Raw genomic sequence first — 83,297 nt, forward strand, 5'->3', positions numbered from 1 at the left:
CTTTATACTCATAAATTAACTCCTCTGCTACTTTCTTCTGCACTGAAGATAAAGGTTGATCTTTATACAAAGCTTTTATATGGTTAGAATCGCCTTTAAACTTTAAAGCGCGTGCAATATGATGAGGGTTATTTCCCATTGATTTCTCAAATAATAAACATGATTCATGCATAATATCTGTTTTATGCTCCTCTAGATACCAGTAACGTCCAGCCATTTCTGGATATTGTAATTTATAATAAATATCTCCGAGTTGTTTTCGAAGATGTAATTCATTTGGGTATGTAAAGATGAGGCCGTGCAATCTGTCTCTTGCTTTTCCAAGATTATTATTTTCAATATCCTCTTCGATTCTTTTTAATGTTTTTCTAGGAATTTTGTTGTTCATAAATTCCTCCTTATTTGGAATAGAGATAATTATATTTTATAAGAAATACTAAAAATTAGAAATTCCATTTTAGAAAAAGATTGTACATTTTATTTTAATGTGCTATGATGATGTCAGTTGAATAGTTAAATTAAGCAATCCATATGTTATCAAGTGCTGAAAACGAACGAGAAAAAGTATGTGAGAACTAGTTTATGTTTCGTATTTGATAATGTGTGGATTCTTTTTTTAGACAGGAAGACTAAAAAATTTAAAATTTGTATTTTCTTAGGAGGAAATAATTATGGCAGTAACAGGACAAGTAAAATGGTTTAACAACGAAAAAGGTTTCGGTTTCATCGAAGTTCCAGGCGAAAACGACGTATTCGTACACTTCTCAGCAATCGAAACTGACGGTTTCAAATCTTTAGAAGAAGGTCAAAAAGTTAGCTTCGAAATCGAAGACGGTAACCGTGGACCTCAAGCTAAAAACGTAATCAAACTATAATTTTATAGTTGATGATGGAAAAAAGGATGGCTAATGCCATCCTTTTTTTTTAGGTTGTGCAGAAATTTTTTTCAGAGCCTGTTTTTATATCTAAATCTCTTTTTCTATGTTACAACTGGTAAAAAATTATCGGGAATGCGTATTAGTTTCTGTATAAGAATTAGTTCAGCAAGAGCATTTGCTGCGTATGATAGTAAATAACTATAAGTTTGTATTCTTTATTGAAATAGGGGAATCTTTTCCAGATAGACCTTGAGTCTCATCTTTTTTGTTAGTATTGTTATTGGAATTTTGTACGTTTTGAGATGATGTTTCTAACAGTTGTTCTTGTTCCTTGCTAGGAGTATTCAGAGCATCTGAGGGGATGCTATTAACCTGCTGACTTAATAGATTTTCTTTATCCATAGTATACAACTCCTTTTTAGAATTCGATAAAAAGCAATGTAATTATAAATAGCTACTTATATATATTGTGTTTTTGAATGACATTATATACAAAACTTATATTACAAAGTTAATTAATTGACGAATTGTTAGTGATGGAAAAAGATGTACAAATTTAAATTTTTTAGTAAAAATTAAAAGCGGGTAACAAGTACAAATACTCTTTCTCATGTTTTATATAAGGATCATATTACAAATCAAAAAAGATGTAGAGAACCTTGGAAGAAAATATAGTTGTTTTTCTAAGGGTGAAGAAGAATAAATAAAATGATACTACAAATGTAAAAAGGCTTTCCAAAAAGGAAGGCCTTTTACTCTTTTTTCGCTACGTTTTTCTTCTCACGTTTTTTACATTCTGTACATTTTGATTTACGAAACGGTTTGGCAAAGAATAGCAGAATAAAAAATAAACCGAATATAATACTAGCTGAATTTTTCACGATAATGACGCTACTATTTTTCATTTGAATCGATGGTTGGATCTCTTTTTCTTCCATAGTGGCCCTCCATATATTGGATTTACATTTTAATTATAACAAAGTTAATTGTTGTAATGATGTGAAATGAGGAAGTGATTTCAAATATTTATAGCAGTATAAATGCTTTTTTGTGCACAATGCCATCTTGTTATTTTTATATATTTATTTTGAAATTTGAAGAATGTTTGATAAATAATAAATTAATGTAAAATAGTAGAATGTGCAATCCGTTTTCTTTTCATAGGTGCTAAAATTATATATGCAGCTGCTAATATAAATGGAAAAAAGGAGATAATAGAGTATGGAAAGTAAAGTGGAACGCTATGTCGAAAATTATGTTGTAACGAAAAATACGATGGCCTTACTTCCTGTTATTCTAAGTGAAAAGAAAATTGTTACGCGAGTCGTTGAAATGAATGATTCTTTTTTCGTATTTCAAAAACCACTAGATATTATAGAAAGAAGTTGCCGAAAGCATGGTTCTAGTTTCTTAGGCAGAAAAGAAGGAACGAAAGAATTAACTCATATTACACATAAAGCACCGATTGCGATTAGTCCTACAGATCAACTTTATTTTTTCCCTACCTATTCTTACTCTAGAAAAGAGTGCGCTTGGTTGTCTCATTTTTATATTGAAGGTAATAAAGAATTAAAAGATGGAAATCTTATTATTAGGTTTATAAATGGCTTTGCTGTGAAATTAGAAATATCAAAAACTAGTTTTGAAAATCAACAAAATCGTACAGCGAAATTGCGTACTGAATATGAAGATCGTAGGAAAAAACAAGGGAGCCCTTGTTTTAAAGAGATTGATAAAAAAGAGGAATCAACATTAAGACCTGCTTATGAGAGAGTGTATTTTGTGAAGGAAGGCGAAGTGTGAAAGGATGGGGGAATCATCCCCATTCTTTTTTGTTTATCCGCTATTTACCGGGCAGTAAGACGCACACATCAAAATTCAGCGAAAGCAAAGAAGTTAGGTGGGGGCCCTGCTGCCTGTAAAAGCCGGATTGGTGAGGGTTGATTAAAGTTTCATTTTATCAATCTTTATAGATAAAGAGATGTGTTAGAAAAACCGAGTTGTAATTTCATTTACCGATAAAAATATCGGAAAACCACCTAAATAACAAAACGAACGACATTTCCTGTCGAATATTGATAGATTATCATAGCTAAATAATGAAGGAATTCTTATGAAAGATATGGAAACTTTAATAAATACATCTCCATATGTCGTATCTACCATTTCCTCTTTCATATAAGCAATGATACAGTAGGGATAGTATTTAGAGTAAAGGGGTAAAGTGTAGAATGGATTTTCAGACAATCAAAGAGTATTTTTCACCAGAAAATATGGATCATATTGTTGAGAGTTATAAAGCGTTCGGACCACTTCTTGGTATTGGTTTACCGATGATAGAGGCGTTGATTCCAGCATTACCGCTTATTGTATTTGTACTGGCGAATGCTGTTGCATTTGGCTTTTGGCTCGGTTTTCTTTATTCATGGCTTGGATCAGTAATGGGTGCATTACTTGTCTTTTTCATCATCCGCCATTTTGGTCGCAGTCGTTTCTTTTCGTTTGTAAATAAGCATGAGAGAGTAAGAAAAGCAATGGGGTGGATTGAAAGGAAAGGATTCGCACCGATTTTTGTTATATTTTGTTTTCCGTTTACACCGTCAGCGCTAATAAATGTTGTCGCTGGTTTATCACGAATTAGTGTAAAACAGTTTGGGCTAGCGTTAGCATTCGGAAAACTTGTGATGATTTTTATTTTAACGTATATCGGTCATGATTTAATGTCATTTATTCATAATCCGGTGAAATCAGTCATTGTAGCGATTGGTATTTTTATTTTATGGTATGTCGGTAAGAAAATTGAAGTAAAGTTAGAACTACATTAAGAATAGTCTTCTTTGTAAAGGAAAGCTTCAGTATTAAAGGATAAGGGGAGAAGCGGATGAAGAAAACTTTGAAAAAAGAAGGCATAGAGTGGATACGAACAATTTTAATTGGTGTATTATTAGCTGTATTTTTTCGAACGTTTTTCTTCTCAACGTATGTTGTAGAGGGGAAGTCAATGATGCCGACATTGCAAGATGGTAATATGCTCGTTGTAAATAAGGTGAGTTATCAAGTTGGGGACTTGAACAGATTTGACGTTGTGGTGTTTCATGCGAATAAAAAAGAGGACTATGTAAAGCGAATTATCGGTTTACCTGGAGATCATATTGAATATAAGCATGATAAGTTATATATAAATGGACAATTTATTGATGAGCCGTATCTAGAGAAATATAAGAAAGAGATAAATGGAAGGCAACTAACAGGCGACTTTAAATTAGAAGAGTTAACGAAAGAAAAGCTGGTGCCACCCGGGTTTATTTTTGTAGTAGGTGATAACCGGCTCGGGAGCTGGGATAGTAGACACTTTGGCTTTGTAAAAGCTGATACAGTCGTCGGTAAAGTTGATTTGCGATATTGGCCAATTCAAGAGGTGCAAACGAATTTTTCAAAAGGTTGATATAATAGATAGAAGTATAGAAAAGACAAACAACTCAGTTTGTCTTTTTTCGTGTACTATAATACAATTATAGTAGCAAACTAACGTTCGTTATGTAAGTGAAAGGTGGGGTTACATGTCACTTCGATTTGTGATTGGTAGAGCGGGAAGTGGAAAAAGTACACTTTGTTTACGCGAAGTGCAAGAAGAGTTAAAACAACGCCCGAGAGGGAAAACAATATTATATCTTGTGCCAGAACAGATGACATTCCAGACGCAGCAGGCGTTAATTGGAAGTGAGGATGTAAGAGGTTCTATTCGGGCACAAGTTTTTAGTTTTTCACGATTAGCGTGGAAGGTACTACAAGAAGTTGGCGGAGCGAGTCGTCTTCATATTGATGAAGCGGGTGTACATATGTTACTCCGTAAAATTGTAGAGTCTCGTAAAGATGGATTATCGGTGTTCCAAAAAGCAGCGGAGCAAAACGGTTTCTTTGAACATCTTGGCAGTATGATTGCAGAGTTTAAACGTTACAATGTAACGCCATCTAACGTATATGAAATGTGGCAACAATTGGATGCGCATAGTAGCAGTGCCGAACAAAAGTTACTAGCGAATAAAGTGTATGATGTACAGCTATTATACGATGATTTTGAACGTGCTTTAATTGGAAAATATTTAGATTCAGAAGACTACCTGCAATTGCTAGTGGAAAAGCTTCCGCAGTCTGAATATGTAAATGGTGCGGAAATTTATATAGATGGATTTCATTCATTCTCCCCGCAAGAGTTAGAGATTGTAAGACAGCTTATGATTTGCGGAGCGAGAGTTACGATCACGTTAACGATAGATGAAAAAACGTTAGCACAGCCAGTAAATGAACTCGATTTATTTTATGAAACGACGTTAACGTATGAAAAAATCAAACAAGTAGCGCGTGAAGAGAAAATAGAAATTGAAAAAACAATTCCACTTATGGAACAGCCGCGTTTTCATTCTCCGGCATTAGCGCATTTAGAAGCTCATTATGAAGCGCGTCCGAATGAAAAATTTAACGGTCAAGCGAGTGTAACGATTAGCACAGCTGCGAATTTACGAGCGGAGGTAGAAGGTGTTGCTCGTGAAATTCGTAAACTTGTTGCGAATGAAAAATATCGTTACCGAGATATTGCAGTGCTTCTTCGTAATGGGGAAAGTTATTACGATGTGATGCGCACGTTATTTACAGATTACAATATCCCGCACTTCATCGATGAAAAGCGTCCGATGTCACACCACCCATTAGTAGAATGTATTCGTTCTGCACTCGAGATTATTAGTGGGAATTGGCGTTATGATGCGGTGTTCCGCTGCGTGAAAACAGAGCTTTTATATCCATTAGACGTAAGAAAAGAAACGATGCGTGAAGAAATGGATGAATTTGAAAATTACTGTTTAGCGTACGGTGTACAAGGAAAGAGGTGGACTTCAGAGGATCCATGGATGTATCGCCGTTATCGTTCTCTTGATGATACGAACGGGATGATTACAGACAGTGAACGTGAAATGGAAGAGAAAATAAATATGTTACGTGACGTTGTAAGAACACCTGTTATTCGCATGCAAAAAAGGTTAAAGCGTGCAGGAACAGTTATGCAAATGTGTGAAGCAGTTTACTTATTTTTAGAAGAACTGGATGTTCCGAAGAAGCTAGAAGAATTACGTATACGTGCAGAAGAAAGTGGAGATTTCTTATTTGCGACAGATCATGAACAAGTATGGGAAGAAGTAATGAGTCTTCTTGATACATTTGTAGAGATGCTTGGTGAAGAGAAAATGTCTCTTTCTATGTTTACGGACGTTATGTCGACAGGTCTTGAGGCACTTCAATTTGCTAACATTCCGCCGTCATTAGACCAAGTGTTAATTGCTAATATTGATCACTCCAGGTTATCTGACGTGAAAGCAACGTTTATTATAGGTGTAAATGAGGGGGTCATTCCAGCAGCACCTATGGATGAAGGTATGCTTTCTGATGAGGAAAGAGAAGTTCTTGGTGCGGCAGGGATTGAATTAGCGCCAACGACGAGACAAACTTTGTTAGAAGAACAGTTCGTTATGTATCAAATGGTAACGAGAGCGTCTGAGAGGTTATACATTTCATGCCCGCTTGCAGATGAAGAAGGAAAGACGTTACTTGCGTCTAGCTTTATTAAGAAAATAAAAAGAATGTTCCCTAATGTGAAAGATTCATTTATTACGAATGACGTAAATGATTTATCACGTTCAGAACAAATTTCATACGTAGCAACGCCAGAAGTAACGTTATCTTACGTTATGCAGCAACTACAAACGTGGAAGCGATACGGATTTGAAGGGAATTTAGACTTTTGGTGGGACGTATACAACTTCTACGTAACTTCAGATGAATGGAAACAAAAAAGTAGCCGCGTCTTATCAAGTTTATTCTATCGAAATCGTGCGAAGAAGCTAAGTACAGCAGTAAGTAGAGATTTATATGGAGATATAATTAAAGGAAGCGTCTCTCGTATGGAACTATTTAACCGTTGTGCATACGCTCATTTTGCACAGCACGGTTTATCACTTAGAGAGCGTGATATTTTCAAGCTTGATGCACCAGACATCGGTGAATTATTCCATGCGGCATTAAAGAAAATTGCGGATAAGTTATTGCGTGAAAACCGCACTTGGGCGGATTTATCTATAAAAGAGTGTGAGTATCTTTCTGTCTTAGTAATAGAAGAAATCGCACCGTTATTACAACGACAAATTTTATTAAGTTCAAACCGTCATTTCTATTTAAAACAAAAACTACAACAAATCATTTTCCGTACGTCAATCATTCTTCGTGAACATGCGAAGTCGAGCGGATTCGTACCAGTTGATTTAGAAGTGCCATTCGGTATGGGCGGTACAGGATCACTTCCGCCGATGGAATTCTCACTACCAAATGGTGTGAAGATGGAAGTAGTCGGCCGTATTGACCGTGTTGATAAGGCAGAAGATGAGAACGGGACGTTCTTACGTATTATTGATTATAAATCAAGTTCAAAAGCGTTAGATTTAACAGAAGTGTATTACGGATTAGCACTTCAAATGTTAACGTATTTAGATGTTGTTACTTCGAATGCACAGACGTGGATGAAAAAAGGCCAAGCAGCATCACCAGCGGGTGTATTGTATTTTCATATCCATAATCCAATTGTTGAAATGAAAGGTGACGCATCTGAAGCCGAAATTGAAAAAGAAATTTTAAAGAAATTTAAAATGAAAGGACTCGTATTAGGAGATGCTGACGTTGTTCGTTTAATGGATAACAAACTTTCAACAGGGAGTTCAGATATTATTTCTGCTGGCCTGAAAAAAGACGGTAGCTTTAGTGCGCGTTCAAGTATTGCAAGTGAGCAAGAGTTTAACGTACTGCAAAAATATGTACACCATACGTTTGAAAATATCGGAAAAGATATTACAGAAGGTGTTATCGATATTGCTCCTTATAAAATGGGAAATAAAGCAGCGTGCACGTTCTGTAACTTCAAATCTGTTTGTCAATTTGATGAGTCACTTGAAGATAATCAATTCCGTACGTTAAAAGATATGAAAGATAGTGAAGCGATGGAGAAAATAAGAGAGGAGGTTGGCGGAGAATGATAGAAAATTGGCCTAAAAAACCAGAAGGTAGTCAATGGACAGATGACCAGTGGAAAGCTGTTGTAGCGAACGGACGTGATATTTTAGTTGCGGCTGCAGCTGGATCAGGTAAAACAGCAGTATTAGTTGAACGTATTATTAAAAAGATTATTAATGAAGAGAATCCAGTCGATGTCGACCGCCTGCTCGTTGTAACATTTACAAATGCAGCAGCGCAAGAGATGAAAAATCGAATTGGGGAAGCGTTAGAAAAGGTATTAATTGATGAACCAGGCTCTCAGCATGTAAGAAAGCAACTGAGCCTATTAAATAAAGCTTCCATTTCAACAATTCACTCATTCTGTTTACAAGTAATTAGAGGATATTACTACATGCTGGATGTTGATCCTCGTTTCCGTATTGCGAATCAAACAGAAAATGAATTGTTAAAAGAAGAAGTGCTAGATGACATATTAGAAGAAGAGTACGGAATCGAAGATAATACAATCTTCTTTGAACTTGTTGATCGTTATACGAGTGACCGTAGTGATGATGACTTACAACGTATGATTTTAGCGCTTCATACAGAGTCAAGAGCGCATCCAAATCCGGAAAAATGGCTTGATAAATTAGTAGAAGCATATGACGTAGAAGGAAAGACAATTGAAGATTTAGTATATGCTTCTTATTTATTAGAAGATGTGAAATTCCAGCTTGAAACAGCGGAACAGCATATTCGTAAGGCAACTGAACTCGCAATGCTTCCTGACGGTCCAGCGCCTCGCGTTGAAACCCTGCAAGCAGATGTAGCATTACTTGGAACGTTATCATCAGCTGCTCGTGAGTCGTGGACAAGCGTGTATGAAGCGATGCAAAACGTATCGTGGCAAACGTTAAAGCGTATTAAGAAAAGTGATTACAATGAAGATGTTGTAAAACAAGTAGACTCTCTTCGTAATAAAGCGAAAGATGAAGTAAAGAAATTACAAGAAGAGTTATTTAGCCGCAAACCTGAAAGTTTCTTACGAGATTTTCAAGATATGCACCCAGTATTAGAAAAGCTTGTTCAACTTGTAAAAGTATTTACAGAGCGTTTCCAAGCGATGAAGCGAGATAAAGGAATGGTCGATTTCACAGATTTAGAGCATTTCTGTTTACAAATTTTAAGTGAACAAAGTGAAAATGGTGAAATGAATCCGTCAGCAGTGGCGCTCCAATATCGTAATAAATTTACTGAAGTATTAGTCGATGAATATCAAGATACGAACTTTGTACAGGAATCCATTATTAAATTCGTAACGAAAGATTCTGAGAGTGAAGGAAACTTGTTCATGGTTGGTGACGTAAAGCAGTCGATTTATCGTTTCCGACTAGCTGAACCAGGACTATTCCTAGGAAAGTATAAACGCTTCACACAAGAAGGATTGGGCGGCGGAATGAAGATTGACTTAGCGAAAAACTTCCGTAGTCGTCATGAAGTACTAGCAGGTACGAACTTCATTTTCAAACAAATTATGGGCGAAGAAGTTGGAGAGATTGACTACGATGCTGACGCTGAATTAAAACTAGGTGCTACCTATCCAGAAGGTGAAGATGTAGCGGCAGAATTACTCTGTATTCAGCAAACGGAAGAAGAAGTAATAGACGGTGAAGAAGGTGCAGAAGTCGAAAAAGCACAGCTTGAAGCTCGCCTTATGGCGCAGCGCATTAAAGCGATGGTTGATTCCGGTTATGAAGTGTATGACCGTAAAACGGATAGTATGCGTCCTGTACAATACCGCGACTTCGTTATTTTACTTCGCTCCATGCCGTGGGCGCCGCAAATTATGGAAGAGTTAAAATTGCAAGGAATTCCGGTATATGCTGACCTTGCGACTGGTTATTTTGAAGCAACGGAAGTAAATATTATGATGAACGTATTCCGCGTTATTGATAATCCGCTGCAAGATATCCCGCTTGCAGCTGTACTTCGTTCCCCAATCGTTGGATTAAACGATGAAGACCTTGCGACGCTTCGTGCTCACGGAAAGAAAGGCTCGTTTTATGAAGTAATGAGCTCATTCTTAAAAGGTGCACCGCTTGAAGAGGAACAAGAACTTCATGAAAAACTAGAGTGGTTTTATAACTTACTGCAAGGATGGCGTGAATTTGCACGTCAACAATCACTTTCTGATTTAATTTGGAAAGTGTACGGCGAGACAGGTTATTACGACTTCGTTGGCGGTTTACCAGCTGGAAAGCAAAGGCAGGCAAACTTACGCGTACTATATGACCGTGCAAGACAATATGAAGCAACATCATTTAGAGGATTATTCCGCTTCTTACGTTTTATTGAACGTATTTTAGAACGCGGTGATGATATGGGGACGGCGAGGGCCCTCGGTGAACAAGAAGACGTTGTTCGCATCATGACGATCCATAAAAGTAAAGGGCTAGAGTTCCCGGTTGTATTTGTAGCTGGACTCGGCCGTCGTTTTAATACACAAGACTTAATGAAACGTTTCTTACTCCATAAAGATTTCGGTTTCGGTTCGCAATTTATCGATCCGCGTAAACGAATTAAATACACGACATTATCACAGCTTGCGATTAAACGTAAAATGAAAATGGAATTAATTGCGGAAGAAATGCGCGTACTATACGTAGCGTTGACGCGTGCGAAAGAGAAGTTAATTTTAATCGGAACAGTTAAGGATGCAAATAAGGAGATGGAAAAATGGCTTGATGCGAGGGAACATAGTGAATGGTTATTACCGGATCACATACGTGCCGGAGCGTCTTGTTATTTAGACTGGATTGCACCTTCATTATATAGACACCGTGATAGTGAAATGCTTCTTGAATTAGGACAAGGAAGTATTCCAGATGAAATTTACGGGTATGAGACGAACTGGAAAGTAGAAGTTGTGGACGGTAACACGCTACTTGCACCAGAGCCAGTTCAAGAAGAGAAACAAGAATTGTTAGAAGCGCTTCGTGAGAAAAAGGCTGTTCCCCTGCAAAGTGAACGGAAAGAAGAAGTGTACGACAGATTAATGTGGAAGTACGGATATGAGGATGCAACATCTTATCGTGCGAAGCAATCTGTTACAGAAATAAAGAGAAATTATCAATCTGAAGAAGGTAGCGATAATGCCTTTATTAAAAAACTACGTACGCCAATTAAAACACGTCCGCGCTTTATGGAGAAAAAAGGATTAACGTACGCAGAGCGTGGAACAGCAGTCCATGCCGTTATGCAGCATGTTGATTTGAAGAAGCCGATTACGGTTGAAGTTCTGCAAGAGCAAATTGCTGGAATGGTAAATAAGGAATTATTAACATTCGAGCAGGCGGAAGAAATAGCGATTGAAAAAGTAATTTCATTCTTTGACAGTGATTTAGGTAAAAGGGTACTAGCGGCGAAAAGTGTTGAGCGTGAAGTGCCATTTACGATGATGCTTGCAGCAGAAGAAGCATATCAAGATTGGCAAGGGAAGAGTGAAGAAACGATTCTTGTCCAAGGGGTTATCGACTGCATGATTGAAGAGGAAGACGGCATTACGTTAATCGACTTCAAAACAGATACGATTGAAGGGAAATTCCCAGGCGGATTCGAACAAGCAAAACCAATTTTAGAAGATCGATATAAAGTACAGCTTTCGTTATATGCAAAAGCGCTGGAGAAAAGCTTACAACATCCTGTGAAAGAGAAATGTTTATACTTCTTTGATGGGAATCATGTTGTAAATATTGAGGAATAGAGGGGCTTGAAAATGGTAACGGAAAAAACGTTAAGAACTTGTGAAAAAGGACATGAATACTACAAAAGTAGCGATTGCCCAACTTGCCCGACTTGTGAGAAAGAAAAGAAACCTAAAACAGGATTTCTTTCACTTCTTTCATCACCAGCACGAAATGCGCTAGAGCACCATGGAATTCACACGATAGAAGAACTATCCAAGTATAGTGAAAAAGAGATTTTAAAACTGCATGGTATGGGACCTGCGTCTATGCCGAAGCTTAGAAAGGCTTTGGAGGAGAGAGGGTTATCATTTAAATAAAATGAAATAGTGCCTCTTTACTACTTACTTGTTTATACTGCTATTTGTGGACAGTAAAGCTCTTTCTTATTAAAATTTCATTTTAATAATTTTGAATTAGATAAAAGAAAAAAGTAGGAGAATATCTCCTACTTTTTTTACGCTGTTCCAATCTGATCTTGATCCGCCACATCAGAATCAAACGTATTTGTTGCACTAACACCGTTAAACGTATTTACGACAAATCCAACATTGGAAGCCCCAGATCCGTTATAAGCTTTCGTGTTTTCTTTCGGAGATACGTTATAAAAATCTCCTAAGTTGAAAGAGCCGTTACTATTTTGAACGACGAGATTTCCTACAACCGAAGGCATACCATCCACCTACTTTACTAAGCTTTTTACTTACTATATGAATTATTGTGCGGAAGGTTCATCCGTAATATATTGGCGGATTTGCATAATACGAGAGTTATTAAAACCATAATCAACATTTCCAATTTGAAAGCAACCAGAATTTAAAAGTGTCCGCAATTCAACATTATTAACTTCAATAAAAGGGCATTCATTTACAATATTTAATTTTACATCTGTCGTTCGTTTTGGAATTGTAATGTGTTCATCTGTAAAGATTTCAAAAGCATCAAAGCGACCTTCTCCCCTTATATAACAAGGAATTTCACGGTGGACGGCAAGAGCTCTACTTTTTAATTCCATTTGGTTTGCATCTCCAACTTGAAATACGGCAGTAATCCCTAAAGAAATAATAGAAACATTTTGGACAATGGACACATGATGCAACATAATTTCTCAGTCTCCTTAACCTGGAGTAGGAGGGACATCTGTTACTAATGGTACAAATGGACCCTCTGTAACTGTTTCAAATGGTGTATCGAGAATAGAAGATAGAATGAGGAGATTTGCATCTCCAATTAAAAAGAGTGCGGACGACGATACACCGTTCATTTTAATCTGTCCGACTTTTAACTCACGGTTTACAACGTTAAGGTTCATACATACTTACTCCTTTCGGAAATTTCCCGGTATGTGCTGAATAAATGAGAGAAAGGCTTTGTCAATATCTTGTTTCATTGCCTGGATAATGATATCTCGTAAATAATCTGGATCTGTTGAAATACCTTCATATGATTGAACTTGTGATAAATAATAAGGGAGTCGATGCTCCATCTGTTTTTTTATGTCATCCACCATCATTTGTCGATACATTTCATCAAGCGGTGTTCTCTCTTCTTGTTCAAAATGGAGAATACGATTATATGCTTCTTCATCTAAGTATCGATGCATTTCTTGGAGGATACCTTGATAAAAGTCTGGGTTTGTTTCGGTTTCAGGATTTACCTTCAATGTTTCTGTATCCACTTGAAAATCTTCAATTTGTTGTCCTTTTGCTGAAAATGGGTTTAAGCCAATATTTAAAGTGCCATTTAAATTTTCGACTTTTAATTGATCGAATTTGTATTCCACTTTTCCTACAGAAGAGGAGGGGCGATTTTTTAATTCGTTAAGCTCTTCTTGGAGTTGACGCACTTGATCTTCTAAATTGAGGATGGCTGCTTGTTGTGTTTGAAGAGCTTGTTGAAGTTGGTGTAAGTAAGTATATATATCTTGATTCATTTGTGAAACCTCCTTTTCAATAGGGAGGGTAAAAATATTCCTGCTATATATTTATGACAAGGATGTCTTAAGAAGAACTAGTTGATGGTTTGATAGAAATAATTTGTCCGTTTGCCTGTAATGGGCGAAGCGGCTCCGTAAATCCGCCCGTATTTGAAAATTTGGATAGGGCTTTAATACTTCCGGCAGTGCCAATTTGGAATACAGAAGAGGTTGTAATGCTATCAATTTTAATGCTGTTAATGATAATGCTTTGGTTTACGTAAAAATTCAATACAATCGCCCCCTTTAAGTTGAACCAATTATCGCTTGATCAACGACATCTGAATCATTAACAGTCGTTGCACTTTGATAATTGTAGACAGAAACATTATCTCCAACATTAAAAGAGCCGGCCCCGGCGAAAGCACGTGAGTAACTAATAGGCCTAATCGCAAATACATCTCCAATATGAAAAATACCACTTGATCCAATATTGACGATACGAATATGTCCGACCATAGCTGGCATACAAAACACCCTTCGTTTTTAAAATTTTCTTTTCTACTATTGTATGGGCGTTTCCGATAAAATGTGTGTTTTTTTGAAATAAAAGAAACACACACATTATTGCGTGTGTGTGTTGAGTGTTTGATTTGAGTGAAAATCCGTATGTACATGCCAAATTACATTTAAGAGCCTGTCCAGTTCTTGGCTACAATCCACTGTTTTTTGAGAAGTCATTCCATAGCGTTCAGCAAAATAAATCATTTTTTCACGTTTTTTTTCAATCGCTTGCTCAAACATTGAAATCGGCTCCATCTCTAAATGAAATTTTTAGTATATATGTAGTACATATTATACAAAAACTCCATAAAAAAGAAATACCTTCGCTAAAAAAAGTAAAAATTCTACATTTTATGCCAAATGTAGAGGGGTAACGAATAGGATGTGAGAAGAATATTGTAAAAATTAGCGTGCATGAGAAGGTTTTTTTCTTGCGGATGCGAATACAATTAAAGGGTATGAGTTTTAGGATGGAGAGTGGAAATATTGCGTTTTGTAACGGCGAAGAAAGAAGAAAAGGTATTTGTAGGTATTGTGGATGAAGAAGAAGAAAAGGTATTACACTTAAGAGAAGCGCAAAGACAAAAAGGGGAAAAGGTTACAATCCCTATTACAATGTTAGAGTGTATTGAAAGAGGGACTGAGTGCTTTGAGAAAGTATGTGAAATTGTAAATTGGGCAAAAGAGAACGGGGAAGCGGCGTATTATCCGTTAACAGAGGTGAAAATATTAGCACCGATTCCAAGGCCAAGAAAGAATATTTTGTGCGTTGGAAAAAACTATCGTGAGCATGCGGTAGAAATGGGCGGAGTAGAGTCTATTCCAGAAAATATAATGATCTTTACGAAAGCACCAACAACAGTTATTGGCATAAATGAGCAAATTAATGGTCACCCTCACGCAACGGACGAACTAGATTATGAAGGAGAACTAGCTGTCATTATAGGTAAGCGAGGGAAGCAAATTAAAAAAGAAAAAGCGCTTGAGCATGTTTTTGGTTATACGATTATAAATGATGTAACAGCTCGAGACATTCAAAGAAAACATAAACAGTTTTTCCTTGGGAAAAGCTTCGATACATTTTGCCCGATGGGACCGTATTTAATTCATAAATCGGTGGTTAATGCGCCGAATGCATTACACATTGAAACGGTAGTAAATGGAGAAGTAAGGCAAACTTCCAACACAAATAAAATGATTTTTTCGATAGAAGAAATTATTTCAACGATAAGCAAAGGAATGACTTTAGAACCAGGTGATATTATCGCAACAGGAACCCCGGCTGGTGTCGGAAAAGGTTTTACACCACCGAAGTTTTTACATGCTGGTGATGAAGTGGTCATTACAATAGAAGGAATTGGTACTTTGCGAAATGTAGTGAAATAAAGAAAAGAGCTATCTTGTTAAAAGATAGCTCTTTTTTATGGCCTTGGGTTATAGAGGTAATCGATAACGGAAAAAGTGTAAAGGCCAATGAATGCAAGTGTACAAATGCCAAATAGTATAACCGTAAGTGCACTTTTTTCTCGTCCAAAACCAATGATAGTAAGAATAACAGCAGTCCAAAATGATGCTTTCAGTAGTGTGAATGTAGTAGGAGTTGAGTAGTGAGTAAGCCATGTTGTGGAAAGTAGGAAGCCACAGAATGTAACTAAAATAAAAGATGTAGCTAAATAGTTAATCTGTTTACCGTATCTTAATAGCATATCGCACCTCCTTTACGATTTTAAAATACAGAAAATTACGATTTTATCTTAATATAAATGAATATAAAAAGAAAGAGGTTGTCCCAACATGCCGGACAACCTCTCTATTATTATGATAATACAGCTTTAATTTTTTGGAATGCCCACTCTAAATCTTCTTCAGAGATTACTAGAGGTGGTGCGATACGAATTACGTTTTCGTGTGTTTCTTTACATAGTAGACCAGCTGCTTTTAGTTGTTCACAGTAAGGACGAGCTGGCTCGTTTAATTCGATACCGATGAATAAACCTTTACCGCGAACTTCAGTGATCATTGGGTTATCAATTTCTTTTAATTGCCCAACTAATTTTTCTCCTAATTGAAGAGAACGCTCTGTTAATTTTTCTTCTTCTAACACTTCAAGAGCTGCGATAGATACAGCACATGCAAGTGGGTTACCGCCGAATGTAGAACCGTGAGAACCTGGCTCAAATACACCTAAAATGTCGCGGTTTGCTGCAACGCAAGAGATCGGGAACACACCGCCACCAAGTGCTTTACCAAGTATGTACATGTCAGGAGTTACATCGTCCCAGTCACAAGCGAATACTTTACCAGTACGGCCTAAGCCTGTTTGGATTTCATCGGCTACGAATAAAACGTTTTCTTTTTTACATACTTCAAGAGCTTCTTTTAAGTAACCAGCTGGTGGGATGTTAATTCCAGCTTCACCTTGAATCGGTTCTAAAATGAATGCTGCTGTGTTTGGTGTAATTGCGGCTTTTAATGCTTCTAAATCACCGTAAGGAATTACAACGATGCCAGGAAGCATTGGACCGAATCCACGCTTGTACTCTTCATTTGAAGACATAGAAACAGAACCCATTGTACGTCCGTGGAAGTTATCTTCACAAACGATGATTTCAGCACGGTTTGCTTCTACTTTCTTCACATCATAAGCCCAGCGGCGAACTGTTTTAATTGCAGTTTCAACAGCTTCAGCACCTGTGTTCATTGGAAGTACCATTTCTTTATTAGTTAGTTTCGCAACTTTTTCGTACCAAGGACCTAATTGATCGCTATGGAAAGCACGAGAAGTTAACGTAACACGATTAGCTTGGTCAATTAAAGCGTTAATAATTTTCGGGTGACGATGACCTTGGTTTACTGCAGAATATGCACTTAATAAGTCCATATAGCGGTTTCCTTCAGGATCTTCTACCCAAACACCTTCTGCTTTAGAAATAACGATTGGAAGTGGGTGATAGTTATTTGCTCCGTATGTGTCTGTAAGTTCGATAATATCCTTAGTTTGAATCATGATTGTTCCCCCTTTTGTTATTACAAGAAGTTTGTAAATACTCTAAATATTATATCATTTAAATGTAAAAAAGCGAAACATTTCCTGAAAATAAATGAACATGTTATCATATAGAGTGAAAAAGTGTGAAAAGAGGAGGTAAGGGATACGATGGTACATATGCATATTACAGCATGGGCGTTAGGTTTAATTTTATTCTTCGTTGCGTATTCACTTTATTCAGCAGGAAGAAAAGGTAAAGGTGTACATATGGGGCTTCGCCTAATGTATATCATCATTATTGTGACAGGCTTCATGTTGTACATGAGTATTGTGAAGACAGCAACAGGTAGCATGCACATGTGGTATGGCTTAAAAATGTTAACTGGTATTTTAGTTATCGGTGGAATGGAAATGGTTCTTGTGAAAATGAGCAAAAACAAACCAACAGGGGCGGTTTGGGGCGTATTTATTGTTGCGCTAGTAGCAGTATTTTACCTTGGGCTGAAATTACCGATTGGCTGGAAAGTATTCTAATAAAAAATAAAACCACCTTATAATCTCAAAGACTTGGGAGATAAGGTGGTTTTTTACGTTATCCCGTATTAACTGGCAGTAAAACTTCCACCTCAAAATTCAGCTTAAGCAAAGAAGTTAGGCGGGAGATCAACTGCTCGTAAACACCCGATTGGTGAAGGCTAATAATCAGTGGGGCTGCCCCACTGATTAAAGTTTCACTTTATGTCGCATCGATATGCAACTCTTCCCCATTTACTTTCGTAAAACGGAACATATTTTTATTGGATGTAGTGTGACGGACGAAATGGTGCTGCAGTGTACAAATCATCTCTTCGTTATCAAACAAAAGAATATTTACTCCTTCGCGTGACTCCTCTTTCGGTAAGAAAGATAAATAATTATGACAATACATGCAATCATATAAAGAGTAGTGAAGTGATTGCAATGATTCAGTTAATAATGTGAAGACGGAGTCAGGTAATTCCTCGAGCCATTCATTATAACTAAGAAGTAACTTTTTTCGAATACGTATCATTTCACCATTTTGCAAATGGTGTTGTTCGTTGGCGATTTGTAATACATCTTGTTCATAGAAACGGGCTGGTAGCCAATTGTTATTATATAAAACTTCAAACCCATCTTCGGCAATATCTTCTAATAAAAACGCTTCATCATTTTCATCATCAAAGAATACCCATTCATTGTTTATATATTCTACATTACCGACTGTATGAGCACGGGGCTGGTTATATAAAATATGTTTACGTTGTATCATACACGATTTCTCCTTTATGAAAAGTAGTTATTCCTGTTATAGACAGTTCGTGCATTCTTTATAACTAGACACATCTAAACATAGGTGGGCATACAATAAAACACGTTTTACTGAGTGAGAATGCTATTCCAAATGTGGATAGTAGGTTATCGTCAAGTTTGTCATTTTTTTGATCCGCACTCACAGGGTGGGGATTACTGCACGTTCAAGAAAAGAAATAAGATGGAAGGATGATTTATATGTGCGGGATTACAGGATGGGTGGATTATAAACGCTCATTAGAAGGAGAAAGAGATGTCGTTACGAAGATGGCTGAGACGTTAGCGAAACGCGGTCCAGATGATAATAAAGTTTGGATTAAAGGTAATGTCGCATTTGGGCATAAACGGTTAATCGTTGTTGATCCTGAGGGTGGTAAACAACCGATGACTTGTTTAAAAGATGAAACGAATTATGCCATTTGTTATAACGGTGAACTTTATAACACAGAAGACATTCGAAAGGAATTATTAAGAAGAGGATATACGTTCAAAGGTCATTCTGATACAGAAGTATTATTAGCTTCTTATATTGAATGGAAAGAAGAATGTGTCGATCATTTAAACGGTATATATGCGTTTGCAGTATGGGACGAACAGAAAGAACAAGTATTTATTGCGAGAGATCGATTAGGTGTAAAGCCACTTTTTTATAAATATGATAGCGGACGCTTATTATTTGGTTCGGAGTTAAAAGCGATATTGTCGCATCCAGATGTGAAGGCAGAAGTAACATTAGAAGGATTATCAGAAATATTCGGACTCGGACCGTCAAGAACACCTGGCCACGGTATTTATGCTGGTATAAAAGAATTACGTCCAGGTCATGCGATGACATTTTCAAAGAACGGTTTATGTATATGGAGATATTGGAATGTGGAAAGTAAAAAACATGAAGACTCCTTTGAAGAAACAGTAGAGAAAACACGCTTTTTATTACAAGATGCGATTACAAGGCAGCTCGTTTCTGATGTACCACTATGTACTTTTCTATCAGGCGGTGTAGATTCGAGCGCTATAACAGCAATTGCTGCGAAAGAATATGCAAGGTCAGGAAAAGGGCAATTACACACATATTCTGTTGATTATGAAGATAATGACAAATACTTTAAAGCGAATGCGTTTCAGCCAAATTCAGATGCTCCGTTTATTAATTTAATGACTGAGACATTTCAAACAACCCATCATCGCTGCGTCATTTTGAATGAACAATTAGCAGAGTATTTAACTGAAGCGGTACTCGTTCGTGATTTGCCTGGTATGGCAGATATCGATTCGTCATTATTATGGTTTTGCCGAGAAATTAAACAAGATTTTGTCGTTGGCTTATCTGGAGAATGTGCAGATGAAATATTTGGTGGATATCCGTGGTTTTATAGAGAAGATGATTTACAATCGAGTGCATTTCCGTGGATGCGTTCTACAGAGGCACGTGAACAACTTCTAAAAAAAGAATGGAGAAATAAACTAAATTTACAACAATATGTACAAAGGCGTTATGAGGAATCGATTCAAGAAGTTCCTATTTTAGAGGGGGAAAGTCCACTAGAAGCAAAAAGACGCCAATTATTTTATTTAAATATGGTATGGTTTATGACAACATTATTAGACAGAAAAGACCGTATGAGTATGGGGGCAAGTTTAGAAGTACGCGTTCCATTTGCAGATCATCGTCTTGTCGAATATGCGTGGAATATTCCTTGGGAAATGAAAATGTATAAAAACCGCGAAAAAGGTCTATTACGTAAAGCGTTAGAAGATGTACTCCCACATGACATCTTATATAGGAAGAAGAGTCCTTATCCGAAAACGCACAATCCACACTATACAAAGGCAGTAACGGTATGGCTTCAAAATCTATTAACAGATAAAGGTTCAATTTTACACGAACTATTTGATAAAGAGCAGTTGAGCGGATTGATTCAGTCTGGTGGCAGTGCATTTCAAACACCGTGGTTTGGTCAATTGATGACTGGGCCACAGCTTTTAGCTCATTTAGCACAAATTCATGTTTGGTTTAAAGAGTATGGGGTAAATATTAAAGAATAGGAGAAAAGCGGCTTGCGATTATGTAAGTCGCTTTTATTAAAGAAATTGTCATATAAAATTCAAAATCACCTTATAAATAATACTTAATTAGAATTATTATTTTGACGTACTTATTATTACTTGTTATAATTTGAAACACACGTTCTGAAAAGGATTCTCATTTATAAAATTGAGGTGTTATATAGATGACAAAGGAAAAAATAGGTTTACTCGTAATGGCGTATGGAACACCAGAATCATTAGACGATGTAGAGGCATATTATACACATATCCGTCACGGACGTAAGCCATCAGAAGAAGCGCTTGAAGATTTAATTGGGCGCTATAAAGCGATTGGTGGAATTTCGCCGCTTGCAAAAATTACGAAAGAGCAGGCGCATAAATTAACAGATTCAATGAATAACATATTTACAGAGTATGAATTTACTTGTTACTTAGGTTTAAAACATACTGCGCCATTTATAGAAGATGCTGTAGAAGAAATGAAGCGAGATGGAATTGAGCAGGCGATTAGTATCGTATTAGCACCGCACTATTCTACATTTAGCATTAAAGCGTATAATGACCGTGCTATTCGTCTTTCAAAAGAAATCGGTGGTCCTGTGATTGAACCAATTGAACAATGGTACGATGAACCGAAGTTTATTTCGTATTGGACAGATCAAATAAAAGAAACATTTACAAAGATTGAAGATAAAGAGAAAACAGTTGTAATTTTTTCGGCGCATAGTTTGCCAGAAACAATTATTGCAGCAGGGGACCCTTATGTGGAGCAATTGCAGCATACAGCAGATTTAATTGCGGGGGCTGCCAATATTCAAAACTATACAACGGGTTGGCAAAGTGCTGGGAATACTCCAGATCCGTGGATTGGTCCAGATGTGCAAGATTTAACGAAAGATTTATATGAAGAGCATGGGTACGAATCTTTCATATATTGCCCAGTTGGCTTTGTGGCAGAGCATTTAGAAGTTTTATATGACAATGATTATGAATGTAAAGTTGTAACTGATGAATTAAATGCTAAATATTTTAGACCAAATATGCCGAATGCACAATCTGCATTTATCGACTGTTTGGCTGAAATTGTTTCCAAAAAAGTGAAGGAAATAGTTGACAAAGATTTAGTTTTAAATAATAATTAATTTATAATAATTTTAAATTAATAATAATTACCATGAAAGAAAGAGGAGGATCCCCCTAGATGAATCCAAATAATCGCTTAACAACAAACCAAGGTGCTCCAGTTGGAGACAACCAAAATTCTCGTACAGCTGGTCGTCGTGGACCAGTATTATTAGAAGACTATCATTTAGTAGAAAAACTTGCACACTTTGATCGTGAACGTATTCCGGAGCGTGTTGTGCATGCACGTGGTGCAGGTGCTCACGGTGTATTCGTAACGAAAAATAGCATGAAGCCATATACGAAAGCAGCATTTTTACAAAATGAAGGAACTGAAACACCTGTATTTGTTCGTTTTTCAACGGTTATTCATGGTCAAGGTTCTCCGGAAACAGCTCGTGACCCACGCGGTTTCGCAGTTAAATTTTATACAGAAGAAGGAAACTACGATATCGTAGGTAATCATTTACCAGTTTTCTTCATTCGTGATGCAATTAAATTCCCTGACATGGTTCATTCTTTAAAACCAGCACCGGATACAAATATTCAAACGCCAGATCGTTATTGGGATTTCATGACGTTAACTCCAGAGTCTACACATATGATGACATGGGTATTTTCTGATTATGGTACACCAGCAAGCTATCGTGAAATGGAAGGTTTCGGTGTCCATTCATTTAAATGGATTAATGAAGAAGGTAAAATTGTTTATATTAAATACCACTGGAAACCGCAGCAAAGTGTACGTAACTTAAATGCGAAAGAAGTGCAAGAAGTGCAGGGGAAAGACTTCAATCATGCAACTCGTGATTTGTTCGACGCAATCGAAAAAGGAAATCATCCAAAATGGGATTTACACGTACAAGTTATGCAACTAGATGAAATGGATTCTTTAGACTTTGATCCACTAGATCCAACGAAAGTATGGCCAGAAGATCGCTTCCCGTTAATTGAAGTAGGGACAATGACGTTAAATCGTAATCCGAAAAACTTCTTTGCAGAAGTAGAACAAGTAGCGTTCTCTCCAAGTGCAACTGTAAATGGTATTGAACCATCGGAAGATAAATTATTACAAGGTCGTTTATTCTCTTACCCAGATACACAGCGTTATCGTCTTGGTGCAAATTACTTGCAAATTCCTGTAAACTGCCCATATGCAGCTGTTCATAATCAACAACGTGATGGTGCGATGCAAATGAATCAAAACCCATCTACAATCAACTACGAACCGAGCCGTCATGCAGAGAATCCAGTTGAAGACAAAGCTTACCGCGATTCGACTATGAAAGTAGAAGGCTATGTATCTCGTGAAAAAATCGAGAAACCAAATGACTTTAAACAAGCAGGTGAGCGTTACCGTTCATTCTCTAAAGAAGAGCAAGATAACTTAATTGCAAACTTAACAAATGACTTGAAAGACGTAAATGAACGCACGAAATTACTAGCTGTTTGTAACTTCTTCCGTGCAGATCAAGAATACGGTATGCGTTTAGCGCAGGCGTTAAATGTTGATATTACGCAATATGTAGGAAATGCTCCAAAATAAATAGGAAAAGACGACCGGGTTTCGGTCGTCTTTTTTGTATAACGTTATGTGGGGTATTTTGCTTGTAAATTATGTCGGAATTTGTTTGTAAATCGATATGTTGTGTCGGACCGTTGATATATTGAAAGAAACAATCGATATATTTGAAAAATCGTTGATATATCCAAAAAACCGTTGATATATTTACATTTATACTAGGTGGGGTATGTTGCCTAGTACGCAAAAAAGAGATGCAATCTACTATCAATAGATTGCATCTCTTTTTTAGTTTACTCGCTCTGCATGTTCATAAGCCTTCTCGCCATGCATTGAAATATCAAGACCCATGTGTTCTTCATGTTCATCGACGCGAACGGGGAGGAAGAAGTTGATCGCTTTAATAATGGCATACGTCATGATGATCGTGAATGCATATGTTGCGCCAATCGCTATAAGTTGTTTAAACAGTAACGCGGCATTTCCGTAAAATAATCCGTTTGCGCCATCCCCGTTTACGGCAGTAGTTGCAAATAGTCCTGTTGCAATACCGCCCCAAGTTCCTCCGATGCCGTGGCATCCAAAGGCATCAAGTGTATCGTCATACCCGAATTTTGTTTTTAGGAAGAAAACGGCGCCGAAGCATATTATACCACCAATTGCTCCGATAAGAAGGGCGGAGAAAGGTGTAACGAACCCGCAGGCTGGTGTAATAGCTACTAGACCAGAAACAACTCCGCAAGCAGCTCCCATCGCGGTCGGTTTTGATTGGAAGAACCATTCAGAAAGCATCCAAGTTAGAGCAGAGGCAGCAGCGGCTATATTTGTATTAATAAATGCAGTTAAAGCTACGTCGTTTAAGGATAATGCGCTGCCAACGTTAAAACCGAACCAGCCAAACCATAATAAGCCTGCGCCTAACATTGTAAATGGCAAATGGTGAGGAGAAGAACCATTTATGTTTTTTCGTTTTCCAAGGAAAATAGCTAATACAAGACCGGCAACTCCGGAAGTGATGTGAACGACATTTCCGCCAGCGAAGTCTAGTGCACCAAGTTCCCTTAGCCACCCACCGAGGCCCCATACCCAATGAGCGACAGGATTGTAAACGATTGTTGTCCATAGAAGGATAAAAATAAGAAAGGCAGAAAATCGCATTCTTTCAGCGAATGCACCTGAAATTAAAGCTGGAGTTAAAATGGCGAACATGAGTTGAAACATCATAAATAAATTGTGAGGAATAGTAGATGAGTAGTCTGGATTTGGTGCGTAGGTAACTCCGTTTAGACCGAACCAATCAAGTGTACCGATAAGTCCGTGCCAATCTGGCCCGAATGATAAAGAATAGCCGATAACAATCCATTGAATCGAAACGATAGCCATTGCACTATAACTATGCATCGTTGTACTGAGTACGTTTTTGCTACGAACCATACCTCCATAAAAAAGTGCCAATCCTGGTGTCATCAACATGACCATTACTGTCGTCACAAACATAAAAACCGTATCTCCCATATTCATGATCTCTCCTCCTAGAATGTTAGAAAAAATAACATCTATTTGTTATGTTTCATATCATATTCGAAATAAAACTAAAAATCAACTAAAAATTCAGAAAATTATATACGTGATGTCATAAAATCTAACATAGATTATTTTGTGAGGATTGAAATCGGCATATGCGTTTCACTTGGATAATTGGTATAATATTCTTACAATTAAAAAATTGGGGGATGCGTGTGGGAAAAATATGGACTAGGAAACTATTCATTTGTTTTTGCTTAGCTGTTGTTTTGTTTGTACCAATACATACTTTTGCAGACGAAAAAAGAGAGTGGCGAGATGAGGTTATATACTCCATTATGATTGATCGCTTCAATAATGGAGAACCGAAAAATGACAAACAGTTAGAAGTTGGTAATTTAGAAGGGTATCAAGGCGGGGATATAAGAGGAATTATAAAAAGGTTGGATTACATAAAAGAAATGGGTTTTACTACCGTTATGCTTTCGCCACTTTTTGAAAGTGGAAAGTACGATGGATTAGACGTGCGAAATTTTAAAAAGGTAAATGAACATTTCGGGACAGAAAATGATGTGAAAGAACTTGTAAAAGAAGCTCAGGCAAAAGGAATGAAAGTTGTATTTCAATTTCCGCTTGGAGAAAACGAACAACAGGTAATTGACGCAATGAAATGGTGGATAAAAGAAGTTGATTTAGACGGAAGTTATGTTATACATAGTGAAAAAAAGCCGCGTTCCTTTTGGGATAACGCGCAAAAAGATATGCAAGTGATAAAGAAAGATTTTCGTATTATGACAAAGGAGGATAGCGAATACAACGAAAAAATAGTAGAATCGTTTTCCAAAGCGGATGTATCGGTGAAATCGTTATACGATGTGAGTAAAAAAGAAGGAGAATTTGTTACGTTCTTAGATGATCAAGAAACAAAAAGATATGCGCGTATTGCAAAAGAAAATATGTATTATCCGCCATCACGTTTAAAACTGGCGCTTACATATCTGTTAACATCACCTGGAATTCCGAATTTTTATTACGGAACTGAAATTGCATTAGATGGAGGAAGTGTACCCGATAATAGACGATTAATGGATTTTAAGTCAGACGAAAAATTTATGCAGCACATAACAAAACTAGGTGAACTTAGACAGGCGAGACCGTCTTTACGACGCGGTACGTTTGAGCTATTGTATGATAATAGCGGGATGAGCATACTAAAACGAAAATATAAAAATGAAGTAACTTTAGTAGCAATTAATAATACGAAAGAAACACAAAAAGTCTCCTTACCTGCAAGTACGATTGGTGAAAAACAAGAGTTAAGAGGATTGTTAGAGGATGAAATTATAAGAGAGGAAAATGGGGGATTTTATCTCGTTTTAAAGCGTGAAGAATCAAACGTGTATAAAGTTAACGGAGAAACAGGTGTGAATTGGTTATTTATCTCCTTAATCGTTGGTGTGAATGTATTATTTATTGCGTTTTTAATTGCAGTTAAAAGGAAACGTAGATGAGAAGTTGCTCGTTCTATGTTCATGTCTTCTTATTGTATTTGTTTGTTCGGTGGGGCAATAGTGTTTATTCTGTTGATATGAAATTTCTTAAGAGAAACGATACGAAAATGAAAACTTCTCTAATGAGAGGGGGTTCCAGGTTAGGGAGAAAGTCTTTTTCCTAGCCTGTTTTTGTGTCAATACGGATAGAGAAAGATCTTTGGAACGAACGATAATTGCAACTATATTAATTTTATATTACATTAAAAATTAGAGAATACTCTTATACTAATATAGTGCTAAATAGTAGGTGGGAAAATGGAATTTTACGATTTGGGTATTACCATTAAAGAGCTTAGAATTAAAAAAAATATATCACAATCCGAATTATGTCATGGAATATGTTCGCAAAGTCAAATTAGCAAAATAGAAAAAGGTATGATTTATCCATCTAGTATATTGTTATATCAATTATCAGAAAGACTTGGTATTGACCCGAATAATATATTTGCATTAACTCAAAACAAAAAATTTAAATATGTAGAAAATGTAAAATACGTAATAAAAGATTGCTTAAAGCAAAAACAATATAAAGAACTTTATGAAATAGTGAAAAAAGAGAAAGATGAAAAAAATTTCCAAGCAAAAGAAGATAAACAATTTCTCCTATGGCATGAAGCAATTGCTGTATTTGAGGTGAACAGATCCATAAAAACTGCTTTAAAACTTTTAAATAATGCATTAAAACTAACTTTAACCAATGTTGATTTTTTATCAGAAAGAGAAATAGATATTATGCAGACAATGTCTATATTTTATGCGGAAAATAAAGAATATGATAAAAGTATTACTATATTAGGAAGATGTTTAACTAATTTTAATAAGTTAGATTTTCCGAGAGATAAAGCGATTAAATTAAAAATCATTTTTAATTTAGCGAAATGTTTAGGTATGACCTATCAATATGAAGAAGCGGTAAAATACATTGATAAGGGCATCAAATTAGCTATTAATCTAAATACTTTATACTTATTAGGTGAACTGTACTATTTAAAAGGATGGAATTTATTAAGATTTAAACAACAGAATGAAGAAGATATTGCAAATAACATGAAAAAAGCATTATTTATATTTGAACTAACAGAAAAAGAAACTCTGATAAAAATGGTTAAAGAAAAATATTTTGAAAATCAAACTGAAAAAAGCCACTCATAATTCATTTGGAAATCACTTGAAATATAATAAAACCTACAGGGGAAATCCCTGTAGGTTTTATACTTATAAACTTGCTTCTAAAATATTAGTGTTTAATATAAGAGTGTCCTTAACGTACTTTTTTATTTTGAAGTCTGCATCTTTATTAACAATTTATGCTTCTTTTTAACTCCATCCAAATATGATTAAAATTAAGATGGTTCAAGTCGGAGGAAGGCACTTTGATGTGTCTTTTCTTATGACTTTTATCATTAACTATTTAATGTTTTTTAAATGATTACATGACATAGTTTTTTTGTACCAAGCTTTGTTGATACAGTTAGACTTATCCGTTAGTGTATTCGTATTATTAGAACATCCTACAGTATTTAGGGAGAATGTGGCCAATAAAAACCATAATATTAATTTCTTCATATAACCACTTCTAACTCTTTTTTAATTAACATTTTTTAAGATCCTTATTAATTTTACATTATATTAAAGGTTGGGAAATATTCTTATACTCATAAATTGTTACGTTTTGGCGGGAAGAGAAATTATAAGTTACAGCGATTTTTAAGATGACTTTGGCCTAGGATGTAATTACTAAGAAAAGTAATTCAAATCGAAGGGGAAACGTCTTAAATTGTCTTTTTTTTTATTTTCAATAAGGTCTGCTAAATGCATGTATGAAACAAATTCTACAATAAGGCCTAGTTTAATCATGCATTCACTTGTGAAGTATTCGTATAGTTAGACTCTGTTCACTTAGCAATTTTCACCGCAGATGCCTTTTTTCTATGGCTTGTTCTTGTAATTATTGTCTCTACAAAACTAAAAAGAAAACTCCTCTAATTAAGAGGAGTTTTCTTTTTAGCGGTAGTTAATGAACTGTACGTCGATTGGTAAATCAGCGCTACGAACAGCTGCAATTACTGCTTGTAAGTCATCACGGCTTTTCGCTGTAACACGTACTTGATCGTCTTGTACTTGTGTTTTTACTTTTAATTTCATTTCTTTAATGATGTTGTTAATTTTTTTAGCGTTATCTTTATCGATACCTTGTTGAAGTGTTGCGCGTTGGCGAACAGTGTTGCCAGTTGCAGCTTCAACTTTTCCGTAATCTAAGTTCTTAATTGGAACGTTACGTTTTACAAGTTTAGAAATTAAAACGTCTTTTACTTGGTCTAATTTGAACTCGTCGTCAGAAGTTAAAACTAGTACTTCTTTTTCTAATTTAATATCACTTTTACTTCCTTTAAAGTCATATCGGTTTTGGATTTCTTTTAATGCGATATTAATTGCGTTTGTTACTTCAGGTAATTCTACTTTCGAAACGATGTCAAAAGAACTATCTTTTGCCATAGTTAGCACCTCCAAATAAATTTCTAATCTTGTTATGTACTGTACATACTAAAGTATAGCTGAAAACGAGTCTAGACTTAAGTGTTTTCATACTTATATTCATGTAACCTCACTTTATTATAGTGAATTTTGGGCAGTTGGACAAATACAGGAAAAATCATGTTATAATTAACTTTTGTTTGGAATGATAAAAAAGATAATTTTATATATATAGAAGGGAATTAAAAAATATGTATTTGCAAATAGGATCGATTGAACAGGTAACTGTTTTACGCGAAACGGAAATTGGATATATGGTTGGGAATGAAGAAGAAGAAATTTTCCTACATAAAAACGAAGTAGCTGGAGAAATTGAAGAAGGCGATACGATTGATGTATTCTTATACCTTGATCACCAAAATCGTATTTCAGCAACAATGAAGGAGCCAATTATTACAACGTATGATTGGAACTGGGTAAAGGTTGTAGAAGTCATTCCTAGTTTAGGTGTGTTTGTTGATATTGGTGTATCAAAAGATATACTAATTCCAGCTGATGAGTTCCCGATTTATATGCCGGTATGGCCAGAAGTAGGCGACGAATTATATTGTACGTTAAAATTAACGAATCGTGATCGTTTAATTGCTCTTCCGGCAAGAGACAGTGATATGCAAGAAATTATCGTAGATGCAACGCCATCTATGCGTAATAAAAACGTAAATGGACGTGTATATCGTTCTCTTCAAGTTGGTTCATTCGTACTAACTGATGAGCATTTCCGTGCTTTCTTACACCATACAGAAAGAAAAGAACAAGTCCGCATCGGGGAGCGTGTAACGGGCCGTATTATTGACGTGAAAGATGATGGTACAATTAACATTTCACTTCTTCCTCGTAAAGAAGAAGGAATGGAAGACGATGCGGCAGTAATTTATGCATATATGGAAGAACGAGGCGGAGCAATGCCGTTTTGGGATAAGAGCCATCCAGAAGATATTAAAGAACGCTTTAACATGAGTAAAGCTGCATTTAAGCGCGCACTTGGTAAGTTGATGAAAGAAGAAAAAGTTTACCAAGAAGAAGGTTGGACTTACTTTAAGAAATAAGATAGAAGATTAAAAAGCACAACCTTATTTTTAAAAAAATAAGGTTGTGCTTTTTTAATTTCCTTGTGGAGAAACAAGAGTAAATGTATCTTTCAAATCACTATCGTTTATTTTAATATTTGCCTTTTTTAATTCCTCTTGTAACAATTTTTTGCTGAATATAGGGTCAGCGATACGTTCTTCTTCTAAGTTTTTGCGAATAGATTTTTTTACTTCATCGTAAGGTTTTAAATCTTTTTTATCAGTTAATTTAATAACGTGATAACCGTTTGATGATTTTACGGGGTTGCTAATTTGTCCAACATTTAGTTTGTAGGCAGCCGTTTCAAATTCAGGAGCCATTGTACCTGAATTGAAGTATCCAAGGTCTCCGCCTTTATCTTTTGATAGTAGATCTTGTGATTCTTGTTTTGCTAATTCTTCAAATGAAGCACCAGCATCTAGTTTACTCTTTATTTCTTTCGCTTCATTTTCGTCACTTACTAAAATGTGACTCGCTTTAATTTCTGGCTTATAGTGGTCTTTTACGTCTTTCTCTGTAATGCTTTTCTTAATCGCTTCATTCATAGCAAGTTTGAACTTAATTTGATTTTTGAAATCCTCTTCATCTTTTAAACCATTATTTTCTAATACTTTTTTGAATTGATCTCCATATTGTTTTTTTACTTTTTCTACTTCTTTATTTACCTCTTCATCAGATACTTTATATTTTTTTGTGATGACGTCTTGTGCCATCATTTCGTATAGCATGTCTTTTCCGTAACGATCTTTCAACTGTTTTTCGAAGTCGTCCTTCGTAACGGTTGAGTCTGTTGCTGTGGCGACTGTAGCTGATTCGTTTTTTTGTCCGCAAGCAGATAGCATCAATATACTTATTAGTGCAGTAATAATGAAAATTTGTTTCCCTCTCATGCCAACACCTCATCCGAATATGTTATCGCTATTGTAGAATATAGAAGTGAACATGAAGTGAATTTTTAATGTTTTTTCCTGTGAAATGTAAAAAAAGTACATCAACATAATTGCTGATGTACGGTGGAATCAAAGGTGATCGGTCTTTTTAGAGTATGCACGTTTACCTTGCTCTATATTTTTTTGTTCTTGCTCATTTTTTTGTGCGCGTTTTGCATTATTATCGCGTGCTTTTTTGTCGTTATCACTCGTATGTGGCATATGTATCAACTCCATTCCTAAACGTTGTACGTTTATCATTTCCTTTTTCGTAAAGACTATGTATAGCGGTGCATTTATGAAGGGTAAAGGTGGATTCGAAATGGATTTGAAGTTGAATTATACTGAACTTATAAAGAAGTTAATCGTTGTAATCATCGCAGGTTTATTAAACGCGATTGGGATGAATTTATTTTTAACACCAGCAAAAGTGTATGCGAGCGGCTTTGCTGGATTGTCTCAATTATTATCACAAATATTAGGTGATTTTTTATCGATTCACATATCTACGGGAGTATTGTTTAGCTTATTTAATATTCCTGTCGTTATTTTAGCGTGGAAAAAGGTTGGAAAGGCCTTCACCTTTTTTAGTTTTCTTTGTGTTATATTTATGACTCTGTTTCTAGAAATCATCCCTGTTAGAGCGGTTTCGAATGATATTATATTAAATGCGATTTTTGGCGGGATTATTTCGGCAATTGGAGTAGGGATTGCTTTAAAGTGGGGTGCTTCTACAGGTGGATTAGATATTATCGCCATGATTTTATCAAAAATAAAAGATAAGCCTGTCGGTACATACTTTTTCTTTTTTAATGCAATTATCATTATCGCTGCTGGCTATGTATATGGATGGGAAAAAGCGTTATATACGTTAGTGACTTTATATGTATCAACGAGAATTATTGATGCAATTCATACTCGTCATGTAAAGATTACAGCATTAATTGTTACGAAGAATGGGGCGGACGTAAGAAAGGCGATTCACTCGCGATTAGTAAGAGGAATTACAACGATACCAGCAACAGGTGCTTATACGAATGAAAATAAAGAAATGTTAATGATGGTTATTACCCGTTACGAGTTATACGAATTGGAGAGGATTATTAAACAAGTGGACCCAGGTGCATTTACAAATATACTGCAAACAGTTGGGGTGTTCGGATTGTTTCGGAAAGATTAAAGAGGACCAAAGTTGGTCCTCTTTTTTAATGTACATTCGTAATGTTTTGCAATTGCTCTTGCATTTCACGGAGCTGAACTTTTTCAGCAGTTGAAGAGTTTGCGTAAGCGGATTGCAAAGCATTTTTTGCTCTATATACGAGATCTTGTTGCTCAGTACCGCTTGAACAAGATACGGCATTTTCAACAGCATCTCTAGCTTGTTGGAATAGTAAGTTCCCCATTTAAACCCCTCCAAAAGAAGAGTTACTTCTTGCCTTTTCTGCCTCAGCTAATGTACCTCTGTACGGGAATCTTGCATCATGCTTCATAACAGCATCGGCTCCTTGTTGGATAAAACGTTTTGATTTGTTCTTTTTACCCATTCGAAAAACCCCCTTTATTTAGCTGAAAACAATCGACGCGATGTCTTATGCGCCTACTTATAGTATGGGCATTTGGCAGGAAACTATAAGTAGGGAATTTTTAGATTACAACCCAAGAACCTCTTCTAAATATAAAGCAATACCATCTTCTTCGTTCGTTAACGTAGTATGGTTTGCGAGTGATTTTAATTCAGGGATGGCATTACCCATTGCGATGCCGTGACCAGCAAATTCAATCATTTCAAAATCATTATCTTCGTCACCGAAAGCGATAATTCGCTCTTGTGGAATGTTGTAATGACTAGAAATTTTTTGTAATCCGACCGCTTTATTTAATCCGCTTTTTACAATTTCAATAATCGGCCAAGGTGCACCCCATTTTCTATGGTCGATTACTTCCGCATGCATATCAGTTAAATGTTGACGAATTGCAGTAGAATGCTCGTCATGTGCGTCAATTAATAAGCAAGTTGGATGGTCATTTAAAATATTTAATAAGTCTCCTGTAAAAATCTTAGGAGAACCGAATTCGAAAATGTGTTTTTTATCTTCATCAATTTCACGAACATACACATCATCCATAACTTCAGCGTATATATTTTTTACGCCGAAATCAAAACAAGCTCGTACAATTTCTTGCGCTGTTGCTAGCTCAAGAGGAGAGTGATGTATACCCCAGTTTGAATCAAGAGGATGGTGCACGTACGCACCGTTAAAGTTTACGATAGGTGTATTCAGACCTAGTTCTTTATAGTAATCATAACTAGCGCGGAATGGACGTCCTGTTGAAATAACGACAACGTGTCCTTGTTCCTTTGCTTTTGCAATTGTATGTTTCGTTCGAGTGGAAATTATTTTGTTGTCTGTTAATAAAGTGCCGTCTAAGTCTAATGCGATTAAATGTTGTTTGTTCATAATTTCACCTCTTATAATAATTTTTTTGTTTCTATCTGTATTTCCGTTTTTAATATGCAGAAATAAGAGGTTAGACTGGGTGAGACCACCATAGATGGAGGTTTCACTATATATCCATCTTACGTCGCGAAGTACTATGGTGTCTACTATTTCTCGTTGGAAATTAAGAAAAGTCAACATCTTTTTAGAAAGTTCAAATAATGTTTCTTTCATTATGTACAAAATGTGAAAAGGGTTACATTGCTCGTATGATGAGGCATATAATGAACATGTAATCTTCTCGTATATGTTTGACTCTCCTTTGAAACTAGCCTAGAGTAGGTTGGTTTCTTTTTTTCTACAGATAGGAAAGGAATTCCTTCCTAAGCTTGTGTCATTCATGTATATGTACAAGAATGAGATGTAGTACTTGTTTCCTAAACATGACAGAAAACCTTTCTTTTAAAATGGATATACTAATGAGGCAAGACGTCATGGAAGGAGAATGAAGATGGGACAAAATCGCAGGTTTCGTTCTGGACAAAAAGCGCCAAATGATGGCATTTACGTAGAAATTGGTGAAACGGGAAGTATGGTAAAAAATCCGCAAATGGTACAATTAACTGCCGGTGAAAAGTTTCCAGATAACACGAATCATAACCGCCAGTGGACATATAAAAGAAAACCGTAACAGAAGCCGCAATCTTTATTGCGGCTTTTTTGTTGTTACATAATGTAGTTTCATTTATCGTACTTTTTTTAATAGCATAATGAATGCTCCTTTTTTCTTTTTCCAATAATAAGTTTGAAAATGCATAGGCGAATTTATTGTATAAAAAAGTCAGTTGGCGTATAATTAAATCAAAGGTCAAAGAAAGTCAAACGTTTGGAGGGCTGTAAAGATGGACTTAAATCAAATGACAACAAAAACACAAGAGGCGATTATGAGTGCCCAATCTTTAGCGGTATCTCATCATCATCAAGAAGTAGATACTGTTCATCTCTTGTTTACATTATTAGAAGAGCAAGATGGGTTAGCAGTGCGTATTTTTCAAAAAATGAATGTCGATATAGAAGCGTTAAAGCAAGGCGCCGAAAGTTTAATTAAGAAAAAGCCTTCTGTAACGGGAAGCGGTGCAGAAGTAGGCAAATTATATATAACAGGTGCTCTGCAACAACTATTTGTAAGAGCAGGAAAAGAAGCAGAGAAATTGCAAGATGACTACATTTCAGTGGAACATGTATTGCTTGCTTTTTCTGAAGAAAAAGGCGATATCAATCAATTATTTACAAGATTTCATATTACGAAAGATAACTTATTACAGTCTTTAATGACAGTTCGGGGGAATCAAAGAGTGACTAGTCAAAATCCAGAAGCAACTTATGAAGCGTTAGAAAAATATGGCCGTGATTTAGTGGCAGAAGTGAGAGCAGGGAAAATTGATCCTGTTATTGGCCGGGATAGTGAAATTCGACGTGTCATTCGCATTCTTTCACGTAAAACGAAAAACAACCCTGTTTTAATTGGTGAGCCAGGTGTTGGTAAAACAGCAATCGTTGAAGGGTTAGCGCAGCGTATTGTGAAAAAAGATGTACCTGAAGGGCTAAAAGATAGAACGATCTTCGCGTTAGATATGAGTGCGCTCGTAGCTGGTGCGAAATTCCGTGGTGAGTTCGAAGAGCGTCTGCAAGCTGTATTAAATGAAATTAAAAAGAGTGAAGGGCGTATTTTATTATTTATTGATGAACTTCATACAATCGTTGGCGCCGGTAAAACAGAAGGTGCGATGGATGCAGGGAATATGTTAAAACCGATGCTTGCTCGCGGTGAACTACACTGTATTGGGGCGACGACATTAGATGAATATCGTAAATATATTGAGAAAGACCCGGCGTTAGAAAGACGTTTCCAACAAGTATTAGCAGAAGAACCAACTGTTGAAGATACAATTTCCATTTTACGTGGTTTAAAAGAGCGTTTTGAAATTTATCATGGTGTAAATATTCATGACCGCGCGATTGTAGCAGCATCAGTTTTATCAGATCGATATATTTCGGACCGTTTCTTACCAGATAAAGCAATTGATCTTGTCGATGAAGCGTGTGCAACAATTCGTACAGAAATCGATTCTATGCCGACAGAATTAGATGAAGTAACGCGTCGTATTATGCAGTTAGAAATTGAGGAAGCAGCTCTTGGAAAAGAAACAGATCGTGGTAGCCAAGAACGTCTTAAAACGTTGCAACGTGAACTATCAGATTTAAAAGAAGTTGCAAGTGGTATGAGAGCGAAATGGGAGAAAGAAAAAGAAGACATTCACAAAGTTCGTGACTTACGTGAACATTTAGAACGTCTGCGCCGTGAATTAGAAGAAGCAGAAGGTAATTACGATTTAAATAAAGCAGCCGAACTTCGTCACGGGAAAATTCCAGCAATTGAAAAAGAGTTAAAAGAAGCGGAAGAAATGGGCGCGCATAATAAACAAGAAAATCGTTTATTACGTGAGGAAGTAAGTGAAGAAGAAATTGCAGATATTGTTTCACGCTGGACTGGTATTCCTGTTGCTAAACTCGTTGAAGGTGAACGCGAGAAATTACTACGCTTAGAGCAAATCTTATCAGAGCGTGTCATCGGACAAGAGGAAGCAGTAAGCTTAGTATCAGACGCGGTTCTTCGTGCTCGCGCTGGTATTAAAGATCCGAACCGCCCGATTGGTTCCTTCATTTTCTTAGGCCCTACGGGTGTTGGTAAAACAGAACTTGCAAAAACGTTAGCGCAGTCTTTATTCGATAGTGAAGAGCAAATGATTCGTATTGATATGTCTGAGTATATGGAGAAACACGCAGTGTCACGCTTAATTGGTGCACCTCCTGGATATGTAGGATATGAAGAAGGCGGTCAATTAACAGAAGCGGTAAGACGTAAACCATATTCCGTTATTTTATTAGATGAAATTGAAAAAGCACATCCAGAAGTATTCAACATTTTATTACAAATGTTAGATGATGGACGCATTACAGATTCGCAAGGACGTACAGTGGACTTTAAAAACACAGTTATTATTATGACTTCAAATATTGGATCTGCTCATTTACTAGATGGATTAGAAGAAGATGGCTCGATTAAAGAGGAATCAAGAGACCTTGTAATGGGGCAATTAAGAGGACATTTCCGCCCTGAATTTTTAAACCGTGTTGATGAAATTATTTTATTTAAACCTCTTACAACGAATGAAATTAAAGGTATTGTTGATAAAATTGTAAAAGAATTACAAGGGCGTTTAGCTGACCGTCACATTACAGTAGAATTAACAGACGCAGCAAAAGAATTTGTTGTAGAAGCTGGCTTTGATCCGATGTATGGAGCTCGTCCATTAAAACGATACGTACAACGTCAAGTGGAAACGAAATTAGCGCGAGAATTAATTGCAGGAACAATTACTGACAATAGTCACGTAGTTGTCGATGTAGAAAATAACGAATTAGTTGTTCATGTGAAATAAAAATAAAAAAGAGTTCGGATAAAATCCGGACTCTTTTTTTAGTGTTGTTCTACTGGCTCGTTTGGAATTGCAGCTGAAATCGCTAGTACTAATACAGCAAGAACAACTGAGAAAATAGACGCTTGGTTAAAGTCGTATGTACCGCCAGTCATAGAGCCGATTACATAGCTCATCATATGTACAAGTAAGAACGACCAAATTAATGCCCAAATGAAACGCATATTTTACACCTCTATTCGTTCAATCTGTCCTTATTGTAACACAATTGAAAAAAGAATATAGAAAAATATTTGTAGATTTTTCAACGCAAATTTGCATTCCGTTCATACATTATAAAAGAGTGGTTTTATATGTTTAGAAAATAAGGCGGGGGAAAAATGAGTATTACGGAACGTTTTTTTTACTTAGAAAAAGAACCATGTGTCATTTATTTACCGGAGAAGCCAAATGGATTTTCGGTTATGCTCCTCGGTGATTACAACTACTTTATTGAGAATGGTACAAGTTTATGGACACAGCATGCGGGAAGATCTTATTTTTTACATGGCCTTATTGAGGAAGGCTACACAGTCTTTTCTTCTAATTTATACGGAAGGCACTGGGGAAACGACCAATCTGTTCGTCTAGCAAAACGTTTATATGATGTTGTTTTGAGAAAAGAGACGTTAAATGCGAAAATGCACATAATGGCAGATGGTATGGGTGCGCTTGTAGCACTTGAAATGATGAACAAATACCCTGAATGTATTCGTTCTGTCATTATGTTGAATCCATGTTTAGATTTACCAGAATATGTGGAATTTGAGAAAGAGCATAAGTTTTTTTACAAAAGATTAGTGAAGGAATTAAGTTTGGCGTATGATGCCAAAGAAGAAGAGTTAGATTTAAAAATAAATAAGAAATCATTTACGCTTCTGCCATCTTGTGTACCTGTCAAAGTTTTCGTATCAACACAAGAAAAAAGAGGAAGAAAACAACAGTTGCGTAAATATGAGAAAATGAGGCAATTAAATCAATGCGATACTTCTGTCTTGTTCCATCTGCAAGATGTGAAATATAAAATGGTTAGGCAAACGACTGATTTCTTTAAAAAATATGAAGAAGAATTGTGAAGCTCCCATATACATAAATGAGGAGCTATTTGTTTCAAGGAGAAAGGGTTGGTGGTATGGAACGCGTGCTGATAATAGGTGCACTTACGTTTGTAGGTTATCACCTTGTGAATAAAATGATCGCAGAAGAAGTAGAAGTGTATGGTCTTGATTTTGATGAATTCAATAGTATGACCAAAATTAATGAAGAGAAGTTATTGTTAATTGGGCGAAATGCGTTATTTACGTATTATTCGATAAGAGATGAAGATGGATGGAGATTAGTAGAGGAAGAGAGATTCGATACTGTTTACTTTTGCTTATATGAGCCAAATCAGCAATGTGGATTTCGGAATGAAAGAGTCATATTACAATATTTAAAGCGAATTATAAGAATGTGTGAAGAACAAAAATTGAAGTTAAATTTAATTTCTTCTATTGAAGTAGGTAGTACAGATGAATCGGAAAATAAGCGCATATTTTTGAAAGTAGAAGAAGGATTGAAAAAAGGGGATTTACAATATAGTGTATTTCGAGTTCCTACATTATATGGACCGTGGCAACCGTCTTTTATGATGTATCATCAGCTCATTTTATCAGAACTGGATGAGAAAGAGTGCTATTATGCGAGTGAGGAAAACGGAAGTGATCTACTGTACGTGGAAGATGTATGTGAATACTTATGGGAAAATGGAATGAACGAGCAGCATCTCGGTATATACAATTTGCTTAGTGGTAAAAAGTCATTATGGAAAAAAGGTATGAACCTTTTACGCGCGGATGATAAAGTAAATAAAAATAATAACGAAGTAAGAGATGAGGCTATCGAGGTAATTTCGATAAAAAGAAATACTCCGTTAGAATACGGTTTAAATAAGCAACTGGCACACATGAAAAAATATAAAGAGTTATACGAAGGGTAGCACGCGTGTTACACTATTGTATGTGAAAGTTTTAATGGAGAGGAAGAGTATAATATGAACGAAAAAAGCATGCAGTTTTTACAAATCGCAATGAAGCATTTACCAGAAGCAAAGGCCATTTTAGATGATAATGGAATTGCGCTTGATATGGAGAAAGCACAACCAGTATTAGAGTTATTGATGAAAGTTATGAACGAAGCATATGAGCTTGGGAAAGCAGATCAACAATAAAACCCTTTCTTTTTGAGGAGAAAGAGGCTCGAACCGTCGAGAGAAGCGGTTCGAGCCTTTTTATATTTCAAAAGAAACAGGGAAGGTATGTTTCTGTTTCTTTTAATAAACAATAAAGTGAATAATGCCTAGCTTTATGTTTTAGCTGAAATATATTCTAGACAAAAATACATTTATGTTTTAAAATTAGTACCAAGTCATAATAATTGATATAAAACGGAGGGCTGCGATGTGAACGTGGGCATTTTAGGGATCGGAAGATATGTGCCGGAAAAAGTAGTCACAAATCACGATTTAGAGAAGATAATGGATACATCCGATGAATGGATTCGTACGAGAACGGGAATTGCCGAAAGACGCATTGCCGATGATACAATAGATACTTCGTATATGGCCGTAGAGGCTGCTAAAAAAGCACTTGAAGATGCAGGGGTTAGCGGAGAAGATATCGATCTTATTTTGGTGGCGACAGTAACACCAGATCGTGCGTTTCCAGCAGTAGCTTGTGTCATTCAAGAAGCGATTGGAGCGAAACATGCAGCTGCAATGGATGTAGGTGCAGCATGTGCTGGTTTTATGTACGGAATGATTACAGCGCAGCAATTTATTCAAACGGGAACTTATAAAAATGTATTAGTAGTTGGTAGTGATAAACTATCTAAAATTGTAGACTGGAATGATCGAAATACAGCGGTACTATTTGGAGACGGAGCCGGTGCTATCGTAATGGGAGCTGTTTCAGAAGGAAGAGGCGTTCTATCTTTCGAATTAGGAGCAGACGGAAGTGGCGGTAAGCATCTTTATCAAGACGAGTATGTTATGATGAATGGCAGAGAAGTGTTTAAATTTGCCGTTCGTCAACTTGGTGAATCTTGTCTTCGCGTGCTGGATAAAGCTGGTCTTACGAAAGAGGATGTGGATTTCTTAGTACCGCATCAAGCGAACATTCGTATTATGGAATCTGCAAGAGAGAGATTAAATTTACCACAAGAAAAAATGAGTATGACAATTGAAAAGTTTGGTAATACATCAGCTTCTTCAATTCCAATTGCAATGGTAGAGGAATTGCAAAATGGACGTATTCAAGATGGTGATTTAATTATACTTGTTGGTTTTGGCGGCGGATTAACATGGGGAGCAGTTGCTCTTCGTTGGGGTAAATAAGGACTGAGAGAAAAAAAGGAGTGTATTTTGTATGGAAAAAAAGAGGGTCGTAATTACAGGGCTAGGAGCTGTTACACCGATCGGTACAGATGTTGAAACAGCGTGGGAAAACATTAAAAAAGGTGTATCTGGAATCGGACGACTTACAAGAATTGATCCGGAACTATTTCCAGCAAAAGTAGCAGCAGAAATTAACGACTTTGAAGTCGAGAAATATATTGATAAAAAAGAAGCGCGCCGTATGGATCGCTTTACACAATATGCAGTAGCAGCAGCGAAAATGGCAGTTGCAGATGCAAAGCTTGAAATTACAGAAGAAAACGGACCTCGAATTGGTGTATGGATTGGATCTGGTATTGGCGGTATGGAGACATACGAAGAACAATTTAAGATTTTTACTGAGAAAGGTCCGCGCCGTGTGAGCCCATTCTTCGTGCCGATGATGATCCCAGATATGGCAGCAGGTCAAGTATCAATCGCAACAGGAGCGAAAGGAATTAACACTTGCTCTGTAACGGCTTGTGCATCTGGTGCAAACTCAATTGGTGATGCATTTAAAGCAATTCAGCGTGGTGATGCTGATGCAATGATAACAGGCGGAGCTGAAGCGCCGTTAACAAGTATGGCATTCGCAGGATTTAGCTCAGCGAAAGCATTAACATTTAATGAAGACCCAGCAACGGCTTGCCGTCCATTTGATAAAAACCGTAGCGGTTTCGTAATGGGTGAAGGTTCAGGTATTTTAATTCTTGAAGAATTAGAGCACGCATTAGCTCGTGGTGCTCACATTTATGCGGAAATCGCTGGTTACGGTGCAACTGGTGATGCATTCCATATTACAATGCCGGCTCCTGGTGGTGAAGGCGGCGTGCGTGCAATGCGTCAAGCTTTAGCAGATGCAGGTCTACAGCCAGAAGATATTGATTACATTAATGCGCACGGTACAAGTACGGATGCGAATGAAAAGTATGAAACGATGGCAATTAAAGAAACGTTCGGTGAGCACGCGTACAAAGTAGCAATTAGCTCAACGAAATCAATGACAGGTCACTTATTAGGAGCAGCTGGTGCTGTTGAAGCGATCTTCTCAATTAAATCAATTACAGACGGAGTAATCCCTCCAACAATTAACTATGAAACACCAGATCCAGAATGTGACTTAGATTACGTACCGAATCAAGCGAGACAACAAGAAGTAAATGCAGTATTAAGTAACTCACTAGGATTCGGTGGTCATAACGCAGTATTAGTATTTAAATCGTATAAATAATAGATGAAATAAGGAGTTTTTTCGTAGCATATTACGAAAAAACTCCTTATTTATTTTTACGTCTTTTTCTCTTGTAGCATATACATAAGAAAAAAGGAGGGATAAAGATGGGGGTTATTGAAACAGCTGAATGGCTACATTTATATTATGGACGGCCAGAAAAACTTTGTGAGAAATTTACGAAGTATATTCCGTTGCCAAAAGAAAGGTTGTATCGCTTTTTAATTTCAAAAGGGATGTATCGTCCGGTCATGCATGGGGAAAAGGAAATTAAAGAATTAGAGGAAAAGGAAATTTGGAAAGAGTTGAGCTTGGAGTATGATAAATTGAAAAATTGGTTGAAAGGTCCGGATGTCCCTGTCTTTATTTTATTATCAGATTCCTATAATCGAACTGTACAAGAAGAGTATAACGGTAGGGCTGGATTATCTATGCGTCATGTTATTTTCTTATTTGTATGTGGACGGAATTCGGTGGAAGAATTAAAGGTGTTATTGGCGCATGAATATCATCACATATGCAGGTTACATCAAATTGAGACGAAAGAAACAGAATATACATTACTTGATACGATGATTATGGAAGGGCTAGCTGAGCAAGCGGTAACGGAAAGATATTCAGAAAAAAACAATGCACCGTGGACGATGTATCTTTCAAAAGAAGAGGCTATTTATTATTGGAAAAATGTTGTACATGAAAGAATAAGTATAAAACGAGGAACAAGGGAGCACGACATCTTATTAAATGGATTTCACTCTTATCCAAAGATGCTTGGCTATGCGCTTGGATTTCATATTGTCAAAGATTGTGTAACATTGGAAGGAGAAGATACACTTTCTTTATTATCTATAGATGCAAAAGAAATATTGAATAAAGCAAATACATTTCATATATAAAAAAACAGGAGCTCTATTTCCTGTTTTTTTAGTATTAATAGAAGAAAAAATAATAATTAGAATATATTTCCTTAGGTGGAATAAAGTTAAGAAAAATTGAACATAATGATTGATACAAACAGTAGTGAAGTGAGGGGTAGTGAATGTTATATCTACATGATGTATGGGTAAATTGGTTTGAAGGTGAAGAGAATGGGTATAACGTTTGTCATTTTTACGAATGGCGGAAAGATGATACGATTGAGCTATTAGATCAAGTGCCATTATTAAAAGTAGATGCCACATTATATCATTACATCGAGGACGAATTGTTAGAGCTTCCGCAAAAATTGTTGGAAGACGTACATCATAAGGCTTATATTCGTAAAAATCATGAACGTTTGCAGCAAGAGTATTGCTTTGTTGTTACAGATGGAAAAGGAATTATTGCGATTGATACAATTGGTTACAATGTACCTATTCGTAAAAGCAGACTTATACCACGGCAAGAGCAGATGGTATATGAGATGGTAGAAAACGTACAAGCAGAAAAGTATGAGTTCCAAGTAGAAGAAACAGAAAAAGAACACCACATTTTATCACCATCGCCTTTCATTATGAATGGCTTGACTCGTAAAGAAAGACAACTAAAACAATTATTATTTATGGCGTTAGATCAATTACATACAACGAAAAATACAGCGGAAATTCGCTATTGGTACACAGAGTGGGATCCGTCAGCATATGGAACGGTCCAACATATGGAATTTGAAGATATTTGGGCAAGACTATATGATGAAGCGAAATCAGGCTGGTCTGAGAAGCACGAACAATTATGCGAGCGCCTTGTAAAAGGACAGCCGTTTTTTGAAAAGTTATGGGAAATGGAAAATGAGCAAAAGGTAAATTAAAAAACCGCCAATTGGCGGTTTTTTAATTTGGTGAAATCCAGCTCCAGCGGCAAGAATGTTCGGTGGCTTCGCGCCTTCCTGCGAGGCAAAAAGCGCCTTTACGTCAGGAGCTCCATCCCCCTCACATTCTAAACGAGCCGCTTCCACTTTATATGTAATTTAGCTCCGGCTCCTAGCCCTTCGCGTCTAAGAACCTTCCCCACGAGAAGGTAAAAAGCACCTTCTGTGGGAAAGAACTTTAGCCGTCAGGGCTAAGCAGTCGCCTCCGCTTTTTATGTTACCTACGTTTTCTGCTTAGTCCCATTGCGTTTTCTACTTTGCGTAGTTGTTTGAATGCAACGCGGTTTGCTTTTTCGGCACCTTTGTCTAGAATTTCGTCTAGTTCTGGGGAGCTGATTAGTTCGTTATATTTGTCTTGGATTGGGCGAATTGCTTCTACGACTACTTGTGCTAAGTCGCCTTTGAAGTCGCCGTATCCTTTTCCTTCGTACATTGCTTCTATCTCTTCAACTGTTTTTCCTGAGAATGAAGAGTAAATTGTTAATAGGTTAGAGATTCCAGGTTTATTTTCTTTATCGAATTTCACGATACCTTCTGAATCTGTTACAGCACTTTTAATTTTCTTTTCAATTGTTTTTGGTTCATCAAGCATACTGATCATTGATTTTGGATTCGGATCAGATTTACTCATTTTTTTCGTAGGTTCGGTTAATGACATAACGCGAGCTCCTACTTTTGGAATACGAATTTCAGGAACTATGAACACTTCACGGAAGCGTTTGTTGAAACGCTCTGCTAGATCACGTGTTAATTCCATATGTTGTTTTTGGTCATCACCAACAGGTACGATTTCTGTGTTATAAAGTAAAATATCAGCAGCCATTAATGGTGGATACGTAAGTAATCCAGCTGGAACTGAATCTCTACCTGAAGCTTTATCTTTATATTGTGTCATACGCTCTAATTCTCCAACGTAAGCAACAGATTGCATGATCCATCCTAGTTGAGCGTGTGCAGGTACTTCTGATTGTACAAATAAAGTAGCTTTTTCAGGATCGATGCCGCATGCTACATAAAGTGCAGCAAGACTACGAATGTTTTTGCGAAGTTGTATAGGATCTTGAGGTACTGTAATGGCATGTTGGTTTACAATACAGAAATAGCAATCGTGTTCGTTTTGAAGCTCTGTAAATTGCTTCATAGCCCCTAAATAGTTTCCAAGTGTAATCGTTCCGCTTGGCTGAATACCAGAAAAGATAACTGACATAATTATTTCCTCCTAAATTTGAATGCGTGATAGGGAAGAGAAGGCAAACAAAAAAGCCCATTCATCCCAAAAAACTATAGGGACGAATGGACCGCGGTACCACCCTAATTATTTCACTACTGTGAAATCTCTCTAATCCATAGTAACGTCTGGATATAACGCCAAGGCCTACTACTTTCGGTTCGGTTTGGTGCTCAAAAGCCCATTCCATACTGTACAATTACTTGTTCACACCGACCACAAGCTCTCTGAAATTGCATCAATATGTACTCTTCTTTATCATCGCATACATATAAATTTATTTATTGTTACTTGAGCTCTTTTAATATGAAAGAACTAAAGTTTTATAACAAAATGTTTTGCTGATTATTATATCATATGGGATAGTGTTTGCAAACTACATCAAAATAGTAAAGCTAATGAGGGTCGAGAACAACCCAAGAACGATACCTGTAATACAAATTGGATATGTCCATTTGAATGAATATGTTTTATAAATACGTTCTTTCTTATCTGTAGGTTCCTCGACTTCTTCAATTAAAGAGTCAATCTTTTTGTTCGTGCCAAATACTCTCTGGAAAGCGTAAAGAGTTACATTGAAAAATCCATTTTGAAATATGAATAAAAAACCACCTATCAGAATAAAAAATAGCGCGATATAAAACGAGATGTTGACAAAGTTCAACAAAAATTGAGATGAAATGAGGAATGCACCAATACTAGAAGCAATCATCGCTATAAAAATTAGTATACAAGTATGAAAAAAAACTTTATTCAAAATATTCCCCTCCGTCAAAATATTACTAGAATTATTATACTATAAAAGCTATAATAAGTACTAGAAATAATTTTTTGAAAATTATACACAATTAAAGGTCTGATTTTAAGATGATGGTAGCAATGTTAACGTATCCCTTTACGAAAAATTAAAAATATAAACATTTTATTAAAAATTTTAACAAAAAAACAAAAAACTATATTCACAATCGTCGTATTATATGTATAATGAAAATTGTAGAAACTTGGAGATTATTCTTTCAATTCTACTTTTTAACAAGTGAGGGTACAGGAAGTGCAATTAGGGGAGGCAACACAACATGAAGAAAAAGATACCGTTATTACTTGCATCAACTTTAACTGCAAGTATGTTGCTTGGCGCGTGTAGCTACCAAAAAGATGATGCAAAAGCAAAAGGGAAAGAGAACGCTACGAGTAGTAGTAACGGAAAACAGATTCTTAATTTAACAGAGTTATCTGAAATTCCGTCAATGGATGCATCATTAGCATCTGACTCTTCATCTTCTACAGCATTAAATAATACGATGGAAGGTTTATATCGTATTGGCAAAGATCAAAAGAGAATGCCTGGCGTTGCAGAAGATGTCGAAAAGCTAGATGATGGGAAGAAATACATATTTAAATTAAGAAAAGATGCGAAATGGTCAAATGGGGAACCTGTAACAGCTAAAGACTTTGTGTATTCATGGAAAAGAGCCGTAAATCCAGATACAAAAGCAACGTATTCGTACATTATGTTCGATATTAAAAATGCAGAGAAAATTCATAAAAAAGAATTACCTGCTGACCAATTAGGTGTAAAAGCGATTGATGATTATACATTAGAAGTGGAATTAGACAATCCCGTTCCTTACTTTATCGATTTAACAGTTTATCCAGTATTTTACCCGCTAAATGAAAACTTTGTAAAAGCACAAGGTGATAAGTTTGGTTTAGAGGCAAATACAACATTATATAACGGTCCATTCGTTATGAGTGATTGGAAACATGAACAAAGTTTCCAATTCAAGAAGAATCCTTCATATTGGGATAATAAAACGGTTAAAATCGAAGAAATCAACTTTAATATTGTAAAAAATACAGCAACTGATGTAAATTTATATGAGACAAACGCGATTGATCGTGCGGCTTTAACGTCTGAATTTGTTGATAAGTTTAGACAAAGCCCAGAGTTCCAAACAAGAAAAGAAGCAGGGGTTGCTTACTTAAGATTTAATCAAAGTAATCAGTACTTAAGTAATAAAAACTTAAGAAAAGCAATTTCAATGTCCTTTGACCGTGATAACATTGCGAAAGTTATTTTAAATAACGGTGCAATTGGAGCTTACGGATTTGTTGGAAAAGATTTCGCTGAAGGTCCGAATAAAAAAGATTTCCGAGCTGAAAATGGAAAGCTAGTTGAAACAAATCCAAAAGAAGCGAAAAAGCTTTGGGAAACAGCGAAGAAAGAGCTTGGAACTGATAAAATCGAACTAGAATTCTTAAACTTTGATAATGAAGATGCTAAAAAAGTTGGTGAATTCTTAAAAGGTGAGATAGAAAAGAACTTACCAGGTTTATCAATTAAAATTAAACAGCAACCATTCGCACAAAAAAATAAATTAGAAGATTCTCAGCAATATGATATTGCGTTTGGTATTTGGGGACCAGATTTCCCAGATCCAATCTCATATTTAGATATGTTTGTTACGAATGGTTCTCAAAATAAAACAGGGTATTCTAATCAGAAGTATGATGAGTTAATCCTAAAAGCTAAAACAGATACAAAAGATTTACAAGCTCGCTGGAACAACCTTCTAGAAGTAGAGAAGATGTTAATTAAAGAAGATGCAGTTATCACTCCAATCTTCCAAAAAGGTTCAGCGTATGTAGTAAAAGGTGCCGTAAAAGATATTATCCCAATTAACTATGGTGGTAAATTAACTTACAAATGGGCATCTGTTGAACAAAAATAATCTTTTTTTTCCATCGTTTACAAGGGTATATGCCTATGATGGGCATATGCTCTTATTTTAAAAAAATAAAAGTAAGAATATTTTAAACTATCTTATTGCTTTTGAGAAAAACGGGGAGGTGCTTGACTATGGGACGTTATGTATTAAAACGTTTCGTGTACATGGCTTTGACATTATTTTTAATTACTACACTGACTTTCTTTTTGATGAAATTACTTCCGGGTTCTCCGCTTAAAAACCAGGAGAAGCTATCACCGGCACAAAAAGAAATCATTCTTGAAAAATACGGATTAAATGATCCGGTACCAGTTCAATACGCACGTTACTTAGGTAACTTAGCAAAAGGTGATTTAGGGGTATCATTCCAATATGATAACCGCCCAGTAACAGACATGATTGTGGATCGTATTGGACCATCAGCCCAATTAGGTTTACAAGCGATTATATTAGGGACATTTATCGGTTTAATTTTAGGTATTGTTGCCGCACTTCGTAATAATACGTGGGTGGATTATAGTGCAACAGTTATTTCGGTACTCGGAATGTCGGTACCATCATTCGTATTCGCCGCATTACTACAATATTTCGTAGGGGTAAAACTTGGTTGGTTCCCGGTAGCATTCTGGAAAGGACCAGAGTTTACTGTAATGCCTACAATTGCATTATCGATGGGAGTTATCGCAACAATCGCACGTTTCTCTCGTGCAGAATTAATTGAAGTTATGCAGTCAGACTATATTTTAACAGCGAAAGCAAAAGGAATTAGTCAAGGCGTTATCATTGTAAAACACGCACTTCGTAACGCGTTAATTCCAGTTGTAACAATTTTAGGACCAATGGTTGCGGCATTAATTACAGGAACACTTGTTATCGAGCAAATTTATGCTGTACCAGGACTTGGGGAACAATTCGTTAAATCGATTACTTTAAATGACTATACAGTTATTATGGGAACTACGATTTTCTATAGTGCAATCTTCATTTTAGTTATTTTCATTGTCGATATTTTATACGGAATTATTGATCCTCGTATTCGTTTAGCGGGAGGGAAAAAATGATGAAAGATGTACAAAAATTATCTCCAGATTTATTTCAACAAGCCAATCAAAATAATGTTGATAATGAAGTCATTGCCCGTCCAAGCTTAACGTTTTGGCAAGATGTAAGAAGACGTTTGTTCCAACATAAAGGTGCGATGCTTGGCCTTGTATTATTAGTAATCATTGCGCTATTAGCGATTTTTGGACCGATGGTAAGTAAACACTCGTATAAAGAGCAAGATTTAGGTCGTGCGAAATTACCACCAAAAATTCCAGTTATTGAAAATGTTCATTGGTTACCATTTGACGGTACAGATCAATATGGTGTTGACCAATATGAAAAACGTGATATTAAAGAGTACTTCTGGTTTGGTACAGATGATCTTGGCCGTGACTTATGGACAAGAACATGGGAAGGTACACGCGTATCATTATATATCGCTCTTTTAGCAGCAGCAATTGACTTAGTAATTGGGGTTGCATACGGAGGTATTTCAGCATTCTACGGCGGTAGAGTAGATAATATTATGCAACGTATTATGGAGATTATTAACGGTATTCCATACTTAATCATCGTTATTTTAATGGTAATCATTATGGGATCTGGTATTTGGTCAATTACACTCGCGATGGCGATTACGGGTTGGATAGGGATGTCGCGGATTGTTCGTGGACAAATCCTAAAGTTAAAAAACCAAGAATATGTATTAGCATCTCGTACATTAGGTGCAACAAATACACAATTAATTGTGAAACATTTAATTCCAAACGTAATGGGACCTATTATCGTAATGACAATGTTCACAATTCCATCAGCGGTGTTTGGTGAAGCGTTCTTAAGTTTCATTGGTTTAGGAATTCAGCCACCATTCGCGTCACTTGGTTCTCTTGTAAATGATGGTTATAAATCTATTCAAACGTATCCACACATGATGTTCATCCCTGCGGTTGTCATCAGTATGTTAATTCTAGCATTCAACTTAATGGCAGATGGATTACGCGATGCGTTAGATCCAAAAATGCGTAAGTAAATGAGGAGGGAGAAGTAAAAATGAAAACATTGTTAGAGGTAAAAGATTTACAAGTCTCCTTTGATACACATGCAGGTGAAGTACAAGCAGTGCGCGGAGTTACTTTTGATTTGAAAAAAGGGGAAACATTAGCGATTGTAGGAGAGTCTGGTTCTGGGAAATCAGTTACTTCTAAAGCGCTAATGGGGTTAATCCCAAATCCTCCAGGCCGTATTAAAAATGGAGAGATTGTATTTGACGGTCGTGATTTAACGAAATTAACGGAAAAAGAAATGCAGCAAGTTCGTGGTAAAGATATCGCGATGATTTTCCAAGATCCAATGACATCATTAAATCCAACGATGACAATTGGGAATCAAATTATGGAAGGTCTTATTAAACACCAAGGGATGAGTAGAGGAGACGCACGTAAAGTTGCGTTAGAATTAATCGACCTTGTAGGTATTCCAAATCCAGAAGCACGTTTAAAACAATATCCTCACCAATTCTCAGGTGGTATGAGACAGCGTGTAGTTATTGCGATGGCGTTAGCTTGTAACCCGAAATTATTAATTGCCGATGAGCCGACAACAGCGCTAGACGTTACGATTCAGGCACAAATTTTAGAACTTATGAAAGACATTCAGCAAAAAACAGAAGCGGCAATTATTTTCATTACGCATGACTTAGGTGTAGTAGCAAACGTTGCTGACCGAGTGGCAGTTATGTATGCTGGTAAAGTTGTTGAAATTGGAACTGTAGATGAAATTTTCTATAATCCGAAACATCCATATACTTGGGGCTTAATCGCATCTATGCCAAGTTTAGATGGTTCAGAGGAAGAGTTATACGCAATTCCTGGAACGCCTCCGGATTTATTGAAGCCGCCAAAGGGTGATGCTTTTGCACCACGTAACCCACAGGCGCTGAAAATTGATTTTGAAATGGAACCGCCTTTATTTAAAGTAAGTGATACACACTATGCGGCAACTTGGTTACTTCACGAGCAAGCTCCAGAAGTAAAACCGCCGGCAGTTGTTGAAAAACGTATTCTTCAAATGAAAGCAGGTGAACAACATGACTAAACAACGTGAGAAATTAATTGAAGTAAAAAATGTAAAGCAGCACTTCGACGTGAGTGGTGGTGTTGTCAAAGCGGTTAATGATATTTCATTTGATATTTACCGCGGAGAAACATTTGGTCTTGTAGGAGAATCAGGTTGTGGTAAATCAACAACTGGAAGAACGATTATTCGTTTATATGATGCAACTGCTGGTGAAGTATTATTCGATGGTGAAAACGTACATGGTAAGAAATCACGCACAGAATTGAAGAAATTCAACCGTAAAATGCAAATGATTTTCCAAGATCCATACGCATCACTAAATCCTCGTATGACAGTAGGGGATATTATCGCAGAAGGTATTGATATTCACGGATTAGCGAAAAGTAAAAAAGAGCGCATGGACCGTGTTCATGAACTACTAAACACAGTTGGTTTAAATAAAGAGCACGCAAACCGTTTCCCACACGAATTCTCAGGTGGACAACGTCAGCGTATCGGTATCGCTCGAGCGCTTGCTGTAGAACCAGAATTTATCATTGCCGATGAGCCGATCTCAGCACTTGACGTATCGATTCAGGCGCAAGTTGTAAACTTACTGAAAAAGTTACAAAAAGAAAAAGGCTTAACATACTTATTCATTGCCCATGATTTATCGATGGTAAAATACATTAGTGACCGCATCGGCGTAATGTACCGTGGTCAAATTGTAGAACTGACAACAAGTGAAGAGTTATATGCGAATCCAGTTCATCCATATACGAAATCACTATTATCAGCAATTCCGCTACCAGATCCAGATTATGAGCGTAATCGTAAACGTATCGTATACGATCCATCGCAGCATGATTACGGTAGCGAAGTGCCAACAATGCGTGAAATTCGTCCAGGACATTTCGTACTATGTTCTGAAGCAGAGTATAAGAAATATAAAGAAATCTATCAATAAAAAAAGAGCCATTCTTCCATTGCGGAAGGAGGGCTCTTTTTTCTACTATATAAAATTACTAAACTTGAACAGAAATACTCTCTTCTTGTTCTTCAGGTTTAACTAGTGCGTAACGTTCCCAAGCTCTACTTTTCCAGCGGAAGAACATAATAATGGCACGTGTCCATTCGTCGATGGCGATCGCTAGCCAAATACCCACGAGCCCCATATCTAAATGAAAGGCGAAAAAGTAACCTAGTGGTAAACTCATTAACACCATAGAAAATGCACCGATTAAAACAGGATATTTTGCATCACCAGCTGCACGAAGCGAATTAATGATGACGATGTTCATCGTACGTCCCGTTTCAAGTAGTACACTTAGTAAAAGAACACTTGCGCCTAACCCGATAATGTGCGGATTATCTGTAAACAGTCCCATTAATTGTGTACGGAATGTAATAACGAGAGCGACCATACATAAAGTTACACCAATCGCCCATTTTACACTTTTCCACAAACGTTCGTATGCTTCATCCTTTTCGCCACCACCAACAAGGCGGCCAATAATAATGGCTGTTCCCATACCAATCGCAATTGCAAATAAATAAGTGAACATGGAAATGTTAGTAGCGTATTGTCTAGCAGCTAATGATTCCGTTCCTAAGTACGTTGCGTAATAAAGGAAGACGATTTGACAAGCTTGATACATCACTTGTTCAAATGCAGATGGAATGCCGATTTTTAAAATTTTTCCAATGTATTCTTTGGATAAAGTGAAGTAATATTGTAATTTCACACGATATTCCATAACGCGATATAGTAACCAGAAGAAAACAATAAGTGCGATCAATCGACTGATAGCGGAAGAAATTGCAGCCCCTTGTACACCGAGCTCAGGGAAACCAAATTTCCCGAAAATGAGTACGTAGTTTCCAGCGATATGAATAATATTCATTCCGAGTGAAATAAACATCGCTTGCTTTGTAAAACCGTGTACACGGATAATTGCGGCTAATGAGTTAATGATAGCTTGCAGGAAGATTGCCCCTCCGACGATAGATAAGTAGTTTTGCGCATACGTTAGTACATCGCCTTGTAAGTTCATTGCGAGCATCATATGTTTCGAAAATAAAAGAAAACCAGCGCTTATAACGAGCCCAACTATTAAATTTAATGTGACGGCTAATGCTGATATTTTAGATGCTTCCATAAAGCGTCTGGAACCGAGGTATTGAGATACAACGATAGCAGCGCCGTTCCCGATGACTTCTAATACCAAAATCGCAATATGGAGATATTGATTCGCTGCACCAACCCCAGATACAGCATCGTCTGATAATGCACTTAACATGAAAGTATCAGCGATCCCCATCAACATAAAAAGAAAAACTTCTAGAAAAATAGGCCATGTTAATAAGAATAAACTTAATTTCTCTGTCGGCCCATTTTTTGCCTGAATTGCTGTCATGTCCGTCCCCTCTTTACCGATATCTATTTTTAGCAAAATGTATCGTAACATACTTTCTTATCCTTTGCACTCATTTTAGCCTATATATTTTTAATATGAAGGGCCTGCTATTTTATGTTGAAAAGGGTGGGATAATTATACATAAAATATAAAATTTATTTTTCTCTGATAATTTAGAAAAATATAAAAATAATTATTTTTGGCACTTTAGTAAGGAAAATAGACAATATAAAACGTTTACAAAGATATATTTTTTAACACAAAATTTTAATGAAATAGAAATATAAATATACAAAAAATATATTTGTGTGTATAATATGAATTATTAGAACATATATATATTTCTTTCTGTTTGAAAATGAAAGGGCTAACATTTTTTGGAGGGTGGAAGTATGAAAAAAAAGATACCAGTTTTTGTAGTATCAACAGTAGCAATGAGCATGATATTAGGGGCATGTAGCTACCAAAAAGATGAACCGCAAGCAAACGCAAAAGGGGATAGCGGGAAAAGCGGTGCGAAGCAAGTTCTTAATTTAATTGAAACACAAGAAATTCCAACGATGGACCCAGCATTATCAGCTGACGCAGTTTCTTCAAAAGTAATGAACAACACGATGGAAGGTCTATACCGCCTTGGAAAAGATGATAAGTTAGTTCCAGGTGTAGCAAAAGAATTTAAAAAGTCAGAAGACGGTAAAAAATATACATTTAAATTACGTGAAGACGCGAAATGGTCAAACGGTGAGCCTTTAACGGCGAAAGATTTTGTATACGCATGGCAAAGAGCAATCAACCCAGACACAGCTGCGAAATCAGCATACATTATGTATGATATAAAAAATGCAGAGAAAATTAATAAAAAAGAGATGAGTCCTGATCAATTAGGTGTAAAAGCAATTGATGATTACACATTAGAAGTAGAATTAGACAATTCTATTCCATATCTTGTAGATTTAATGGTATATCCAATCTTTTATCCTGTAAATGAGAAATTTGTGAAAGAGCAAGGTGCGAAGTTTGGTTTGGAAGCGAACACAACGCTTTACAACGGACCATTTACATTAAGTGATTGGCAACATGAACGCAGTTTTAAAATGACAAAGAGCTCATCATATTGGGACAATAAAGAAGTGAAGCTTGAAGAAGTAAACTTTAATATTGTAAAAGATACATCTACGCCAATTAACTTATATGAAACAAATGCAATCGATCGAGCGACGTTATTAGCAGAGTTCATCGATAAATATAAAGGAAAACCAGATTTCAAAACAGTAGAAGAGACATCTGTATTTTTCCTACGCTTAAATCAAAAAGATCCAGCTTTAGCAAATAAAAATATTCGTAAAGCAATTTCCCTTGCTTTTGATCGTAAGCCGTTCGTTGATACATTATTAAATAACGGTTCTAAGCCAGCAACAGGATTAATTCCTGATAACTTCATTAAAGGTCCGGATAAAAAGGATTTCCGTGCTGAAAATGGTGATATTGTAAAACCAAATGTGAAAGAAGCAAAAAAATATTGGGAAGCTGGTACAAAAGAGCTTGGAAAAAATGAAATTGAATTAGAGTTATTAAATGAAGATGTTGAATTATCTAAGAAAACTGGTGAATATTTAAAAGGTGAACTGGAAAAGAATTTACCAGGCTTAACAGTGAAAATTAAACAACAACCATTCGCACAAAAGTTGAAATTAGAAGATGCGGGTGATTATGTCATGTCATTCTCTGGATGGGGGGCAGACTTCCCAGATCCGATCACATATCTTGATATGTTTGTAACAGATGGGTCACAAAATAAGATGAAGTACTCTAATCCGAAATACGATGAAATCATTATGAAAGCGAAAAAAGATGGAAGCGATGTAAATGCTCGCTGGAAAAACTTACTTGAGGCAGAAAAAATGTTACTTGATGACGCTGCGATTGTTCCAGTATACCAACGTGGTAGAGCATACTTACAAAGAGAAACAATTAAAGATATGTACAACCATAAATATGGCCCTGATGTGAGCTTCAAATGGGCATCCGTAGGGAAATAAAAAAAGCAGGCTAACCACCTGCTTTTTTTAATACGTGCGTTTCTTATAAATGCCTTTTCCGCCAACTTGATTCCAGCCGGATTGTACATCCAAACTTTTGTTAACAAACTTCATTTTTTCTTTTCCGCCAAAGAGCTTTTCGCCAATGCTATTTGTAATGACACCAATCAATGCTGTTATTCCGATGATGAGGGCAGCAACCGTAATAAAATCAACAAAAAAAGCAATCATTTGCAAACTCCCCCTTTGCCTGTCTGTATGTTTATTGTATGAGATAAAAAATAAAAAAGAAAGAAATGTCAGAAAAAAATAATTTACTTTAGAAATCGTGTGGACAGGAGGGAGAATATTTGTTAAAATAAGAACAAATGTTCCTTTTCATTCTCATTTGTATAGTCTTACATTTCTTAATTGATTTATCAGGAAAAAGTAAGAAAACGTTCTCTTTTTCATAGGGAAGATTATAGATAAATAACTATATATTATATGAAAAATCTAGGGGAAATGAGTATTGAAAGGGTTGAAAGTTATTGTTCAAGTACAGATAAATTGAGCGTAATCATGTTACATAGCAGTGGAATACACGGAAGAGTTTTCTCAACTAGCAGGAAATTTACTGTATATTTCTTGCAAAATCTATTGTATAATGATTATAGAAGTTACTTATTAAAAGTAATTGTTGTTTATTATAAGTTGTTGCTTACATGAAATGCGATTTTTGTACTTTTCAATAAGACAAGTTATCGCGAAAAATTGCTGAAGTTAGAAATTAAAACTGTATTTAGTACAGAATTTGTACTCTTTAAGGAGAGTGAGCTTTGTATGGTAACATTATATAGTTCTCCAAGCTGTACGTCTTGTAGAAAGGCGAAATTATGGCTAGAGGAAAATCATATTCCCTATACAGAACGTAATATTTTCTCAGATCCATTAACAATTGAGGAAATTAAAGAGATTTTACGTATGACAGAAAGCGGAACGGATGAGATTATTTCTACTCGTTCGAAAGTTTTCCAAGAATTGAATGTAAACTTAGAATCTTTACCACTTCAAGATTTATATAAGATGATTCGTGACTATCCAGGGATTTTACGTCGTCCAATTATGATTGACGAGAAACGCCTTCAAGTTGGTTACAACGAAGACGAAATTCGCCGTTTCTTACCACGTACAGTAAGAACGTTCCAATTACGTGAAGCACAACGTCTTGTAAATTAATTATAATAATATGAAAACCTTCTACCTATTATATAGTAGAAGGTTTTTTTTAATGTTTCACATTGCGTAATCGAACTTGTTGTACGATAAAGCCGATGCATAAAATAGTGAAAATGAACAAATAAGGAATGCTTGCAGTGAAACTTGGGTTGTTATGAAAAAAGGTGGCAAGTCTGTCTTCATGTGTAACCATTTTTCCTGCAGTATAGGCAAGAATCGCTGCACCGCAATAAATGAGGAATGGAAATCGTTCCATAAGTATTAAAATAAGTTTGCTGCCCCAAATAATAATAGGGATAGAAATGAGTAAGCCAATTATGACGAGTAAAAATCTCCCGTGAGCTGCACCTGCAATGGCAATAACATTATCAAACCCCATAACGAGATCCGCGAAAACAATTGTCCGCACAGCTTGGAATAAAGTTGTTTTTCCTTGAATAGCAGAAAGATCGTTGTTATTATCAGTTAATAAATTGACTGCAATTAATGTAAGTAAAACCCCGCCAATCAGTTGTAGAAATGGAATGTCGAGTAAATAGACAGCTAATATAGTAAGGGCAATTCTTAGTACGATTGCTAAAAGAGTACCAATCAAAATAGCTTTATTTCGTTTCGATTCAGGTAAATTTCGGCTAGCTAGTGCGATGACAATTGCATTGTCACCACCTAATACAACATCGATACCGACAATCATTAGTACGGATGTTAAAAACTCTAAGTCCATTCGTCTGCCTCCATTTATGATGTTTTAATAAGCGAACTGTATGTATGTGATGAAGAAAGTTGTTGTTAAATAATCTCTTCCAATAGAAGTTTCACTTTATTAAAGTGTACGGGGGAATGTGGAAATGTATGTCCAAATTTTTTGTAAGTAAGAAATCGCTATAATAATATATTTATGTAGTTGATCGAGTAAAGATAGGCATATAACTATTTTTGTAAAATAAATCGATTTTATTTCCATTCTGGAGAATCTTATCATAAAATGAGAGTACAAGAATCTATTGATTTGTCATATGAGTGGGGAATCCCTTCATAACAATTCTAAGCAGGAAGGGAGAGTTGTATTTTGGATATTGAAAGAATTAATGATCATACGATGAAATTTTTTATTACGTACATTGATATAGAGGATAGAGGATTTAATCGTGAAGAAATTTGGTATGATCGCGAACGAAGTGAAGAGCTCTTTTGGGAGATGATGGACGAAGCTCGTGATCATGACGATTTCTTTATTGATGGGCCGTTATGGATTCAAGTGCAAGCAGTCGATAAAGGGATTGAAGTACTTGTCACGAAAGCAGAGCTTTCAAAGGACGGACAAAAGCTGGAACTACCGATAGGGGTAGACAAAATTATAGATATTCCTCTAGATGAAGGCATCGAATCATTATTCCAACAAGAGTTAGTCGAAGAGGTAGAAGAACAAACAGGAACAAACTTTAATGAAGATGGTACGTTTGGCTTTTTAATTAAATTTAATGATTTTGAAGATGTCATTTCATTAAGTCATCGTCTTATCTTTGAAGATATAAAAGATGAGCTGTATTCATTTGAGAACCGCTATTATGTATATGTGGAATTCGATGAAGTGCTACATGATGAAGAAGAAATCGATCGTATTTTAAGTATTATTTTAGAATATGGGGAAGAATCAACTTTAACAATTCATCGTGTAAGTGAGTATGGAAAACAAATTGTGAAAGAGCATGCGCTTGAAACGATTCGCAATAATTTTCCTGCTAAAACGTAGGCCGATTTCTGTAGTATGAAATCGGCTTTTTATATGAAGAATAGGAAAGCTTTCTTAGTTAGGAGGTAAGAGATGAAAAATACGTTAAAGCTGATTTTCTTTATCCTGCTATTGTTCGCATTATTTGTTTCGTTACGTATGTTTATTGATGTAGCATTTTATTCAGATGTGATTGGGATAAAAGATGTTTCGATTTTAGGTATTATTAGTATTTTATTTACAGTATCTGCGTTTTTAATTGGTTGCGTTATTTTCTTAGAAAATCGCCATCCATCTAAAACACTTACATGGTTAATTGTGTTAGGGATTTTTCCGGTATTTGGCTTCTTTGCTTATTTATTATTTGGACAAAATTTTCGGAGAAAAAGAATGTTTCAAAAGAAGGCGTTACTTGATGAACAGGCGTTTTTACAATATAAAGGGCATGAAGATTACGAAGAAAGAATTTTACGCAATCATAAGCATCAAGAGCTGTTATTTCGTTTAGCGGATCGCTTAGGCGCTTTAAATATTTCATTTCAAACTGAAACGAGGACATTAACAAATGGAGATGAAACGTTTCAGGCCATTTTAGATGGATTAAAACGAGCAAAACATCACATTCATATGGAATATTACATTGTGCGTGATGATAAATTAGGAACAGAAATTAAAGATATTTTAATACAAAAATCAAAAGAAGGCGTTGTTGTTCGTTTTTTATATGATGCGGTTGGAAGTTTTAAGTTATCAAAATCGTATATTGAAGAATTAAACGATGCAGGTGTTGAAATGATTCCGTTTTTTCCTGTGCGCTTTCCGATTTTAAACGATAAGATTAATTATCGAAATCATAGGAAAATTGTTGTGATTGATGGGAACGAAGGGTTTGTAGGCGGATTAAATATCGGTGATGAGTATTTAGGGAAAAGTAAATATTTTGGCTTTTGGCGAGACACGCATTTGTATTTACGTGGTGAAGCGGTTCAAAGTTTACAGCTTATTTTCCTTCAAGATTGGTTTTATATGACTGGAGAGGCTGTGCTAGCTCCTGAATATTTACAAGCAAAAGCAGTTGAGGGTGATCATTGGGGAGGCGTGCAGCTCGTTGCAGGCGGCCCTGATAATAAGTGGGAAACGATTAAGCATTTATATTTCGCAATGATCGCTTCTGCTCGGAAATCTATTTGGATTGCAACGCCGTATTTCATTCCGGATGATGATATTTTATCCGCATTAAAGGTAGCTGCGCTTGCTGGTATTGATGTTCGTTTGTTAATGCCGAGTAAGCCTGATAAGCGTACTGTCTTTTACGCATCGAGATCGTACTTCCCAGAGCTTTTAGATGCAGGGGTAAAGATATATGAGTATGAAAAAGGTTTTCTCCATAGTAAAGTTGTCATTGTCGATTCTGATTTAGCTTCAATTGGGACAGCTAATATGGATATGAGAAGTTTTCATTTGAATTTTGAAGTAAATGCCTTTTTATATGATACAGATAGCATTAAAAGACTTGTTCAAGACTTTAAAGATGATTTAGAAGAATCAAGTGAAATTCATGTCGATCATTTTCATAAAAGGCGTCTTCATAGACGAATTGTTGAATCAACGTACCGGTTATTATCCCCTTTATTATAAAAAGAGATGTCCGAAATTGGGACATCTCTTTTTTTAAAGGAATTTGTAATAAATTGTAGAATGTAAAGAGCTGAAAGGATGTGATTACGATATTTATAGCTAAAAGAGAAAACGGAGAAAAAATTCATTTACTCTACAATTGTAATGAAGAGCTTTTGCGCCGTATGCGTCAACAGGAACGATTCTTTTGTGTAGCTTGTGGAAAGGAAGTACAAATGAAATTAGGGAAACAAAAAAGTTGGCATTTTGCTCATAAAAAAGTGGATTCATGTCTTGCCTTTTATGAAGCGGAATCTATGTATCATAGGCACGGTAAAGAATTGTTATATAGATGGTTCGAACGTCAAAACTTTCATGTAGATATAGAGCATTATCTGCCCCAGATTCAGCAACGACCAGATATTTTTATAGAGAGAGCAGGGAGAAAAATTGCGATTGAATACCAATGCGCAAATCTTTCTATAGAGCAGCTGTACAAACGAACCTATTCGTATTGGCGAGCGGGTATACAGGTCATTTGGATCATTGGTGGAAATCAATTGAAAAAGCAATCTGCATATTGGATGAAATTTTCCTCACTTATGGCTTTCTCCTTACAATCTTATCCTTAACCATTTCTTATTTTCTTCTGTTCCAAACAAAAAGCATTTATGAAATGCGCGTTTCTCACTTCTTTTTCTACAAGCGTCTCTTTCTCACATACTATATATTTACCAACTGAAACTACTACTTTTGAATTACTCTTTTCCCCTGTTCCTTTCCAAAAAGAAATATTAGACCGAGAATGGAAGCAACGAAAGGACTATTTTCGAAAAAATGCTTTGCCTATTTGGAATTATAATTATAAGTCACTATTACGCCTCTTATATCAATTTAAATGTACCCCAGCGAGCTTTCCTTCTGAAATTGGTGTTCCACTCCCTTCTGGATTTGCTTTTCAAACAAACCCATTTATATGGCAAGCTTTTCTATATATGAAGTGTATAGGGGAGCTTGCAGTAGGAGAGTGTATTTCTCTTCAATATGTGTGTAGTTATGTAAAAAAGTATACGAAAAGGCGTATGCTCCCGTACTTTTCAAAGCATATATGGAAAGTAGCAGTTACTGAATATATGACATTCTTATGTTATACAGGTGTATTACGTAAAGTGGAGACTTATAAGTACCGGAAAATAAGGGGAATCGTTATGTTAAAAACAGAGGAGGAAGTTATGAAATATGATGAAACTTGTTTAGCGTATGCCTTATCTTTATTTGAGGCAAAGTACAACATGAGAGAAGGAAAAGGGGATATAATAAAGACTGATTGTGAAGGAATTACATAAGAAAAAAACGAATTGTACTTAAGTAGAGATAATTAAAGGAGGGCTTAAAGAATGTCTGAACAAAACAAAGCGAAAACATTACCAGATCGCAATGAGATTGAAGAAGCAAGTACGTGGCGATTAGAAGATATTTTCCAAACAGATGCAGAATGGGAAAAAGAATTCCAAGCTATTAAAGAGCTATTACCGAAGTTAACTGAATTTAAAGGGAAACTTGGTGACTCTGCGGACAATTTACTTGAGGCATTGCAATATGAAGACGAAATTTCAATGCGATTAGGTAAGCTATATACATATGCTCATATGCGTTACGATCAAGATACAACAAACTCTGTATATCAAGCATTAAATGATCGCGCAACAAATTTATATTCACAAGTATCTAGTAGCACAGCGTATATTGTACCTGAAATTTTGTCGGTTTCAGAAGATACACTGCAAACATTCTTGAAGGAAAATAGAGATTTAAGTGTATATGAACATGCATTAGAAGAAATTACACGTCAACGCCCGCACGTATTATCAGAAGCTGAGGAGGCTTTATTAGCGGAAGCATCTGAAGTAATGAGTTCATCAAGCAATACATTTGGTATGTTGAATAACGCGGATTTAAAATTCCCATCTATTAAAGGTGAAGACGGAGAAGAAATAGAAATTACACATGGTCGTTACATTCAGTTTTTAGAAAGTGATGATGGCCGTGTTCGCGAAGATGCATTTAAAGCTGTATATGAAACGTACGGGAAATTTAAAAATACATTCGCAAGTACGTTAAGCGGAGCAGTAAAACGTAATAATTTCAATGCGCGTGTTCGTAAATATGATTCTGCTCGCCAAGCTGCACTAAGCAATAATAATATTCCGGAAGCAGTATATGATCAACTTGTTGAAACGGTAAATGACAACTTACATTTATTACACCGTTACATCGATATTCGTAAGCGTGCATTAGGACTTGATGAGCTTCACATGTATGATTTATATACACCACTTGTACCAGAAGTGAAAATGAATGTGAAATACGAAGAAGCGCAAGACCTTTTATTAAAATCTTTAAACGTACTTGGTGATGAATATGTTGATATTTTGAAAGAAGCATATGAAAATCGCTGGGTAGATGTGTATGAGAATAAAGGAAAACGAAGCGGGGCATATTCATCTGGTGCATATGGAACAAATCCGTATATTTTAATGAACTGGCATGATAATGTAAATAATTTATTTACACTTGCTCATGAATTTGGTCATTCGGTGCATAGTTACTATACAAGAAAAACACAACCGCACGTATATGGTGATTATTCCATCTTCGTAGCAGAAGTGGCATCAACTTGTAATGAAGCGCTTCTAAATGATTATTTATTAAAAACGACAGAAGATAAGAAAGAGCGTCTATATTTATTAAATCATTATTTAGAAGGATTCCGTGGTACTGTATTCCGTCAAACGATGTTTGCAGAGTTTGAACATATTATTCATAAGAAAGTACAAGAAGGACATGCTGTTACGCCAGACATGCTAACGGAAATCTACTACGATTTAAATAAGAAATATTTCGGTGACGCTTTAGTAATCGACGAAGAGATTGGTTTAGAATGGTCTCGTATTCCGCACTTCTACTACAACTATTACGTATATCAATACGCAACAGGATTTAGTGCAGCGACAGCTCTATCTAAACAGATTTTAGAAGAAGGACAACCAGCAGTAGAACGTTATATTAACGAGTTCTTAAAAGCAGGAAGCTCTGATTATCCAATTGAAGTGCTGAAAAAAGCAGGAGTAGATATGGCATCTCCTGAACCAGTAAAAGAGGCACTACAAGTATTTGAAGAGAAATTAAATGAATTAGAAGCATTATTATTTGAAGAAAAGTAATGAAAAAAGACGAGAGATTGTATCCTCGTCTTTTTTGTTGAATAAATTCAATGTCGATATTTGTCGAAAAAATAAGGTGAATTTCTTTGTTTTTCTAACTGAAAGGATAGTTTTACAGCTGATTTTTGAAATTAAAACCCTTTGAATCTTTTTTTATGATTGAAATAAGAGAGAGTGATAACGATGATTCCAAATAAAAGAGGTAAGGCAATAATTTTAGGAAAAGCTTGTAGTAGAGAGAGGATGTACAAGAAAAAAGAAACGATGACAGCTAGAAAGAGAAGAGCAATATAAGATTTTTTCATAAATAACCCCCCTAAATGACCTTTTTTATAGCTTATTCAAAAATGAAAACGTTTAGAATGTGACAAAAGTGTGAATTTCGACAAAAGGGGTTGTCATCTGGCGTCGAATCTTGTAATATAATAAGCGTGAACGAATTCACATACAAACATATACCCCTTTGTTTGAACGTGAAAATTTCTCCCATCCCCTTTAATATTTTTATAAGCCGTAAAGAAAAAGACCTGGTGTTTACACCAGGTCTTTTTCTTTTGCTATCCATTTCCAATAACGTTCGCATTTTACTTCAATCATTTGTACTTTTCGTTTCAGTTGTAATTTTTTAAGTTCGCGCTCAATTTCTTGCTGCGGACAGTCATAAATAAATGCTACTTCTTTTGAAGATATAAATTGTGTTGCTTCTAGTAATGCTTCTAAAGGTGGTAATGGTTCTGGCTCAATTTCACATTTTACAAGTTCTTTCAATAATTGTACGTATACATCGTAGGAATAATTTCCAGCGATTTTAATACCTTCTTCATCTGAGTTCGCATGAAAAAAGACGAGGGAGGGTATTTCTGTAATATGCATTTCATTCGTGAATTTCAAGTCACATTGGAAAGCTTTTTTTGCACTAGCAGAATGTAGATCTTTTTTAAATTCTTCTACATCAATATTGCTATCTTTCGCACATGCAAGTAATAGTTCGCAGTCAGGGTTTGATACATTTTCAAGGAAAATGTATTCTTGGAGTTTTCGCAAAAACTTCGAACCTGCTTTTCGGCCTTGCAACTCCGCCGCCTTAATTGCCATCGAAACTAAATATGGTGTTGACGATGCTTCTTGCATATGTACCTTTCCATCACATGAAAAACCTTGTAAACTTGTTGTCTTTTCCCACACAAATCGAATATTAGCAGGTTTATTCCATTTGTGTGAGGAAGCGTTCGTTCCATCCACTTTTCCTGTTACGATATGACGAATAGAGAAGTATTTCCCGTATTCAAGCCATAGTTTAATAATAAAAGGCTCAATTTCCCAGCAATCTTTACAAAGTGGATCAATAAATAAATATGCTTCTACAGACTTATGCTCGCATGCGGAAGGAGATGGCATATTTATATGCTTTGCTTCCTGCTTATCCATTACACTTCACCTGTTTCGTTTGGAGTATTAACCATATGCTGAGCGGTTAATGCTAAACGTTCAAAAACAAACTCTCTTATATGACCATGCACTCCAGTATCATCCATTGCTTGCTCCATACATGATAGCCAAGCCTCTGCTCGTTTTGGAGTAATCTCAAACGGAAGATGGCGTGCCCTTAACATAGGATGACCATGTTCTTCAGTGTACAAATTAGGACCACCTAAATATTGTGTTAGAAATTGCTTCTGCTTCCTAGCGGTTTCTGTTAAATCTTCCGGGAAGATGGGAGATAAGTCAGGGTGTTTACTGACATAGGAATAAAATGTATCTACTAATATTGCAATGCATTGTTCACCGCCAATTGCTTCAAATGGTGTCATCGGTTGCTTGCTCATCCTTTATAAACTCCTTTTTCCATGAAATGTATATCTATTGTAGCAATGGAATGTTCGAGAGGGCAAATAAACAGCCTTCTCAAACATTCTTTGCTTATTCTACGGGTGTAAACTTTTTTAGTAAGATGTATCCACTAGTGAAACATATTCACTAGTGGAATTTTCACTTTAGCGTGCTTTGTTTTGTTTGGCAAGGAAAAAGCGTTTTACTTTGTTATTTGTATGACGAACAGGTATGTTATGTTGCGTTAATAAATGAATAAATGCAGCTTTTCCTGTTTCTTCATCTTGCACTTCAAATTCAATTTCATAATCATCGTGATTGTAATAGAAACTATGATCAAAGACAAGCGTTCCGCCTTTAAATAATGCTTCGGCTCTTTCAGTTGTTAAACTACCCATATAAGTTAAAGTGGAAACAGGAATTTGTAATTTGTGTAGTTGATCCATTACAGCCCCTGGAATGATTACGTTTGTTTCCATCATCATTCTTGCTTCGTCTTCTGTTACGACTTGATGCGTTTCTAACAAGCCGACTTCTGCAGGTTGTTTCAATGTTAATGTATAAATTTCTCCTTTATGACGAATACGAAGTGCAGAGCCGGCTTCTTTTAACGAGAAGCCCGGTGTTTCAAAGTAGTGATTCACCTGTTTCGTAAATGCTTCAATAGAGAATGATTTACATAATGTATCGAATTCTTCTTCTGTAACAATATTTTTAAATTCAATTTCAATTTCTTGTGTCATTGTATGCGCGCTCCTTTTAAAAAATAATTCTTTACACATTATCGCTTTTTCATAAATTTGGTTCAATGTTTTATTTGTTTGCGTCCATGTTATGATACAATAATACTGTTAAGTAAGACAGGAAGTTGAGATGGAGGAGTTAGAGCATGCAAAATAAAATTCAAGTTAAGAGCGTAGAAAAGAGAGAGAATGCGCTTATTTTTTGTGCGGAAAATAATGAAATAGAGGTAAAGGAGTTAAGTGCGCGTAATCACGTACTTGTAGACTCAGACAATTTATCATTTTTATATATTTTAGAAAACGAATCATCTTTCATTTATGTAAGTATTCCGCACACATGCTGGGAAGCAATGCATGAAGCGATGAATAACGATATAGTAATGTTCGTTCGTGTGAATGACGTTGAAATGGAATTAGAAAATTTAAAAGAAGAAGTAGAATATTTAGTTGAAAATATTGAAGGTAATGCAAATTACGGAGAAGAACTAGTAACTGCTGTAGAAAAAGTATTTCTATAAGCAAATGGATTGATTTTGGTGGTGGTTGAAATGAATCGAAATTGGGAAGAATTTTTAGCACCTTACCATCAAGCGGTGGCAGAGCTGAAAGTGAAACTAAAAGGAATGCGTACTCAATTTGCAATGTTGACAGAGCATTCTCCAATTGAGTTTGTAACAGGAAGGGTAAAGTCGGTTGCTAGTATTATTGATAAAGCGGAGAAGAGAAATGTACCGCTAGATCGGCTGAGAGAAGATATGCAAGACATCGCGGGCCTTCGAATGATGTGTCAATTTGTTGATGAGATTAAGCCTGTTGTAGAATATCTTCGAAAACGAAATGACTTTGAAATCGTGGAAGAACGTGATTATGTCACGCAAAAGAAAGATAGCGGCTATCGCTCTTATCACGTTGTCATTAGTTACCCCGTTCAAACGATTCAGGGAGAAAAAAAAGTATTGGTAGAAATCCAAATACGCACGTTAGCAATGAACTTTTGGGCAACAATTGAGCATTCTTTAAATTATAAATATAGTGGACGTTTTCCTGAAGATATTAAAATACGCTTGCAACGTGCAGCGGAAGCGGCGTTTTTATTAGATGAAGAAATGTCTTCTATTCGTCTTGAGATTCAAGAAGCGCAGAAGGCTTTTTCAAGAAAGCAAGAAACGAAAGATTCCGAATCATAAACTAAAGGGTGTTGGGCGATGAAATTTACAATTATGTCAAAGGGAGATCAATCATCAGATACACTGGCAAGCACGATGAAAGAGTACTTGTTAGATTTTGGATTTACAATGGATGAAAAGGAACCCGATATTGTAATTTCTGTTGGGGGAGATGGAACGCTTTTATATGCGTTTCATCGTTATTATAATCGATTGGATGAAACAGCATTTGTTGGTGTACATACAGGACATTTAGGTTTCTATGCAGATTGGTTACCGACAGAAGTAGAGAAATTAGTAATTGCGATTGCGAAAACACCATTCCAAGTGGTGGAATATCCGCTTTTAGAAGTGATTATTCGCTATGTGAATGGAAGTAAAGAGTCACAGTATTTGGCGATGAATGAGGCGACTGTAAAAAGTGCAGAAGGTACATTAGTAACAGAAGTAGAAATACGCGGAGAATATTTTGAAACATTCCGCGGGGACGGCCTTTGTATTTCTACTCCTTCAGGAAGTACTGCATATAATAAAGCGCTTGGCGGAGCAATTATTCACCCTTCTATTGAAGCGATTCAAATTGCAGAAATGGCGTCCATTAACAATCGTGTGTTTCGTACTGTGGGATCGCCACTCGTATTGCCGAAGCACCATACATGTGTGTTAAAGCCAGCTGCAGGAATGAACTTACAAATTACAGTGGATCATTTAACGATGGTTCATCAAGATGTGAAATCAATCCAGTATCGCGTCGCAAACGAGAAAGTACGATTTGTTCGTTTCCGCCCGTTCCCGTTCTGGAAACGAGTTCGTGACTCGTTTGTTGCAGATAAATAGAAAGGGTTATAAATTTGAACAGATTTACATTGAAATGGGATATAGGACTGGCTGAAGAGAGTACTTTAGTTAGGGAATTTTTGAAAACGAAAGGTATTTCTAAAGCCGCTTTAACGGATATAAAGTTTCACGGCGGGGCAATTGAAGTAAATGGTCAACATGCGAGTGTTCGTCATCAGTTGCGCGCTAGTGAAGAATTACGCATCTTTTTTCCAGTGGAGGAAAGAAGTGAAGGGATGATTGCAGAAGATATCCCTTTATGCATTGTATATGAAGATGATGCGGTTCTTATCATTAATAAAGAGGCGAACATGTCAACGATTCCATCTAGGGAACATCCGACAGGGAGTGTTGCCAATGCGCTTTTATCTCATTATGATAAGCAGCATCTTGCAAGTACAGTACACATTGTAACACGGTTAGATCGTGATACTTCAGGGCTTATGCTTATTGCAAAAAATCGTTTCGTGCATCATCTTTTATCGAAGCAGCATCAACAAAAAGCTGTGAAACGAACGTATGAAGCAATTGTTCACGGTGAGATGGTAGAACGAGAAGGAATGATTGATGCACCAATTGGTCGGAAATCTGATAGCATTATTGAGCGAACGGTTTGTGAGGATGGACAAAGGGCAGTTACTCATTTTAAAGTAATTGATAGTACATATCATAAGACACATGTAGCGCTGGAGCTTGAGACAGGAAGAACGCATCAAATTCGTGTGCATATGGCTCATATAGGACATCCATTACTTGGTGATAACTTATATGGAGGAAGAAGGGATGAAATGAAACGGCAAGCACTTCATAGTAAATCTTTGACGTTTTATCATCCTATTTTAGAGAAAGAAATGTCTTTCACTATAAAGATTCCAAGCGATATGCAAGAGTTACTTAGGAATGCTTAAAAAGGGAACAAAATTCTTATGTTATAAAGAATTTTGTTCCCTTTTTTCTTAGCGGAATAATATTAAAATTTGGTTTTCACGCGTACGCTTTATAACGAAAAATCCACTTTCGGCTTTTGTAGCAATGCCATTGTCATTTGGACGACAATATCCATGCGTTTCGCAAGTGCCGTCATCACGTACTAACATTTGCCCAATTAATCCGACAGGAAGCCACTCGGCGCGATCTTTTCTTGCTACATATTTGCAAGCTGGATCCCATTCTGTATTTAAAAGAGGTTGTATTTCTTCTGATTCCGTCCATACATATTGGCGTTTTCCAAAGTTGTCTGTTTTATAGCGTTTTTGCCAACTTAAAGCCCCGCTATTTCCTATAAGTGCAGGGGTTGCACTAGATATTCCTAAAATGAACGAATCGTGTGAAGTAGCTATCCGAATTTTTTCTTCGCTACTAAATGTAACGAAATAACCGACATCAATAGGTTTATGACCTTCTGTTTCAAACATTTGTGCAAAATCCGTTCCGCTTGCATTGTAAGACGCGCCCTCAATATACATTTCTCCATTATGGGCAAGCCATTTAGCACCGATATTATGGTCGGTGTCGTTTGCACCATTTGCAATAAACCAGGAATAAGCTTCTTCTGCAGTGCCGAAGCGCCCCATAATATGGCTACCTGCAAAATGAGCTGTTGATGTATGATGACCTTCCGCATGAGAAGAGAAGCCGTTAGCGATAGTTGCGGTTCCTTCTGCGTGTGCTGCTTCGCCTAAAGCAGTCGTCTGTTTACCCTCCGCATGAGAATAAGCACCGCCTGCTGTCGTTTCACTTCCCTCACTATGCGAACTATGTCCAGTTGCTTTTGAGTTGGATCCTTCTGCATGAGAGAAAGAACCTTTTGCGTGTGTTAATAAGCCTTCCGCATGTGCTGCCATGCCCTCCGCATGAGAGTGAAGCCCCTCCGCATATGCATATCGGCCGCCCCTTTTAACTTTTGTATTTTCAGGTGTAGGTGTCTCAATTATGAGTGGTTTTTCAGTTTGTATATCATTCGATGAAGCTAATGCTTCTTTTATTTTTTTTACTTTGTTTATAATAGCAGCTGGAATTTCTGGTTCCACTTTTTTATTTATTGCTACAGAATTATTTTCTTCCGCCGTTTCTTCTGTTTGGTTAGAACGTAGTACCTGTTCATCTTGATTTGAGAGCTGTTTATTTTTTTGTTGCATCTTTATTTTTCTGCGATCGATTATGTGGTTCATCACAGCATTTTCTAAAGAGACATATGTTGGTTTTACTTTGCTTTTTTTTGATGACTCTTGTTCTTCTAGTTCTTCTATGGCTGCAGCCCGAATGCTACACCAGTTGTTAATTCCGTACATGGGCAGATATAAAGGGGGAAATTTTCTTTTTTGTTTAGAAGATTTTTTCTTCATTCTGTCACCTCCTGCGACATTATATGTAAAGTAATTAAAAAAAGATGCACTTTATTGCATCTTTTTTTAATTACTTTACCTAGTTTTATATGAGATTTGCCTAAATAATACGGTAATCTCTCGCTAAGTAAGGTAGTTATGAAATTGGACGGAACTTCTCAGCGACAAAAGGTAAAGAAGAAGGGACAGAGATAGTCTCCATTTCAGGATAACGTAATCCGGTTAATTTGCCACCAAATACAGCACCAGTATCAATATTGACTGTCTGATTGACGAATCGAGGTTCTTTTACTGGTGTATGTCCATATACAATCCAAGCTTGCCCCTTGTATTCTTGCGCCCAATCGCGACGGACAGGTGAGCCATCGGCATGCTTTTCTCCTGTAATATCACCATATAATACAAAGGTTTGTACTTTTTTATCTCGTCTTCCTATGTAATCTTGCCGAATCCCAGCGTGACATACGATTACTTTTTTCTCATCTAGTATGTGGTAGAGTGGTGATTGTTCATAAAGAGTGATAAACTTTTCTTTTATAATGTTTTGCTTATGAGAAGGAAGTGCCTCATATTCAGCGACAGTTGTTTCAAGTCCGTGAGCGATTGTTACATTACGTCCAAGGAAAAATCGATATAGTTTATTACAGTGATTTCCAGGAGCGTAATAAGCTTCTTTTTTATGTATGACAAGTTCCCATACAATTTCGATCATACGTAATGAATGAGGACCACGGTCTGTAATATCACCAACGAATGCAAGTTTACGTTGTTCAGGGTGGATCGGTAGACCGCTACTCCAGTTATACCCTAGCTTCTCTGTTAAATTTTGAAACTCTTGGAAGCATCCATGAATATCTCCTATAATGTCATATTTCATATTTAAACCTCCATCGTATTTTTCATTAGTATATCTAAAAAAGGATAGAGATAAAAATATAGCGTTTTTGTGTTGTTCATTTAAACATAAAGCTTTTCGTTCTTGAGCGAATATTTAAAATGAATCCAATCGCAATCATGTATGTAAGCAGTGAACTTCCTCCGTAGCTCATAAGAGGTAATGTTATCCCTGTAATGGGAAGTAATCCGATTGTCATCCCGATATTTTGGAATACTTGGAAAGTAAACATTCCGATTGTACCAGCGCAAATGTAACTACCGAAAGGGTCATTACTTTCTAAAGCGATATGAATCATTCGAAAAATGAGTAAGAAAAAAAGTGAAATAATGACACTTGCACCTAGAAATCCAAATTGTTCAGCGACATTAGTGAAAATAAAATCTGTATGTGGTTCTGGAAAATATACTTGTCCATTTTCCCACCCCTTTCCTTGCATTTCTCCGGATCCAGTCGCTAAGAATGCTTGTCTTAATTGATAGCCTTGCGCATCATATTTGTAAGGTGCCAACCATCCGTAGAAGCGATTTAATTGATATTCTTTTAAAATGTGTGCTTTAAAGAAATCTGTGTGAGTAAAAAAAATATATATTAATGTAGATCCAGCCACGAAAGTACCTGAAACTAATCCGAAAATAAAACGCCATCGTATGCCAGAAACTAGTATCATTGCTGCAAGCATCGCTGAAATGACCATTGTGTTTCCTAAATCTGGTTCTTTTGCAATAAGTAGTAGTGGTGGCAAGCTTGTCGCAAATATTTTTCCAAGTAATAAAAAATCGTCACGCATTGTTTGGGAAAAATATTTCTCATTATGATTTGCTATAATTCGTCCAATGACGATAATTAAAAACAATTTCATAATTTCAGAAGGCTGAAAATTTCCGATGCCTGGGAGCCTGTACCAAGCGGTAGCGCCTTTAATTGTAACGGCACCTGGTACTTGAAGTTCTAGTCCAATAAGTAGTACCATTGCAAAGCTATACAAATACCAAGCAATTTTTTGATAACGATCGAAATCGATAATCATAATAACACCAATGGCTATAAATCCAATGAAGTACCATTGGATTTGCTTGAGTACAAAATTGACGTTTTGTAAAAATGGCGGTAAGGAGGCTTGCGCACTTGCAATAGCACAACAACTAACAATCCCAATGGCAAATAAAATAAATAGTAATACGTAGTCTATTTGATATTGAGAATTTGAATCTTTCAATGTAGGTATTCCTTTCTACTGCTCTTTATAGTAATGGATTTTATAGTATGAGAAAGAATGTATGAACTATACGAATGATTCACATATAGTCCATACACTTTTGATTTTGCAGAGTAGTTTAATTGTTTAACTCTTTAATAATTATATCCAAACAATGGGCAAGACGTACATGTGCGTCAGGAAAAATATCTAGTTGATGAAGGTAGTATTTTAAGGAACTTTTACACCATTTGTAAGCACTAAGTAGAGCTGTTCTATAGTCTATAGTATTTTGTAAAAATCCATATTCTTTTGCTGTTATAACGAGGTGTGTGAAATCTTCGCAACCTTGAAGTAGTTTATTGTGTATTTGTTGTCCAGCATGGTAGCGAAATTGACTTAAAGGCTCAGAAATGTATATTGCATTTCCTTTAGAAAGTAAAGAAATCCATGAGGCCATATCAACACTACAAGAATATTGTCGCTCTTTAAGGGTGCCAAAAGGTTCAGTGAGCAAGTTCTTTCGAAACAAAGTAGTTGTAGGTTCGCCGATAATGTTGTGGCCGGCCTTTAGCATCCAGTCGCCTAAAAATATTCCGTTTAATGGGGTATCTTCGCTATATAACTTTTGTGTTGGATGGGCATCGCCGATTAGATTTCCATGATCATCAATACGTACTCGATAAGAAGTAACAAGAGCAAGATCTTTATTGGAATCTTGCTCAAAATAGGCCATCATTTTTTGTATTTTATGCTTATAAAACACGTCATCGTCCATTAAAAAATTTATATACTCACCATTTGATTTTTCTATGAGCATAAGGTCATTGTGAAATTGTCCTAGAGTAGAGATATTTCGAATGTATGTTATATTTTTATAATTTGGTAAGTATTGTTCATGGATTAGAGTTGCTGTTTCATCATTTGTACTATCATCTCCGATGATGATTTCAATATTTGAATAAGTTTGTGCCAATGCACTTTCTAGAGCGATTTTGAAATAATGGGGTCGATTATAAGTGGGAATAAGGATAGAAACGAGAGGTAGATTTTTTTCACTCGCCATACATAACTTCCTTTCAGAAGCTTTTTTTTGTAAGAACAATATCTTGGTAACTTGTATATTCTGGTCTGCCGCACCATAAACCATAATGTGGCTTATTGATTATTTCTAGACCATACTTATTCAATAGATTGCAAATATCTGTCTCAGGATAAGCAACTGCAAAATTGGGAATATCTTTATTTACAACGTAGCAATTTTCAATTCGATGATAAAAACCTAATGTACTTTGTCCTGCATTTAAATAATAGGACGATTCAGGATTTATTAGAAAGAATGTAATGAAACATCTCCCGTCTTTTTTTAATACACGTACAATTTCAGATACGTAATGTTCTAATTCTTTTGGAAGAAGATGTGTAAATACAGAAGTTAAAAAGATAAAATCGAATGTTCCGTCTTCATAGGGAAAACGATATTGAGAGGCATCTTCTTTTCCTTCTGGATTATAGAATTGATTGTATATGTCAACATGTTCAAAGTGAAAATTATTACGCATAGTTGAAATGTTATTTTGACACCAAGTAATTCCATCTTTAAACAAATCAAATCCATAATATGCTCCATCATCATTTAAGTAATTCATTAATGGTACAGCCATTCGGCCGACGCCGCAGCCTACATCTAATACTTTTTCATTTGATTTTAAAGCGCCAATTTGAATAAAATGCTTTAGGAACTCTTTTCCCACCTTTTTGAAGTCGCCACCTACATATTGGACGAGTTCAGGAGGGGGGAGTAAAGTCATTTCTTTGTTAAGTTCGCTCATGAGTATACCCCTTTCTTGTGTGAGAATATGCAGTCACTCTATTAATAAAATTTTCAATTTGTAGTGAGAGAACAAAGGAAAACAATTGTTATATGTAAGGAGATTCCACAAAAGAAATACTTAATTGGATTAGAAGTAAGAGAAGAATGAGTGAAAATGGAATCTCCTATAGATTAAATCTTGTTTATTCTTTTCTCCAATAAACGCCAAATACATCAATTTTAGTAATAGGGGCTTTTAAATTTCGTTGCTTTCTAAAGTCTGTCACAGCCTCAGCGCATGGCGGTAGCCCGTAGTCATCGATAATTATATAGCCACCTTTAGAAACTTTATCATATAAGTTCATGAGACCATCCATGGTGGATTCGTACATATCACCATCAAGCCGTGCAATTGCTATTTTTTCAATTGGTGCTGTTGGTAAAGTATCTTTAAACCAACCTTTTAAAAATTTCACTTGATCATTTAGTAAATCATATTTTTTAAAATTCTCTTGTACTTGTTCTAAAGAGACGCGTAAGTAATCGAATGTGTGTAAATAATCACCGTAATCTTTTGGATATTGTTCTAGATTCGGTGCTGGCAAACCTTCAAATGAATCTGCGACCCACACAGTACGATTCGTAATGTTGTTTGCTTGTAAAAAACCATTCATAAAAATGCATGATCCTCCGCGCCATACACCTGTTTCAATAAAATCTCCCTCTATATTTTCACGAACAACGGTTTCCATTGCCTCTTGTAATTGGTTCATACGTTCTCGACCAATCATGCTATGTGCTGCTCTTGGCCAATCCATTCCATCATGACGTTCACTTTTTGAAACATTTGGTTTTACAATTTTTAAGTTATGGTTTTCGGCATATTGCTTAATGAATAAAGGGAGGGGGACTGTAACGGGTTCGAATTCTAGTTCTTTCGAAATATGTAGAGATGCGGGTAAGTATGCCTCATATTCCAACCATATTTCAAATAAAATTGTTTTCTTTAGCAATTCGAGATAAAGCTGAACAGCAGATTTACTTTCCATATTTGTGCCTCCTGCAAAATGTCATACAACAATATGATTATGTAGCTAACGAATGTTTCATGATTGAATTTGAAATTGAAAAAGCAGTAAAACTGATATCAGTTTTACTGCTAAGTAAAAAATTAAGCAACTTTTTCAATAATAATGGATGCACTCGTACCAAGAGCTAATGATAGCCCAAGTCCTGTAACAATTACTTCAACCAATGATGGAGTTGTCGTAATTTGCGTAATTGCTTGAATAACGATAGGTGCTCCAAGTGAGATTAAACTTGATCCAGTACCTGGTACAGGTACTCCATTCACTTGGATTGTAAGACCTCCTAATAAGCTTACTGTTGCAGTATTAGCGATAACAGTAATTTTATAGAATCCAGTTTCACTAATTACGAAAGTGTCAGCATCTAATTGAGAAATTGCTGTACCAAACTGAGATCCAACAGTATTAAATGGTACTGGATCATTAATTCCTAGATCTAAAGAAATCCCACCGGAGTTAAATGCATATAATCCTGCTGGAAGTCCTAATCCGGATGGTCCAGTAGGTCCAGTAGCCCCCGTAGGTCCAGTAGCTCCCGTAGGTCCGGTAGCCCCAGTGTCACCAGTAGGCCCGGTAGGTCCAGTAGCCCCAGTGTCACCAGTAGGCCCGGTAGGTCCAGTTATTCCAGTTCCTCCGCCAGTAGGTCCAGTAGGTCCAGTAGGCCCGGTAGGTCCAGTAGGTCCAGTAGGCCCGGTAGGTCCAGTAGGCCCGGTAGGCCCAGTTGGAAGGGTAAACGGTGGTATCGGTGGTAATGTTGGTCCTACAAGATTAGGGTCAAATGCACTAGCTGATAAAGATTCATCGGGATTTAATCCATTTGAATAATTATTATTTGACATAAATTCACCTCCATAAAGCGTTCATTATATAGTAGATGCAAAACCGAAAGAAAATGACACGGACATTTGAATTATTGAAAAGAAATCTTAAACTACTTGAACAATTTAAAAAAATGGAAAGTTTAGTATATGTATAACATATGATTGATTTGGAAGAGGGTGATTATGTTGAACAAGCAAGGAATTACAATTAGTTTATGTATGATTGTTCGAGATGAGGAGGAGACAATAGCCCGTTGTTTAGAGACAGTTGAGAAAATTGTGGATGAAATTATAGTAGTGGATACAGGTTCCGTCGATCGAACGAAAGAAATCGTAGAGAAATACACTTCTAACATATATGATTTCCAGTGGATTGATGATTTTGCGGCAGCAAGAAATTTTTCTTTTTCAAAAGCGACGCAAGAGTATATATTGTGGCTAGATGCAGATGACGTATTATTAGAAGATGCTCAAGAAGCATTGAAACTCTTAAAAATAGAATTAGATCCTAAATTTGATGCTGTTTCGATGCCTTATCATCTTGCGATGGATTCTAACGGGAAACCTTTATATTGTACAAAAAGAAATCGACTTGTAAAGCGTGAAAAACAATTTCAATGGTTTGGAAAGGTTCATGAGTATTTAGCTATTGCTGGTGAGACTTTTAGTAGTAAAGTTGCTATTACACATAAAAAAGAAAAAAAAGTAACAAATCGTAATTTGAAAATTTTTCAAAATACTGTAGCTGCAGGGGAAGAATTGAGTTCGAGGGATTTATTTTATTACGCAAATGAATCTATGGATAACCAAAAATATGATGATGCAGTTCTTCTTTATGAAACATTTCTTAATCAAGACGAAGGATGGTATGAAGAGAAAATTTATGCATGTGGTAAGTTAGGAGATTGCTATGCGAAGCTCGGAATGTGGGAGAAGGCAATCGAATCTTGTGTGAAGTCGTTTCGGTATGACGTCCCTAGAGGAGAGAATTGTACAAGAATAGGATATATATATATGGAACAAGAAAAATATAATGAAGCGATATTTTGGTTTAAACTTGCAACGGAAGTACCAATGGCAACGGAAAGTCCTTTTCATAGTCCAGCTAGCTACACATGGCTACCCTATTTACAAATGTGTATTTGTTATAGCAGGTTAGGGGAGCAGGATAAAGCGTATTATTACAATGAATTAGCAGCTTCTTATGTTCCGAATAATGCTGCAATTGAATATAACCGTAAATATTTTCGGGGAGTTTTTGATAAACCATATAAAGCGTAATAGGTTTCGTTTTTTAGAAATGATTTATCGTTATTCTAACTCTAATAGATTGGTTATATATTAGAGTATCAGTAACGAAACCAATATAGATAAAAAATTTTATAAAGCTATTTGCGGGCTAATAATCAGTGGGGGATGAACAAAATCTGCACTTTATAGAATTCATATGAGATTTATATTTCTAATTCAATTTGCATAAGGAGTGTGTGAAATGAATCGCGAAAAAAGTTCTTTATATGAAGAAAAATCCGAGCATTATTATAATGCAGCGAATCCGAATTTATTAAAGCATATAAAAAAGGAATGGAAAGAAGTTCTTGATATTGGTTGCTCGAGCGGTACATTGGGAGCAGCTATTAAAGAAAATGGTACACGTGTATCAGGAATCGAGGCATTTCCAGAGGCTGCAGAAAAAGCGAAAGAAAGACTAGATCATGTTATTTTAGGGGATATAGAAAAAATAGATCTTCCTTATGAGGAGGGGCAATTTGATTGCATCCTATTTGGAGATGTATTAGAGCATTTATTTGATCCATGGGCTGTGATTGAAAAGGTTAAGCCATATATAAAGCAAAATGGTGTGATTTTAGCAAGTATACCAAACGTTGCTCATATTTCAGTATTAGCTCCCTTACTTGCCGGAAATTGGACGTATACAGAATATGGTTTATTAGATAAAACACATATTCGTTTCTTTACATTTAATGAAATGCTAAGAATGTTTTTAAAAGCAGGATATGTTATTAGTAAAGTAGATCGTGTATATGTTGATCATAAAATGTATGAGCCACTTATTGAGGAGTTATATGGAATTTGTAAAAAATATCGTCTTGGAAGTGGCTTCATGGCTGAGACAGTTGTATTTCAGTATATTATTGAAGCTGAAAAATCACAATTATGAGTGCTGCAGACAAAACAATATTATTTGTTACATGTATAAATGATCGGAAATTGTATGCAAACTGCGTGCGACATATATTGCAATTGTTAGTACCACCAGGGTATATTGTCCAATTTATGCCGATTCGAAATGCGAAAAGTATGACGAGTGGATACAATCAAGCCATTTCGCATCCAGCGAAGTATAAAGTGTATTTACATCAAGATGTTTTTATTATAAATAGAGCTTTTTTATACGGATTACTTCAATTATTTGAGGAACATGAACACCTTGGTATGATTGGGATGGTTGGAGCGCAATATGTTCCTCCAACTGGTGTATGGAACGAAGGGCGTGGAATTGTAGGAAAGGTCATTGGTTATATGAATGATTTGTTTTATATGGCAAGTTTAGAACAACCGTATCACGAATCAAAAACATTTATTCCTGTAGAATGTATTGACGGTTTATTAATGGCGACACAATATGATGTTCCGTGGCGAGAAGACTTATTTGACGGATTTGACTTTTATGATGTATCTCAATCATTTGAATTTAAAAAAGCAGGATATACAGTCGGTGTACCTGTACAGCGCGATGCTTGGTGTATCCATTATCATTTTGATGTGAATATGACGAACTATGAGAAGTATCGGGAAATATTTGTGGAACACTATATGTCAGAGGTAAATAAGGAAGAATAAAAGGGGGGACAAAAATGAAAGATCATACAATATTAGTTGTTGTTTGTGTAAATAATGAAGAGCTTTTCAAACAATGTGAGAGCCAAATCAGAAACATTTTTGTTCCCCCTGGCTATGTCGTACAAATTTTTCCGATACGAGATGCACAAAGTATGGCAAGTGCATACAACCGAGCCCTTTCATATCCAGCGAAATACAAAGTGTATATACATCAAGATACATATCTTATTAATCGAGACATGTTTTCTACACTTATATCTCTTTTTAAAGAAAATGAAAAGCTTGGTTTAATAGGAGTCGCTGGGGCTCAGTTTTTACCGAATAACGGGATATGGTGGGAAGGAAAAAATTTAGTAGGGAAAGTGATTGAATACAGAAGACAGAATTATCAATTATTAAATTTAGATCAGGTTTTTTATGGTAATCAACCATTTTTGTCAGTTCAGGCAATTGATGGTTTATTCATGGCAACGCAGTATGATATTCCGTGGCGAGAAGATTTGTTTCAAGGGTTTCACTTTTATGATGTGTCACAGTCTTTAGAGTTTCAAAGGGCTGGTTATTTAATCGGTATTCCAAATCAAGCAAATTTATGGTGTATTCATTACAACGGGGATGAGTTTGATGCGGATACATATGAGAAGTACCGGCAAGTGTTTATAGAACATTACAAAGATATATTATCTCCATCATAAAGGAGAGATGCAGAGTGAAAGGAATTATTTTAGCAGGTGGTACTGGATCGAGATTATATCCAATAACGAAAGTAACGAATAAACATTTACTTCCTGTTGGTCGGTATCCGATGATTTATCATGCGGTATATAAGCTAAAACAATGCGATATTACAGACATTATGATTATTACAGGTAAAGAGCATATGGGGGATGTTGTTAGCTTCTTAGGGAGTGGTCATGAATTTGGCGTGTCCTTTACGTATCGTGTGCAAGATAAAGCGGGCGGTATCGCACAGGCGTTAGGGCTTTGTGAAGATTTCGTCGGGAATGATCGTATGGTAGTTATATTGGGGGATAATATTTTTTCAGATGATATTCTTCCGTATGTTGAAGAGTTTGCAAATCAAAAAGAAGGTGCGAAAGTGCTCTTGCAATCTGTAGAAGATCCCGAAAGATTTGGCGTAGCACATATTCAAAACCGAAAAATAGTTGAAATTGAAGAAAAGCCGAAAGAGCCGAAAAGTTCTTATGCTGTTACGGGAATTTATTTGTATGATTCGAAAGTTTTTTCTTATATTAAAGAATTAAAACCTTCTGCACGGGGAGAACTTGAAATTACAGATATAAATAATTGGTATTTAAAACGAGGGGTACTTACTTATAATGAAATGAGCGGCTGGTGGACTGATGCGGGAACTCATGCTTCTCTTCAAAAGGCGAATACGTTAGCACGGGATATTGATTTTGGGAAACAGTTTAACGGAGAATAGGTGAGAATATGAAAGTCGTAGAAACAAATTTTATCGATGCAAAATTGTTAGAACCGAGGTTGTTTGGAGACGAGCGTGGCTTTTTTTCAGAAAGCTATAATAAGCAGGTGCTAGAAACATTAGGGATTACGTATTCATTTGTACAGGATAACGTATCTTATTCGGCTAAGGCAGGAACGATTCGGGGACTACACTTTCAAAAAAAACCGAAAGCACAAACGAAACTCATTCAAGTTATGCAAGGGGCAATTTATGATGTTATCGTTGATTTACGAAAAAAATCACCAACATTTAAACAATGGAAAGGGTATATTTTAAGTGCAGATAACCATCGACAATTACTAGTGCCAAAAGGGTTTGCGCATGGATTTTGCACCCTTGTTCCGCATACTATCGTTATGTATAAAGTAGATGAATATTATAGCGCAGAGCATGACTCAGGATTACTTTGGGAAGATAAAGATTTAGCAATTCCTTGGCCAGTAACCGATCCTATATTGTCCGATAAGGATCAGATATTACCATTACTAGAGGAATATGAAGATAGTTTTTAAGTAGGAGCGTTGTTTATGAATATATTAGTAACAGGTGGGGCTGGATTTATTGGAAGTAATTTCGTTCATTATATGCTACAAAGTTATGAAACATATAAAATTATTAATTACGATGCATTAACATATAGCGGGAATTTAAATAACGTAAAATCTCTTCAGAATCACCCGAATTACTCTTTTGTAAAAGGAGAAATTCAAAATGGAGAGCTATTAGAACATATTATAAAAGAGCGAGACGTACAAGTGATTGTAAATTTTGCAGCTGAATCACATGTGGACCGTAGTATTGAAAATCCGATTCCTTTTTATGATACAAATGTAATTGGGACGGTCACTTTATTAGAACTAGTTAAAAAATATTCGCATATAAAACTTGTGCAAGTATCAACGGATGAAGTGTATGGCTCTTTAGGGAAAATAGGGAAATTCACAGAGAAAACGCCGTTAGCTCCAAATAGTCCATATTCTTCAAGTAAGGCGAGCGCGGACCTGATAGCTCTATCTTACTATAAAACATATCACTTACCGGTTATAGTAACGCGTTGTTCTAACAATTATGGGCCGTACCAGTATCCCGAGAAATTAATTCCGTTAATGGTTACGAATGCACTGGAAGGAAAAAAACTACCGTTATATGGTGATGGTTTAAATGTAAGAGATTGGTTACATGTAACGGATCATTGTAGTGCGATTGACGTTGTTCTGCATAAGGGACGTGTAGGAGAAGTATATAATATAGGTGGAAATAATGAAAAAACAAATGTAGAAGTTGTGGAACAAATTATTACTCTTTTAGGAAAAACAAAAAAAGATATCGAATATGTTACAGATCGTTTAGGGCACGATCGTCGTTATGCGATTGATGCAGAGAAAATGAAGAATGAATTTGATTGGGAACCGAAATATACGTTTGAACAAGGATTACAAGAGACGGTGAAATGGTATGAAAAGAATAAGGAATGGTGGAAACTACTAAAAGACCAGTAAGGGGCATGTTAAATGAAAGAGAGGGTTATCATAACAGGAGCAAACGGCCAATTAGGAAAGCAACTATTTGAAGAGTTAAACTCTGAAGAATATGATATATATCCATTTGATAAAAAGTTATTAGATGTGACAAATATATCCCGAATTCAACAAGTGGTACAAGAAATAAAACCACATATAATTATTCATTGTGCTGCCTATACGAAAGTAGATCATGCTGAGAAAGAACAGGATCTTGCATATAGAATAAATGCAATCGGAGCTCGAAATGTAGCGGTCGCTTCACAATTAGTAGGAGCGAAACTAGTTTATATTAGTACTGATTATGTATTTCAAGGCGCTAGACTAGAGGGATACGATGAATTTCATAGTCCAGCGCCGATAAATATATATGGAGCCTCTAAGTATGCTGGGGAGCAGTTCGTCAAAGAGTTACATAATAAATATTTTATCGTTCGCACATCGTGGCTATATGGTAAATATGGAAATAATTTTGTGAAAACGATGATGCGATTAGGAAAAGAAAGAGATGAAATATCTGTTGTAGCGGATCAAGTTGGCTCTCCTACGTATGTGGCGGATTTAAATATAGTTATTAATAAGCTCATTCATACTTCTTTATACGGTACATACCACGTATCAAACAGAGGCTCATGCTCTTGGTTTGAATTTGCACAAAAGATATTTTCGTATACAAATATGAAAGTGAATGTGTTACCTGTTTCAACGGAAGAATTCGGGGCTGCGGCTGCGAGGCCCAAATATTCTATCTTTCAACATAACATGCTACGATTAAATGGTTTTTTACAAATGCCGTCTTGGGAAGAAGGATTAGAGCGCTTTTTTATAGAAACCAAAAGTCATTAACAAATTTCTGTTAATGACTTTTTTGTTTGCCTTTAAGCGGTTTTATGGTACTATAATTATAGTATCAGGTACTAATAACAAGTATAAGTATTTCTGGGAGGATATATCATGGAACTATTACAAGGGAAAACATTTGTTGTTATGGGCGTTGCGAACCAAAGAAGTATTGCGTGGGGAATTGCTCGCTCTTTGCATAATGCAGGTGCAAAATTAATCTTCACATATGCAGGAGAACGTTTAGAAAGAAATGTTCGTGAATTAGCGGATACATTAGAAGGACAAGAATCACTTGTATTACCTTGTGATGTAACAAATGATGAGGAACTTACAGCTTGCTTTGAAACAATTAAACAAGAAGTAGGTACTATTCACGGTGTAGCACATTGTATTGCTTTTGCAAATCGCGATGACTTAAAAGGCGAATTTGTAGATACTTCTCGCGATGGATTTTTACTTGCACAAAATATTAGTGCATTCTCTTTAACAGCTGTAGCAAGAGAAGCGAAGAAAGTTATGACAGAAGGCGGAAATATTTTAACGTTAACATACCTTGGCGGCGAGCGTGTTGTGAAAAATTATAACGTTATGGGTGTTGCGAAAGCTTCATTAGAAGCGAGCGTGAAATATTTAGCAAACGATTTAGGTCAACATGGTATTCGTGTCAACGCTATTTCTGCAGGACCAATTCGTACGTTATCTGCAAAAGGTGTAGGCGATTTCAACTCAATCTTAAGAGAAATTGAGGAGCGCGCACCACTTCGTCGTACAACAACTCCAGAAGAAGTTGGCGATACAGCAGTATTCCTATTCAGTGATTTAGCTCGCGGTGTAACAGGAGAAAACATTCATGTTGATTCAGGGTATCATATCCTAGGATAAATATAATATTAATTTTTAAAGGACAATCTCTAAATGCTGAGATTGTCCTTTTTATTTGTTCTGAGAAAGAACGATTTTTAACGAAAGTTCTTACCACGTGATGAATATAACTATAATAGTACACAATTTATTCAGCTACGTATGGAAGTGGGAGGGACGAGTGTGAAGAATAAAAATAAAAGTTCAACAGTTGGAAAACCGTTGTTATATATTGCGCAAGTAAGTTTAGAACTTACTGCACCGAAAATAAAAAGGATTATCCTGACAAACTTTGAAAATGAAGATCAAAAAGAGCAAAGTAATAGAAATGAAAATATTGTAAGTAGTGCTGTGGAAGAGGTAACAGAACAAGAACAACAAGAAGAGCAGCAAGTGGAAGAAAAAATAGAAGAAGAGGAAAAAGAAGCACACGCAGAACAAGAACAACAAGAACAA

Annotated in this window: 86 protein-coding genes, 1 pseudogene and 1 other annotated feature (1 of these 88 only partly in view); of the genes and pseudogenes, 50 read left to right on the top strand and 37 right to left on the bottom strand. The window is 36.1% G+C overall.

What is annotated here, in order from left to right:
* On the bottom strand, positions 1–388 hold the 5' portion of the coding sequence (locus MR160_RS03060; RefSeq protein WP_001060337.1) for a DUF6584 family protein. 107 nt of this gene lie to the left of the window's left edge; 388 of the gene's 495 nt are visible here — the first part of the coding sequence; its start codon is at positions 386–388; the stop codon falls past the left edge of the window.
* 283 nt (positions 389–671) lie between these two features.
* Here MR160_RS03060 and cspA point away from each other — a divergent pair, with 283 nt between their 5' ends.
* Complete coding sequence (gene cspA, locus MR160_RS03065; RefSeq protein ID WP_000301518.1) at positions 672–875, top strand: RNA chaperone/antiterminator CspA; 204 nt, start codon at positions 672–674, stop codon at positions 873–875.
* A 201-nt stretch (positions 876–1,076) separates the two neighbouring features.
* On the opposite strand, the gene MR160_RS03070 is transcribed toward cspA, so the two are convergent.
* Positions 1,077–1,280: a hypothetical protein gene (locus tag MR160_RS03070; RefSeq protein ID WP_000356915.1), complete on the bottom strand. Its 204-nt coding sequence runs from the start codon at positions 1,278–1,280 to the stop codon at positions 1,077–1,079.
* A 350-nt stretch (positions 1,281–1,630) separates the two neighbouring features.
* Positions 1,631–1,816 (bottom strand): hypothetical protein, encoded by a 186-nt coding sequence (locus MR160_RS03075; protein ID WP_000391375.1) that lies wholly within the window; start codon positions 1,814–1,816, stop codon positions 1,631–1,633.
* A 283-nt stretch (positions 1,817–2,099) separates the two neighbouring features.
* On the opposite strand from MR160_RS03075, the gene MR160_RS03080 reads away from it, so the two are divergent.
* The 6 genes from MR160_RS03080 (at position 2,100) to MR160_RS03105 (ending at position 11,976) form a co-directional block, all read left to right on the top strand.
* On the top strand, positions 2,100–2,681 hold the full coding sequence (locus tag MR160_RS03080; protein ID WP_000444446.1) for a competence protein ComK: 582 nt from the start codon (positions 2,100–2,102) through the stop codon (positions 2,679–2,681).
* Between the two features lie 428 nt (positions 2,682–3,109).
* Positions 3,110–3,703 (top strand): TVP38/TMEM64 family protein, encoded by a 594-nt coding sequence (locus MR160_RS03085; protein ID WP_000347517.1) that lies wholly within the window; start codon positions 3,110–3,112, stop codon positions 3,701–3,703.
* 56 nt (positions 3,704–3,759) lie between these two features.
* The gene (gene lepB / locus MR160_RS03090) at positions 3,760–4,323 is read left to right on the top strand and encodes a signal peptidase I (RefSeq protein WP_000751896.1); all 564 of its coding nucleotides are present in this window, start codon (positions 3,760–3,762) and stop codon (positions 4,321–4,323) included.
* Positions 4,324–4,438: 115 nt separating this feature from the next.
* Positions 4,439–7,954: a helicase-exonuclease AddAB subunit AddB gene (gene addB / locus MR160_RS03095; protein ID WP_242297053.1), complete on the top strand. Its 3,516-nt coding sequence runs from the start codon at positions 4,439–4,441 to the stop codon at positions 7,952–7,954.
* Positions 7,951–11,676, top strand: a complete 3,726-nt coding sequence (addA, locus tag MR160_RS03100; protein ID WP_242297054.1) for a helicase-exonuclease AddAB subunit AddA — start codon at positions 7,951–7,953, stop codon at positions 11,674–11,676. Before addB ends, addA begins: the two co-directional genes overlap by 4 nt.
* A gap of 12 nt (positions 11,677–11,688) precedes the next feature.
* Positions 11,689–11,976 carry an RNA polymerase alpha subunit C-terminal domain-containing protein gene (locus tag MR160_RS03105; RefSeq protein ID WP_000255717.1) on the top strand — a complete coding sequence of 96 codons (288 nt, stop codon included), beginning with the start codon at positions 11,689–11,691 and terminating at the stop codon, positions 11,974–11,976.
* Between the two features lie 137 nt (positions 11,977–12,113).
* Here the strand turns inward: MR160_RS03105 and gerPF are convergent, their stop codons facing one another.
* The 7 genes from gerPF to MR160_RS03140 form a co-directional block, all read right to left on the bottom strand.
* On the bottom strand, positions 12,114–12,329 hold the full coding sequence (gene gerPF, locus MR160_RS03110; protein WP_001141566.1) for a spore germination protein GerPF: 216 nt from the start codon (positions 12,327–12,329) through the stop codon (positions 12,114–12,116).
* 42 nt (positions 12,330–12,371) lie between these two features.
* Positions 12,372–12,758, bottom strand: a complete 387-nt coding sequence (locus MR160_RS03115) for a spore germination protein GerPE (protein ID WP_000902327.1) — start codon at positions 12,756–12,758, stop codon at positions 12,372–12,374.
* Between the two features lie 15 nt (positions 12,759–12,773).
* Positions 12,774–12,968: a spore germination protein GerPD gene (gene gerPD, locus MR160_RS03120; protein ID WP_001052807.1), complete on the bottom strand. Its 195-nt coding sequence runs from the start codon at positions 12,966–12,968 to the stop codon at positions 12,774–12,776.
* Between the two features lie 6 nt (positions 12,969–12,974).
* Entirely contained in the window at positions 12,975–13,589 is a 615-nt protein-coding gene (gene gerPC / locus MR160_RS03125) for a spore germination protein GerPC (RefSeq protein WP_001070761.1), read from the bottom strand.
* Between the two features lie 67 nt (positions 13,590–13,656).
* A complete protein-coding gene (gene gerPB, locus MR160_RS03130) occupies positions 13,657–13,863 on the bottom strand; it encodes a spore germination protein GerPB (RefSeq protein WP_001012509.1) in 207 nt (68 codons plus the stop codon).
* A gap of 14 nt (positions 13,864–13,877) precedes the next feature.
* A complete protein-coding gene (gene gerPA, locus MR160_RS03135) occupies positions 13,878–14,099 on the bottom strand; it encodes a spore germination protein GerPA (RefSeq protein WP_001111188.1) in 222 nt (73 codons plus the stop codon).
* A 96-nt stretch (positions 14,100–14,195) separates the two neighbouring features.
* Positions 14,196–14,375 carry an aspartyl-phosphate phosphatase Spo0E family protein gene (locus MR160_RS03140; RefSeq protein ID WP_000462848.1) on the bottom strand — a complete coding sequence of 60 codons (180 nt, stop codon included), beginning with the start codon at positions 14,373–14,375 and terminating at the stop codon, positions 14,196–14,198.
* A 246-nt stretch (positions 14,376–14,621) separates the two neighbouring features.
* Between MR160_RS03140 and MR160_RS03145 the strand changes: the two genes are divergently transcribed.
* Positions 14,622–15,521, top strand: coding sequence for a fumarylacetoacetate hydrolase family protein (locus MR160_RS03145; protein ID WP_001213076.1), 900 nt, complete (start codon positions 14,622–14,624; stop codon positions 15,519–15,521).
* 35 nt (positions 15,522–15,556) lie between these two features.
* Here MR160_RS03145 and MR160_RS03150 read toward each other — a convergent pair whose 3' ends face one another.
* Together MR160_RS03150 and rocD are read right to left on the bottom strand one after the other, a co-directional pair.
* Positions 15,557–15,841: a hypothetical protein gene (locus MR160_RS03150; RefSeq protein ID WP_000926870.1), complete on the bottom strand. Its 285-nt coding sequence runs from the start codon at positions 15,839–15,841 to the stop codon at positions 15,557–15,559.
* A gap of 110 nt (positions 15,842–15,951) precedes the next feature.
* Positions 15,952–17,142: an ornithine aminotransferase gene (gene rocD / locus MR160_RS03155; RefSeq protein ID WP_000616660.1), complete on the bottom strand. Its 1,191-nt coding sequence runs from the start codon at positions 17,140–17,142 to the stop codon at positions 15,952–15,954.
* Between the two features lie 150 nt (positions 17,143–17,292).
* Between rocD and MR160_RS03160 the strand changes: the two genes are divergently transcribed.
* Complete coding sequence (locus MR160_RS03160; protein WP_242297055.1) at positions 17,293–17,658, top strand: YisL family protein; 366 nt, start codon at positions 17,293–17,295, stop codon at positions 17,656–17,658.
* Between the two features lie 202 nt (positions 17,659–17,860).
* Here MR160_RS03160 and MR160_RS03165 read toward each other — a convergent pair whose 3' ends face one another.
* Positions 17,861–18,415 carry a DUF2777 domain-containing protein gene (locus MR160_RS03165; protein ID WP_000616051.1) on the bottom strand — a complete coding sequence of 185 codons (555 nt, stop codon included), beginning with the start codon at positions 18,413–18,415 and terminating at the stop codon, positions 17,861–17,863.
* Between the two features lie 239 nt (positions 18,416–18,654).
* Between MR160_RS03165 and asnB the strand changes: the two genes are divergently transcribed.
* The 3 genes from asnB (at position 18,655) to katB (ending at position 23,173) form a co-directional block, all read left to right on the top strand.
* Positions 18,655–20,502: an asparagine synthase (glutamine-hydrolyzing) gene (gene asnB, locus MR160_RS03170; protein ID WP_242297056.1), complete on the top strand. Its 1,848-nt coding sequence runs from the start codon at positions 18,655–18,657 to the stop codon at positions 20,500–20,502.
* A gap of 185 nt (positions 20,503–20,687) precedes the next feature.
* Positions 20,688–21,647, top strand: a complete 960-nt coding sequence (gene hemH / locus MR160_RS03175) for a ferrochelatase (protein WP_000159538.1) — start codon at positions 20,688–20,690, stop codon at positions 21,645–21,647.
* A gap of 59 nt (positions 21,648–21,706) precedes the next feature.
* The gene (gene katB, locus MR160_RS03180; RefSeq protein ID WP_001069166.1) at positions 21,707–23,173 is read left to right on the top strand and encodes a catalase KatB; all 1,467 of its coding nucleotides are present in this window, start codon (positions 21,707–21,709) and stop codon (positions 23,171–23,173) included.
* A 264-nt stretch (positions 23,174–23,437) separates the two neighbouring features.
* Here katB and MR160_RS03185 read toward each other — a convergent pair whose 3' ends face one another.
* Entirely contained in the window at positions 23,438–24,670 is a 1,233-nt protein-coding gene (locus tag MR160_RS03185) for an ammonium transporter (protein WP_001055851.1), read from the bottom strand.
* A 158-nt stretch (positions 24,671–24,828) separates the two neighbouring features.
* Between MR160_RS03185 and MR160_RS03190 the strand changes: the two genes are divergently transcribed.
* Entirely contained in the window at positions 24,829–26,184 is a 1,356-nt protein-coding gene (locus MR160_RS03190) for an alpha-amylase family glycosyl hydrolase (RefSeq protein WP_003309197.1), read from the top strand.
* A gap of 297 nt (positions 26,185–26,481) precedes the next feature.
* Positions 26,482–27,378 (top strand): helix-turn-helix domain-containing protein, encoded by an 897-nt coding sequence (locus tag MR160_RS03195; RefSeq protein WP_000397873.1) that lies wholly within the window; start codon positions 26,482–26,484, stop codon positions 27,376–27,378.
* Between the two features lie 852 nt (positions 27,379–28,230).
* Here MR160_RS03195 and MR160_RS03200 read toward each other — a convergent pair.
* The gene (locus tag MR160_RS03200) at positions 28,231–28,722 is read right to left on the bottom strand and encodes a YajQ family cyclic di-GMP-binding protein (protein WP_001040146.1); all 492 of its coding nucleotides are present in this window, start codon (positions 28,720–28,722) and stop codon (positions 28,231–28,233) included.
* A gap of 230 nt (positions 28,723–28,952) precedes the next feature.
* Here MR160_RS03200 and MR160_RS03205 point away from each other — a divergent pair, with 230 nt between their 5' ends.
* Positions 28,953–29,807, top strand: coding sequence for a CvfB family protein (locus tag MR160_RS03205; protein WP_000281261.1), 855 nt, complete (start codon positions 28,953–28,955; stop codon positions 29,805–29,807).
* A 54-nt stretch (positions 29,808–29,861) separates the two neighbouring features.
* Here the strand turns inward: MR160_RS03205 and prsA are convergent, their stop codons facing one another.
* Positions 29,862–30,719, bottom strand: a complete 858-nt coding sequence (prsA, locus tag MR160_RS03210; RefSeq protein ID WP_001214385.1) for a peptidylprolyl isomerase PrsA — start codon at positions 30,717–30,719, stop codon at positions 29,862–29,864.
* A 129-nt stretch (positions 30,720–30,848) separates the two neighbouring features.
* Positions 30,849–30,980: a DUF3941 domain-containing protein gene (locus MR160_RS03215; RefSeq protein WP_001120845.1), complete on the bottom strand. Its 132-nt coding sequence runs from the start codon at positions 30,978–30,980 to the stop codon at positions 30,849–30,851.
* Between the two features lie 100 nt (positions 30,981–31,080).
* Between MR160_RS03215 and MR160_RS03220 the strand changes: the two genes are divergently transcribed.
* Complete coding sequence (locus MR160_RS03220; protein ID WP_000364431.1) at positions 31,081–31,938, top strand: YitT family protein; 858 nt, start codon at positions 31,081–31,083, stop codon at positions 31,936–31,938.
* 25 nt (positions 31,939–31,963) lie between these two features.
* Here the strand turns inward: MR160_RS03220 and MR160_RS03225 are convergent, their stop codons facing one another.
* The 3 genes from MR160_RS03225 to MR160_RS03235 all read right to left on the bottom strand — a co-directional run bounded on the left by MR160_RS03225 (position 31,964) and on the right by MR160_RS03235 (position 33,217).
* The gene (locus tag MR160_RS03225; protein WP_000527408.1) at positions 31,964–32,161 is read right to left on the bottom strand and encodes a DUF3813 domain-containing protein; all 198 of its coding nucleotides are present in this window, start codon (positions 32,159–32,161) and stop codon (positions 31,964–31,966) included.
* Positions 32,162–32,302, bottom strand: coding sequence for a hypothetical protein (locus tag MR160_RS03230; protein WP_000516816.1), 141 nt, complete (start codon positions 32,300–32,302; stop codon positions 32,162–32,164).
* A gap of 105 nt (positions 32,303–32,407) precedes the next feature.
* A complete protein-coding gene (locus tag MR160_RS03235) occupies positions 32,408–33,217 on the bottom strand; it encodes a Cof-type HAD-IIB family hydrolase (protein WP_001041241.1) in 810 nt (269 codons plus the stop codon).
* 490 nt (positions 33,218–33,707) lie between these two features.
* Here MR160_RS03235 and MR160_RS03240 point away from each other — a divergent pair, with 490 nt between their 5' ends.
* Both MR160_RS03240 and clpB read left to right on the top strand, forming a co-directional pair.
* The gene (locus tag MR160_RS03240) at positions 33,708–33,887 is read left to right on the top strand and encodes a YjzC family protein (RefSeq protein ID WP_000531422.1); all 180 of its coding nucleotides are present in this window, start codon (positions 33,708–33,710) and stop codon (positions 33,885–33,887) included.
* Between the two features lie 211 nt (positions 33,888–34,098).
* A complete protein-coding gene (gene clpB, locus MR160_RS03245) occupies positions 34,099–36,699 on the top strand; it encodes an ATP-dependent chaperone ClpB (protein ID WP_000365378.1) in 2,601 nt (866 codons plus the stop codon).
* 38 nt (positions 36,700–36,737) lie between these two features.
* Here the strand turns inward: clpB and MR160_RS03250 are convergent, their stop codons facing one another.
* Positions 36,738–36,920, bottom strand: coding sequence for a YjzD family protein (locus MR160_RS03250; RefSeq protein ID WP_001211116.1), 183 nt, complete (start codon positions 36,918–36,920; stop codon positions 36,738–36,740).
* 156 nt (positions 36,921–37,076) lie between these two features.
* Between MR160_RS03250 and MR160_RS03255 the strand changes: the two genes are divergently transcribed.
* From MR160_RS03255 to MR160_RS03285, 7 genes are all read left to right on the top strand, one after another.
* Positions 37,077–37,811, top strand: coding sequence for a lipase family protein (locus MR160_RS03255; protein WP_000028706.1), 735 nt, complete (start codon positions 37,077–37,079; stop codon positions 37,809–37,811).
* Positions 37,812–37,840: 29 nt separating this feature from the next.
* Positions 37,841–38,713 carry an NAD-dependent epimerase/dehydratase family protein gene (locus tag MR160_RS03260; RefSeq protein ID WP_000486171.1) on the top strand — a complete coding sequence of 291 codons (873 nt, stop codon included), beginning with the start codon at positions 37,841–37,843 and terminating at the stop codon, positions 38,711–38,713.
* A gap of 54 nt (positions 38,714–38,767) precedes the next feature.
* On the top strand, positions 38,768–38,944 hold the full coding sequence (locus MR160_RS03265) for a ComZ family protein (protein WP_001003335.1): 177 nt from the start codon (positions 38,768–38,770) through the stop codon (positions 38,942–38,944).
* Between the two features lie 231 nt (positions 38,945–39,175).
* Positions 39,176–40,108 (top strand): beta-ketoacyl-ACP synthase III, encoded by a 933-nt coding sequence (fabH, locus tag MR160_RS03270; protein WP_001100533.1) that lies wholly within the window; start codon positions 39,176–39,178, stop codon positions 40,106–40,108.
* Between the two features lie 31 nt (positions 40,109–40,139).
* Positions 40,140–41,378, top strand: coding sequence for a beta-ketoacyl-ACP synthase II (fabF, locus tag MR160_RS03275; RefSeq protein ID WP_000412645.1), 1,239 nt, complete (start codon positions 40,140–40,142; stop codon positions 41,376–41,378).
* Between the two features lie 107 nt (positions 41,379–41,485).
* The gene (locus MR160_RS03280; protein WP_000538198.1) at positions 41,486–42,274 is read left to right on the top strand and encodes a DUF2268 domain-containing putative Zn-dependent protease; all 789 of its coding nucleotides are present in this window, start codon (positions 41,486–41,488) and stop codon (positions 42,272–42,274) included.
* A 143-nt stretch (positions 42,275–42,417) separates the two neighbouring features.
* A complete protein-coding gene (locus MR160_RS03285; protein WP_000966119.1) occupies positions 42,418–43,164 on the top strand; it encodes a YjbA family protein in 747 nt (248 codons plus the stop codon).
* 277 nt (positions 43,165–43,441) lie between these two features.
* Here MR160_RS03285 and trpS read toward each other — a convergent pair whose 3' ends face one another.
* Both trpS and MR160_RS03295 read right to left on the bottom strand, forming a co-directional pair.
* Positions 43,442–44,431 (bottom strand): tryptophan--tRNA ligase, encoded by a 990-nt coding sequence (trpS, locus tag MR160_RS03290; RefSeq protein WP_000110979.1) that lies wholly within the window; start codon positions 44,429–44,431, stop codon positions 43,442–43,444.
* 75 nt (positions 44,432–44,506) lie between these two features.
* Positions 44,507–44,723, bottom strand: a binding site (T-box leader).
* A 105-nt stretch (positions 44,724–44,828) separates the two neighbouring features.
* Positions 44,829–45,209, bottom strand: coding sequence for a DUF3899 domain-containing protein (locus MR160_RS03295; RefSeq protein ID WP_001045002.1), 381 nt, complete (start codon positions 45,207–45,209; stop codon positions 44,829–44,831).
* Between the two features lie 319 nt (positions 45,210–45,528).
* Between MR160_RS03295 and MR160_RS03300 the strand changes: the two genes are divergently transcribed.
* The 5 genes from MR160_RS03300 (at position 45,529) to MR160_RS03320 (ending at position 51,247) form a co-directional block, all read left to right on the top strand.
* The gene (locus tag MR160_RS03300) at positions 45,529–47,184 is read left to right on the top strand and encodes a peptide ABC transporter substrate-binding protein (protein ID WP_000727209.1); all 1,656 of its coding nucleotides are present in this window, start codon (positions 45,529–45,531) and stop codon (positions 47,182–47,184) included.
* Between the two features lie 128 nt (positions 47,185–47,312).
* Positions 47,313–48,242: an oligopeptide ABC transporter permease gene (opp3b, locus tag MR160_RS03305; RefSeq protein ID WP_000534168.1), complete on the top strand. Its 930-nt coding sequence runs from the start codon at positions 47,313–47,315 to the stop codon at positions 48,240–48,242.
* Positions 48,239–49,255 carry an oligopeptide ABC transporter permease gene (gene opp3C, locus MR160_RS03310; RefSeq protein WP_000974107.1) on the top strand — a complete coding sequence of 339 codons (1,017 nt, stop codon included), beginning with the start codon at positions 48,239–48,241 and terminating at the stop codon, positions 49,253–49,255. Before opp3b ends, opp3C begins: the two co-directional genes overlap by 4 nt.
* A gap of 20 nt (positions 49,256–49,275) precedes the next feature.
* A complete protein-coding gene (locus MR160_RS03315; RefSeq protein ID WP_000854341.1) occupies positions 49,276–50,319 on the top strand; it encodes an ABC transporter ATP-binding protein in 1,044 nt (347 codons plus the stop codon).
* Positions 50,312–51,247, top strand: a complete 936-nt coding sequence (locus MR160_RS03320) for an ABC transporter ATP-binding protein (protein ID WP_000166354.1) — start codon at positions 50,312–50,314, stop codon at positions 51,245–51,247. The genes MR160_RS03315 and MR160_RS03320 overlap by 8 nt, the downstream gene beginning before the upstream one ends.
* A 58-nt stretch (positions 51,248–51,305) precedes the next feature.
* On the opposite strand, the gene MR160_RS03325 is transcribed toward MR160_RS03320, so the two are convergent.
* Positions 51,306–52,748 carry an MATE family efflux transporter gene (locus MR160_RS03325; RefSeq protein WP_003309213.1) on the bottom strand — a complete coding sequence of 481 codons (1,443 nt, stop codon included), beginning with the start codon at positions 52,746–52,748 and terminating at the stop codon, positions 51,306–51,308.
* A 341-nt stretch (positions 52,749–53,089) separates the two neighbouring features.
* Here MR160_RS03325 and MR160_RS03330 point away from each other — a divergent pair, with 341 nt between their 5' ends.
* Positions 53,090–54,736, top strand: coding sequence for a peptide ABC transporter substrate-binding protein (locus tag MR160_RS03330; protein WP_000727253.1), 1,647 nt, complete (start codon positions 53,090–53,092; stop codon positions 54,734–54,736).
* A gap of 27 nt (positions 54,737–54,763) precedes the next feature.
* On the opposite strand, the gene MR160_RS03335 is transcribed toward MR160_RS03330, so the two are convergent.
* A complete protein-coding gene (locus MR160_RS03335) occupies positions 54,764–54,967 on the bottom strand; it encodes a hypothetical protein (protein WP_000559983.1) in 204 nt (67 codons plus the stop codon).
* A gap of 591 nt (positions 54,968–55,558) precedes the next feature.
* On the opposite strand from MR160_RS03335, the gene spx reads away from it, so the two are divergent.
* Complete coding sequence (gene spx / locus MR160_RS03340; RefSeq protein ID WP_000258267.1) at positions 55,559–55,954, top strand: transcriptional regulator Spx; 396 nt, start codon at positions 55,559–55,561, stop codon at positions 55,952–55,954.
* 49 nt (positions 55,955–56,003) lie between these two features.
* Here the strand turns inward: spx and MR160_RS03345 are convergent, their stop codons facing one another.
* Positions 56,004–56,678 carry a TerC family protein gene (locus tag MR160_RS03345; RefSeq protein WP_000362600.1) on the bottom strand — a complete coding sequence of 225 codons (675 nt, stop codon included), beginning with the start codon at positions 56,676–56,678 and terminating at the stop codon, positions 56,004–56,006.
* A 345-nt stretch (positions 56,679–57,023) separates the two neighbouring features.
* On the opposite strand from MR160_RS03345, the gene mecA reads away from it, so the two are divergent.
* The 4 genes and pseudogenes from mecA to pepF all read left to right on the top strand — a co-directional run bounded on the left by mecA (position 57,024) and on the right by pepF (position 62,527).
* On the top strand, positions 57,024–57,707 hold the full coding sequence (gene mecA / locus MR160_RS03350) for an adaptor protein MecA (RefSeq protein ID WP_000350716.1): 684 nt from the start codon (positions 57,024–57,026) through the stop codon (positions 57,705–57,707).
* A gap of 72 nt (positions 57,708–57,779) precedes the next feature.
* Complete coding sequence (locus tag MR160_RS03355) at positions 57,780–59,324, top strand: cardiolipin synthase (RefSeq protein ID WP_000799189.1); 1,545 nt, start codon at positions 57,780–57,782, stop codon at positions 59,322–59,324.
* Positions 59,325–59,404: 80 nt separating this feature from the next.
* Positions 59,405–60,649: pseudogene (locus tag MR160_RS03360) on the top strand (competence protein CoiA).
* Positions 60,650–60,700: 51 nt separating this feature from the next.
* Entirely contained in the window at positions 60,701–62,527 is a 1,827-nt protein-coding gene (pepF, locus tag MR160_RS03365; protein WP_000003356.1) for an oligoendopeptidase F, read from the top strand.
* A 131-nt stretch (positions 62,528–62,658) separates the two neighbouring features.
* Here the strand turns inward: pepF and MR160_RS03370 are convergent, their stop codons facing one another.
* The 4 genes from MR160_RS03370 to MR160_RS03385 all read right to left on the bottom strand — a co-directional run bounded on the left by MR160_RS03370 (position 62,659) and on the right by MR160_RS03385 (position 65,100).
* On the bottom strand, positions 62,659–62,832 hold the full coding sequence (locus MR160_RS03370; protein WP_000750354.1) for a hypothetical protein: 174 nt from the start codon (positions 62,830–62,832) through the stop codon (positions 62,659–62,661).
* 229 nt (positions 62,833–63,061) lie between these two features.
* The gene (locus MR160_RS03375; protein WP_000360643.1) at positions 63,062–63,955 is read right to left on the bottom strand and encodes a ClpXP adapter SpxH family protein; all 894 of its coding nucleotides are present in this window, start codon (positions 63,953–63,955) and stop codon (positions 63,062–63,064) included.
* Positions 63,955–64,353 (bottom strand): globin domain-containing protein, encoded by a 399-nt coding sequence (locus MR160_RS03380; protein ID WP_000043386.1) that lies wholly within the window; start codon positions 64,351–64,353, stop codon positions 63,955–63,957. Before MR160_RS03380 ends, MR160_RS03375 begins: the two co-directional genes overlap by 1 nt.
* Positions 64,354–64,521: 168 nt before the next feature.
* Positions 64,522–65,100: a CYTH domain-containing protein gene (locus MR160_RS03385; RefSeq protein WP_000191102.1), complete on the bottom strand. Its 579-nt coding sequence runs from the start codon at positions 65,098–65,100 to the stop codon at positions 64,522–64,524.
* Positions 65,101–65,246: 146 nt separating this feature from the next.
* Here MR160_RS03385 and MR160_RS03390 point away from each other — a divergent pair, with 146 nt between their 5' ends.
* The 4 genes from MR160_RS03390 to MR160_RS03405 are packed head-to-tail and all read left to right on the top strand — an operon-like array spanning position 65,247 to position 68,011.
* The gene (locus tag MR160_RS03390; protein ID WP_001179996.1) at positions 65,247–65,618 is read left to right on the top strand and encodes a UPF0738 family protein; all 372 of its coding nucleotides are present in this window, start codon (positions 65,247–65,249) and stop codon (positions 65,616–65,618) included.
* 30 nt (positions 65,619–65,648) lie between these two features.
* Positions 65,649–66,287 (top strand): GTP diphosphokinase, encoded by a 639-nt coding sequence (gene yjbM / locus MR160_RS03395; RefSeq protein WP_001081480.1) that lies wholly within the window; start codon positions 65,649–65,651, stop codon positions 66,285–66,287.
* Positions 66,288–66,305: 18 nt separating this feature from the next.
* Positions 66,306–67,103: an NAD kinase gene (locus tag MR160_RS03400; protein ID WP_000673196.1), complete on the top strand. Its 798-nt coding sequence runs from the start codon at positions 66,306–66,308 to the stop codon at positions 67,101–67,103.
* A 14-nt stretch (positions 67,104–67,117) separates the two neighbouring features.
* The gene (locus tag MR160_RS03405) at positions 67,118–68,011 is read left to right on the top strand and encodes an RluA family pseudouridine synthase (RefSeq protein ID WP_001079127.1); all 894 of its coding nucleotides are present in this window, start codon (positions 67,118–67,120) and stop codon (positions 68,009–68,011) included.
* Positions 68,012–68,059: 48 nt separating this feature from the next.
* On the opposite strand, the gene MR160_RS03410 is transcribed toward MR160_RS03405, so the two are convergent.
* The 7 genes from MR160_RS03410 to MR160_RS03440 all read right to left on the bottom strand — a co-directional run bounded on the left by MR160_RS03410 (position 68,060) and on the right by MR160_RS03440 (position 75,281).
* On the bottom strand, positions 68,060–69,448 hold the full coding sequence (locus MR160_RS03410) for a peptidase G2 autoproteolytic cleavage domain-containing protein (protein ID WP_000730507.1): 1,389 nt from the start codon (positions 69,446–69,448) through the stop codon (positions 68,060–68,062).
* A gap of 136 nt (positions 69,449–69,584) precedes the next feature.
* Positions 69,585–70,325 (bottom strand): bis(5'-nucleosyl)-tetraphosphatase PrpE, encoded by a 741-nt coding sequence (gene prpE, locus MR160_RS03415; protein WP_000872690.1) that lies wholly within the window; start codon positions 70,323–70,325, stop codon positions 69,585–69,587.
* A gap of 76 nt (positions 70,326–70,401) precedes the next feature.
* Positions 70,402–71,562, bottom strand: coding sequence for an FtsW/RodA/SpoVE family cell cycle protein (locus tag MR160_RS03420; protein ID WP_000655325.1), 1,161 nt, complete (start codon positions 71,560–71,562; stop codon positions 70,402–70,404).
* A 118-nt stretch (positions 71,563–71,680) separates the two neighbouring features.
* The gene (locus MR160_RS03425; RefSeq protein WP_000135606.1) at positions 71,681–72,607 is read right to left on the bottom strand and encodes a glycosyltransferase family 2 protein; all 927 of its coding nucleotides are present in this window, start codon (positions 72,605–72,607) and stop codon (positions 71,681–71,683) included.
* Positions 72,608–72,620: 13 nt separating this feature from the next.
* Positions 72,621–73,373, bottom strand: coding sequence for a class I SAM-dependent methyltransferase (locus MR160_RS03430; protein WP_001292844.1), 753 nt, complete (start codon positions 73,371–73,373; stop codon positions 72,621–72,623).
* A 184-nt stretch (positions 73,374–73,557) separates the two neighbouring features.
* On the bottom strand, positions 73,558–74,403 hold the full coding sequence (locus MR160_RS03435; protein ID WP_000444387.1) for a TylF/MycF family methyltransferase: 846 nt from the start codon (positions 74,401–74,403) through the stop codon (positions 73,558–73,560).
* A gap of 122 nt (positions 74,404–74,525) precedes the next feature.
* Entirely contained in the window at positions 74,526–75,281 is a 756-nt protein-coding gene (locus tag MR160_RS03440) for a BclA C-terminal domain-containing protein (RefSeq protein WP_242297057.1), read from the bottom strand.
* Positions 75,282–75,446: 165 nt separating this feature from the next.
* Here MR160_RS03440 and MR160_RS03445 point away from each other — a divergent pair, with 165 nt between their 5' ends.
* The 10 genes from MR160_RS03445 to MR160_RS03490 form a co-directional block, all read left to right on the top strand.
* Positions 75,447–76,544 carry a glycosyltransferase gene (locus tag MR160_RS03445; protein WP_000932911.1) on the top strand — a complete coding sequence of 366 codons (1,098 nt, stop codon included), beginning with the start codon at positions 75,447–75,449 and terminating at the stop codon, positions 76,542–76,544.
* Between the two features lie 211 nt (positions 76,545–76,755).
* Positions 76,756–77,445, top strand: a complete 690-nt coding sequence (locus tag MR160_RS03450; protein WP_001078436.1) for a class I SAM-dependent methyltransferase — start codon at positions 76,756–76,758, stop codon at positions 77,443–77,445.
* Positions 77,442–78,128: a glycosyltransferase family protein gene (locus tag MR160_RS03455; protein WP_001271181.1), complete on the top strand. Its 687-nt coding sequence runs from the start codon at positions 77,442–77,444 to the stop codon at positions 78,126–78,128. Before MR160_RS03450 ends, MR160_RS03455 begins: the two co-directional genes overlap by 4 nt.
* Before the next feature lie 14 nt (positions 78,129–78,142).
* Positions 78,143–78,823, top strand: coding sequence for a glycosyltransferase family protein (locus MR160_RS03460; protein ID WP_000651525.1), 681 nt, complete (start codon positions 78,143–78,145; stop codon positions 78,821–78,823).
* Between the two features lie 14 nt (positions 78,824–78,837).
* A complete protein-coding gene (locus MR160_RS03465) occupies positions 78,838–79,575 on the top strand; it encodes a sugar phosphate nucleotidyltransferase (RefSeq protein ID WP_000676159.1) in 738 nt (245 codons plus the stop codon).
* A gap of 8 nt (positions 79,576–79,583) precedes the next feature.
* Positions 79,584–80,129, top strand: a complete 546-nt coding sequence (gene rfbC / locus MR160_RS03470) for a dTDP-4-dehydrorhamnose 3,5-epimerase (RefSeq protein WP_000869412.1) — start codon at positions 79,584–79,586, stop codon at positions 80,127–80,129.
* A 15-nt stretch (positions 80,130–80,144) separates the two neighbouring features.
* On the top strand, positions 80,145–81,116 hold the full coding sequence (gene rfbB / locus MR160_RS03475) for a dTDP-glucose 4,6-dehydratase (RefSeq protein WP_001024179.1): 972 nt from the start codon (positions 80,145–80,147) through the stop codon (positions 81,114–81,116).
* A gap of 12 nt (positions 81,117–81,128) precedes the next feature.
* Complete coding sequence (rfbD, locus tag MR160_RS03480; protein WP_242297058.1) at positions 81,129–81,983, top strand: dTDP-4-dehydrorhamnose reductase; 855 nt, start codon at positions 81,129–81,131, stop codon at positions 81,981–81,983.
* A gap of 108 nt (positions 81,984–82,091) precedes the next feature.
* Positions 82,092–82,862 (top strand): enoyl-ACP reductase FabI, encoded by a 771-nt coding sequence (gene fabI / locus MR160_RS03485; RefSeq protein WP_000421885.1) that lies wholly within the window; start codon positions 82,092–82,094, stop codon positions 82,860–82,862.
* Between the two features lie 141 nt (positions 82,863–83,003).
* Positions 83,004–83,297: CotO family spore coat protein (locus MR160_RS03490; RefSeq protein ID WP_242297059.1), on the top strand; the 294-nt coding region annotated here is incomplete at its 3' end.

The organism is Bacillus cereus group sp. BfR-BA-01382 (assembly GCF_022663475.1).
GTDB lineage: Bacteria > Bacillota > Bacilli > Bacillales > Bacillaceae_G > Bacillus_A > Bacillus_A thuringiensis_S.

Coding starts and splice junctions, on each gene's coding strand:
- cspA (WP_000301518.1), top strand. CDS start 672: ATGGCAGTAACAGGACAAGTAAAATGGTTTAACAACGAAAAAGGTTTC.
- MR160_RS03070 (WP_000356915.1), bottom strand. CDS start 1,280: ATGGATAAAGAAAATCTATTAAGTCAGCAGGTTAATAGCATCCCCTCA.
- MR160_RS03075 (WP_000391375.1), bottom strand. CDS start 1,816: ATGGAAGAAAAAGAGATCCAACCATCGATTCAAATGAAAAATAGTAGC.
- MR160_RS03080 (WP_000444446.1), top strand. CDS start 2,100: ATGGAAAGTAAAGTGGAACGCTATGTCGAAAATTATGTTGTAACGAAA.
- MR160_RS03085 (WP_000347517.1), top strand. CDS start 3,110: ATGGATTTTCAGACAATCAAAGAGTATTTTTCACCAGAAAATATGGAT.
- lepB (WP_000751896.1), top strand. CDS start 3,760: ATGAAGAAAACTTTGAAAAAAGAAGGCATAGAGTGGATACGAACAATT.
- addB (WP_242297053.1), top strand. CDS start 4,439: ATGTCACTTCGATTTGTGATTGGTAGAGCGGGAAGTGGAAAAAGTACA.
- addA (WP_242297054.1), top strand. CDS start 7,951: ATGATAGAAAATTGGCCTAAAAAACCAGAAGGTAGTCAATGGACAGAT.
- MR160_RS03105 (WP_000255717.1), top strand. CDS start 11,689: ATGGTAACGGAAAAAACGTTAAGAACTTGTGAAAAAGGACATGAATAC.
- gerPF (WP_001141566.1), bottom strand. CDS start 12,329: ATGCCTTCGGTTGTAGGAAATCTCGTCGTTCAAAATAGTAACGGCTCT.
- MR160_RS03115 (WP_000902327.1), bottom strand. CDS start 12,758: ATGTTGCATCATGTGTCCATTGTCCAAAATGTTTCTATTATTTCTTTA.
- gerPD (WP_001052807.1), bottom strand. CDS start 12,968: ATGAACCTTAACGTTGTAAACCGTGAGTTAAAAGTCGGACAGATTAAA.
- gerPC (WP_001070761.1), bottom strand. CDS start 13,589: ATGAATCAAGATATATATACTTACTTACACCAACTTCAACAAGCTCTT.
- gerPA (WP_001111188.1), bottom strand. CDS start 14,099: ATGCCAGCTATGGTCGGACATATTCGTATCGTCAATATTGGATCAAGT.
- MR160_RS03140 (WP_000462848.1), bottom strand. CDS start 14,375: ATGTTTGAGCAAGCGATTGAAAAAAAACGTGAAAAAATGATTTATTTT.
- MR160_RS03150 (WP_000926870.1), bottom strand. CDS start 15,841: ATGCTATTAAGATACGGTAAACAGATTAACTATTTAGCTACATCTTTT.
- rocD (WP_000616660.1), bottom strand. CDS start 17,142: ATGATTCAAACTAAGGATATTATCGAACTTACAGACACATACGGAGCA.
- MR160_RS03160 (WP_242297055.1), top strand. CDS start 17,293: ATGGTACATATGCATATTACAGCATGGGCGTTAGGTTTAATTTTATTC.
- MR160_RS03165 (WP_000616051.1), bottom strand. CDS start 18,415: ATGATACAACGTAAACATATTTTATATAACCAGCCCCGTGCTCATACA.
- asnB (WP_242297056.1), top strand. CDS start 18,655: ATGTGCGGGATTACAGGATGGGTGGATTATAAACGCTCATTAGAAGGA.
- hemH (WP_000159538.1), top strand. CDS start 20,688: ATGACAAAGGAAAAAATAGGTTTACTCGTAATGGCGTATGGAACACCA.
- katB (WP_001069166.1), top strand. CDS start 21,707: ATGAATCCAAATAATCGCTTAACAACAAACCAAGGTGCTCCAGTTGGA.
- MR160_RS03185 (WP_001055851.1), bottom strand. CDS start 24,670: ATGAATATGGGAGATACGGTTTTTATGTTTGTGACGACAGTAATGGTC.
- MR160_RS03190 (WP_003309197.1), top strand. CDS start 24,829: ATGCGTTTCACTTGGATAATTGGTATAATATTCTTACAATTAAAAAAT.
- MR160_RS03195 (WP_000397873.1), top strand. CDS start 26,482: ATGGAATTTTACGATTTGGGTATTACCATTAAAGAGCTTAGAATTAAA.
- MR160_RS03200 (WP_001040146.1), bottom strand. CDS start 28,722: ATGGCAAAAGATAGTTCTTTTGACATCGTTTCGAAAGTAGAATTACCT.
- MR160_RS03205 (WP_000281261.1), top strand. CDS start 28,953: ATGTATTTGCAAATAGGATCGATTGAACAGGTAACTGTTTTACGCGAA.
- prsA (WP_001214385.1), bottom strand. CDS start 30,719: ATGAGAGGGAAACAAATTTTCATTATTACTGCACTAATAAGTATATTG.
- MR160_RS03215 (WP_001120845.1), bottom strand. CDS start 30,980: ATGCCACATACGAGTGATAACGACAAAAAAGCACGCGATAATAATGCA.
- MR160_RS03220 (WP_000364431.1), top strand. CDS start 31,081: ATGGATTTGAAGTTGAATTATACTGAACTTATAAAGAAGTTAATCGTT.
- MR160_RS03225 (WP_000527408.1), bottom strand. CDS start 32,161: ATGGGGAACTTACTATTCCAACAAGCTAGAGATGCTGTTGAAAATGCC.
- MR160_RS03230 (WP_000516816.1), bottom strand. CDS start 32,302: ATGGGTAAAAAGAACAAATCAAAACGTTTTATCCAACAAGGAGCCGAT.
- MR160_RS03235 (WP_001041241.1), bottom strand. CDS start 33,217: ATGAACAAACAACATTTAATCGCATTAGACTTAGACGGCACTTTATTA.
- MR160_RS03240 (WP_000531422.1), top strand. CDS start 33,708: ATGGGACAAAATCGCAGGTTTCGTTCTGGACAAAAAGCGCCAAATGAT.
- clpB (WP_000365378.1), top strand. CDS start 34,099: ATGGACTTAAATCAAATGACAACAAAAACACAAGAGGCGATTATGAGT.
- MR160_RS03250 (WP_001211116.1), bottom strand. CDS start 36,920: ATGCGTTTCATTTGGGCATTAATTTGGTCGTTCTTACTTGTACATATG.
- MR160_RS03255 (WP_000028706.1), top strand. CDS start 37,077: ATGAGTATTACGGAACGTTTTTTTTACTTAGAAAAAGAACCATGTGTC.
- MR160_RS03265 (WP_001003335.1), top strand. CDS start 38,768: ATGAACGAAAAAAGCATGCAGTTTTTACAAATCGCAATGAAGCATTTA.
- fabF (WP_000412645.1), top strand. CDS start 40,140: ATGGAAAAAAAGAGGGTCGTAATTACAGGGCTAGGAGCTGTTACACCG.
- MR160_RS03280 (WP_000538198.1), top strand. CDS start 41,486: ATGGGGGTTATTGAAACAGCTGAATGGCTACATTTATATTATGGACGG.
- MR160_RS03285 (WP_000966119.1), top strand. CDS start 42,418: ATGTTATATCTACATGATGTATGGGTAAATTGGTTTGAAGGTGAAGAG.
- trpS (WP_000110979.1), bottom strand. CDS start 44,431: ATGTCAGTTATCTTTTCTGGTATTCAGCCAAGCGGAACGATTACACTT.
- MR160_RS03300 (WP_000727209.1), top strand. CDS start 45,529: ATGAAGAAAAAGATACCGTTATTACTTGCATCAACTTTAACTGCAAGT.
- opp3b (WP_000534168.1), top strand. CDS start 47,313: ATGGGACGTTATGTATTAAAACGTTTCGTGTACATGGCTTTGACATTA.
- opp3C (WP_000974107.1), top strand. CDS start 48,239: ATGATGAAAGATGTACAAAAATTATCTCCAGATTTATTTCAACAAGCC.
- MR160_RS03315 (WP_000854341.1), top strand. CDS start 49,276: ATGAAAACATTGTTAGAGGTAAAAGATTTACAAGTCTCCTTTGATACA.
- MR160_RS03320 (WP_000166354.1), top strand. CDS start 50,312: ATGACTAAACAACGTGAGAAATTAATTGAAGTAAAAAATGTAAAGCAG.
- MR160_RS03325 (WP_003309213.1), bottom strand. CDS start 52,748: ATGTTACGATACATTTTGCTAAAAATAGATATCGGTAAAGAGGGGACG.
- MR160_RS03330 (WP_000727253.1), top strand. CDS start 53,090: ATGAAAAAAAAGATACCAGTTTTTGTAGTATCAACAGTAGCAATGAGC.
- MR160_RS03335 (WP_000559983.1), bottom strand. CDS start 54,967: ATGATTGCTTTTTTTGTTGATTTTATTACGGTTGCTGCCCTCATCATC.
- spx (WP_000258267.1), top strand. CDS start 55,559: ATGGTAACATTATATAGTTCTCCAAGCTGTACGTCTTGTAGAAAGGCG.
- MR160_RS03345 (WP_000362600.1), bottom strand. CDS start 56,678: ATGGACTTAGAGTTTTTAACATCCGTACTAATGATTGTCGGTATCGAT.
- MR160_RS03355 (WP_000799189.1), top strand. CDS start 57,780: ATGAAAAATACGTTAAAGCTGATTTTCTTTATCCTGCTATTGTTCGCA.
- pepF (WP_000003356.1), top strand. CDS start 60,701: ATGTCTGAACAAAACAAAGCGAAAACATTACCAGATCGCAATGAGATT.
- MR160_RS03370 (WP_000750354.1), bottom strand. CDS start 62,832: ATGAAAAAATCTTATATTGCTCTTCTCTTTCTAGCTGTCATCGTTTCT.
- MR160_RS03375 (WP_000360643.1), bottom strand. CDS start 63,955: ATGGATAAGCAGGAAGCAAAGCATATAAATATGCCATCTCCTTCCGCA.
- MR160_RS03380 (WP_000043386.1), bottom strand. CDS start 64,353: ATGAGCAAGCAACCGATGACACCATTTGAAGCAATTGGCGGTGAACAA.
- MR160_RS03385 (WP_000191102.1), bottom strand. CDS start 65,100: ATGACACAAGAAATTGAAATTGAATTTAAAAATATTGTTACAGAAGAA.
- MR160_RS03390 (WP_001179996.1), top strand. CDS start 65,247: ATGCAAAATAAAATTCAAGTTAAGAGCGTAGAAAAGAGAGAGAATGCG.
- yjbM (WP_001081480.1), top strand. CDS start 65,649: ATGAATCGAAATTGGGAAGAATTTTTAGCACCTTACCATCAAGCGGTG.
- MR160_RS03400 (WP_000673196.1), top strand. CDS start 66,306: ATGAAATTTACAATTATGTCAAAGGGAGATCAATCATCAGATACACTG.
- MR160_RS03410 (WP_000730507.1), bottom strand. CDS start 69,448: ATGAAGAAAAAATCTTCTAAACAAAAAAGAAAATTTCCCCCTTTATAT.
- prpE (WP_000872690.1), bottom strand. CDS start 70,325: ATGAAATATGACATTATAGGAGATATTCATGGATGCTTCCAAGAGTTT.
- MR160_RS03425 (WP_000135606.1), bottom strand. CDS start 72,607: ATGGCGAGTGAAAAAAATCTACCTCTCGTTTCTATCCTTATTCCCACT.
- MR160_RS03430 (WP_001292844.1), bottom strand. CDS start 73,373: ATGAGCGAACTTAACAAAGAAATGACTTTACTCCCCCCTCCTGAACTC.
- MR160_RS03435 (WP_000444387.1), bottom strand. CDS start 74,403: ATGGAAAGTAAATCTGCTGTTCAGCTTTATCTCGAATTGCTAAAGAAA.
- MR160_RS03440 (WP_242297057.1), bottom strand. CDS start 75,281: ATGTCAAATAATAATTATTCAAATGGATTAAATCCCGATGAATCTTTA.
- MR160_RS03445 (WP_000932911.1), top strand. CDS start 75,447: ATGTTGAACAAGCAAGGAATTACAATTAGTTTATGTATGATTGTTCGA.
- MR160_RS03450 (WP_001078436.1), top strand. CDS start 76,756: ATGAATCGCGAAAAAAGTTCTTTATATGAAGAAAAATCCGAGCATTAT.
- MR160_RS03455 (WP_001271181.1), top strand. CDS start 77,442: ATGAGTGCTGCAGACAAAACAATATTATTTGTTACATGTATAAATGAT.
- MR160_RS03460 (WP_000651525.1), top strand. CDS start 78,143: ATGAAAGATCATACAATATTAGTTGTTGTTTGTGTAAATAATGAAGAG.
- rfbC (WP_000869412.1), top strand. CDS start 79,584: ATGAAAGTCGTAGAAACAAATTTTATCGATGCAAAATTGTTAGAACCG.
- rfbB (WP_001024179.1), top strand. CDS start 80,145: ATGAATATATTAGTAACAGGTGGGGCTGGATTTATTGGAAGTAATTTC.
- rfbD (WP_242297058.1), top strand. CDS start 81,129: ATGAAAGAGAGGGTTATCATAACAGGAGCAAACGGCCAATTAGGAAAG.
- fabI (WP_000421885.1), top strand. CDS start 82,092: ATGGAACTATTACAAGGGAAAACATTTGTTGTTATGGGCGTTGCGAAC.